Source organism: Micromonospora palomenae (assembly GCF_007829925.1).
GTDB classification, from domain to species: domain Bacteria; phylum Actinomycetota; class Actinomycetes; order Mycobacteriales; family Micromonosporaceae; genus Micromonospora; species Micromonospora purpureochromogenes.
On the sequence record NZ_VIXA01000003.1, the window covers coordinates 677,084 to 791,670 of the forward strand.

Annotated in this window: 97 protein-coding genes, 1 tRNA gene, 1 pseudogene and 1 riboswitch (2 of these 100 running past the window's edge); of the genes and pseudogenes, 46 read left to right on the forward strand and 53 right to left on the reverse strand. The window is 73.2% G+C overall.

Features of this window, described 5'->3' with window-relative positions; translation table 11 throughout:
• Both FHX75_RS24135 and FHX75_RS24140 read right to left on the reverse strand, forming a co-directional pair.
• A protein-coding gene (locus FHX75_RS24135) for a 7-cyano-7-deazaguanine synthase (RefSeq protein ID WP_154942592.1) crosses the window boundary here: on the reverse strand, positions 1–240 show its beginning. It extends 1,041 nt beyond the left edge of the window; 240 of the gene's 1,281 nt are visible here — the first part of the coding sequence; the start codon lies at positions 238–240; the stop codon falls past the left edge of the window.
• Positions 237–1,010 (reverse strand): hypothetical protein, encoded by a 774-nt coding sequence (locus FHX75_RS24140; protein WP_154942593.1) that lies wholly within the window; start codon positions 1,008–1,010, stop codon positions 237–239. The genes FHX75_RS24135 and FHX75_RS24140 overlap by 4 nt, the downstream gene beginning before the upstream one ends.
• 185 nt (positions 1,011–1,195) lie before the next feature.
• Between FHX75_RS24140 and pglW the strand changes: the two genes are divergently transcribed.
• The 6 genes from pglW to pglX (FHX75_RS24170) all read left to right on the forward strand — a co-directional run bounded on the left by pglW (position 1,196) and on the right by pglX (FHX75_RS24170) (position 16,497).
• On the forward strand, positions 1,196–5,323 hold the full coding sequence (pglW, locus tag FHX75_RS24145; protein ID WP_154942594.1) for a BREX system serine/threonine kinase PglW: 4,128 nt from the start codon (positions 1,196–1,198) through the stop codon (positions 5,321–5,323).
• A 126-nt stretch (positions 5,324–5,449) separates the two neighbouring features.
• A complete protein-coding gene (locus tag FHX75_RS24150) occupies positions 5,450–6,712 on the forward strand; it encodes a DUF3696 domain-containing protein (RefSeq protein WP_154942595.1) in 1,263 nt (420 codons plus the stop codon).
• Positions 6,702–7,553, forward strand: coding sequence for a hypothetical protein (locus FHX75_RS24155; RefSeq protein WP_154942596.1), 852 nt, complete (start codon positions 6,702–6,704; stop codon positions 7,551–7,553). The genes FHX75_RS24150 and FHX75_RS24155 overlap by 11 nt, the downstream gene beginning before the upstream one ends.
• A gap of 12 nt (positions 7,554–7,565) precedes the next feature.
• Positions 7,566–9,272 carry a DUF262 domain-containing protein gene (locus FHX75_RS24160; protein ID WP_154942597.1) on the forward strand — a complete coding sequence of 569 codons (1,707 nt, stop codon included), beginning with the start codon at positions 7,566–7,568 and terminating at the stop codon, positions 9,270–9,272.
• Between the two features lie 34 nt (positions 9,273–9,306).
• Positions 9,307–12,834, forward strand: a complete 3,528-nt coding sequence (gene pglX / locus FHX75_RS24165) for a BREX-2 system adenine-specific DNA-methyltransferase PglX (protein ID WP_154942598.1) — start codon at positions 9,307–9,309, stop codon at positions 12,832–12,834.
• Positions 12,835–12,999: 165 nt separating this feature from the next.
• Positions 13,000–16,497, forward strand: a complete 3,498-nt coding sequence (pglX, locus tag FHX75_RS24170; RefSeq protein WP_154942599.1) for a BREX-2 system adenine-specific DNA-methyltransferase PglX — start codon at positions 13,000–13,002, stop codon at positions 16,495–16,497.
• Positions 16,498–16,501: 4 nt separating this feature from the next.
• On the opposite strand, the gene FHX75_RS24175 is transcribed toward pglX (FHX75_RS24170), so the two are convergent.
• The 5 genes from FHX75_RS24175 to FHX75_RS24195 all read right to left on the reverse strand — a co-directional run bounded on the left by FHX75_RS24175 (position 16,502) and on the right by FHX75_RS24195 (position 19,838).
• Positions 16,502–16,768 carry a hypothetical protein gene (locus FHX75_RS24175; RefSeq protein ID WP_154942600.1) on the reverse strand — a complete coding sequence of 89 codons (267 nt, stop codon included), beginning with the start codon at positions 16,766–16,768 and terminating at the stop codon, positions 16,502–16,504.
• 13 nt (positions 16,769–16,781) lie between these two features.
• Entirely contained in the window at positions 16,782–17,231 is a 450-nt protein-coding gene (locus FHX75_RS24180; RefSeq protein WP_154942601.1) for a hypothetical protein, read from the reverse strand.
• Between the two features lie 81 nt (positions 17,232–17,312).
• Entirely contained in the window at positions 17,313–18,641 is a 1,329-nt protein-coding gene (locus FHX75_RS24185) for a hypothetical protein (protein WP_154942602.1), read from the reverse strand.
• Between the two features lie 137 nt (positions 18,642–18,778).
• On the reverse strand, positions 18,779–18,988 hold the full coding sequence (locus FHX75_RS24190) for a DUF397 domain-containing protein (RefSeq protein ID WP_154942603.1): 210 nt from the start codon (positions 18,986–18,988) through the stop codon (positions 18,779–18,781).
• Positions 18,989–19,001: 13 nt separating this feature from the next.
• Positions 19,002–19,838, reverse strand: a complete 837-nt coding sequence (locus FHX75_RS24195) for a helix-turn-helix domain-containing protein (RefSeq protein ID WP_154942748.1) — start codon at positions 19,836–19,838, stop codon at positions 19,002–19,004.
• 276 nt (positions 19,839–20,114) lie between these two features.
• Between FHX75_RS24195 and FHX75_RS24200 the strand changes: the two genes are divergently transcribed.
• The 6 genes from FHX75_RS24200 (at position 20,115) to FHX75_RS24225 (ending at position 30,825) form a co-directional block, all read left to right on the forward strand.
• Positions 20,115–20,426: a DivIVA domain-containing protein gene (locus tag FHX75_RS24200; RefSeq protein WP_154942604.1), complete on the forward strand. Its 312-nt coding sequence runs from the start codon at positions 20,115–20,117 to the stop codon at positions 20,424–20,426.
• Positions 20,423–20,677, forward strand: coding sequence for a hypothetical protein (locus FHX75_RS24205; RefSeq protein WP_154942605.1), 255 nt, complete (start codon positions 20,423–20,425; stop codon positions 20,675–20,677). Before FHX75_RS24200 ends, FHX75_RS24205 begins: the two co-directional genes overlap by 4 nt.
• 118 nt (positions 20,678–20,795) lie before the next feature.
• Positions 20,796–24,671 carry a BREX-2 system ATPase PglY family protein gene (locus FHX75_RS24210; RefSeq protein ID WP_154942606.1) on the forward strand — a complete coding sequence of 1,292 codons (3,876 nt, stop codon included), beginning with the start codon at positions 20,796–20,798 and terminating at the stop codon, positions 24,669–24,671.
• Positions 24,672–24,705: 34 nt separating this feature from the next.
• A complete protein-coding gene (gene pglZ / locus FHX75_RS24215; RefSeq protein WP_154942607.1) occupies positions 24,706–27,423 on the forward strand; it encodes a BREX-2 system phosphatase PglZ in 2,718 nt (905 codons plus the stop codon).
• Entirely contained in the window at positions 27,420–28,724 is a 1,305-nt protein-coding gene (brxD, locus tag FHX75_RS24220) for a BREX system ATP-binding protein BrxD (protein WP_154942608.1), read from the forward strand. The genes pglZ and brxD overlap by 4 nt, the downstream gene beginning before the upstream one ends.
• Before the next feature lies 1 nt (position 28,725).
• Positions 28,726–30,825 carry a DEAD/DEAH box helicase gene (locus FHX75_RS24225; protein WP_154942609.1) on the forward strand — a complete coding sequence of 700 codons (2,100 nt, stop codon included), beginning with the start codon at positions 28,726–28,728 and terminating at the stop codon, positions 30,823–30,825.
• 1 nt (position 30,826) lies between these two features.
• Here FHX75_RS24225 and FHX75_RS24230 read toward each other — a convergent pair whose 3' ends face one another.
• The 3 genes from FHX75_RS24230 to FHX75_RS24240 all read right to left on the reverse strand — a co-directional run bounded on the left by FHX75_RS24230 (position 30,827) and on the right by FHX75_RS24240 (position 34,402).
• Positions 30,827–31,678 (reverse strand): alpha/beta hydrolase, encoded by an 852-nt coding sequence (locus FHX75_RS24230; RefSeq protein WP_154942610.1) that lies wholly within the window; start codon positions 31,676–31,678, stop codon positions 30,827–30,829.
• Positions 31,679–31,951: 273 nt separating this feature from the next.
• Positions 31,952–32,875 carry a L,D-transpeptidase gene (locus FHX75_RS24235; protein WP_154942611.1) on the reverse strand — a complete coding sequence of 308 codons (924 nt, stop codon included), beginning with the start codon at positions 32,873–32,875 and terminating at the stop codon, positions 31,952–31,954.
• 81 nt (positions 32,876–32,956) lie between these two features.
• A complete protein-coding gene (locus tag FHX75_RS24240) occupies positions 32,957–34,402 on the reverse strand; it encodes an alpha-amylase (RefSeq protein ID WP_154942612.1) in 1,446 nt (481 codons plus the stop codon).
• Positions 34,403–34,723: 321 nt separating this feature from the next.
• On the opposite strand from FHX75_RS24240, the gene FHX75_RS24245 reads away from it, so the two are divergent.
• Genes FHX75_RS24245 through FHX75_RS24260 form a run of 4 tightly spaced genes read left to right on the forward strand, consistent with a single transcriptional unit; the run spans position 34,724 to position 39,432 of the window.
• Entirely contained in the window at positions 34,724–36,379 is a 1,656-nt protein-coding gene (locus tag FHX75_RS24245) for a hypothetical protein (protein ID WP_170285445.1), read from the forward strand.
• Entirely contained in the window at positions 36,376–37,842 is a 1,467-nt protein-coding gene (locus FHX75_RS24250; protein ID WP_154942614.1) for an NADH-quinone oxidoreductase subunit NuoF family protein, read from the forward strand. Before FHX75_RS24245 ends, FHX75_RS24250 begins: the two co-directional genes overlap by 4 nt.
• A 25-nt stretch (positions 37,843–37,867) precedes the next feature.
• Complete coding sequence (locus FHX75_RS24255) at positions 37,868–38,491, forward strand: TlpA family protein disulfide reductase (protein WP_154942615.1); 624 nt, start codon at positions 37,868–37,870, stop codon at positions 38,489–38,491.
• Positions 38,491–39,432, forward strand: coding sequence for a cytochrome c biogenesis CcdA family protein (locus FHX75_RS24260; protein ID WP_154942616.1), 942 nt, complete (start codon positions 38,491–38,493; stop codon positions 39,430–39,432). Before FHX75_RS24255 ends, FHX75_RS24260 begins: the two co-directional genes overlap by 1 nt.
• Here the strand turns inward: FHX75_RS24260 and serS are convergent.
• The 5 genes from serS to FHX75_RS24285 all read right to left on the reverse strand — a co-directional run bounded on the left by serS (position 39,416) and on the right by FHX75_RS24285 (position 44,818).
• On the reverse strand, positions 39,416–40,702 hold the full coding sequence (gene serS / locus FHX75_RS24265) for a serine--tRNA ligase (protein ID WP_154942617.1): 1,287 nt from the start codon (positions 40,700–40,702) through the stop codon (positions 39,416–39,418). The two genes, FHX75_RS24260 and serS, sit on opposite strands and share 17 nt — an antisense overlap.
• Before the next feature lie 140 nt (positions 40,703–40,842).
• Entirely contained in the window at positions 40,843–41,925 is a 1,083-nt protein-coding gene (locus FHX75_RS24270; protein WP_154942749.1) for a DNA polymerase III subunit beta family protein, read from the reverse strand.
• A gap of 69 nt (positions 41,926–41,994) precedes the next feature.
• Positions 41,995–43,176: a saccharopine dehydrogenase family protein gene (locus tag FHX75_RS24275; protein ID WP_154942618.1), complete on the reverse strand. Its 1,182-nt coding sequence runs from the start codon at positions 43,174–43,176 to the stop codon at positions 41,995–41,997.
• A 29-nt stretch (positions 43,177–43,205) separates the two neighbouring features.
• The gene (locus tag FHX75_RS24280) at positions 43,206–44,378 is read right to left on the reverse strand and encodes a zinc-dependent alcohol dehydrogenase (RefSeq protein ID WP_154942619.1); all 1,173 of its coding nucleotides are present in this window, start codon (positions 44,376–44,378) and stop codon (positions 43,206–43,208) included.
• Positions 44,375–44,818, reverse strand: coding sequence for a hypothetical protein (locus FHX75_RS24285; RefSeq protein WP_154942620.1), 444 nt, complete (start codon positions 44,816–44,818; stop codon positions 44,375–44,377). Before FHX75_RS24285 ends, FHX75_RS24280 begins: the two co-directional genes overlap by 4 nt.
• Positions 44,819–44,942: 124 nt before the next feature.
• On the opposite strand from FHX75_RS24285, the gene FHX75_RS24290 reads away from it, so the two are divergent.
• The gene (locus FHX75_RS24290; protein WP_425463527.1) at positions 44,943–47,723 is read left to right on the forward strand and encodes a winged helix-turn-helix domain-containing protein; all 2,781 of its coding nucleotides are present in this window, start codon (positions 44,943–44,945) and stop codon (positions 47,721–47,723) included.
• A 61-nt stretch (positions 47,724–47,784) separates the two neighbouring features.
• On the opposite strand, the gene FHX75_RS24295 is transcribed toward FHX75_RS24290, so the two are convergent.
• From FHX75_RS24295 to FHX75_RS24305, 3 genes are read right to left on the reverse strand one after another with little or no spacing between them, the layout of a single operon-like run.
• On the reverse strand, positions 47,785–48,333 hold the full coding sequence (locus FHX75_RS24295) for a DsbA family protein (RefSeq protein WP_154942622.1): 549 nt from the start codon (positions 48,331–48,333) through the stop codon (positions 47,785–47,787).
• The gene (locus tag FHX75_RS24300; RefSeq protein WP_154942623.1) at positions 48,330–48,827 is read right to left on the reverse strand and encodes a redoxin domain-containing protein; all 498 of its coding nucleotides are present in this window, start codon (positions 48,825–48,827) and stop codon (positions 48,330–48,332) included. Before FHX75_RS24300 ends, FHX75_RS24295 begins: the two co-directional genes overlap by 4 nt.
• Positions 48,828–48,882: 55 nt before the next feature.
• Positions 48,883–49,563, reverse strand: a complete 681-nt coding sequence (locus FHX75_RS24305) for a BON domain-containing protein (RefSeq protein ID WP_154942624.1) — start codon at positions 49,561–49,563, stop codon at positions 48,883–48,885.
• A 166-nt stretch (positions 49,564–49,729) separates the two neighbouring features.
• Between FHX75_RS24305 and FHX75_RS24310 the strand changes: the two genes are divergently transcribed.
• Both FHX75_RS24310 and FHX75_RS24315 read left to right on the forward strand, forming a co-directional pair.
• A complete protein-coding gene (locus tag FHX75_RS24310) occupies positions 49,730–51,475 on the forward strand; it encodes a hypothetical protein (protein WP_211364557.1) in 1,746 nt (581 codons plus the stop codon).
• Positions 51,476–51,637: 162 nt separating this feature from the next.
• Complete coding sequence (locus tag FHX75_RS24315) at positions 51,638–54,346, forward strand: cellulose-binding domain-containing protein (RefSeq protein WP_154942625.1); 2,709 nt, start codon at positions 51,638–51,640, stop codon at positions 54,344–54,346.
• A 103-nt stretch (positions 54,347–54,449) separates the two neighbouring features.
• On the opposite strand, the gene FHX75_RS24320 is transcribed toward FHX75_RS24315, so the two are convergent.
• Positions 54,450–54,851 carry a hypothetical protein gene (locus FHX75_RS24320; RefSeq protein WP_154942626.1) on the reverse strand — a complete coding sequence of 134 codons (402 nt, stop codon included), beginning with the start codon at positions 54,849–54,851 and terminating at the stop codon, positions 54,450–54,452.
• Positions 54,852–54,971: 120 nt separating this feature from the next.
• Positions 54,972–55,112, reverse strand: a complete 141-nt coding sequence (locus tag FHX75_RS30955; RefSeq protein WP_170285446.1) for a hypothetical protein — start codon at positions 55,110–55,112, stop codon at positions 54,972–54,974.
• A gap of 338 nt (positions 55,113–55,450) precedes the next feature.
• On the opposite strand from FHX75_RS30955, the gene FHX75_RS24325 reads away from it, so the two are divergent.
• Complete coding sequence (locus tag FHX75_RS24325; RefSeq protein WP_154942627.1) at positions 55,451–55,819, forward strand: STAS domain-containing protein; 369 nt, start codon at positions 55,451–55,453, stop codon at positions 55,817–55,819.
• A 99-nt stretch (positions 55,820–55,918) separates the two neighbouring features.
• Here the strand turns inward: FHX75_RS24325 and surE are convergent, their stop codons facing one another.
• Entirely contained in the window at positions 55,919–56,743 is an 825-nt protein-coding gene (gene surE, locus FHX75_RS24330) for a 5'/3'-nucleotidase SurE (RefSeq protein ID WP_154942628.1), read from the reverse strand.
• On the reverse strand, positions 56,740–56,877 hold the full coding sequence (locus tag FHX75_RS30960; protein ID WP_170285447.1) for a hypothetical protein: 138 nt from the start codon (positions 56,875–56,877) through the stop codon (positions 56,740–56,742). The genes surE and FHX75_RS30960 overlap by 4 nt, the downstream gene beginning before the upstream one ends.
• Before the next feature lie 57 nt (positions 56,878–56,934).
• Between FHX75_RS30960 and FHX75_RS24335 the strand changes: the two genes are divergently transcribed.
• Positions 56,935–57,414 (forward strand): SRPBCC family protein, encoded by a 480-nt coding sequence (locus FHX75_RS24335; RefSeq protein ID WP_246158516.1) that lies wholly within the window; start codon positions 56,935–56,937, stop codon positions 57,412–57,414.
• A 13-nt stretch (positions 57,415–57,427) separates the two neighbouring features.
• On the opposite strand, the gene FHX75_RS24340 is transcribed toward FHX75_RS24335, so the two are convergent.
• The 5 genes from FHX75_RS24340 to FHX75_RS24360 all read right to left on the reverse strand — a co-directional run bounded on the left by FHX75_RS24340 (position 57,428) and on the right by FHX75_RS24360 (position 63,700).
• Positions 57,428–57,931, reverse strand: coding sequence for a hypothetical protein (locus FHX75_RS24340; RefSeq protein WP_154942629.1), 504 nt, complete (start codon positions 57,929–57,931; stop codon positions 57,428–57,430).
• Between the two features lie 117 nt (positions 57,932–58,048).
• Entirely contained in the window at positions 58,049–59,104 is a 1,056-nt protein-coding gene (locus tag FHX75_RS24345) for a coiled-coil domain-containing protein (protein ID WP_154942630.1), read from the reverse strand.
• A gap of 4 nt (positions 59,105–59,108) precedes the next feature.
• Positions 59,109–59,240: riboswitch (cyclic di-AMP (ydaO/yuaA leader) on the reverse strand.
• A gap of 141 nt (positions 59,241–59,381) precedes the next feature.
• A complete protein-coding gene (locus FHX75_RS24350) occupies positions 59,382–60,296 on the reverse strand; it encodes a cation diffusion facilitator family transporter (protein WP_154942631.1) in 915 nt (304 codons plus the stop codon).
• 161 nt (positions 60,297–60,457) lie between these two features.
• The gene (locus FHX75_RS24355; protein WP_154942632.1) at positions 60,458–62,575 is read right to left on the reverse strand and encodes a HelD family protein; all 2,118 of its coding nucleotides are present in this window, start codon (positions 62,573–62,575) and stop codon (positions 60,458–60,460) included.
• A 132-nt stretch (positions 62,576–62,707) separates the two neighbouring features.
• Positions 62,708–63,700 (reverse strand): alpha/beta fold hydrolase, encoded by a 993-nt coding sequence (locus tag FHX75_RS24360; protein ID WP_154942633.1) that lies wholly within the window; start codon positions 63,698–63,700, stop codon positions 62,708–62,710.
• 147 nt (positions 63,701–63,847) lie between these two features.
• Between FHX75_RS24360 and FHX75_RS24365 the strand changes: the two genes are divergently transcribed.
• Complete coding sequence (locus FHX75_RS24365; protein ID WP_154942634.1) at positions 63,848–64,462, forward strand: carbonic anhydrase; 615 nt, start codon at positions 63,848–63,850, stop codon at positions 64,460–64,462.
• 192 nt (positions 64,463–64,654) lie between these two features.
• On the opposite strand, the gene FHX75_RS24370 is transcribed toward FHX75_RS24365, so the two are convergent.
• Positions 64,655–64,984: a hypothetical protein gene (locus FHX75_RS24370; RefSeq protein WP_088960914.1), complete on the reverse strand. Its 330-nt coding sequence runs from the start codon at positions 64,982–64,984 to the stop codon at positions 64,655–64,657.
• Between the two features lie 318 nt (positions 64,985–65,302).
• Between FHX75_RS24370 and FHX75_RS24375 the strand changes: the two genes are divergently transcribed.
• From FHX75_RS24375 to FHX75_RS24390, 4 genes are all read left to right on the forward strand, one after another.
• A complete protein-coding gene (locus FHX75_RS24375) occupies positions 65,303–65,794 on the forward strand; it encodes a DUF3145 domain-containing protein (RefSeq protein ID WP_154942635.1) in 492 nt (163 codons plus the stop codon).
• A gap of 97 nt (positions 65,795–65,891) precedes the next feature.
• Positions 65,892–67,619: a glycoside hydrolase family 3 protein gene (locus FHX75_RS24380; protein ID WP_154942636.1), complete on the forward strand. Its 1,728-nt coding sequence runs from the start codon at positions 65,892–65,894 to the stop codon at positions 67,617–67,619.
• Positions 67,620–67,710: 91 nt separating this feature from the next.
• Positions 67,711–68,769 carry a glycosyltransferase family 2 protein gene (locus FHX75_RS24385; RefSeq protein WP_281290835.1) on the forward strand — a complete coding sequence of 353 codons (1,059 nt, stop codon included), beginning with the start codon at positions 67,711–67,713 and terminating at the stop codon, positions 68,767–68,769.
• Positions 68,766–71,045, forward strand: coding sequence for a hypothetical protein (locus FHX75_RS24390; protein ID WP_154942637.1), 2,280 nt, complete (start codon positions 68,766–68,768; stop codon positions 71,043–71,045). The genes FHX75_RS24385 and FHX75_RS24390 overlap by 4 nt, the downstream gene beginning before the upstream one ends.
• 37 nt (positions 71,046–71,082) lie before the next feature.
• Here the strand turns inward: FHX75_RS24390 and FHX75_RS24395 are convergent, their stop codons facing one another.
• Together FHX75_RS24395 and FHX75_RS24400 are read right to left on the reverse strand one after the other, a co-directional pair.
• Complete coding sequence (locus FHX75_RS24395) at positions 71,083–71,715, reverse strand: lipoprotein (RefSeq protein WP_154942638.1); 633 nt, start codon at positions 71,713–71,715, stop codon at positions 71,083–71,085.
• A gap of 85 nt (positions 71,716–71,800) precedes the next feature.
• The gene (locus FHX75_RS24400) at positions 71,801–72,511 is read right to left on the reverse strand and encodes a class I SAM-dependent methyltransferase (protein WP_154942639.1); all 711 of its coding nucleotides are present in this window, start codon (positions 72,509–72,511) and stop codon (positions 71,801–71,803) included.
• Positions 72,512–72,710: 199 nt separating this feature from the next.
• On the opposite strand from FHX75_RS24400, the gene FHX75_RS24405 reads away from it, so the two are divergent.
• Entirely contained in the window at positions 72,711–72,932 is a 222-nt protein-coding gene (locus tag FHX75_RS24405; RefSeq protein ID WP_154942640.1) for a hypothetical protein, read from the forward strand.
• Between the two features lie 57 nt (positions 72,933–72,989).
• On the opposite strand, the gene FHX75_RS24410 is transcribed toward FHX75_RS24405, so the two are convergent.
• The 8 genes from FHX75_RS24410 to FHX75_RS24445 all read right to left on the reverse strand — a co-directional run bounded on the left by FHX75_RS24410 (position 72,990) and on the right by FHX75_RS24445 (position 81,329).
• Positions 72,990–74,414, reverse strand: coding sequence for an acyl-CoA carboxylase subunit beta (locus FHX75_RS24410; RefSeq protein ID WP_154942641.1), 1,425 nt, complete (start codon positions 74,412–74,414; stop codon positions 72,990–72,992).
• Between the two features lie 22 nt (positions 74,415–74,436).
• Positions 74,437–75,663, reverse strand: coding sequence for a beta-ketoacyl-ACP synthase II (gene fabF / locus FHX75_RS24415; RefSeq protein ID WP_154942642.1), 1,227 nt, complete (start codon positions 75,661–75,663; stop codon positions 74,437–74,439).
• A 1-nt stretch (position 75,664) separates the two neighbouring features.
• Positions 75,665–75,904 (reverse strand): acyl carrier protein, encoded by a 240-nt coding sequence (locus FHX75_RS24420; protein ID WP_088960922.1) that lies wholly within the window; start codon positions 75,902–75,904, stop codon positions 75,665–75,667.
• An 87-nt stretch (positions 75,905–75,991) separates the two neighbouring features.
• Entirely contained in the window at positions 75,992–76,936 is a 945-nt protein-coding gene (locus FHX75_RS24425; protein ID WP_154942643.1) for a beta-ketoacyl-ACP synthase III, read from the reverse strand.
• The gene (locus FHX75_RS24430) at positions 76,933–78,102 is read right to left on the reverse strand and encodes an acyltransferase domain-containing protein (protein WP_154942644.1); all 1,170 of its coding nucleotides are present in this window, start codon (positions 78,100–78,102) and stop codon (positions 76,933–76,935) included. Before FHX75_RS24430 ends, FHX75_RS24425 begins: the two co-directional genes overlap by 4 nt.
• Positions 78,103–78,189: 87 nt before the next feature.
• Complete coding sequence (locus FHX75_RS24435; protein ID WP_246158556.1) at positions 78,190–79,428, reverse strand: PucR family transcriptional regulator; 1,239 nt, start codon at positions 79,426–79,428, stop codon at positions 78,190–78,192.
• 63 nt (positions 79,429–79,491) lie between these two features.
• Complete coding sequence (locus tag FHX75_RS24440; protein WP_154942646.1) at positions 79,492–80,154, reverse strand: response regulator; 663 nt, start codon at positions 80,152–80,154, stop codon at positions 79,492–79,494.
• Positions 80,151–81,329 (reverse strand): sensor histidine kinase, encoded by a 1,179-nt coding sequence (locus FHX75_RS24445; RefSeq protein WP_154942647.1) that lies wholly within the window; start codon positions 81,327–81,329, stop codon positions 80,151–80,153. The genes FHX75_RS24440 and FHX75_RS24445 overlap by 4 nt, the downstream gene beginning before the upstream one ends.
• Positions 81,330–81,529: 200 nt before the next feature.
• On the opposite strand from FHX75_RS24445, the gene FHX75_RS24450 reads away from it, so the two are divergent.
• The 3 genes from FHX75_RS24450 (at position 81,530) to FHX75_RS24460 (ending at position 83,542) form a co-directional block, all read left to right on the forward strand.
• The gene (locus FHX75_RS24450) at positions 81,530–82,069 is read left to right on the forward strand and encodes a hypothetical protein (protein WP_154942648.1); all 540 of its coding nucleotides are present in this window, start codon (positions 81,530–81,532) and stop codon (positions 82,067–82,069) included.
• A 102-nt stretch (positions 82,070–82,171) separates the two neighbouring features.
• A complete protein-coding gene (locus tag FHX75_RS24455; RefSeq protein WP_154942649.1) occupies positions 82,172–82,579 on the forward strand; it encodes a hypothetical protein in 408 nt (135 codons plus the stop codon).
• Between the two features lie 36 nt (positions 82,580–82,615).
• Complete coding sequence (locus tag FHX75_RS24460) at positions 82,616–83,542, forward strand: NADP-dependent oxidoreductase (protein WP_154942650.1); 927 nt, start codon at positions 82,616–82,618, stop codon at positions 83,540–83,542.
• Positions 83,543–83,594: 52 nt separating this feature from the next.
• On the opposite strand, the gene FHX75_RS24465 is transcribed toward FHX75_RS24460, so the two are convergent.
• Positions 83,595–84,263 carry a hypothetical protein gene (locus FHX75_RS24465; protein ID WP_154942651.1) on the reverse strand — a complete coding sequence of 223 codons (669 nt, stop codon included), beginning with the start codon at positions 84,261–84,263 and terminating at the stop codon, positions 83,595–83,597.
• A 271-nt stretch (positions 84,264–84,534) separates the two neighbouring features.
• Between FHX75_RS24465 and FHX75_RS24470 the strand changes: the two genes are divergently transcribed.
• A complete protein-coding gene (locus tag FHX75_RS24470) occupies positions 84,535–85,107 on the forward strand; it encodes a copper resistance CopC family protein (protein WP_246158519.1) in 573 nt (190 codons plus the stop codon).
• A gap of 126 nt (positions 85,108–85,233) precedes the next feature.
• On the opposite strand, the gene gltX is transcribed toward FHX75_RS24470, so the two are convergent.
• From gltX to FHX75_RS24485, 3 genes are all read right to left on the reverse strand, one after another.
• The gene (gene gltX, locus FHX75_RS24475) at positions 85,234–86,643 is read right to left on the reverse strand and encodes a glutamate--tRNA ligase (protein ID WP_154942653.1); all 1,410 of its coding nucleotides are present in this window, start codon (positions 86,641–86,643) and stop codon (positions 85,234–85,236) included.
• Positions 86,644–86,798: 155 nt separating this feature from the next.
• The gene (locus FHX75_RS24480; protein WP_154942654.1) at positions 86,799–88,076 is read right to left on the reverse strand and encodes an MFS transporter; all 1,278 of its coding nucleotides are present in this window, start codon (positions 88,074–88,076) and stop codon (positions 86,799–86,801) included.
• On the reverse strand, positions 88,073–89,383 hold the full coding sequence (locus FHX75_RS24485) for a GH1 family beta-glucosidase (RefSeq protein ID WP_154942752.1): 1,311 nt from the start codon (positions 89,381–89,383) through the stop codon (positions 88,073–88,075). Before FHX75_RS24485 ends, FHX75_RS24480 begins: the two co-directional genes overlap by 4 nt.
• 201 nt (positions 89,384–89,584) lie before the next feature.
• On the opposite strand from FHX75_RS24485, the pseudogene FHX75_RS24490 reads away from it, so the two are divergent.
• A pseudogene (locus tag FHX75_RS24490) lies at positions 89,585–90,029 on the forward strand (SRPBCC family protein).
• A gap of 262 nt (positions 90,030–90,291) precedes the next feature.
• On the opposite strand, the gene aceE reads toward FHX75_RS24490, so the two are convergent.
• Positions 90,292–93,036: a pyruvate dehydrogenase (acetyl-transferring), homodimeric type gene (gene aceE / locus FHX75_RS24495; RefSeq protein ID WP_154942655.1), complete on the reverse strand. Its 2,745-nt coding sequence runs from the start codon at positions 93,034–93,036 to the stop codon at positions 90,292–90,294.
• 182 nt (positions 93,037–93,218) lie between these two features.
• Here aceE and FHX75_RS31290 point away from each other — a divergent pair, with 182 nt between their 5' ends.
• On the forward strand, positions 93,219–93,644 hold the full coding sequence (locus FHX75_RS31290; protein WP_154942656.1) for a hypothetical protein: 426 nt from the start codon (positions 93,219–93,221) through the stop codon (positions 93,642–93,644).
• A gap of 23 nt (positions 93,645–93,667) precedes the next feature.
• Positions 93,668–94,072: a YjbQ family protein gene (locus FHX75_RS24505; RefSeq protein ID WP_170285448.1), complete on the forward strand. Its 405-nt coding sequence runs from the start codon at positions 93,668–93,670 to the stop codon at positions 94,070–94,072.
• Positions 94,073–94,207: 135 nt separating this feature from the next.
• On the opposite strand, the gene FHX75_RS24510 is transcribed toward FHX75_RS24505, so the two are convergent.
• A complete protein-coding gene (locus FHX75_RS24510) occupies positions 94,208–95,875 on the reverse strand; it encodes an alkaline phosphatase D family protein (RefSeq protein ID WP_154942658.1) in 1,668 nt (555 codons plus the stop codon).
• Between the two features lie 189 nt (positions 95,876–96,064).
• Positions 96,065–96,652: an NADPH-dependent FMN reductase gene (locus FHX75_RS24515; protein WP_154942659.1), complete on the reverse strand. Its 588-nt coding sequence runs from the start codon at positions 96,650–96,652 to the stop codon at positions 96,065–96,067.
• An 81-nt stretch (positions 96,653–96,733) separates the two neighbouring features.
• Here FHX75_RS24515 and FHX75_RS24520 point away from each other — a divergent pair, with 81 nt between their 5' ends.
• The 5 genes from FHX75_RS24520 (at position 96,734) to FHX75_RS24540 (ending at position 101,134) form a co-directional block, all read left to right on the forward strand.
• Positions 96,734–97,210: a MarR family winged helix-turn-helix transcriptional regulator gene (locus tag FHX75_RS24520; RefSeq protein ID WP_154942660.1), complete on the forward strand. Its 477-nt coding sequence runs from the start codon at positions 96,734–96,736 to the stop codon at positions 97,208–97,210.
• 51 nt (positions 97,211–97,261) lie between these two features.
• Complete coding sequence (locus tag FHX75_RS24525; RefSeq protein ID WP_154942661.1) at positions 97,262–99,877, forward strand: transketolase C-terminal domain-containing protein; 2,616 nt, start codon at positions 97,262–97,264, stop codon at positions 99,875–99,877.
• Positions 99,878–99,988: 111 nt separating this feature from the next.
• Positions 99,989–100,426, forward strand: coding sequence for a DUF3052 domain-containing protein (locus tag FHX75_RS24530; RefSeq protein ID WP_154942662.1), 438 nt, complete (start codon positions 99,989–99,991; stop codon positions 100,424–100,426).
• 81 nt (positions 100,427–100,507) lie between these two features.
• On the forward strand, positions 100,508–100,975 hold the full coding sequence (locus FHX75_RS24535; RefSeq protein WP_154942663.1) for a peroxiredoxin: 468 nt from the start codon (positions 100,508–100,510) through the stop codon (positions 100,973–100,975).
• Between the two features lie 84 nt (positions 100,976–101,059).
• Positions 101,060–101,134, forward strand: a tRNA-Val gene (locus FHX75_RS24540).
• Between the two features lie 91 nt (positions 101,135–101,225).
• On the opposite strand, the gene FHX75_RS24545 is transcribed toward FHX75_RS24540, so the two are convergent.
• Positions 101,226–101,690, reverse strand: coding sequence for a DUF1707 SHOCT-like domain-containing protein (locus FHX75_RS24545; protein WP_154942664.1), 465 nt, complete (start codon positions 101,688–101,690; stop codon positions 101,226–101,228).
• A gap of 139 nt (positions 101,691–101,829) precedes the next feature.
• On the opposite strand from FHX75_RS24545, the gene FHX75_RS24550 reads away from it, so the two are divergent.
• Positions 101,830–102,627, forward strand: a complete 798-nt coding sequence (locus FHX75_RS24550) for an alpha/beta fold hydrolase (protein ID WP_154942665.1) — start codon at positions 101,830–101,832, stop codon at positions 102,625–102,627.
• 100 nt (positions 102,628–102,727) lie between these two features.
• Here FHX75_RS24550 and FHX75_RS24555 read toward each other — a convergent pair whose 3' ends face one another.
• The 4 genes from FHX75_RS24555 to FHX75_RS24570 all read right to left on the reverse strand — a co-directional run bounded on the left by FHX75_RS24555 (position 102,728) and on the right by FHX75_RS24570 (position 105,374).
• Positions 102,728–103,474, reverse strand: coding sequence for an SDR family NAD(P)-dependent oxidoreductase (locus tag FHX75_RS24555; protein WP_246158522.1), 747 nt, complete (start codon positions 103,472–103,474; stop codon positions 102,728–102,730).
• A 64-nt stretch (positions 103,475–103,538) separates the two neighbouring features.
• Positions 103,539–103,748 (reverse strand): helix-hairpin-helix domain-containing protein, encoded by a 210-nt coding sequence (locus FHX75_RS24560; protein WP_425463528.1) that lies wholly within the window; start codon positions 103,746–103,748, stop codon positions 103,539–103,541.
• Between the two features lie 79 nt (positions 103,749–103,827).
• Positions 103,828–104,763, reverse strand: a complete 936-nt coding sequence (locus tag FHX75_RS24565) for a phosphotransferase family protein (RefSeq protein WP_211364560.1) — start codon at positions 104,761–104,763, stop codon at positions 103,828–103,830.
• A 41-nt stretch (positions 104,764–104,804) separates the two neighbouring features.
• Positions 104,805–105,374: a dihydrofolate reductase family protein gene (locus FHX75_RS24570; RefSeq protein WP_154942667.1), complete on the reverse strand. Its 570-nt coding sequence runs from the start codon at positions 105,372–105,374 to the stop codon at positions 104,805–104,807.
• A gap of 76 nt (positions 105,375–105,450) precedes the next feature.
• On the opposite strand from FHX75_RS24570, the gene FHX75_RS24575 reads away from it, so the two are divergent.
• Both FHX75_RS24575 and FHX75_RS24580 read left to right on the forward strand, forming a co-directional pair.
• Positions 105,451–106,023: a TetR/AcrR family transcriptional regulator gene (locus FHX75_RS24575; RefSeq protein ID WP_154942668.1), complete on the forward strand. Its 573-nt coding sequence runs from the start codon at positions 105,451–105,453 to the stop codon at positions 106,021–106,023.
• An 87-nt stretch (positions 106,024–106,110) separates the two neighbouring features.
• The gene (locus FHX75_RS24580; protein WP_154942669.1) at positions 106,111–107,259 is read left to right on the forward strand and encodes a polysaccharide pyruvyl transferase family protein; all 1,149 of its coding nucleotides are present in this window, start codon (positions 106,111–106,113) and stop codon (positions 107,257–107,259) included.
• 27 nt (positions 107,260–107,286) lie between these two features.
• Here the strand turns inward: FHX75_RS24580 and FHX75_RS24585 are convergent, their stop codons facing one another.
• Complete coding sequence (locus FHX75_RS24585) at positions 107,287–107,484, reverse strand: hypothetical protein (protein WP_154942670.1); 198 nt, start codon at positions 107,482–107,484, stop codon at positions 107,287–107,289.
• A gap of 82 nt (positions 107,485–107,566) precedes the next feature.
• On the opposite strand from FHX75_RS24585, the gene FHX75_RS24590 reads away from it, so the two are divergent.
• Complete coding sequence (locus FHX75_RS24590; RefSeq protein ID WP_154942671.1) at positions 107,567–108,088, forward strand: DinB family protein; 522 nt, start codon at positions 107,567–107,569, stop codon at positions 108,086–108,088.
• A 1-nt stretch (position 108,089) separates the two neighbouring features.
• Here the strand turns inward: FHX75_RS24590 and FHX75_RS24595 are convergent, their stop codons facing one another.
• A complete protein-coding gene (locus FHX75_RS24595; RefSeq protein ID WP_154942672.1) occupies positions 108,090–108,965 on the reverse strand; it encodes a carbohydrate kinase family protein in 876 nt (291 codons plus the stop codon).
• Positions 108,966–109,027: 62 nt separating this feature from the next.
• Between FHX75_RS24595 and FHX75_RS24600 the strand changes: the two genes are divergently transcribed.
• Both FHX75_RS24600 and FHX75_RS24605 read left to right on the forward strand, forming a co-directional pair.
• Entirely contained in the window at positions 109,028–112,129 is a 3,102-nt protein-coding gene (locus FHX75_RS24600; protein WP_154942673.1) for a DEAD/DEAH box helicase, read from the forward strand.
• Complete coding sequence (locus FHX75_RS24605; RefSeq protein WP_154942674.1) at positions 112,126–113,118, forward strand: SWIM zinc finger family protein; 993 nt, start codon at positions 112,126–112,128, stop codon at positions 113,116–113,118. The genes FHX75_RS24600 and FHX75_RS24605 overlap by 4 nt, the downstream gene beginning before the upstream one ends.
• Positions 113,119–113,230: 112 nt before the next feature.
• On the opposite strand, the gene FHX75_RS24610 is transcribed toward FHX75_RS24605, so the two are convergent.
• Positions 113,231–113,488, reverse strand: a complete 258-nt coding sequence (locus FHX75_RS24610) for a DUF3040 domain-containing protein (RefSeq protein WP_154942675.1) — start codon at positions 113,486–113,488, stop codon at positions 113,231–113,233.
• Positions 113,489–113,942: 454 nt separating this feature from the next.
• On the opposite strand from FHX75_RS24610, the gene FHX75_RS24615 reads away from it, so the two are divergent.
• A protein-coding gene (locus FHX75_RS24615; protein ID WP_154942676.1) for a DUF1800 domain-containing protein crosses the window boundary here: on the forward strand, positions 113,943–114,587 show its beginning. 1,410 nt of this gene lie beyond the right edge of the window; 645 of the gene's 2,055 nt are visible here — the first part of the coding sequence; it begins with the start codon at positions 113,943–113,945; its stop codon lies beyond the right edge, outside the window.

Sequence of the window (114,587 nt, forward strand, 5' to 3'; positions counted from 1 at the left end):
GGTCCAGCTGTCGTCGGCGTCGAACCGAAGGGACAGTTTGTCGGCCAGGTAGATGGCTCGGGCGACCTGCAGCAGGTCCTGCGCCCAGATCGGGCGGTCCCGGTTCACCTCGGCCATCCGTTGCAGCCGCGGATCTGCCTGCGCGAGCAGGCTCCGATCGATTGGCTCCCGGCCACGCTCGACGGCAGGCACAGGCCGGCCGTTGGTCGTGTAATGGTAGGCGTAGCGGGCCGGGCTCATGCCACCAGCTCCAGACCGGTGTCCCCGAGGCCCAGCGCTTCGGTGACGGTGTCCGCCAGCAGATTCCGGGCGACCTCCGCGAGGCGTGGTCGTTCGGGCTCGCGTGCCGTGGCTTCCGCACAGGGGTCGGGTAACACTCTGACGATCTGATCGGCGACGAAGCCGGCGACCGTGTCGGTGGGGTCGAGCAGGACCAGCGCCGGCACGGCGAGCTTGATGTTCTCCGCGATCAGGATGTGCACGAATTCACCGACCAACTCCCCGAAGAACAACTGGTAGAGGGCGCAGAACAATTCGCCGGTGAGCCGTTGCGGACGGGCTGGATCGGCGAGCGGGCCGTCGGCGGCGATCAGGCGTTCGGCGCTGCGCCGCGCGGCACGCCGGGCGGCAGCGTTCACGATCAGTCGGCCGTCTCCGCCGACCTCGGTGACGAAACGGTGCACGAATTGATCGGCCGGCGTGGTTGAGGTCAGGTCCTGAAGGTGCTGGAGCATCGGCGGGTCGGGCCGACGCAGGTCGTCGAGGGCGGCGACGAGACGCCTCCCGGCGTCCTGCGCCGCGTCGCGGAGGGCGAATCGCTCCGGGTCTTCAAGGAGGTAGCCGCGCAGTGCACGCCGGAACTGCGCGGCTACCTCCTCCGCGGCACGCTGGTCGTCCTCGGTCAGCGAGTCCGGCCGGCTGTCGGCGTCTGGTGTCCACCTGGTCAACCGGCCCTTCGCGCCGGTCCATCCGCCCTTCTTGGGGCCGAGTAAACGGGTCGACGTGCCCAAGGCGACCTCCCGGAGGGGACGGGAAAGTGCGTAGATCGGAGTCTATTGATGCGGAAAGTGTTCGGACAAGTGCGGAAAGTGTTGGACGGGCGTGGTGGTCAGTGGCGTTCCGCTGATCAGGCATGCGGGCGGTAGGGTGCGAGAGCTGAGCCGGAACGGGACGGCCAGGGTGGAGGGGTCGGCGCATGCGTGAGGATTCGCCGCGCTGGGAGCAGATCAACGCCAGCTCCTACACCTGGGAACAGGACGGGCTGCGCGAGCTGGCCGGCTACCTGCCGGATACCGACCCGTACCACGTCTGGGCCAACGTCGAGTTCGTCGGGGCCGACGGCTCGATCAACGAGGTCGACGCCCTGGTGCTGACCCCCAGCGGGCTCTACGTGTTGGAGCTGAAGCACTGGCAGGGCGAGATCCGCGGCGATGGCACCCAGTGGGTGCGGCGGGCACCCAACAGCCGGCTCATCCCAGAGGACAACCCGTACATTCTGGCCAACCGGAAGGCGAAGCGGCTGGCCAGCCTGATCCGCTACTACGCCCGGCAGCATGGTCGGGAAGGCCAGTCGCCTTACGTCGGCGCGGCGGTGTTCCTGCACGCCAGGGGGATGCGGGCGAGCCTGGACGCCATCGGTGGCCAGCACATCTACGGCTTGGAGGGGCATGACTCCGGGCTGCCCGGCCTAAAGGATCTGCTGATCACACCGCCCCGTAACCCGGCACACCGGGTGGACGAGGCGCGCGGGCGGCAGATCGTCGAGCTGGTGCGCGGGGCCAAGATCCGGCCGTCGGTGGCGGACCGTAAGGTCGGTCAGCTGCTGTTGCACCCGAGGCCGTTCGCGGAGGGTCTGGGCTGGCAGGACTTCCTCGCCGGGCACGCGCTGGACACCGAGTTGGTGCGACGGGTGCGGTTCTACCTGACCAGCCGGGCGGCCGAGCACGAGGTGCCGGCGATCCGCAAGGCTGCGGAGCGGGAATTCCGCCTGTTGCAGGGCATCCACCACCCTGGGGTGGCCCGGGCGCACGACCTGGTGGAGCACGCCTGGGGGCCGGCGGTCGTCTTCGACCACCAGCCGGACTGGGTACGCCTCGACCAGTGGCTGCTGCGGCGCGGCGACGCGTTGACCCTGGCCCAGCGCCTGCAACTGGTGCAGGACCTCGCTGAGATCATCGACTACGCGCACTCCCGCCGGCTGGCTCACCGGGCGCTCTCGCCCCGAGCTATCTACGTCGGTGACCCGGACGGGTCGCGCCCGACGCTGGTGGTCACCGACTGGCAGACCGGTGGGCGGTTGGCCGGCACTACCCAGCTCACCCGGCTCGGGCCGTCGAGCGACCCGGCGAGCCTGGAGTTGTTCTTCGACGACGAGGTCCGTCGCTACCAGGCGCCGGAGGCGGAGAACGCCGCCCGGTTGCCGGGGCACCAACTTGACGTGTTCTCCCTGGGAGCGCTGGCGTACCGGATCTTCGCCGGGACGGTGCCAGCGGCCACGCCGGAGGAACTGGTCAATGCGGTGCGTGACAGCGGGCTGCACCTCGACGCCGCCGTCGACGGCATGCCGCACACGCTGGTCACCCTGGTCTACGACGCGACCCGCGGTGACCCGGCGCACCGGCTGCCCAGCGTCTCCCGCTTCCACCAGGACCTGGAGAAGGTCTGGGACGAGCTGACCGCTCCGGAGCCGGAGCCGGTGGCCGATCCGCTTTCCGCCCACCGCGGGGACCAGCTCGACGGCGGCCTGGAGGTGAAGGATCGGCTCGGCTCCGGCGCCACCGCCGTCGCCCTGCTGGTGAGGCGGACGGGGGAGTCCCGCGACCTGGTGTTGAAGGTGGCCCGCGACGAGCAGCACGAGGAGCGGCTGACCGCGGAGGCGCGTACCCTCGGGAAGCTGAAGCACCCCCAGGTCGCCGCGCTGGTCGACGGCCCGGTGCGGGTGGCTGGCCGGACCGCCCTGCTGATGGAGAGCGCGGGCTCGCGGACCCTCGCCGAGGAGCTGCGCGGCGGCCGGCTCGCGCTGGACCTGCTGGAGCGATACGGGCGTGACCTGCTCGACATCGTCAACTACCTGGACGGGCAGGGTGTCTGGCACCGCGACCTGAAGCCGGCCAACCTGGCAGCCCGGCCCCGGCCGAAGGACAAGCAGCCGCACCTCTGCGTCTTCGACTTCTCGCTCTCCTCCGCCCCCGCCGACCAGCTCGGGGCGGGTACCGTCGGCTACCTCGATCCATTCCTCGGGCCGCCTCGCCGGCTGCGCTACGACGCGGCGGCCGAGCGGTTCGCCGCGGCCGTGGTGCTCTATGAGATGGCCACGGGCACCCTGCCCCGATGGGGCGACAACGCCAACCCGGCCGCGGTCAGCGACGAGGTGACCCTGGATCCGGCGGTGTTCGACCCGGCGGTCGCGGACCGGCTGGTGGAGTTCTTCCGTCGGGCGCTGGCCCGGGACGCGGCGGCCCGGTTCGACACGGTCGACGAGATGACCGACGCCTGGCGGGCGATCTTCCAGCAGGTCCCTCAGCCGGCGGTGACGCCGGTCGGCCCGGTGCCCGCGGTAGTGGGCCTGACGCGGGAGTCGCCGCTGGAGCTCACCGAGCTGACCGCCCGGGCCCGCTCGGCGCTGCAACGGCTCGAAATGCACACCGTGGGCGATCTGTTGGACGCGGAGCCGTCGGCGTTGACCCGGGCCAAGGGAGTGCCGGACGCCACCCGCAAGGAGATTCTCGCCCAGGCGCGCGCCCTGCGCGCGGTACTGCCGGGTGGCAGCGAATCGACGCCGGAGGACCGGCCGGTGGCGCAGGGCGTGGAGGCGCTGTGCGGGACCCTGCTGCCGCCGAAGACCTCCCGGAACCGCCGCACTATCGCCGTGCTGCTCGGGCAGGAGCCCACCGACGGCGGCACGTTCCTGCGCTGGCCGGCGCAGAGCGAGGCGGCCCGGGTCACCGACCGCAGTCAGCCGCAGATCTCCAAGCTGCTCACCGCGCAGGCGCGCACCTGGCTGGCGGACCCGGCGCTGGAGGCGGTGCGCAACGAGATCGTGGCGCTGCTGGATGCCCGCGGGGCGGTGATGTCGGCCGAGGAATTGGCGCAGGCACTGATCGCCGCCCGCGGCTCCTTCACACCGGACCCGAAGCGGTTGCCCCAGGCCATCGGCCTGGTCCGGGCCGCTGTGGAAGCCGAGCTGAGCACCGGTGGGGACGCCCGAGTGGCCACCTACCGGTTCCGCACCAGCGGGATCGTCCTGGTCGGCCGGGAACCGGACGATCCGGCGTCCGACGTCACCGCCGCCGACTTCCTCGAGTACGTGGTGGAGTTGGGGGGCCGGGCGGCCGAGTTGGCCACCGCCGAACCGCTGCCGACCCGGCCGCGCGCGGTGGAGGAGCTGCGTCGGTTGCCCGTACCAGCGGGCATGCCGCCGGTGGTCGACCTGCGGCTGCTGCAGCTCGCGGCGGTAGGCAGCAACGACCGGGTCGACGTGAACGCGCAGGGCCAGCTCTACCCGGTGGGGATGTCGGCGGAGCGGGCGCTACGGCTCTCGGTGGGCAGCCTGATCGGGCAACGGCTCGGCGAACAGCCGCTTCGCGACCGGGTGCAGAGCCGGTTCCCCCGAGCTGAGCGGTTGCCGGGCCGACCGGACCTCAACGACCTGCTCGCCGCCGCCCAGGTGCCGCTGGTCTGGCACTCACGAGATCACGTCTACGGGCCGGCGACGACCCTGCCCTCGGTGACCGGTACCCGCATGGCCACCACCCACGCTCCGCTGCTCGGGCTCTCCGCCGCCGACGAGGTCAGGGACAAGCTCCAGTCGGCGATCGACCGGCGGGCGTTCCTGGCGGTGCTGGCGCCGTGGCGTCGGCTAGGTCCAGCCCGGCGGGCGTTGCTGGCCCGCCTGCCGGTGACCGAGGTGGACGTCACGGCGATCCTGCTGGAGCAGCTGCGGTCGCTCGGCTTCCCTTGGGAGGCGATCGTGGCGGCGGACAACGGCTCGCCGCTGGATGCCGACTTCCGCAGCCTGGTGGACCTGGTCCGGCATCAGGTCGTGCCGGCCGTCGGCGCGGCTATCGGCGCCGCCGAGGGGCCGGTCCTCCTCACCGAGGCGGCGCCGCTGGCCCGGTACGGGCAGCTCGGACTGCTCCAGGAGTTGGCCGACCCGACGCGACCGCGGCCGGCGGCCCGGCTGCTGCTGGTGCCGGCACGGCGCCCGGAGCCGGCGGTGCTGGACGGGATGCAGTTGCCGCTGACCTCGCCGGCGAGCCAGTCACTCTGGCTCGCGGACGACTGGATCCAGGCGACTGATGTGCTGCCCGGAAGGGCGGTGTGAGGCCCCACAGTCGATGCGAGTCATCAGCGGCAGGAGCCGATTGTCGAGCGGCGATGACGACCGGGCATCCACTGTGGCTAATCGGAGGGCACCTGCGTCGTCACGGGCTGTGGTAAGAATCTAGGAATGCCCCTGCGCAAGATCGTGTTGGAGAACTACCGCTGCTTCCGGGACCGGCAGGAGATCGAGCTGGCACCGGTCACGGTGGTGCTTGGTAAGAACAACTCCGGCAAGAGCGTGTTGACCCGCGCGCCGCTGGTCATCGCCACCGGCTTCGACACCGATTCCACCGCGCCGCTGGACCTGGACAGGCTCGATCCGCAGCCGGTGGACGGCTTCGCGGACCTGGTCTTCGAGCAGAGTCCGCACGGCAAGTTCTTCCTCGGCTTTGAGGTGGACGGGCCGGTGCCCTTCTCGATGCACGCGACCGTCCAACTGGTCGACGAGGAACGCACCGCCTTCGTATCGGACCTTCGCGTCGGTCTGGAGGATCAGGAGTTCGTACTCTCCTGGCAGCCGACGATGACCGACGGCTACGAGAGCTTCTCTTACCAGATTCAGGCGTCGGGGCGGACGGCGGTGGTCCGGACCGTACCGTTCTCCGGGCTGCGGCCGAGCCCGACGAACGGCATCCCGGAGCTACGGCCCCTGGGAGAACGGCGCAGCGGCCTGACCCTCGGGCCGATCCGTTTCCTCAGCGCGTATCGCGACCGGCCGGAGCGGCAACACCGGCTGCCGTTGGGCGTCCCGCGCGGCATCGGCGTGCACGGGCAGGGCACCCTCGCCATCCTGGCGCACGACCAGGCGCGAAACGGCGGCGGGCTGCTCGCGCGGGTCAATGAGCAGCTGGCGGCGATCGTGCCGGGCTGGCGGATCGAGGAGATCGAGGCAGGGCCACTGTGGTCGACGGTGCTGACCCGCGGCGGTAGCCGGGTGCGGGTGAACCTGGCGGACGCGGGCACGGGCCTGTCGCAGGTGCTGCCGATCCTCGTGCAGTGCGCGATGGACGAACTGCGCGGTGCCGACGCGTCGCCACCTCTGCAGATCATCGAGGAGCCGGAGATGCACCTTCATCCCGGTGCCCACGCCGCGCTTGCCGACCTCTACCTGAGCACCGCACGAGCCACGGGCACCCGATTCCTCATCGAGACGCACAGCGAGACGCTGCTGTTGCGTCTGCGACGACACATCGCGGAGGGCTGCCCACCGGAGATGGTGGCGGTGTACGTGGTCGAGCAGCATGACGGCGTCTCGGAGGTCCGGCAGGTCGGCATCGACCGACTGGGCAATCTTGACGACGAGTGGCCCGAGGGCTATTTCTCTCAGGACTACCACGAGGTGCGGGCACTCGCGGCCGCCCAGCTGAGGCAGGGTGGCTATGCGTCTTGACATCGAGCCCGAGGTGTTCACGTCCGGCGACCGGCTGTCGGTGATCCATCTGCTGGCGATGGCCGTCGAGGGGCGGCACGAGTGGCGGCCGAGCCTGCCGGTCGCACTCAGCGCCGAGCGGTTCGCCAATGAGGAAGCCCCGGTGCTGACCGAGTTCGTGCAGAAGGCACTGGTGGAGGCGGCGAACCCGGCTCCGACCGCGCCGGCGATCGCGCAGATCACCGCCGCGAAGCTCAAGGACTTCGTCGCGGACCTGCGCCGGCCGGCCACTGTGGTGGTGGAGAACCGGATCGCCGACGGCGGCTTCGTCCGCGCGGTGGCAGCTGCCCTCGGGGACCACCGAGTGGTGGAGGCGCTGACGCCGGATCGGCAGTGGTTGTGCTTCAGCCATGGCGGCGGCAGCGGTGACATCCCCGAGCTGGCAGCCGACGAACGGGCCGGCTTCTCGGTGCTGATCCGAGTGGCGGTGCTGTTCGACAGCGACCGCGAGCACGCCGACGACCCCGGGCGTAACGAGGACAAGGTCACGAAGTGCCTTGAGCACGGTGTCACCGAGGTGCATCTGCTGGCCTGGCGGATGATGGAGAACTACGCGCCGTTCCGGATCTGGGAACACCACTTCGTGTACAAGCCGGACCACATCGAGGAGTTGCGGGCCATCGAGCCGGACCGGCGGGGCTACCTGCACCTCAAGACGTGGTTCAAGCAGCGACGGTGCCACGTGCCAAAGAAGGTCTTTCCTGCTGATCTGGCGCTCAGCGAGGAGGACTTCGCCGAGCTGGGGCCGGACGTCGTGGCGGAGCTGCGGGAGTTGCTCGCCATGATCCACCGCATCCTGTAGGAGACTGGCCCCATGCACACCGATCAGGCCGAGATCCGGCCCGACCCGACCATCGCGCTCGTCGATGATCTTCTGGGCGGCATCGGCCGGGGTGAGATCCGGGTGCCGGCGTTCCAGCGGCCCTTCGTCTGGCGGCCCAACCAGATGCTGGAGCTGTTCGACAGCATCGAGCGGGGCTACCCGATCGGCAGCCTGCTGCTCTGGCAGACCGACGTGCAGGTGCCGTCGCTGGACCGGATCGGTGGCTTGGAGGTACCGCCGCCGCCGGCTGGGCGGCAGATCTCGTATCTGCTGGACGGTCACCAGCGGGTGTCGACGCTCTTCGGGGTGCTGAATCGGCCGTTGCGGGACGGCCCGGCCGAGGAGGAGCGCGACTGGATCTGGCAGATTCATCGCGACCTGCGCCCCGACCCACTCGGCTCGGACCGGTTCCGGCACCACCGATCCGGCAAGTTCGCCCCCCATCTGCTGCCGCTGGCGGCGGTGATGCGCACTCGCGATTTCCTCCGGCACTTCCACCGCGTGGAGCTGACGGTCAAGGACACCCGACAGGTGGACTCCCTGATCCGCGAGGCTGAGGCGGTCTCGCAGAGGATCAAGGGCTACAAGCTGACCCTCGTACGACTTCAGGGTGCCAGCCTCGACCAGGCCGTCAACGTCTACGCCCGGCTGAACCGCACCGGCACGCGGATGGACCCGGACCAGATGGTCTCGGCGTTGACGTACCGGAAGGAGCAGCCGTCCCTGGCGACCCGGATCGACGACATCGTCACCGCGGTCGCCGACACCGGCTTCGGCGAGCTGCCCCGGCTGGCGGTCTTCCGCGCGCTGCTGGCGATCGCCGGGGAGACCGACATCATGTCGCCGCGTTGGAGCCTGGTGGCGGACTACGTGCAGAACCGGCTGCACGACGCCCTACCGCAGACCGGGCAGGCGGTGCGGCAGGCCGCGGAGTTCCTGCGGACCGGGGTGGGCGTGCCGCAGGCGCGGTTCCTGCCGTACTCCCACCAGCTCGTGCTGCTGGCCGTGTTCTTTCACGCCTGCCGTCAGCCGAGCGGCCGGCAGTACGACCGGCTGCGCCGCTGGTTCTGGGTGACGTCCTGGTCGAGCGCGTTCGCCGGGGCCACCTCGACCACGCTGCGCCGGGCGCTGGACGAGGTGCGGTCATTCGCCGCCGGTGAGGCCGACCTGGCGCCCGATCTCGGCGACGTGCAGCCGATGCCGGAGAGCTTCAACCTGAACAGCGCGCGGACCAGAGCCTATGTGACCTGGGAGACCTTGGAGTTCCCGCAGCGGCTGGACATGCTGGGCCAACCCTTCGACGTGGTGAAAATGCTGGCGACGGCGGACACGCAGGTCTTCCGGCAGGTCGTGCCAAAGGACGCCCGACCCGCCAACCGGTTGATCTTCCCGACCACCCCGAACACGAGCGTCCTCGCGGCGCTCAAGGGGCTCACCCCGCCCAGCGGCCCGGGCCTTTTCGACGGCAGCCCGGAGCTGCGCCGGCTGGTGGGGCGGTCGATGACCGAGCAGATCCTGGACAGTCACGGCATCCCGGTCAAGGCGTGGCGGCGGCTCTGCGACGGCGGCAACGGAGGCCAGATCTTCGTCGATGACCGTACCGAGTTCCTGGAACAGCGCCTGCGGGCGTTCGCCGCTCGACTGGACGTGCCGGTCGGCGGGAGGCTCGAAGGTGACGCCAGTGACGATTCGGAGTAGTGGCGGCTGGCGGGTTAGACCATAGAATCTGCCGGTGATTGAGCTGAAGGCGCTGCAAGCGCAGGTCAAGAACCTGGTCGAGGATCTGCGCAAGCAGGTGGCAGAGGCGTCGGAGCTGCGCGCCGAGCTGCGTCAGGAACACGCCAAAGCGCAGGCCGCCGAGCGGGTCGGCGCGAGCTTCGAGACCTGGCTGGAGGACGTGCTCGACCAGGCAGCGGTGGCCTGGGTGCTCGGCTGCGTGTTCCTCCGCTTCTGCGAGGACAACGAGCTGGTCGAGAAGCTGTGGATCGGCGGCGCTGAGCCGGCCGCGCCGGCTGAGCGGGCCATGCAGCACCGGCAGGCATACCTGATCGCCAACCCCCGGCACAACGACCGGCACTGGCTGCAGGAGGCGTTCCGCTACCTGGCTGAGCTGAAGGCCACCGGCAAGATCTTTGACCAGCACAACCCGGTCTGGCGCTTCCAGATCTCAGGCCCGGCCGCCGAGGAGTTGAGCGACTTCTTCCGCCGGGGGCTGGGTCAGGAGTCGCTGCGCCGCGAGGACCTGAACACGCGCTTCCTGGGTGACCTCTATCAGGACCTGTCGGCGCACGCGAAGAAGACTTACGCGCTGTTGCAGACGCCGGAGTTCGTCGAGGAGTTCATCCTCGACCGGACCTTCGAGCCGGCGGTCAAGGAGTTCGGCCTCGCCGCCACCAGCGTCATCGACCCGACGTGCGGCTCCGGCCACTTCCTGCTCGGCGCGTTCCACCGGCTGGTGGGTAAGTGGCGGGATCGGGAGCCGGCCACCGACGTCAAGGTGCTCGCCGAGCGGGCGCTGGGTCAGGTGACCGGCGTCGACATCAACCCGTTCGCGGTGGCGATCGCCCGATTCCGGCTGCTCATCGCCGCCATGAAGGTATGCGGCCTGACGAAGCTGGAACGGACGCCGGGGTGGCCGATCCGGGTGGCGACCGGTGACTCGCTGCTGCCGTGGGGGCCATTCAGCTCGCGTGCCCAAGGCGATCTCATGAAGGTGTTGGAGGCCCAGGCAGCGGAGTCCGAGGCGAAGGACGGCAAGAAGATCTTCGCGTACGAGAGCGAGGACGCCGACCTGCTCAAGGACTACCTGGCCGAGAACCAGTACACGGTCGTGGTCGGCAATCCGCCCTACATCACCGTGGCCGACAGCGTCCGAAGCAAGCTCTACCGCAGCATCTACGACACAGTCTGTCACCGACAGTATGCGCTGACTGTGCCGTTCGCCAAGCGTTTCTTCGACTTGGCGAAGTGGTCCGACGAGCACGGCGAAGGAGCCGGTCACGTTGGGCAGATCACGGGTAACGCCTTCATGAAGCGTGAGTTCGGCAAGAAGCTGATCGAGGACTATTTTGTCCACCAAGTCGAGTTAACCGAGGTGATTGACACCTCTGGTGCGTATATTCCAGGTCATGGCACGCCGACTGTCATTCTCGTCGGGCGAGCCAATAAGCGTCGCCGTCGTGAGAAGGTCCTCGCTGTCCTTGGTGTTCGGGGAGAGCCTTCGACCCCTGATAACCCTGCAGAAGGCATGGTGTGGTCGGCGATCCAAGAACAGGTCAACAACCCCGGCTCCGCCTCACAGTGGGTTTCAAGTGGTCTGTTGGATCGTCGTCGTCTAGGTTCGCATCCATGGAGCCTGGCGGGCGGCGGCGCTTCGGAGTTGATGGCGCTGATTGCCAAACAGGACGCGAAGGTCGGCGAACGTGTGAGGGTCATCGGCAGAGTCACCCACACAGGCTCAGACGATAGTTACTTTGGGCCTACCAATGTGTGGGCTAGGTTCGGCGTGCAAAAGAGTGCCGTTGTTCCCTTGGTGGCAGGCGACGTTCTGCGCGACTGGGTCATCGACTCCGACACTGACGCCCTTTTCCCATATGATGGCACGTTGACGGCTTCGCTCCGTGATCGATCTCTGCATAAAATCCTTTGGGTGACTGCTGGTGTCCTCCGGCGGCGGCGTGAGCCCAATGGCACCCATGAGGAAATCGGACTTACCTGGTACGAGTGGAGCCGCTGGCACCCTGAGCGATTCGCCGTGCCACTTGGGATCGGCATGGCTTTTGTGGCGACGCATAACCACTTTGTGCTGGATCGGGGTGGGAAGGTCTTCAATCGTTCGGCGCCGGTGATCAAGTTGCCGGAGGGGGCGACGGAGGACGATCACCTGCGGCTGCTTGGGGCGCTGAACAGCTCGACCGCCTGTTTCTGGCTGAAGCAGGTGAGCCAAAGCAAGGCGGGTAGCGGGATCGGGCGCGGTATCCAGCCCGAGGCTTGGATGGATAGGTGGGAGTTCACCGGCACCAAGCTTGAGGAGTTTCCGCTGCCGGAGGCGTACCCGTTGGGGCGGGCGCGGGAGTTGGAGGGGCTGGCGCAGCGGCTGTCGAGCTTGACCCCGGCGGCGGTTGCCGCATCGGGAGTACCGACCCGGCAGCGACTTGCGGAGGCTGAGGCTGAGTACCACTCGGTGCGGGCGCGGATGATTGCCCTGCAGGAGGAGTTGGACTGGGAGGTCTACCGGCTCTACGGGCTGATCGATGAGGATCTGACCTGCGCGAACCCGCCGGATTTGGCGTTGGGGGAGCGGGCCTTCGAGATCGTGCTGCACAACAGCGGGGCGCAGACCGAGTGGTTCAACCGGCACGGGTCGAAGCCGATCGACCGGCCTCAGCCGCACTGGCGGGCGGAGTACCGGTCGCTGGTGGAGCGGCGGATCGCCACTATTGCTGAGAACCGGCACATTGGGCTGATTGAGCGTCCGGAGTGTAAGCGGCGCTGGTCCACCGAGGGGTGGGAGAAGATGCAGTCGGCTGCGTTGCGGGACTGGCTGCTGGATCGGTTGGAGGTGCCGGAGCTGTGGGGCGGGCAGCCGACGCCGCTGTCGGTGGCGCAGCTTGCCGACCGGGTTGGCAGCGATCAGGATTTCCGGGCGGTGCTGGATCTGTGGGTCGGGCATGACAGCTATGACCTGACTCGGACGTTGGGTCAGTTGCTCGCTGACGAGCATGTGCCGTATCTGCCGGCGCAGCGGTACAAGCCGTCCGGGTTGCGTAAGCGGGCGCAGTGGGAGCGGACGTGGGCGTTGCAGCGGCGGGAGGACGCGGGAGAGAAGGTCGAGATCGAGGTGCCGCCGAAGTACGCCTCGGCGGACTTCGCCCGGCCGTCGTACTGGAAGGCGCGCGGGAAGCTCGACGTGCCGAAGGAGCGGTTCATCTCGTACCCGCAGGCGGGGCGGGACAGCGACGGCAGCGAGCTGCTCGGCTGGGCCGGCTGGGACCACTTGGCGCAGGCGCAGGCGTTGGCCACCGTCTACCTGGACCGGAAGACGCAGGAGGCGTGGCCAGCGCACCGGCTGCTGCCGCTGTTGGCCGGGCTGGTGGAGATCGAGCCGTGGCTGCACCAGTGGCACACCGCCGACGATCCGGCTTACATGGACGGCTCGCCCGCCACGTTCTTCAGCACCTTCATCAACGCCGAGCTGTCTCAGCTCAGCTCGGACAGGTCGGCTCTGACCCTTCTGCGGGGCGTGCCCGAGTTGGGGTAGGCCAGCTCTCAGAGGGCCTGGGCCTTCGTCGGCTGTCGCACTTGGGCTGCAAGGCGGTCTCAGTTCTTCTTGCTTACACTGGTTCGGCTGGGCGGAGCCTTGGCAGGGACGCCAACGACGATTCGGAGTAGTGGTGGCCGACAGGTTAGGTCATAGAATCTGCCGGTGATTGAGCTGAAGGCGCTGCAAGCGCAGGTCAAGAACCTGGTCGAGGATCTGCGCAAGCAGGTGGCAGAGGCGTCGGAGCTGCGCGCCGAGCTGCGTCAGGAACACGCCAAAGCGCAGGCCGCCGAGCGGGTCGGCGCGAGCTTCGAGACCTGGCTGGAGGACGTGCTCGACCAGGCAGCGGTGGCCTGGGTGCTCGGCTGCGTGTTCGTCCGCTTCTGCGAGGACAACGAGCTCGTCGAGAAGCTGTGGATCGGTGGTGCCGACCCGGAAGCGCCCGCTGAGCGGGCCATCCAGCACCGGCAGGCATACCTGATCGCCAACCCCCGGCACAACGACCGACACTGGCTGCAGGAGGCGTTCCGCTACCTCGCCGAGCTGAAGGCAACCGGCAAGATCTTCGACCAGCACAACCCGGTCTGGCGCTTTGATATCTCCGGTCCAGCTGCCGAGGAGCTGAGCGACTTCTTCCGCCGGGGGGTCGGCCAGGAGTCGCTGCGCCACGAAGATCTGAACACCAGAGACCTCGGACAACTCTACGAATACCTGTCGCTTCATGCCCGGAAGACGTACGCGCTGCTGCAGACGCCGGAGTTCGTCGAGGAGTTCATCCTCGACCGCACCTTCGAGCCGGCGGTCAAGGAGTTCGGCCTCGCCGCCACCAGCGTCATCGACCCGACGTGCGGCTCCGGTCACTTCCTACTCGGCGCGTTTCGTCGGCTGGTGGGTAAGTGGCGGGACCGGGAGCCGGGGACCGACGTCAGGGTGCTCGCGGAGCGGGCGCTCGGCCAGGTGACCGGGGTGGACATCAACCCGTTCGCGGTGGCGATCGCCCGCTTCCGGCTCCTGATCGCCGCGATGAATGTCTGCGGACTGACCAAGCTGGAGCGAACCCCGGCCTTCCCGGTCCGGGTGGCGACTGGCGATTCGCTGCTGCACTGGGAGCACACTTCCGATGACCAGGGCGACATTATGGCGCTTTTGAATGACCGGCCGACGTTCGCATTTGATAGCGAGGACGCCGATCTGCTCAAGGAGTATCTGAGGCCGCAGCAGTACACAGTGGTCGTGGGCAACCCGCCCTACATCGCTGTCGCCGACCCGGTTCGGAGCCGGCGCTACCGCAAGCTTTACAGCGCATGCTCGGGAAAGTACGCACTGACGGTGCCCTTCGCGCAGCGCTTCTTTGAGCTCGGGAAGCGCGGTGACCACGATGGTGACGGGGCCGGTCACGTCGGTCAAATCACCGGCAACGCCTTCATGAAGCGTGAGTTCGGCAAGAGACTCATCAACGAATACTTCGCCGGGATGGTCGAACTGACCGAGGTGATTGATACCTCCGGGGCGTATATTCCGGGACACGGAACCCCGACGGTGATTCTGGTCGGCCGAAACCGCTTAGTCAGCACTCGCTACAGCAGGGCCATCCGCACCATTCTAGGGGTGCAGGGAGAGCCATCCACGCCGGACGATCCAGCACAGGGCAAGGTCTGGCTCGCGATCAAGGCACAAATAGATGATCCTGGCTCGGAGTCCGAGTGGGTGAGTGTGAGCGACTTCGCTCGCAGTCAACTTGCCTCGTATCCTTGGAGCTTGAGTGGGGGCGGCGCAACCCAGCTGATGGAGGCGCTTCAGTCTGGCCGCGATGGCGTCCTGTCTGGTGCTTGCGACTCGATTGGATTCAGCGTCGTAACCGGTGAGGACGCCCTATACCTACGTAGGCGAAAGCAGTCTTGGGAAGTGCGCGCGCAGCTATTCACCGTAGGTGACAATATCCGGGATTGGTTTGCTGTTCCGCAATCTTTAGTTGCCTTCCCATACGATGACCACCTCCAGCCAATCGATGTGTCGGGAGATCGAACTTTCTGGACTACTCGCACAAGTAAGCGGCAAGGTTTGATGTTTGGTAAAACTAACGAACGGCGAGGGCTGGCTTGGCCTGAATATGCAAACTTGTCGCGATCCCGGCTGTCTGCGTCGTTGCTGATTGCGTGGCCATTCCTTGCAACGCATAACCATTTCACCCTTGCCCGTAGGGGTGGGATTTTCAATCATGCGGCGCCGGTAATCAAGTTGGCGGAGGGGGCGACGGAGGACGAGCACCTGCGGCTGCTCGGGGTGCTGAACAGTTCGACCGCCTGCTTCTGGTTGAAGCAGGTGAGTCACCCTAAAGCGGGCGGCGGCGTCGGCCGGGGGATGCAGGACGAAGCATGGGAAGAACGCTACGAGTTCACCGGAACGAAGCTGCAAGAGTTCCCGCTGCCGGACGCCTACCCGTTAAGGCGTGCGCGCGAGCTGGATGGGCTAGCGCATCGGCTGTCCAGCCTTACCCCGGCGGCGGTTGCTGGCGGGGGAGTGCCGACGAGGCAGCGGCTGGCGAACGCTGAGACGGAATATCACTCGGTGCGGGCGCGGATGATCGCGCTTCAAGAGGAGTTGGACTGGGAGGTCTACTGGCTCTACGGGCTGATCGATGAGAACCTGACTTGTGATAACCCGCCGGAGCTGATGTTGGGGGAGCGAGCCTTCGAGATCGTCCTGTCCGCCAGCGACGCGCGGACAGCATGGTTCGACCGGCACGAATCAAAGCCGATTGACCGGCCGCAGCCGCATTGGCCAGCGGAGTACCGGTCTCTGGTCGAGCGCCGGATCGCCGCGATCAAGTCCAATCAGCACATCAGCATGATTGAGCGGCCGGAGTGTAAGCGGCGCTGGTCTCAAAAGCGGGACAAGGAGCGATGGGGCTGGGCTGAGCAGGAGAAGGCTGCGTTGCGGGACTGGCTGCTGGATCGGTTGGAGGTGCCGGAGCTGTGGGGCGGGCAGCCGACGCCGCTGTCGGTGGCGCAGCTTGCCGACCGGGTTGGCAGCGATCAGGATTTCCGGGCGGTGCTGGATCTGTGGGTCGGGCATGACAGCTATGACCTGACTCGGACGTTGGGTCAGTTGCTCGCTGACGAGCATGTGCCGTATCTGCCGGCGCAGCGGTACAAGCCGTCCGGGTTGCGTAAGCGGGCGCAGTGGGAGCGGACGTGGGCGTTGCAGCGGCGGGAGGACGCGGGAGAGAAGGTCGAGATCGAGGTGCCGCCGAAGTACGCCTCGGCGGACTTCGCCCGGCCGTCGTACTGGAAGGCGCGCGGGAAGCTCGACGTGCCGAAGGAGCGGTTCATCTCGTACCCGCAGGCGGGGCGGGACAGCGACGGCAGCGAGCTGCTCGGCTGGGCCGGCTGGGACCACTTGGCGCAGGCGCAGGCGTTGGCCACCGTCTACCTGGACCGGAAGACGCAGGAGGCGTGGCCAGCGCACCGGCTGCTGCCGCTGTTGGCCGGGCTGGTGGAGATCGAGCCGTGGCTGCACCAGTGGCACACCGCCGACGATCCGGCTTACATGGACGGCTCGCCCGCTGCGTTCTTCACCGCTTTCATTGATGCAGAGCTGGCGCAGCTCAGCTCGGACAGGTCGGCTCTGACCTTGCTACGGGGCGTTCCGGAACTGTCTTGAGCCGCTAGTAATCCGGCATGATCCGTCGGTCAGCCAGAAGAGCAAAGAGGTAGCTGGGCCCGCGCACGACGTTGTGCAGTGCGGCGGGCCCAGCGACCGGCCACAGGTCCAACGCTGTTTTGAGCTGACTTCGGTGAATCCAGTAGCTCGTGCGGTCCGTCAGCAGGCGGTCCCCGTCGACGATGTAGCGGAACGGCAGCCCGCTGACCGTCAAGAAGGTTTGACCGGCATGCTGGGTGATCGTGGCCCAGACCGCATCGATATCGCGCATCAACAGATCCGTTCTACCGGTCGAACGCGGACCAGTTGTCTTCCCACCGTGCGACGTTTTGCGGCTCGATCTTGGTGTGTAGGCTCTCACTGTTGCGTGGCCTGACCCCCACCCGGTCCATGAACTGCTGGTGACGCTGCCGCACGTCATGACGCAGCTCGTCGCCGGGCGCGATGTAGAACCGCGGGTGCGCCCCCGAGACGTCGACCAGCACGTACGCCGCAATGGTGCTGTCGGTGAACTTGTCGACGTCCGCGATCATCCAGGCGCCCTTCCCGGCGACCAGCACGGCGGCCCGGCTGCCGTCGACGTCGATGAAGGTTTGCGCACCGGCGAGGCTCGCCTGGTGGCCGCGGAGCAGGGCCTCGCCGACGGCCAAATGACGGCCGGCCTGGTGGGTCTGCTGATGAGTCGGTATCTTGTCCTCCCGATGGTCCTGTCGGTTGTTGCTACTGCGGCGCATCCGACCTTGGCCAGAGTGCGTGGAGGGCCTTCGCCTCGGTGACTGAGCCCTTCCAGACGTGCGGGTGGACTCGCCCTTGCCTCAGTTCAGCATCGACACCGAAAGCATGCAGCCGTCTGCTGACGTGACAACCGTCAGCGCTTCCTGAGGGCGGGTCCGCGAGCGGCCTGGCCTCAACGCATATGAGGTTCTTCCCGGTCGGCCCTCCAGGTAGAGGGCGCGGCGTTGCTCGAAGTCGCCCTGAGTGTCGCCGGCGACGGAAAGGAAATCTTCGGCTACGCCCGTCCGCACGCTTAGGTAACGACCACCGAGGTTGATCAGGGAATTCTCGCAGCGGAACGAAATGCCGTCCACATCGATGACATCAACGACATCCGACTCAACGGCATCCTGGGAGTTAGCGGCTTGACGGTCTGCTTGTAGCAGGGGCCCTGATGGTTCCGGGGCTAAGCCGGCGAACGTGAAGAGACGGGCTCGGTCAAGATCCGTAACCTCACGTACCACCTCATCGCGGTTGACGGGAGTCGCGAGAGCCTCCGCAGAGATCCAGCCCGAACCTTCGTGATCGCCGAAGCGTGGCCTCTCCCCTGCCTCCTCCATCGCGAACGCCGTCGCGATGTCGCCACGAGTCTCTTCGTCGGGCTCGCCGACTTCCAAGGCAAATCCTTTGATCCTCCGTCCAGCCACACACGCGCCGATCACGATGCGGCGCATGTTGGCACCGGTCACTGGCTTCGGTACGAGAACCTGTTGCACGCCACGGGCCAGTTGCAGGATGGTCGTCCGCCGCCCCGAGCTGTTGCCCTTGGCTTCAAGCACCACGACATCCGTCAAGTTCCCGCGGCGCATGTTGTACCAGAAGTAGTCGGGCTTGTGAGATCCCAGACCGCCAACTGCAGGACCGAGGACGGCGTCGTAACTCACTGCGTCTGCGTCAACCACTTGGGCGGGCTCGGTGAGTATCAGCTGTTCCACCAGATCCGTGGCAACGGCGATCCCAAAGTGCTCCGAGAAGAGAGAGCGCTGATGGTTCCGCACCTGATTCGTCAGTGCCGAAAGCCGAAGGTCGGGACGTGCCTCCGCGAAGGCCCACAGATAACGGATGATGGCCCAGCGGCTGGCGGTGCGGAGAGCCGTGAGCCCAGGCAGCCCAGCAGCACCAGCCTGATGGAGGCCCGGTAGGGCGCTCGTCGTCTTGCCGAGACCGAGCAGCAGATCCAAGGGCCGGACGCTGCGGATGGCGACCTGGCTCTCTAGTTCCGGCAGTGGGCGGATGTCCACCCTGCGCCCCGTCTTCTGCAGGACCGCATTGCTGACGCTGTCAGCCAGCTTCCAGGTTGACTCAACCTCGTATGTGCCGGGTGTCGACAGAGCTGGCGGCTGGCCGCCCTGAAGGGGTGAGAACGCCATCCACAGATGCTGTCACCGAGGCGAGCCGACGTATAGATCAGACGAGGCCAATGCGGAAGACGTTCGTACCGCACGAAAGGAACCCCAGCGCCAGTTCGTTCACCGCTCCGTGGAGGGGCGGTACCGACGGACGTCGATTACTGGGGGCTGACTTTTTCTTGCTTGGCGGCGTGCAGGAAGGCGGTCCAGGTCGTCGGGGTGAAGGTCAGCACCGGGCCGTTCGGGTCCTTGCTGTCGCGCAGCCCGACCATGCCCGCCAGGTTGTCGGCGACCTCTACGCAGTTGCCGGAGCCGTTGCTGCGGGTGCTCTTACGCCAGGTCACCGGGGCCTGGTTGACCTCTTCCACCCGCGCCGTCCTCTCATAGCTCGTCGATCGCCCCCTGGATCAGGTCGCGCGACTCCCGAGTGGTGGCCGCAGTGGCGACCAGGTGCTCGAAGACGCGGCTGTACTCCCTGACCTGTTGGCCTTCGAGGTAGAGGCTACCCGCGCGGGTTTCGACGTAGACGACCCCCGGATCGGCCGGCTCGGGGAAGGTCAGCACGCTGAATGCGCTGCCCATCGACCCGTACTCTCCCGCGTCGAAGGTGAGGATCTGAATGGTGCGGCCGGGTCGGTCCGCCTCCTCTGCCAGCCGCCGCAACTGTGCCTGGAACGCCTCGGCGCCGCCGACCGGACGCCGTAGGGCCGCCTCGTCCAGCACCACCCAGAGCTTCGGCGGGGTGTCGGTGTTCTGCCGGCGCATCCGCAGCTCCACCCGCCGGTTCACCTCGTCGCCAGGCGCGTCCGGGTGCTCGGCACGAATGACTGCGCGGGCGTAGTCGGCCGTTTGCAGCAGTCCGGGGATCAGTTGCGGCTCGAAGGCGCGGATCTCCGATGCCTCGGCCTCCAGTCCGACGTAGACCTCGAACCAGTCCGGCAGCACGTCGTCATACGCCTGCCACCAGCCGCGCTTGCGGGCGTCTCGGGCGACCTGGACGAGCGCGTCTACCTCTTCGCCCTCGACGCCGTACAGCTCAAGGAGGCCACGGGCGACCGGCGGCATGACGGAGACCTGAGCGTTCTCGATGCGGCTGATTGCCGACTTCGAGATGCCCACCTCCTTGGCGGCCTGGTCGGCGGTCATCCCGGTCTGCTCGCGGAGGCGACGCAGCGCGGCAGCCAGGCGTCGACGTCGGACGGTCGGACTTCCAGTCATGGTCGTCAGTCTGCCGTAACCGGACACAGGTCGCAACGGCACGGTTCCGAATCGGGAGTTGCGCAAACTGCCGCCAACGCTGCACGATGAGTGAGGCCATGAATCGTGTGAGTTACGAACGGTGCTCGCTCTACTGGCCGCTCAAGGTGCCCTGCCGTCGTACCGCTGATCGAAGGCTGCGGTGGCAGGTGCCGGGGTGGGTCCGTCGGTGCGGGGCGGGTCGGCGGGCCCACCCCATCCACAGGTCAAGCTCGACGGTGAGAGGCAGGTCCGGTCATGCATCTCTTCTTCCGGCGTACGCGGCGTCGGCGGCGGTCGGTCCACGGGCCGACCTGCTACCGCTCGGCTGCCTACCATCCGCTGCGGCCCTGGCAGGTGCGTGAGCGACGGTTCCGGTCGACGCCGCTGGGCCGGCGCGGGCTCGACCCGGGAGAGGTGCGGGAGTTCCTCGACCGGGCCGCCAGTGACCTGGCCGCCGTCTACGACGCGCTCGCGCAGAGCCGCCGGGAGACCGACCGGATCAAGGACGCGCTGCGCCGCTGGCAGTCCGAGCAGGCCCGGGCCCGCAGCGAGCGGGGGGACCGATGAGCGAGCGTTGGGTCATCCACCTGCCCGCGGCGGCCGTTGATCTGCTCTCCGCGCAGCGCCTCGCCCGGGTGGTGGCGCATTGGGCGCACGTCCTGCCGCAGCTCGACCCGGGTGGGACCACCGTCTCGGCCGAGGACGACCAGAACGTCCGCCACTGGGTCTTCTGCGACCAGAACATGCCGGGTGGCGTGCGGTGTCTGCTCTGGCCCGACCACGACGGCGAGTGTTCCCGGCGGCCGAGGCGGCGTTGAGCGGGGACGACGCACCGCGCGGCAACGGGGTGGACTAGGACCTGAACCTTACAAACCTTACGATCGGCGGGTCGCCGGTGCTGCCGGCGGTACGGGGAGTGGTGGCGCGAGGAGCGAGATGACCCTGCTGCGGGACGTGATCGAGATTCCGACCTCGGTCGGGGACGGCGACTTCGTCGTTCGCGCCGCCGAGGGTGCCGACCTACGTCGGTACGTGGTCACCGACCAGCTGCGGGAGAACTTCGCCGACGCGCTGCGGCGGATCGGGCACGCCGTCACCACCGGCCGCTCCCAGGCGGTGTTCCTGCACGGCTCGTTCGGTTCCGGTAAGTCGCACTTCATGGCGGTGCTGCGGGAGATCCTCCACCACAACCCGGCGGCCCGCGAGGTGCGCGGCCTGGCCGAGCCGGTGCTCGCCGCCGATTCCTGGCTGCGCGACCGCAAGCTGCTCACCCTCACCTTCCACATGCTCGACGCGCGCTCGGTCGAGCAGGCCGTCCTGGAGGGCTACCTCAACCAGATCACCGCGCTGCACCCGGAGGCGCCTGTCCCCGCCGTACACCGGTCGGACGCGCTGCTCGACGACGCCGCGCGGCTGCGCAAGCGGATGGGCGACGACGCCTTCTTCGCCGCGCTGCGCGACGGCGGTGGCGCCCCTGCGGCCGGTAATGGCCTCTCCCTCGCCGCGCTGCGCGCCCAGGCCGACGGCTGGACCCCGGATCGGTATGCCGCCGCCGCGGCGGCGCCCCCCGGCACCGAGCAGCGGGACCGGCTGGTCAGCGCGCTGACCAGCACCTTCTTCACCGGCGCGGTGCGCAGCGGGGAGTACCTCGACCTGGACACCGGCCTGGCGGTGATCACCCGGCACGCCAAGTCGCTCGGGTACGACGCGCTGGTGCTCTTCCTCGACGAGCTGATCCTCTGGCTCTCCACGAAGATCAGCGACCACGTCTTCGTCAACACCGAGGGCGCCAAGCTCAACAAGCTCGTCGAGTCCGCCGACGCCACCCGGCCGCTGCCGCTGATCTCCTTCGTCGCCAGGCAGCGCAACCTGGAGGACTTCCTCGGCCCGCAGGTCGGCGGCACCGAGCGAGAAGCCCTCGCGCACGTCATGCGCAGCGTCCAGGGCCGGTTCGGCGAGATCGCCCTCGCCGACACCAACCTGCCCGAGATCACCGAGAAGCGGCTGCTCAAGCCGCTCACCGACGAGGGTCGGGCGGTCATCGACAACGCCTTCGCCGCCGTCCGGGGCAATCGCGAAGTGTGGGACGCGCTGCTGCTCGGTGCCCAGTACGGCGACGCCGGCATCGGCTCCGACGCCGCCGCCTTCCGCAAGCTCTACCCGTTCTCCCCGGCGCTGGTCGCCACCCTGGTCGCCCTGTCCCAGGCGTTGCAGCGCGAGCGCACCGCGCTGAAGGTGATGACCGAGCTGCTCGTCGACCGCCGGGACACCCTGCGGGTCAACGACCTGATCGGGGTGGCCGCGCTCTTCGACCCCCTCGTCCTGCACGGCGAGCTGCCCGACCGGCCCAAGCTCAAGCAGCTCTTCCAGTCCGCCCGGAGCCTCTACACGCAGAAGCTGCGGCCGATCCTGCTCAGCCTCAACGGCATCACCGAGGAGCAGGCGGCCGGGCACCAGCAGTTCCAGCTCGACGACAAGCTGATCAAGACGGTGCTGCTTGGCGCGCTGGTGCCCGAGGTGCCGGCCCTGCACAACCTCACCGCCGCCAAGCTGCACGCGCTCAACTTCGGCTCGATCACCTCGCCGATCCCCGGCTACGAGCGGCAGATCGTGCTCAACCGGCTCAACCGGGTCGCCGACGGCGCCGGCGAGCTGCACCTGACCAAGACCCCCGACCCGGTGGTCAGCCTCAAGCTGCACACCGTCGACTACGACAAGCTGCTCGACCTGGTCCCCGAGGACGAGGCGACCACCACCGGCGTACGGCAGCAGCTCATCCGCGAACTGGTCACCGCCGAGCTGAACATCACCGGCGCCGAGGGACAGCTCGGTGAGCTGCTGCACCACCGCGACTGGCGTGGCCGGCGGCACACCGTCCAGGTCAAGTTCGGCAACGTCCGCGACCCCGACACCATGCCGGTCGCCGCGCTGCTCGCCACCGGGGAGGCGTGGCGGGTCGTCATCGACTACCCGTTCGACCCGCAGGGCTACGAGCGCAGCGCCGACCGGGCCCGGATCGAAAGCCTGGAACGCGGCTCGCGCACCGTCTTCTGGCTGCCCTTCTACCTCACCGACGAGTTGATGGGGAAGGTCGCCCAGCTCGCCAAGATCAATTACCTGCTCGGCAACGGGACCGGGGACCGGCTCAACTCGCTCGCCGCCGACTGGCCGCTCGCCGACCGGCAACAGGGCAAGGTCTACCTCCAGCAGCGCCAGACCCAGCTGCGCGGCACGCTGATCAGCGCCCTCATGCAGGCGTACGGGTCGGCCACCTCGCAGGGGTCGGACGTGCAGGACGACGCCATCGGGGTGTTCCACACCCTCGCCGAGGGCCTGCACGTCGGCGACCCTCGCGGCGGCACCCTCGCCGACGCCTTCACCAACCTCACCGGCGAACTCCTCGCCTGGTCCTACCCCGGCCGCCCGGCCATGCCCGATGACGAGAAGCCCGTCACCCGGGGCGAACTCAACAAGATTCTGGAGTACGCCAAGCAGGCCGCCGCCGAACCCACCCGCGGCGTCACCGTGCCCAACCCGGCCGACCAGCGCACCCTCCGCCGGGTCTGCAACAACCTCCGCCTTGGCGAGCTGGTCGACGGTCGGTACGTGCTCACCACCTCCACCTCCCGGTGGAGCCAGCACTTGCTCCAGGCCGCCGCCAACGAGGGCTACACGAAGCACTTCCCCGTCCACGTACTACGCAAGCTGATCGACGAGCCCGCCGCGTTCGGGTTCGACCGTGACCTGCAGAACCTGATCATCATGGTCTTCGGGCTGGACCAGCAGCTCGCCTGGTACCAGCACGGGGCCAAGGTTGAGATCAGCCAGCTCGCCGGCGTGCGGGACGAGCTGGAGCTGCGGCACCCGCCGATGCCGGACGAGCAGGCTTGGGCGGACGCGGTCGACCGGGGCGCGGCGATCTTCGGTGGGGTGCTGCCGGTCTGGCGTACGCCCGCCAACCTCGGCGAACTCGCCGGCAAGCTGCGCGAGGCGGCCCGTGACCGGAAGCAGGACGCCAACCGGCTGGTGGAAGCGCTGACCGCGCACGCCGCCGTGCTGGGCCTGGACGTCGCGGCCTCGACGGGTCGGCTCGCCACCGCCCGGCGCGCCGCCCGGTTCGTCACCGAGCTGGCCGCCGAGCGGGACGACGTGGTGCTGGTCGAGACGGTGGCCCGGGCGGACCTCGGCGAGATCGACGACCAGGGCGTCGGTGCATTGCTCAGCCAGGCCGGCCAGCTCAGCGGCGAGTTGGCCCAGGACCACCAGTGGCCGCTGCTCGAGGCCATCTCGGCACGGGCCGGTCATGACGAGCGGGCGCGGGCGATCATCGGGCAGCTTCGCGACGTGGCCCGTCGTGAACAGCACGGGCAGGAACTCGTTCCGGCCCTGCGGACGGCGGTCGCGGCGTCGGCGGCGCTGCTCGCCGCCGACCAGCCCGTTCGGCCGACCGGCGGCACGGGACACGAGGGTGGCGTCGCCACCGGGCTGGTCCCCGGCCAGCACGGACCGCAGCAGGTCGGCCCGGCCATCGAGCCGACGGATGACGGAATTGGCGCTGTCCCTGGCCGTGAAATCGGGACCGGCTCCACGAACTCCGTCGTGGATTCCGGCGCAGAAGACGGCGGCACCGGCTCGCCGCCGGCGACTGGTGGAAACGAGGCGGGTTCGATCAGGGAGGGTGGCGGCCTGGTCGTGGTCACCCAGCGACGTCGCGAGGTCTCCGACGAAGCCACCTGGGAGAAGGTCGCCGCCGAGATCGCGGCCGAGGTTGCCGCTGGCCGGCGAGTCACGGTCACCTGGGAGATCCGGTGACCGAGCGTGGCGGAACGTCCCTTCAGGTGACGTCGTGAGCGCGCCGGTCAGCGCCGCCCAGCCGGACGCGGTCCGCCGCAAGGTCGAGGCCTGGCTCGCGGAGGGTGACGCCGCCGACGCCATCGCACTGACGGCCCGCCCCGAGTGGCCGGCCGAGCCGGTGTTCACCGTCGCCGGCACCCGCGTCCGGGTGGTGGCGTGCCCCACCCCGCTCGCCGCCCGCGCCGCGCTCCACGAGCGGGCGCACGGCGAACGTCTGGTGCTGCTGACCGAGCTGACCGACGGCGAGCTGGGCGACGGACTGCTGGCTCACGTCAGCAAGCAGACCGTTCGCAAGATCGACCCCTGGGACCTGGTCCGGCAGATGTTCGGCGGTGTGCCCGCCCTCGACCCGACTCTGGTCCGGGTCGGCCGGTGGGTGGCCAACGCGCTCAGCGACTACGCGCCGCCGGAGGGCTGGCCGGCACCGCCGGGCGCCATCCTCACTCGGGATCACGCACTGCGCAGCCTCACCGCCGAGCTGCTCGACCTGTCCGCCGCCGAACTCGACGACAGCGGTCTGGTGCAATGGAGCGTCGACGCCCGCCGACAACTGCGGTTCACCACGCTGTCCGACGCTGTCGCTGAAGGCGTCACGGCATACCTGACGACCACCGCTGGCCGCGCCGCCGTCCCGATTATGGCGGCCGTGAGGGCCGGGCACGGCGTGGACGTGATCCCGCTCGGGCTGCTGGCCGGACTGCTCTGGCCCACCGGCAGCGGGGGTGCCGCCGAGGTGGAGGCAGCCGTCGGCCGCGCCCGACTGGAGCCCCGGTTCGGTGGGCTCCGGCTCACCGCCGGGCAGGCCGAGGCGCTGCACCAGGCGACTGAGGCGTGGGTCTACCGGACGGTCGAATCAGGCGACGACGGCCGGGCCGAGGCGATGCGGATGTTGCGCCGGGCCGAGGCGATCGCCGCCGAAGTTGGTATCACCGGGCTGCTCAGTGCGTCGACCGTGCTGCCCACCGGATTCGTCCAGCGGCTGCGGGCCTTCGCCGACGCCGTACGGCTCGCCGTGCCGGCCGGCGCCACGGCGCTGCAGACCGCGGTGGCTCACGCGCAGACGGCCCTCGCCAGGGTCGAGGCGCACCGGGCCGCCGAGCCGCGCCGGGTGGAGACCGCGCGGATGGCCGTACGCCTGCTGCGCTGGCTGCACACCGACGACGGACCGGCCCCGGCCACCCTGCTCGACGCGCTGCACCGGCAGGTCCGGCAGGACGGGTGGGTCGACCGGGCCCGGCTCGACGTCTTCGCCGGCGACCCAGACCCGCAGGTTGCCGAGGCGTACCGGCAGCTGCACCGCGCGGTCGACGCCCGCCGGTCCCGGCACGACCAGCAGTTCGCCAACCTGCTCGCCGCCGCGACTGCGGCGGAGGCCGCGCCCGGTGCGCTGCTGCGGGTCGAGGACATGCTCGACCGGGTGGTCCAGCCGATCCTCGACCACGGCCGCCGCGTGCTGTTGCTCGTGCTCGACGGGATGAGTGTCGCGGCGGCCACGGAGCTGGCCGAGTCGGTCACTCGCAGCGGCACCTGGGTGGAACTCACCCCCGACGGCGGACCCCGGACCGGCGTGCTCGCCGCCCTGCCCACCGTCACCGAGGTGAGTCGGTGCAGCCTGTTGAGCGGATGGATCACCACCGGGGCGCAGCAGGCCGAAGCCAAGGCGTTCCAGCAGCGGTGGCCCGGCGGGCGACTGCTGCACAAGAAGGACCTGCGCGCCGGGGCCGGCTCGGCGCTGGATGCCGAGGTGTTGGCCGCCCTCGACGACCCGTCGGCCCCGGTGGTCGCCGCCGTGGTCAATACGATCGACGACGCCCTCGACCGCAGTGACCCGGGCACCACCGTTTGGGGCGAGGACACCGTCACTGCCGTCGGCGACCTGCTGGCGTCCGCAGCCGACCGGGTGGTCGTCCTGGTCTCCGACCACGGCCACGTCGTCGACCGGGGCCCGGAGTCGCTCGTCCTGCCCAGCACCAGCAGTGAGAACCGATGGCGGCCGGGCACCGGCGCGGTGGCAGACGGCGAGATCGCCGTGACCGGCAGCCGGGTGGCCCTCAGCGGCGGTGCGGTCATCCTGCCCTGGCGGGAGGAGGTGCGGTACGGGCCGCGCAAGGCCGGCTACCACGGTGGCGCCGCACCGGCGGAGACGGTGATCCCCCTGCTCGTGCTGACCGCCGGAGACGACCAGGCGGTACCGGGATGGGCTGGTGCTCCGGTGGCCAGCCCCGACTGGTGGCGGGAGCCGTTGGCCGAGGCCGCTGCGGCACCGGCCGACCCTGTCCCGGCGGCCCGTCGTCGCCCCCGACGTCCCGCCGAGCCACAGGCCGAGGGTCTGTTCGACCTGGCACCGCCGGCGCCCGCGCCGGCTTCGGCTCCGCCGCCCGTCCCGTCCGCTCCGGCTGCCCCGGACCTGGTGACCACGCTGCTCGCCAGCGACCGGTACGCACAGCGCCGCGACCCCCGGATGCCGCTCGCTGACGACCGGGTGGCCGCGCTGCTCGACACCCTGCTCGCCGGCGGTGGTCGGGCGACCCTCGATACCCTTGCCGCCAGGGCCGGGGTGCCGGCGCACCGCATCACCGGCACGATTGCCGTCCTGCGTCGGCTGCTCCAGGTCGAGGGTTACCCCGTGATCACCCTCGACCCCGACGGTCGGACGGTCCACCTCGATCGGGCGTTGCTGATCGAGCAGTTCGAGTTGGAGCCGAGGTGACCGTCGAGATCTCCGCGCGGCGCCGACGCGACATCGTCGACGCGCTGCGCCGTGGCGTCGTTCCGAGCAACGGGCTCGACGCGCTCGCGGTCGGGTTGGACCGGTTCAGCACCGCCCTCGACGACGACCTCGACCGGGTCGCTGGTGGCGGCAGTGTCTTCAAGGCCGTCCGGGGCGAGTACGGCGCCGGCAAGACCTTCTTCACCCGTTGGCTGGCGGAGCGCGCCAAGCGCCGGGGCTTCGCCGCCGCCGAGGTGCAGATCTCCGAACTCGAAACGCCTCTGCACCGGATGGAGACCGTCTACCGGCGGCTGGTCGAACACCTGAGCACGGAGCAGTTCGCCCCGAGCGCCTTCCGGCCCGTACTCGATGGGTGGATCTTCGCGCTCGAGGAGGACGTGCTCGCCGGGGGAGCGGTTGCCGAGGACGACGCCGCCGCGCTCGACCGGGCGGTCAGCGACCTGCTGGAGCGCCGGCTGGGTGATATTTCCCGCAGCACGCCGGGCTTCGCTGCGGCACTGCGCGGTTACCGGGCCGCCAGCGCCACCGGCGACCACCCGACGGCCGACGGGCTGGCTGCCTGGCTCGGTGGCCAGCCGCACGTGGCCGCTGCGGCCCGCCGGGCTGCCGGGGTCAAGGGCGACCTCGACCACTTCGGTGCGCTGAGCTTCCTCCAAGGGCTCCTCACCGTGCTGCGCGACAGTGGGCATCGGGGGCTGCTGCTGGTGCTCGATGAGGTTGAGACGCTGCAACGGGTGCGCTCCGACGCGCGGGACAAGGCGCTCAACTCCCTCCGGCAGCTCATCGATGAGGTCTACGCTGACCGCTTCCCCGGACTCATGTTGGTGGTCACCGGAACCCCTGCGTTCTTCGACGGCCCACAGGGCGTCCAGCGCCTGGCGCCGCTCGCCCAACGGCTCGCCACCGACTTCGGCCCCGACCCGCGCTGGGACAATCCCCGCGCTGCTCAACTTCGACTGCCCGGCTTCACCGTGGACGCCCTGGTGGAACTCGGTAAGCGCGTACGAGAGATCTACGCCAGCCCCGCCGTCGACAGCCGGGTCGATGACGACTATCTCGCCACGCTGGCCCACGCCGTCACCGGTGCGCTCGGCGGCCAGGTCGGCGTGGCTCCCCGGGTGTACCTCAAGAAGCTCGTCGCGGACGTCCTCGACCGGGTGGACCAGTTCCCCGACTGGGAGCCACGGCGCCACTATGCGCTGACCCTGCGGGCGGACGAGTTGACCGAGGTGGAACGCAACGCCGCCGCCTCTGCCGACGACATCGAACTGCCGATCTGACGTGCTGCCGGACCTCGACCCGGTCGTCGTGCACCATCTGGTCAACACCCTGGGCTGGCGCGACCTGCGCCCGATGCAGCACGCGGCGATCACACCGGTGCGTGGCGGCCTGGACACCCTGCTCCTCGCGCCGACCGCCGGTGGCAAGACGGAGGCGGCGCTCTTCCCGCTGCTGAGCCGCATGAGCGAACAGCGGTGGACGGGCACCTCCGTCCTATACCTCGCACCATTGAAGGCGTTGCTCAACAATCTTCAGCCACGCGTCGAGCAGTACGCCGGCTGGCTCGGGCGCCGGGCAGCCGTCTGGCACGGCGACGTGAGCACCTCTCGCCGCCGCGCCGTGCTCTTCGAACGACCCGACATCCTGCTCACCACTCCTGAGTCATTGGAATCCATGCTGGTCAGCACGAAAGTTGACCACCGACTCTTCTTCGCGGGGCTGCATGCCGTCGTCGTGGATGAAGTGCACGCCTTCGCCGGAGACGACCGGGGCTGGCATCTACTGGCTGTGCTGGAACGGCTGACCCGGGTAGCGGGCCGTCCCCTGCAACGGATCGGGCTTTCCGCCACCGTCGGCAATCCTGGGGAGCTGCTGACCTGGCTACAGGGATCGGGAGCGGGCGGCAGGCCGGCCGAGGTGGTCGCCCCTGACGCGGTCGAGGTGGCCGATCGTCCACCGCCGGGCGACATCGAGCTGGACTACGTCGGCTCGCTGGCCAACGCCGCGACGGTGATCGCCGGGTTGCACGCGGGGGAAAAGCGCCTGGTCTTCTGTGAGTCCCGTCAGACCGTCGAGGAACTCGGTCAACTGCTGCGGGAGAAGGGGGTCACTACATTCCTCTCTCACGCGTCGCTGTCCGCGGATGAACGCCGTCGTGCCGAGCAGGCTTTCAGCGAGGCCCGGGACTGCGTGATCGTCTCGACCAGCACACTCGAACTGGGTATCGACGTCGGAGACCTGGACCGGGTGATCCAGATCGACGCGCCGGCCACGGTGGCCTCGTTCCTGCAACGGCTCGGGCGGACCGGGCGTCGGCCGGGGAGCAACCGGAACTGCCTCTTCCTGGCGCTCGACGGGGAGGCGCTGGCCGAGGCGGCAGCGCTGCTCCTGCTCTGGTCCCGGGGCTGGGTCGAGCCGGTGACCGCCCCGCCTGAGCCCCGGCACATCGTGGCCCAGCAGGTGCTCGCGCTCTGCCTTCAGGAGCACCGGATCGGTGATCAACTGTGGGCCCAGGCGTGGAACGGGCTGCATCCCTTCGAGGAGAGCGGCCGGCCGATCGTTCGCCATCTCATCGAGCACGGATATCTCGACCAGGACAGCGGGATGCTATTCATCGGACCGGCTGCCGAGGAACGCTTCGGTCGTCGTCACTTCATGGAGATGACGGCGGTGTTCACCGGCCCGCCGGAATTCACGGTGCTGCTCGGGCGCAATGAGCTGGGTCGGGTAGATCCCAGCCTGCTGACCGAGAAAGTCCGGGGTGAGCGGCGGCTCCTGTTGGGCGGCCGGAGCTGGCGGGTCACCTACATCGACTGGCGCCGTCGGCGGTGTTTCGTGGAGCCTGCCGATGGCGGCGGACGAGCGCGTTGGTCGGGCGGAGGCTGGGCGTACCTCAGCTTCGAGCTGATTCGGGCGGTCCGTGAGGTGCTGCTGGGAACAGATCCTCCGGTGAGGCTCACCCGCCGGGCCGTGGAGCGACTTGCGCGGGAGCGAGCGGAGAAGCTGCACCTCGTGCATCCGGGCGGCACACTCATCGTCCGCGAGGGGGAGGGTGACCTGCGCTGGTGGACCTGGGCGGGCTTCCGGGCCAACGCGACCCTCACCGCCACTCTCAGCGAGGTGGTTGATCCGGTCGAGCGATTCGATGACTGCAGCATCCGGCTGCGGGAGGACCTGACACCCCAAGCTTGGCGGAAGCTCACCGCCGACGCCAATGATCGCCTCTGCCTGCCCGAGATCGACGAGAAAGCTCTCGGCGGCCTCAAGTTCAGTGCCGCGCTGCCCGAGCGCCTGGCCGCCGCGACCCTCGCCGCCCGCCTCGCGAGCCTGGACCGGGCAGCGGTGGTGCTCAGCGAGCCGACCCGGTTCGTCAGCACCTGACTCACCAGCGGGGCGCCTCGCCGACGATCGCCGGCGAACGGGTGGTGGCCATCTCCACCGCCCAGTCCAGCGCGCGGTCGGCCACCTTCTCCCAGCCCGGCTCGCCCACCGTGAAGTGCGAGCGCCCGGGGAACTCCTGGTAGTCGGTGACCGCCCGGGACTTGCGGTACAGGTTGGCGTTCGACTTGACCAGGGCCGGCGGCGACACGTGGTCCGCGCCGCCGGCGATCAGCAGCAGCGGCGCCCGGTCGTCGCGCCCGTTGTCCACCGTCGCCGCCGAGCGGGCGTCGAGGTTGGCGAACGCGCCCTCGAAGAGCACGTGCCCGGCCGCCGGCACGGCGTACCGCTGCCAGGCCCGGTCGGACTCCTCCCGGGGGAGGGTGTTGCCGAAGGCGTACCGGAACTGGTCGGGCGTGATCGGCACGGCCCGGTGCCGGTTGCCGGGGCTGCGCAGCACCGGGTACGCCGACCGCAGGGTGCTCACCGGCAGCCGGACCACACCCCTGGGCGCGGCCGGGGCGATGGCCACCGTGGCCGCGCCGAGCCCCCGGTCGAGCAGCACCTGGGCGACCAGCGCGCCGAAGGAGTGCCCCATGATCAGCGGTGGGTTCGGCAGCTCGCGGACGACCGCCGCGTAATGGTCGACGATCTGCCCCAGGGTCAGCCCGGCGATCGGGGCGGGATCGTCGCGCAGCGCCTGCACCTCCGCATCCATCCCCGGCCAGGCGGGGGTGAGCACCTGGAAGCCGAAGGCTCGGTAGCGCCGCGCCCAGTGTTCCCAACTGCGTGACGTCATCCACAGACCGTGGATCAGCACGATCGTGTCGACCCGTCCGGTCGGCGCGGTGCCCATTGGCGTACCTCCCCGGTGAGCGCGGACCCGGCGGCATACCCACCGGACGGCACCGGAACCGGCGGGGGCTGACATTTGTCATGGTCGGGTCGTGACGCCGGGGCCGGGGACGCGGCCCCGGCGCGGCCCAGGATCGATGTCATGACCAGTACGCATCCGGCCGTCGAGCTGGCCGGCCTCCGCAAGAGCTTCGGACCGGTGACCGCCGTCGACTCACTCGACCTGCGCATCGCTGGCTGCTCGGTGGATGACCTGGGCCTGTTTCGGAGGGCCTCAGGCGGTGGGCGGCGGGGTGGCGAGTAGCTCGACCACCACCAGCGGTGTCCCGGGGGGCACCTCGGCGAGCAGCTGCCGCTGGGCGCTGCGGGTCACCCGGATGCAGCCGTTGGTGACGTTCTTGCCGAGCGTGTCGTCGTTGTACCAGCTGTGCAGGCCGATGTGCGCGCCCCGCAGGCCGGTCGGCACCGCCTCCGGATCGTCGGGTATCGCGCCGAGGGCGAAGATGTCGACGCCGCCGTAGACCGCCTGGGGCGGCGGGGTGCGGCCGAGGACGAAGGTCCGACCGAGCGGGGTGGACTGCCCCGGCATCCCGAGGCTGACCGGCCAGGAGCGGGTGGCCCGGCCGTCCCGGTACCAGGTCAGCCGGTGCGACCGCCGCTCCACCACGAGCTGGTCGCGCAGCGCGACGGTGCTCCAGCCGCCCGCCGGCAGCCAGGCGATCCGCCGGTTCGCCGACGGCAGCAGCACCGCCGTCCAGCCCGTACGGTGCTCCACCACCGGCATCGTCACCTCCACGCCGCTGATGGTCGGGGCGAGCAGGGCCAGCGGGCGCCCGCCCGGGGCGTCGTACGCGGCGATCCGCCGGGTCGGCGACAGCCCCTCGGTCAGCGGGGTGGTGTCCTGCGGGCGCGGGTCGGAGGGGAAGCCGGCGGGCGCCGGGTCGTAGTCGACCACCGGCAGACCGGCCGGGGCGGGCGCCGCAGCCGGCACCGACTCCTCGGGGGTCGGCTCGACCGTCGGCTCCGCGGTCGGCTCGGCGGTCGGGGCGGCCGGTGCGACCCGGGCCGGCGGCGCGGACGTCTGGTCGTGGCGCAGCGCCGAGTTGACCAGCAGCGCGAGTGCGAGCACCGCCGGTACGCCGAACGCGGCGGTCAGCCAGGCGATGCCGAAGCGGGACGTCAATCGCTCAAAGAACACAGAACTACTCTAAAGGACAGAAAAACGGCAGGGCTCCCGCCCGGCGGAACTGCGCCGGACGGGAGCCCTCGCCGGAACGGGTCAGGACAGCCTGGCGCCGACGTGGATGGCGACCGCGTCGTGGGCCGGGATGTTCGCCGCGAACCAGCCGTTGGCGTCCACCGTGATCACCGGCCCGGAGCAGGAGCCGTTGGCGTAGTCACCGTGGATCACGTCGCAGTACCGGCCGGCGGGCAGCCCGGCGTAGTAGGACCGGCCGGTGATCGCCGAGCCCTCGTCGTTGATGGTCAGGTAGCCCTTGCCGGCGCGACTGAAGGCGATGTGCTGGTAGCCGTTGTCGTACCAGTTGGCGACCGCGGCGCCCTGGGTGGCGTTGTGGAAGCCGACCATGTTGGCGACGACCCGCCAGCGGTGCTCGCACTGCCAGCCGGAGTAGCAGGTGGTGTTCAAGGTCTTGTTGTTGGCGTCCGAGGGCGGTCCCTGGTCGCGGGAGCTGAAGGTGTAGCTGGACATCACGGTCGGTGCCCCGTACGGCCAGGCCAGCATGAACGCGTTGGCCAGGGCGTAGGCGGCGCCGTCGCGGTAGGTCAGCACGTTGCCGTCGCGCTGGGTGTCGTGGTTGTCGACGAACACCTCGGCCGAGCCGCTGGGCAGGTAGCCCCACGCCTCGCCGAAGTTGCGCAGGTACGCCAGCCGCTCGTTGTTGAACATCCGGGCCAGGTCCTTGCCGTACCGGAACTCGTGCACGTCGCCGTTGCCGGTGTACTCACCCGGGCCGATCGGCTCGCCGGCGCCGTAGATGACCTCCTGCACGAGGTACGCCGAGCGGGACAGCTTGCCCTTGATGGCGGCGATGTCGGCGGCCGGCATGTGCTTGCTGGCGTCCAGCCGGAAGCCGTCCACCCCGAGGGCGAGCAGGTCGTTCAGGTACGCCGCGATCTTCGACCGGACGTAGTCGGACTCGGTCTTCAGGTCGGAGAGGTTGACCAGCTCGCAGTTCTGCACCTCGTACCGGTCGTTGTAGTTGGCGATGTCGTCGCCGCCGTTGCGGCCGCAGTGGTGGAAGTCCTGCGTCTGGTAGATGCCCGGGTAGTCGTAGTGGCTGTAGGACGAGCCGGCCCAGCCGGTGCCGGGGGTGTCCTGGCCGGACATGTGGTTGATCACCGCGTCGACGATGACCTTCACGCCCGCGGCGTGGCAGGTGTTCACCATCGACTGGAACTGCGCCCGGGTGCCCTTGCGCGACTCGATCCGGTAGCTGACCGGCTGGTACGCCAGCCACCACTGGTTGCCGCGGACGTGTTCCTGGGGCGGTGAGACCTGGACGTAGCCGTAGCCCTTGGGGCCCAGCACGTTGGTGCACTCGCTGGCCACCGACGGCCAGTTCCACTCGAAGAGCTGGACGATGACGTTCCTGGCGCCGGAGGGCGCCGCGGCGGCCGGGGGAGCCGCCACGGTGGTGGGGACGAGCAGGCTGGCGAGCACGCCGAGGGCGAGGATCGCCGAGCGGCATCGACGTCGATGCATCGGAACTCCCTGGGGGTCGGGGGTGGTGGCGACGCGGGGGAGGGGGTTCGCCTGACGGCTTCTTGCAGTCAGGCTGAAAATTTTCGGAAAGGTTACAAGCGTGTTGCAACAACTGTCAATGGATGGACATGCGTCGTTGCGCTGGGCGCTACACGCGCCCCGGGCCGGGACGGTTCGACGGATCGCCCGAGAAATTCGCCACCCGCACTGATCCGTACGGGCCGGACGTCCGTACTGGATGACGGAGCAGGTCGGCCGGTGGTGGTGCCGCCGTGAGTCGCGATCGAGGAGCAGATGGGCCGGGCAAAGCAGAACCAGAAGGTGACGACCGTCCGGACCACCACCAGCAGCCGTGGTGTCCGGACCACGTCGAAACCCGCGATGGCACTGCTGATCGGATCCGCGCTCGCCCTGATGTGGGCCGGTGTGGAGCTCAGCGGCGCCGGCGGGTCGATGTACTCGTACGGCTTCTTCTTCACCGAGTTCTTCGCCGGGGTGGTCGCCCTGGTCGCGCTGAGCCTCACCGTGATGATGGGGCTGCTCGCCACGGACCGGCTGGTGCTGAAGATCCCGCACCGGGTGCTGCTGCAGTCCGCGCACCGGGCCACCGGCGTGCTCGGCGTGGCCGGGCTGGTCTTCCACGTCATCACCAAGGTCGCCATCGGCCGGGCCGGGCCGACCGACGCCGTGGTGCCGTTCGTGGGCGGGCGGGGCCTCTACGTCGGGCTCGGCACGGTCGCCGCGTTCCTGATGGTGAGCGTGCTCTGGACCGGCATCATCCGGGTCCGCTTCGCCGGCGTCGGTCCGAAGTGGTTCTGGCGCGCGCTGCACTCCATGGCGTACGTCGCCTGGCCGTTCGCGCTGCTGCACGGCCTCAACGCCGGCCGCGCGGCGGCGTCCTGGGTGACGCTGAGCTACCTCGCCTGCGTGCTGCTGGTGGTGGCGGCGCTGATGGTGCGGCTCTCCGTCCACCTCGGCAAGCGCAGCCGGGAGCAGCACCAGGCCGCCGCGATCAACAAGGCGATGGCCGGCAGGGCGACCGACGAGGGCAAGGGCCGGACGCTGCTCGCCGGGCTCGGCCGCCGCAAGGCCGAGGCCGAGGAGAAGGACGTCCGGGGCGGCTGGGCCGAGACCACCGTCGCCGCCTCGTGGACCGCGCCCACCGGCACCGCCCGGCGCCGCGACCCCGAGCGGTTCACCGTGCCGGTGGTGCCCGAGCCCGGCACGCTGCGCGAGCCCGTCCGGGGCGGCCGGTCCCGCCGCGACGTCGAGGACGTGCCGACCCCGCGCCGGGAGCGTGACCTGGAGCCGGCCGCCCGCCGCCGGGACGCCGAGCCCGTCGAGCGCCGCCGGGACGCCGACCGCCCGCGCCGCCGCGACGAGGACGTGGCCCCGGTCTCCGGGGGCCGCCGTGCCCGGTACGACGAGGAGACCGCCCCGGTCTCGGGCGGTCGCCGCGCCCGCTACGACGAGGACGTCGCGCCGGTCTCCGGCGGCCGGCGGGCCCGGCGGGACGAGGACGTCGCCCCGGTCTCCACCGGGCGGCGGGCCCGGCTCGACACCGAGGACGTCGCGCCGGTCTCCACCGGCCGGCGGGCCCGCCGCGACGACGAGGACCTGGCCGCGAGCTACTCCGCTCCGCCCCGGCGCCGCGAGGAGCCCGAGGAGCCGTGGGACAGCCCGCGCCGCTGGGAGAACTCGCTGCCGGTGTCGGCCGAGCCCATCTCCGCCATGCCGCGCAGCGGCGCCGGCCGGCACAGCGTGGACGACGAGGTGCCGGAGGAGCCGGACTACTGGCGGCCGCCGGCCCGGTACGTCGCGGACGAGGTGCCCGTCGACGACACCCCCACCCTGGTCGACCTGGCCTCCCGGCGCGCCCTGAAGGCCACCGGCGAGAGCCGCCGGCGCCGCCGGCGGGCCGACGCGGACGCGGTGGACGGGGCGTACTGGGCCGGGCTGCGGGGTGAGGCGAAGTGATGCGGACCAAGGTGCCGCCGGTGGCGTGCGTCGGCGAGCCCCGGCTCACCGCCGGGTTCGCCGAGTTCGGCCGGCTCGACCTGGTCGCCCACGAGGAGGTGCACGGCCCGATCGGCCCGATGGAGCCGGCGAACCTGCTCCGGCTGGCCGAGAGCATGCAGCTCAAGGGCAAGGGCGGCGCGGGCTTCCCGTTCGCCCGCAAGCTCACGGCGGTGCTGGAGTCCTGCGAGCGGCAGGACCTGCCCGCCGTGGTGGTGGTCAACGCCAGCGAGGGTGAGCCGGCGAGCTGGAAGGACAAGGTCCTGCTCACCCGGGCGCCGCACCTGATCCTCGACGGGGCCGCGCTGGCCGCGTACGCGCTGGACGCCGAGGAGATCGTGATCGGGGTGGCCGATGACGGGGTGGGTCGGGACTCGATCACCCAGGCCCTCCAGGAGCGCCGGATGCCGGTGCCGACCAGCATCGTCACCGTGCCGCACCGATTCATCTCCGGCGAGGGCGGCGCGCTGGTCAACGGGATCAACGGGCTGCCGCACATCCCGCCCGGCACCAAGAAGCGCTCCAGCGACTCCGGGGTGAACAACCTGCCCACCCTGCTCTCCAACGCCGAGACGTATGCGCAGCTCGCGGTCGCCGCCCGGCTCGGCCCGTACGAGTACGCGGCGCTCGGCACCGACGACGAGCCGGGCACGGTGCTGCTCACCGTGACCGGCGCGGCGAAGCGCCCGGCCGTGGTGGAGTGCGCCGCCGGCACCCCGCTGCGGGAGATCCTCGACCTGTGCGAGGTGCCGGACTCGCAGGGCATCCTGATGGGCGGCTTCCACGGCAAGTGGATCACCCAGGAGGCCGCGGACCGGGCGGAGGTGTCCCGCAAGGGGCTCACCAAGGTCGGCGGCGCCCTCGGCGCCGGCATCATCCTGCCGCTGGGCACCGACACCTGCCCGCTCGGCGAGGCCGCGCAGGTGGTCCGCTACCTCGCCGGCGAGTCCGCCGGCCAGTGCGGACCGTGCAAGATGGGGCTGCCCGACCTGGCCCGCGCCGTCGACCTGGCGGTCTCCGGCAGCGCGCCGGTGGAGGTCGTCCGGGCCGCCGCCGGCGACGTCAAGGGCCGCGGCGCGTGCAGCCACCCCGACGGTACGGCCCGGTTCGCGCTCTCGGCGATGGAGGTCTTCGCCGAGGATCTGCGCCTGCACACCACCGGGGACGGCTGCGGCCGGCGGGTCAAGGGCGTGATGGGGCTGCCCGGCGCGCCCGACGCCAACCCGCAGAAGCTCACCCTCGACTGGTCCCGCTGCGACGGGCACGGGCTCTGCGCGCACGTCGTGCCCGACTTCATCCGGCTCGACGCCAACGGATATCCCGCCTTCCCGTCCACCCCCGTGCCGACCTGGCTCCGGGAGGGTGCGCTGAAGGCGGTCAAGGTCTGCCCCGAGCTCGCGCTGCGCCTCGCCAAGGCCGAATAGCAGCACCACCGAGAGGAGACGCGCCATGCGGTCGTACCCCAGGAGCGGGCCGGGTGGACGACCGCCCGCCGCGGGCCGGCGCGCCGCCGTCGGCGTCGTGCTGGTCGGCGCGGTGCTCGCCGTCGGCGGCTGCGCGGTCGGCCCGGACCCGGCCGGGCCGCCCGCCGAGGTCGCGGTGCCGGCGGCCACCGCGTCGCCGCTGCCCGCCGGCTCCGGCGCGGCGAGCCCGTCGGCCCCGGCCCGGGTGCCGGACACGCTGCGCTTCACCGCGAAGACTCTCGACGGTACGGCGTTCTCGGCGGCCGAGCTGGCTGGCCGGCCGGTGGTGCTCTGGTTCTGGGCGCCGTGGTGCGCCACCTGTGCCAGCCAGGCGTGGACGGTGGCCGAGATCGCCCCGAAGTACCGGGACACCGTGCCGATCGTCGGGGTGGCCGGCCTGGGCGAGCAGCGGGCCATGAAGGACTTCGTCAGCGAGTTCGACCTGGCCGGCACGCCGCAGCTCGACGACCGGGCCGGGGCGCTGTGGCGCCGCTTCGAGGTGGTCGAGCAGAGCACCTTCCTGGTGATCGACCGGGACGGGAAGGTCGTGCACCAGGGCTTCCTGGACGGTGAGGACCTGACCCGCCGGGTCGCCGCGCTGGCCGGCTGATGGAGACCCCGCTGCTGCTCGCACTGACCGCCGGCATGCTCGGGGCGGTCAACCCGTGCGGCTTCGCGATGCTGCCGGCGTACCTGTCGCTGCTGGTCGCCGGCGCGGGCGACGGGCGCGGCCCGGTCCGCCGCGCGCTCACCGCCGCCACCGGCCTGACCTGCGGGTACGTCGTGGTGTTCGGCGCCTTCGGGCTGGCCGTGGCGCCGCTGGCCGGCTGGCTGCGCCCCCGGCTGCCCTGGCTCACGGTGACCCTCGGGCTGGGGCTGCTGGTCCTCGGCTGCTGGCTGCTCGCCGGCCGCCGGCTGCCCGCCCCGGGCGCGGGCGTCGGCCGGGCGCCCCGACTCACCCGCTCCTGGGCGTCCATGGCGCTGTTCGGGATGGCGTACGCGTTGGCCTCGCTGACCTGCACCATCGCCCCGTTCCTGGCGATCGTGGTGACCAGCCTCCAGGCCGGCTCCACGCTGCACGGGCTGGCGCTCTTCGTCGCGTACGCGGTCGGGATGGGGCTGGTGGCCACGGTGGCCGCGCTCGGCGTGGCGCTGCTGCGCGGCGCGGTGGTGGCCCGGCTGCGCGCCGCCGGCGCCTGGGTGCCCCGGCTCAGCGGGCTGGTGCTGCTCCTCGCCGGGAGCTACGTCGCCTGGTACGGCTGGTACGAGGTCCGGCTGGCGCAGGGCCGGCGCGACGCGTTCGGCGACCCGGTGGTGGTGGGCGCGGCGCGGGTGCAGCGGGCGCTGGTCACCGCGCTGGACGCGGTCGGCCCGGCGATGCTCGCGGCGCTGCTGGTGGGCCTGCTGGCGGCGGCGGTGCTGTCCCGCCGCCGCGCCCGCCCGGAGGTGGCGTCGGCGGTGCCGGCCGCCGCGCCGGTCGCGGAAGACGGACGGCGGGGACCGGGATACCCGATCCCCGCCGACGCTCAGGCGGTCAGCGGCCCGGCGTGAGCCGGTCGGTGCCGAGCCGGTCGCGGAGCACCTCGGGCAGCAGCACCGAGCCGTCGGGCTGCTGGAACTGCTCCAGGATGGCCGGGAAGAGCCGGCTGGTGGCCAGCGCCGACCCGTTGAGGGTGTGCACGAAGCGGGTCTGCTTGCCGCCCGGCTCGCGGTAGCGGATGGCCGCCCGGCGGGCCTGGTAGTCGCCGGCCCAGGAGACCGACGACACCTCCTTGTACTTGCCGGTGCTCGGCATCCAGACCTCGATGTCGAGGGTCTTCTTCATCGCCGCGCTGGCGTCGCCGGCCGAGAGCAGGCTGCGCTGGTAGTGCAGGCCCAGCTTCTCGACCAGGCTCTCGGCGTGGGTGAGCATCTCCTCCAGCGCCGTGTCGGCCTGCTCCGGCAGGCAGAACTGGAAGATCTCCACCTTGTTGAACTGGTGGCCCCGCACGGTGCCGCGCTCGTCGGAGTGCGAGCCGGCGGCCTCGCGCCGGTAGCACGGGGTGTAGGCGAACGCCTTCAACGGCAGCTTCCCGGTGTCCAGGATCTCGTCCTGGTACGCCCCGAGGATCGCCGTCTCCGAGGTGGGCAGCAGGAACTGCCCGCGCGGGGCCGACTCCCGGTCCAGGTGGTAGACGTCGTCGTAGAACTTGGGGAACTGGCCGGCGGCGAAGCCGGCGGTGTCCAGCAGCAGGTGCGGCGGGAGCAGGAACTCGTAGCCGGCCTTGACGTGCTCGTCGATGAACCAGCTGATCAGCGCCCACTCCAGCCGGGCGCCGATGCCGGTGTACATCCAGAAGCCGGAACCGCCGAGCTTGACCCCGCGCTCGTGGTCGACCAGGCCCAGCATCCGGCTCAGCTCGATGTGGTCGCGGACCTTCTCGATGGCCGGCGGCACGCCGAAGGTCTTCACCACCCGGTTGGCTTCCTTGCCGCCGGGCAGCACGTCGTCGGCGGGCAGGTTGGGCAGCTCGCTCATCGTGCCGCGCAGCCGGGCCTGCACCTCGTCCAGCTCGGACTCCAGCTCCGCGAGCTGCTTGCGCCCGGACTCCGGCGCGGAGACCTCCGGCTCGGCGCCGGCACGCTTCGCCGCCGCGTACGCCCGCGCGTCCGCCTTGCGGCGCTGCCGCTCGGCGTCGATCTCGCTGATCAGGGCGCGGCGTTCCTGGTCGAGCCGCTGGATCTCGTCCAGGACCCGGTTGACCTCGGCGGGATCCAGTCGCTTCGCCAGCGCGGTCGCCACCGCCTCGCGATCCTTCCGGATCAACTCCATGTCGAGCATGCTGCTCCGTACGCCTCCGTCCGGGATGTCAGGTGAGACCCCCAGATGCTACCGTCGCGCCTTCCCGCCCCCGGTGCCGCCCGACGAGCCGCCGCCCCGACGGGTGGTGCGGCCGGAGTTCGGTCAGAGTCGGATCGGCATCAGAGTCGGATCGGCATCAGGATCGAGAAGGCGTCCTCGTCGTCGAGTCGGCGGATGGCCAGCGGGGCGATCGGGCCGTCCAGTTCCAGCACGAGCTGCGGGCCGCCCGCGGCGTCCAGCGCGTCGAGCAGGTAGTCGCCGTTCACGCCGACCCGCAGCTCCCCGGGGTCCGTGGTGAGGTCGTCCGGGCCGAGCAGGCGCAGCCCGTCGGACTCGTCGAGGCCGAGCACGGTCACCGCCAGCGGCACGCCGTCGTGGTCGCGGGTGACGGTGGGCGCGCCGCCCTCGCGCAGCGCCGCGCGCAGGGCGGGCACGTCCACCGGGATCCGCCGGGCGGGCGCGTCGCCGGCTGCCCGGTGCAGCAGCCGGCGGTAGTCGGGGAAGTCGTACGGCAGGGCGGTCGCGGTGACCGAGCGGCCCGCCACGGAGACCGTCACGTCGGAGCCGGCCAGGGTCAGGTGCGCCTCGGGGGTCACCCCGGCGCCGGTGTCCAGCAGGGCGCGGACCTCGTCCACCGCGTCGACCGGGAGCAGGGCGCGCACCGCGGGGCCGTCCACCCGTCCCGGGGTACGCGCCAGCGCCAGGCGGTGCCGGTCGGTGGCGACCAGCCGTACGCCGTCGGGCTCCACGTCGAGCAGCACGCCGGAGAGCACCGGCAGCTCCGGGTCGGCGCCGACGGCGAAGCGGACGGCGTCGACGGCGGCGGCCAGGTCGACGCGGGACAGCGCGATACGGGTGGTCATCGGGGTCTCCTCGGGATCGAGCAGGACGCGGATCCGGGAGAGTTCCCTGCGGGCGTCGGCGAGGCCGTCCTCCAGCCGGCGCAGGTGCGCGTCGAGCAGCCGCCCGACCACCGCCGGCTCGGCCCGGTGACGCAGCGCCTCGGCGATGCCCGCCACCGGCATGCCGACCCGGCGCAGGCCGGCGACCAGCCGGGCCGGGGCCACCTGCTCGTCGGTGTACCACCGGTAGCCGGTCACCGGGTCCACCCGCGCCGGGGCCAGCACCCCGCAGCGGTCGTAGAACCGCAGGGCGCTGACCGTCAGGCCGCTGGCCCGGGCCAACTCGCCGATGCTGCGCAGCTCGCTCTCCACGACGGTGATCCTGTCGCCTCAACCAGGTCGAGGGTCAAGCGGCGGAGTGGCCGGCGCTCACCGCGGCGCGTCCAGCACCCGGAACGTGATGCCGGCCTTGACCAGCCGGTCCAGCAGCGCGTCGCCCATCGCGGTCACCGGGGTGACCTGACCGGCGGTGGCCGGCAGGTCGTCGCAGGCCAGGCAGAGCGCCGACTCGGCGAGCATCTTCGCCGTCTCGTCGTACCCGGGGTCGCCGCCGGAGACCTCGGTCAGCACCCGCCGGCCCCCGCCGGAGCCGAGGAAGCGCACCCGGAACCAGGACTTCGCCCGCTGCTCGGCGGTCGGCCCCTGCCCGGAGGCGAGCCGGCCGAGCAGCCAACGCCGGGTCGGCGGCAGCTTCACCAGGCCGATCAGGCCGGCGAACCCGACCCCACTGACCAGCACCGTGGGCAGTCGCTTCACCGCGGCGAAGTGCCGGTAGCGGAAGTCCGGGCCGTACTCCGGGCGGGCCGCCGCGGACCGGCGGACCACCTGCGGGTCGATGGTGGGCAGCGGCACCGCCCACATGCCGATCTCCTTCGACCGGCCCACCCGGCCCGGCACCGCGCGGACCCGCCGACCCTCGGGCCGGGGCTCGACGGCCTTGCGCTCCTTCGCCGCCCGGCTCGTCTCGCCGGTGCGGGAGAACGCGGTCAGCGCCGAGTGGTAGGTGCCGGCGGAGAACCGCGCGCCCGCCCGGACGAAGCCGTCCACCGTGATCGGCGCGTCCGACGGGAGCTGCTTCACGGTGTACCAGGCGCCCAGGTCGTGCGGGATCGAGTCGAAGCCGCAGGCGTGCACCAGCCGCGCCCCGGTGCGCACCGCCTCGGCGTGGTGTCGCACGTACATCCGGTCGACGAACTCCGGCTCGCCGGTGATGTCCAGGTAGTCGGTGCCGGCGGCGGCGCAGGCGGCCACCAGCGGCTCCCCGTGGTGGATGAACGGGCCGACGGTGCTGGCCACCACCCGGGCGCTCTCGGCGACCGTCCGCAGCGAGGCGGCGTCGGTGACGTCGGCGGTGAGCAGCGGCAGCTCCGCCAGCGCCGCGTCGATGTCGGCCAGCCGGTCGCGGACCGCCGCCAGCTTGGCCGGGTTGCGGCCGGCGAGGGCCCAGCGCAGCCCGGCGGGGGCGTGCCGGGCCAGGTACTCGGCGGTCAGGCCACCGGTGAAGCCGGTCGCACCGAACAGGACGAGGTCGTACGGGCGGTCGTCACGCATCCGCCGAGTCTGCCATCCGTCAGGGCTTTTCACCCCTCCGGCGTGAAGACGGTTCGGACGCAGCCGTCGGCCCGGTCCCGGAACAGCGCGTACCCGGCCGGGCCCTGCTCCAGCGGAAACCGGTGGGTGGCCAGGTGTTCCGTGCGCAACTCGTCGCGGGCCATCCGGTCCAGCAACATGGGAATCCACCGCTGCCCGTGCTGGCGGGCGCTGCGCAGGGTGAGCCCCTTGTTCATCACCGCACCGAGCGGGAAGGTGTGGACGAAGCCGGTGAAGGTGCCGGAGACGAAGACGGTGCCGCCCTTGCGGCAGGCGTGCACCGCCTCCCGCACCGCGAGCGGGTCCTCGCCGTCGCCCCGGTGGCCGGTGAGCCGGCCGGCCAGCGACGCGGGCGCCCCACCGCCGTCGGCGGTGCCGACCGCCTCCACGCAGACGTCCGGGCCGCGCCCGCCGCTGCGTTCGCGCAGCTCCGCGGGGACGTCGGTCAGTTCGTAGTTGAGCGTCTCCGCTCCGGTGTGCCGCTCGGTCATCTCCAGCCGCTCCGGATGCCGGTCGATCACGATCACCCGGTCCGCGCCGAGCAGGGTCGCCGCCTGCGCGGTCAACTGGCCCACCGCGCCCGCGCCCCACACCGCGACGACGTCGCCGGGGCCCACCTCGCCCAGCTCCGCGCCCATCCAGCCGGCCGGGGCGGCGTCCGAGGCGAAGACGGCCCGGTCGTCGCTGACCGGATCGGGCACGGTGAACGCGCCGACGTCGGCGTACGGCACCCGGACGTACTCGGCGTGGCTGCCGGCGAAGCCGCCCAGCGCCCCGGGCTGGCCGTAGCAGCCGGCGGTGGGCTGACCCCACGCCGACTCGGTGACGGCCGGGGCGGTGCCGGAGTTGTCGCAGCAGGAGTGCAGCCCCTGCCGGCAGTACCAGCAGCTGCCGCAGGCCACCGCCGCGCTGACCACCACCCGGTCGCCGACCCGGTGCCGGCGCACCTCCGGGCCGACCTCGGCCACCTCGCCGACGAACTCGTGCCCCAGCACGTCCCCGGCGGCGACGAAGGGCAGCCGGCCGCCGAGCAGCGGCAGGTCCGCCCCGCAGGTGGCGCTGCGCCGGACCCGGACGATCATGTCGTGCGCGTTGCGCAGCTCCGGGTCGGGCACCTGGCGTACCGCCAGCGAGTCGACGCCCTCCCAGCAGAGCGCCCTCACCCCGGCACCGCCGGCCGGTCCACCGCCGAGCGGTCCGCGCGCAGCACCTCGCCGGTCTCGGTGAGCTGCTTGACCCGGCGCAGCACGTCCCGCAGGAACAGGCCCGGGTCGTCACCGACCAGGTGCGCCGCCATCCCGGGCAGGGTCGCCACCCCGCCGAGCGGCCGGGCGGCCAGCTCGCTGCCGCGCCCGCCGGGGGCCGGGCGCAGGCGCAGCTCCACCGCGCCGTCCAGCGGGCGCAGCGGCTCCGGCCACCGTCCGCCGGGCAGCACCGCCGCGGGTGGGCGGTCCACCGTCACCACCTGCCACCGGCCGGGTCGCGGGTCGGCCCCGGCCGCGCGGGGCCAGCCTCCCCGCCGGGGTACGACCAGCGCGCGCAGCGCCACCGCTCCGCCGGCGACCGCCGCGAGGGTGAGCCCGCCGAGGACCGCCCGTCCCATCCGTACCACCTGTCCCTCCGGTCTCCGGGCCGGTTGCGACACGGGCGACCGGTCACGCGCGGCCGGTCGCCCGCGTACGCCGATGGTCGGCCCGGCCCGGGTGAGCTGTGCTCCCCCCGAAGGGGTGAACCCGTCCCGGCCGGGTAAGCGCCGCCGACCGGGGGAGGAACGCGTCGACGGGGGTGGGTGCATGCCGAAGCCGCAGGTCAGCAGCAACGAGATCGCCGAGGCGTCCGCCGGCCCGCCGCCGCTGCTCGCCTCCCGGCTGACCCCGCCCGCGCTGCCCGAGCCGCTGCTGCTGCGGCCCCGGCTGACCGCACGGCTGGACGCCGGGACCGCCGGACCGGTCACCCTGGTCCGTGCCCCGGCCGGCTGGGGCAAGACCACCCTGCTCGCCACCTGGGCGCGTGGCGTGCCCGAGCCCGGGCCGGCGTGGGTCCAGGTGGAGGAGGGGGACACCGGGGAGCGGCTCTGGGCGTACCTGGCGGCGGCGCTGCGCGGGGTGGCGGAGGCGGAGGCGGAGGAGGAAGGCCCGGCCGTACCGGTGGCCCCGCCCCGCCCCGACCAGTTGGAGCTGCTCGCCGCCGCCCTGGCCGCCCGGGACCGGCCGGTGCTGCTGGTCCTGGACGACCTGCACCGGGTCACCGACCCGGCCGCGCTGACCGGGTTGGAGTTCCTGCTGCGGCACACCGACGGGCGGCTGCGCCTGGTCGCCGGGGCCCGCACCGAGCTGCCGCTGGCCCTGCACCGGCTGCGGCTGGCCGGCGAGCTGACCGAGCTCGGCCCCGAGGAACTCGCCTTCACCGACGACGAGGTCGCCGACCTGCTGGTCGCGCACGGCGCGCCGCTGCCCGCGACGGCGGTCGCCCGGCTCCGGGAGCGGACCGGCGGCTGGCCGGCCGGGCTGCGGTTCGCCGCGCTGGCGGCCCGGGACCGTCCCGACCCGCAACGGTGGGCCGAGCGGTTCGGCGGCGACCAGCCGGACGTCGCCGCGTACCTGCGGGCGGAGGTGCTGTCCGGGCTGACGCCGGCGGCGCGGGACCTGCTGCTGCGGGCGGCGGTCGCGCCGGCGGTCCGCGCCGACCTCGCCGACGCGCTGACCGGCCGGGGCGACGGTGGGCAGGTGCTGGCCGGGCTGGCCCGGGACGGCGGCTTCCTGCACCGCGACGACAGCGACCCGCCCTGGTACCGGGCCCACCCGCTGCTGGCCGACCTGCTCCGCGAGGAACTCGACGGGCTGGGCGACGACGAGCGCCGCGACCTGCACCTGCGGGCGGCGGGCTGGTACGCCGGCCACGACCGGCCCGCCGAGGCGCTGCGGCACGCGCTGGCCGCGGGGGAGTGGGAGCGGGCCAGCGAGCTGCTGCTCAGCGGCTGGCCGGAGCTGGTCCCGTACGACCGGGAGGCCGCCGCCGGCCCGCCGCCACCGGCGCCGCCCGCCGAGGCGGTGCGCCGGGACCCGGAGCTGGCCCTGGCCGGCGCGGCCGAACGGGCGTACGCGGGGGACAGCGCGACCGCCGCCGCCCGGCTGCGCGAGGCCGTGGCGGCGGCCCGGTCACTGCCCGCGCCGCGCCGGGACCGGTTCCGCCGGCTGGCCACCGCGCTGGAACTCACCCTGGCCCGGCTCGCCGGCGACCACCGGGAGGTACGCGACGCCGCCGCCCGGCTGTTCGCCACCCGCGACCCGGCGCAGGTGGAGAGCCCGGACACCGACGACCCGCGGACCGGCGAGGACGCCGACGTGCGGGCGGTGGCCGGCACCGCGCTCGGCCTGGTCGACCTCGCCGAGGGTGACCTGCGGGCGGCCTCGGCGACCTTCGGCGCGGCGCTCGACGCCGCCCGGCGGGCCGGCCGGCCGCGCACCGAGCTGGTCTGCGCGACGCGCTGCGCGCTGCTGCACGCGCTGGCCGGGGAGCTGCGGGCGGCGGAGCGGACCGCCCGGGCGGCGCTGGAGATGCCGTCCTGCCAGGGGTGGTCGAGCCGGACCGAGTGCGCCCACGCCCACCTGGCGCTGGCCCTGGTGGCGCTGCACCGCGACCAGCCCGAGGAGGCCACCGCGCACCTGGCGCTCACCGGCGCGGCCGGCGGGGACGCGACGGTCGCCGCCGCGGCGGCGCTGTGCCGGGGCGCGCTGCTGCGGGACGCGGCGGAGCCGGCGGCGGCGACCCAGCTGGTCGCCCGGGCCCGGGAGGAACTGGCGTCCCGGTCCGCCGCCGGGGATCTCGCCGACCGGCTGCTCGCCGAGGAGGCGGACCTGCGCAGCGAGCAGGGCGACGTGGACACCGCGCGCGGGCTGCTCGCCGACCGGGCGCGGGCGCCCGAACCGGTGCCGGTGCTGGCCCTGGCCCTGGCCCGGGTGGAGCTGCGCGCCGGTGACGTGCGGGCGGCCGGTTACGCCCTGCCGGACTGGGACGCCCCGGTCGCCGGGGACTGGCCGCTGCCGGTACGCCTCGCCTCGGGCGTGCTGGAGGCGGTGCTCGCCCGCCGGGGCGGCGACGACCGGCGCGCCGGACGGCTGCTGGAACGGGTGCTCGACCTGGCCGGCCCGGAGGGACACCGGCGGGTGTTCACCCGCGCGGAGCCGGCGGTACGCGACCTGCTCGCCGCCCACCTTGACTCCGGCACCGCGCACTGGCCGACGGTGAGCGACCTGGTCCGGGGCGCCGACGAGCCCGCCGACCGGGGACCCGCCGGCGCGGAGCGGGCGCTGGACGAGCCGCTGACCGAGCGGGAGCTGACCATCCTCCGCTACCTGCAGAGCATCCTGTCCAACGTGGAGATCGCCAGCGAGCTGTCGGTGTCGGTCAACACCGTCAAGACGCACGTGCGCAACATCTACCGCAAGCTCGACGCGACCCGCCGGCGCGAGGCCGTGCGGCGGGCCCGCGAGCTGCGGCTGATCTGATCACCCGCAGGCCGACCGCCGCCGGGCGGTGCGATCCCCGGCGGTGGTCGGCGCGGCGCGGTCAGGCGCCGGCCGCCGCGTCCACGGCGGCGAGCAGCTCCGGCAGGTCGTGCCCGCCCTCGTGCCGGACCTCGTTGATGAACAGGGTGGGGGTGCCGTTGACCCCGCTGCGGATCCCGCCGACGAAGTCCCGCCGTACCCGGTCTGAATACGCCTGCCGCTCGACCTCGGCGCCCACCTCCTCGGGTGGCAGGCCGAGCTGTTCGATGCCGAGGGACAGGTGCACCGGGTCCAACTGGTCCTGGTGCTCGTAGAGCCAGTCGTGCATATCCCAGAACTTGCCGCGCCGGGCGGCCGCCTCGGCGACCTCGGCCGCGCTCTCCGCGTACGGGTGGACGTTGGCGATCGGGAAGTGCCGGTAGACCAACCGGACGGTGGCGGTGCGCTGGCGCAGCACCTCGGCCAGGTTCGGGTACGCCGCGCCGCAGAAGCGGCACTGGAAGTCCCCGTACTCGACGATGGTGACCGGCGCGTCCACCGGACCCCGGACGTGGTCGGTCCCGTCCACCGGCGTGCGCAGCCGGGCGGTGACCTGGAGCGGCGTCGTCATCGGGTCACCACCCGCCGATCGGAGACGAGTTGCTCCAGCGCGTCGAGGATGCCGTCGGCGCCCGGATTCACGTCCGGCGGCGACAGGTGGCTCCAGGCCACCGTCTGATCCGGGTCGAGCACCACCAGCGCCCGCGCCGACTCCCCCTGCGGGGTGTACGCGCCGTACCGGCGGGACACCTCGCCCTTGGGCTCGAAGTCGGCCAGCAGCGGGAACGTGATCCCCCTGGCCTCGGCGAAGGCCTGGTGCGACCAGATGCTGTCGACGGAGAGGCCGAGCAGCACCGCGTCGTACCGCTCGAATTCCGGCATCGCGGCCTGGTACAGCGCCATCTGGTCACCGCAGACCGGGGTCCAGTCGGCGGGGTAGAAGGCGAGCACCACCGGCCGGCCGCGGAACTGCCCGGGGCCCGTACGTCGGCCGTCCGGGGTGGCCGGCAGGGTGAAGTCGGGCGCCGGGCTCCCGGGTGTGATCAGCCCGTCGGAATCAGTCATGACTCCCACGTTGCCCGCCAACCGGGTGAGGTCGGTTCACCCGGCCCGGGTGGTCTCAGCCGCCCACCGTGACGTGGTTGTGGACCTCCCGGATGCCGGGGGCGGACCAGACGATCCGCTCCACCTCGTCGCGCTCGGGCACGGAGTGCACCAGGCCGTCGATGACCACCGTGTCGCCGTACACCCGGACGCTGATCCGGTCCGGCTCGGTGGCGCCGCTGCGGGCGAGCGCGTCGACGATCCGGTCGGGCAGCTCGTCGCCGGTCGGCGGGGTGGACGGCCGGACGGTGATGCCGTTGCTGACCCCGCGTACGCCGGTGAGCCGGCCGACCACCCGCTCGGCGGCCCGGCGCTGGTACTCCCACTCCACCCGGCCGCGCAGCGTCACCCACGCGCCGGCGACGGTCACCTCCAGGTCCTCCACCGGCACGAAGGCGTCCCACTCCAGGGCCCGCTCGGCCGCCCCGGCGATCTCCGTGTCGGTGCGCTCGGCCGACGGGGTGATCCGCACGGCCAGGTCGTTGGCGACGGCCCGGACCCGGGCCACCCGGTGCGCGGCCCGCTCGGCGGCCCACTTCGCGGCGTAGCTGTCCACCCGTCCGGTCAGCGTCACCACCCCCTCGGCGACGGTGACCCCCACCTCGGCCGGACTCACCCGGGGCTCCCAGGTCAGCTCGTCGAGCACGTCGGTCTGGATGTCCTGGTCGGTACGCGTGACGATGGTCGCGCCGGCCATGCGCTCACTCCTCCCGGGATCGGGACACGGGGCGGGCGTACAGCCCGCCGAACCGCGATCCTGCCGGCACACCGGATGAGTCCCCCTCACCCGCACCGGGTGACCGGCTGCCCGCCCGGGCATCGACAACCCGGGGTGGCCTCGGGCACGATCTGGCGGTCGGCGAATGGCGGGGGCGATGGACGGGGTGCGCCGGGCGGGGCGGGCGCTGTGGCGGGTGGCCCGGCACGAGTGGACCCTCGTGGTGCTCGCGTCACTGCCGCTGGCCGCCGCGCTGACCTGGCCGACGCTGCGCGACCCGGCCGGCACCCTCCCGCAGGACACCGGCGACCCGACCCTGCAGGCGTGGCAGGTCGCCTGGGGCGGGCACGCGCTGCGCACCGACCCGGCCCGCCTCTGGCACTCGAACACGTTCTTCCCCGAGCCGTACACCTACGCCTATTCCGACACCCTGCTGGGCTTCGCCCCGTTCGCTCTGGTCGGCGAGGGGCCGGTGGCCGCCGTCGTCCGCTACAACCTGCTCTACGTGCTGGTGCACGCGCTCGCCTTCGTCGGGGCGTACGCGCTGTCGCGCCAGTTGGGGGCCGGGTGGGCGGGGGCGGCGGTGGCCGGGGCGTCGTTCGCGTACGCGCCCTGGAAGCTGGCCCAGGCCGGGCACCTGCACGTGCTCAGCATCGGCGGGGTGGCCCTCGCACTGGCCATGCTGGCCCGCGGTCACGGCTGGTCGCTGCGCCACGGGTACCGGCCCGACCGGGTCCGTCCGGGCTGGGCGGGAGCCGGCTGGGCGGTCGCCGCCTGGCAGGTCACCCTCGGCTTCGGCATCGGCCTGCCGTTCGCGTACGTGCTGGGTCTGCTCGGCCTCGCCGTCGCCGTGGCGTACGGCGTCACCTGGTGGCGGCGCCGGTCCCGGCCGGCGGTTCCGCGCGGCCTGTTCCTGGCCGACCTGGCCGGGGTCACCGGGTTCGCCGGGGTGAGCCTGCTGATGGCGGCGCCGTATCTGGAGGTGGTGGCCCGCCACCCGGCCGGCCGGCGGACGGCCGCGCAGGTGGCGATGTTCTCCCCGCCGGCCCGGGGTTTCCTGACGGCGCCGCCGGAGTCGTGGCTGTGGGGCGAGCGGCACGGTGCGGCGCGGGCGGCGCTCGGCTTCCCGGGGGAGATGACCCTGCTGCCCGGCGTGGTGCTGATCGGGTTGGCGGTGGCCGGGCTGGTCTTCTCGGCCTGGCGGGTGTGGCAGCGGGTCGCGCTGGCCGCCGGGGTGCTGGTCAGCCTCGCCCTCGCGGCGGGGACCAGCTTCGGCGGCGACGGCGACCCGGGCTACCTGACCCTGATGCGGCACCTGCCGGGCTGGGACGCCCTGCGTACCCCGGGCCGGCTGGTGCTCTGGACGACGCTGCTGCTGGGCGTGCTGGCCGCCGGGGCGTTGACGGTCCGGGAGTCGCCGCCGGCCGGGGCCGGTCGCGGGGACTGGCGTCGGTGGGCGCGGGTGGCGCTGGCGCTCCCGGCGCTGCTGGTGCTGGCCGAGGGGGTGAACCGGACGCCGCACGTGCCGGTGCCGGCGCAGCCGGTGGCGTTGCGCGGCGTCGCGGGCCCGGTGCTGGTGCTGCCGCTGGGCGGCATCCGCGACTACCACGTGATGCTCTGGTCGACCGACGGCTTCCCGGCCACGGTCAACGGGCTGGCCTCGTTCACTCCGGACAGTCAGCAGCGGATCCGGGCGGCCGGCGAGGGTTTCCCGGACGCCGGGTCGGTGGCGTACCTGCGGGCGGCCGGGGTGCGCACGGTGGTGCTGCTGCCCCGGTACGCGACCGGCACGCCGTGGCAGGGCGCGGCGGCCCGGCCGGTCGGAGGGCTGGGGATCCACCGCGAGCGGGTCGGCGACGCGGTGGTCTACCACCTCGACCGGGCGAGCTGATTGGGAGCGCTTCCACAGAGGCCGCCGCAGCGGTTAGGGTGAATGTCTTCCTCGGCAGCGGGAGCCAGCGTGCCGGCGGGGAGCCAGGGCAGCTCTCCGCACCCGACGACGTCCCCGGACGTCGCGTCCCCACCACCTGGCAATCCCCGAGAGGAACCGCAGATGCGGAGAGGTCTCGCCGGCGCGGTCACGTCCGTGCTCGCCGCCGCCACGGCCGTCGTGGCCGTGCAGTTCACCGTCGCACCGTCCACCCCGGCCGCCGCGGCCGCCGCCGAGCCGTACAGCTGGCGCAACGTCCGGGTCGACGGCGGCGGCTTCGTCCCCGGCATCGTCTTCAACCAGACCGAGAAGAACCTGATCTACGCCCGCACCGACATCGGCGGCGCGTACCGCTGGGAGCAGGCCAGCCAGTCGTGGACGCCGCTGCTGGACTGGGTGGGCCCGGACCGGTGGGGCTACAACGGGGTCGTCAGCCTGGCCACCGACCCGGTGCAGACCAACCGGGTGTACGCGGCGGTCGGCATGTACACCAACGACTGGGACCCGAACAACGGCGCGATCCTGCGCTCCTCGGACAAGGGCGCCACCTGGCAGGTCACCGAGCTGCCGTTCAAGAACGGCGGCAACATGCCCGGCCGGGGCATGGGGGAGCGGCTGGCCGTCGACCCCAACCGCAACAGCGTCCTGTACTACGGCGCCGAGGGCGGCAACGGCCTGTGGCGCAGCACCGACCACGGGGCGACCTGGGCGAAGGTGGCGAACTTCCCCAACGTCGGCAACTACCGGGCCGACCCCAGCGACCCGGCCGGCTACAACGGCCAGAACCAGGGCCTGACCTGGGTGAGCTTCGACAAGAGCACCGGCACCGCCGGCACCGCCACGAAGACCATCTACGTCGGCGTGGCCGACAAGGAGAACCCGGTCTACCGCAGCACCGACGCGGGCGCCACCTGGGAGCGGATCGCCGGCCAGCCCACCGGCTACCTGGCCCACAAGGGCGTGGTCGACCCGGTCGGCGGCTTCCTCTACATCGCCACCAGCGACACCGGCGGCCCGTACGACGGCGGCAAGGGCGACGTGTGGAAGTTCAACCGGGCGACCGGCGCCTGGACCCGGATCAGCCCGATTCCGTCCACCAGCGCCGACGACTACTTCGGCTACTCCGGCCTGACCATCGACCGGCAGCGGCCGAACACCCTGATGGTCGCCACCCAGGTCTCCTGGTGGCCGGACGCGATCTTCTTCCGGAGCACCGACGGCGGCGCCACCTGGACCCGGATCTGGGAGTTCGGCAGCTACCCGAACCGGACCAGGCGCTACACCATGGATGTCAGCTCGGTGCCGTGGCTGACCTTCGGCCTCAACCCGTCCCCGCCGGAGGAGACCCCGAAGCTGGGCTGGATGAACGAGTCGGTGGAGATCGACCCGTTCGACTCGAACCGCTTCCTGTACGGCACCGGCGCGACCATCTACGGCAGCACCGACCTCACCAGGTGGGACACCGGCGGCCAGTTCACCATCAGGCCGATGGTCAAGGGGTTGGAGGAGACCGCGGTCCTCGACCTGATCAGCCCGCCCGCCGGCGCGCCGCTGGTCAGCGCGCTCGGCGACATCGGTGGCTTCCGCCACACCGACCTCGCCGCGGTCCCGTCGATGATGTTCACCCAGCCGGGCTTCACCAGCACCACCAGCCTGGACTACGCCGAGACCAAGCCGGCGGTCATGGTGCGGGCCGGCAACTTCACCGACGCGGACCGGCCGGGCGACAGCCACGTCGCCTTCTCCACCGACGGCGGGGCGAACTGGTTCCAGGGCGGCGAACCGTCCGGGGTCAACAGCGGCGGCACGGTCGCCGCGTCGGCCGACGGCAGCCAGTTCGTCTGGGCACCGGGCGATCCCGGCCAGCCGGTCGTCCGGTCGGTCGGCTTCGGCACCTCGTGGACCGCCGCCACCGGCATCCCGGCCAACGCGGTGATCGAGTCCGACCGGGTCAACCCGAACCGGTTCTACGGCTTCAGCGGCGGCAGGTTCTACGTCAGCACCAACGGCGGGGCCGGCTTCACCGCGTCGGCCGCCACCGGGCTGCCGAGCGCCGGCAGCGTCAAGTTCAAGGCGCTGCCCGGCCGGGAGGGCGACATCTGGCTGGCCGGCGAGGGCGGACTGTGGCGCTCCACCGACGCCGGGGCCAGCTTCACCAGGCTGGGCACCGTCAGCTCGTCGGTCAACGTCGGCTTCGGCCGGGCGGCGCCCGGGCAGACGTACCCGGCGGTGTTCCTGGTCGGCACGGTGGACGGCAGGGCCGGCGTGTACCGCTCGGACAACGCCGGCGCCAGCTGGGTGCGGATCAACGACGACCAGCACCAGTACGGCAACGCGGGGGAGGCGCTGACCGGCGACCCCCGGGTCCACGGCCGGGTGTACCTGGGCACCAACGGGCGCGGCATCCTCGTCGCCGACCGGCTCGGCGGCACCCCGAGCCCCACCCCGACCAGCCCGACGCCGACTCCCACCTCGCCGAGCCCCACCCCGGCGCCGACGTCGCCGAGCCCGTCACCGACCACCCCGTCGAGCGGCTGCGCGGCCACCTACCGGGTGACCGGGTCGTGGCAGGGCGGCTTCCAGGGCGAGGTGGTGGTGCGCAACGCCGGCACCGCGCCGATCGCCGGCTGGACGCTGGGCTGGACCTTCGCCGACGGGCAGAAAATCACGCAGCTCTGGGGCGGCTCGTACACCCAGACCGGCGCCGCCGTGTCGGTGCGGGACGCCGGCTGGAACGGCGCGCTCGGCGCCGGCGCCACCACCAGCGTCGGCTTCCTCGGCAGCTCCAGCGGCAGCAACGGCGTACCCGCGGTCACCTGCACCAGCCGCTGACCCGGCCGGCGCAAGCAACCGTGCAATGCGACGTGGCGGTGTCCGGAGTTCCGGACACCGCCACGTCGTTCTGATCCACCCGGGGTCCCCGGCGTGCCGTCGGTCAGCCGTCGAGGCCGACCGGTGAGTTCGGCCGGTCCACGTCGACGAACTCGATGTCGTCGACGGCCCGGACGTCCCGGCTGCCGGCGGCCCGCGCGGCGGTCCCGGCGGCCCAACCGATCGCGGCCCCGACCAGCGCCGCGCTGATCAGCAGCGTCCACGGCAGGGCCGGACGGCGCCCGGCGAGCGCGTCGAAGGCGAGCGTGGCCCGACGCCGGGCCTCGTCCGCCGCCGAGCCCACCAGGTCACCGGCGTCGGAAAGGTGAGTGCCGCCGCGGACCGACCGCGCCGTGTCCCGCACGCTGTCACCGGCGGAACCGACCGCCGAGACCAGCTGCTGCCAGGCCTGGTCGGCGATCCGCTCCGGCTTGCTGCGGCGCTCCAGCAGGTTGCTGCCGAACATGGGTACCTCCTCGGGGTGCCGAAGTCTGCGGCCACTTCGGACGTCGACGTCTGCGGCGCGTCACGGTCGCCTGTCCCGCCAGTGCCCATCCGGGACGCGCCGCAAACCCGGGTCGGACCCTCAGCGGACCACGACCACCGCGACGCCGCGGGCGAAATCGTCGTCGTCGTCATCGTCGTCGTCCCCGCCGCCGAAGCCGCAGGCCAGTACGAGAGCGAGCAGTGCGCCGACACCGGCCAGGCCGAGCAGTTTCCTGAGCATCGATCGTTCCTTCCGTCGTGGTGGAACCCTCGCCCGCCGACCCTAGGCGGGTGGGGCAACACCGGGGGATCGGCGCGCGGCACCGGGGCTCGCCGGGCGGGCCGGGTTCGGAAACGACTGGACCGGGGTCGCTACCCTGGATCGGTTGGAGCGGCCGAACCCGGTCGCTCGTTGGAATGAACGGGACCAGGAACAACTCGGGGAAGAACGGTCCGGTCCGTCCGGATCCGCGAATTGCTCATCCCGGGGGGTGGCGACCGAGGCCGTCGGAGGAATACTCTCGGTCGCGGCCCGCGTACTGATGAGGCGCCCGTGGACGGGCGAGTGGAGGTGCTCGCGTGAGCCTGTCGATCGTGAAGTCGGTTCTGCCGGGTGGTGTCATGGAGATCGCTCCGCGAGGGGAGATCGACGTCGACACCGCGTACGAGGTGCGTGAGGCGATCGCCGAGGTGCTCGCGAAGGGCCGTCCGTCCCGGATCGAGCTGAACATGCGACTCGTCACCTTCATCGACTCCGTCGGCATCAGCGCGATGGTCGCCGGGTTCCAGACGGCCGAGGTCAGCGGCGTCAAGCTGGTGGTCACCGAGCCCAGCCGGTTCGTTCACCGGCAGCTCTGGGTCACCGGCCTGCTCGGCCTCTTCGGCGCGCCGGAGCCCTACTTCGCCGGCGCCGCGGCCCCGACCCCCGAGGTCCTCCCCGGCGCCTGACGTCGGCCGCTGGTGATCCACTCCAGGTCGCCGATGTGGCGGTGACCCGCGCCCGCGGACCCCGCCACGTCGCCGGAACGGAGTGGATCAAACCGGCGGTCAGTCGCCGCCCAGGCCGGAGAGGTCCACGTCGGCGACCTCGGTGACCGCCCGGACGGCGGTGACGGAGGCGTACCCGGCGGCCAGCAGGGCCAGGTCGGTGCCGGGCTGCACGGCCTGCCCCGGCTCCTCCAGCGAGGTCCGCACGAAGCCGTGCCCGGACTCGGCCACCGTCATCTGCACCTGGCCGAAGCTGGCCAGGGTGGCCCGGCGCACGCCGCGCAGCCGCCCGTGCGGCAGGTCCGGGGCGTTGACGTTCAGCACGCTCTCCACCGGCCCGGCGGTCAACCGGGGCAGCAGGTCCAGCGCCACCCGGGCGGCGGTGTCCCAGTGCCGCTCCGCGTCGCGTACCCGGGCGGCGGCGGAGACCGCGGCGCCGCCGCTGACGGCGGTGGCCTCGCCGACGGAGAGCACGTCCAGCGAGACGGCCATGGCGCGGCAGCCGTTGGCGGCGGCGGTGAAGGCCGCGCCCACCGTGCCGGAGTGCAGCACCGCCCGGCCGGCGTTGGCGCCCCGGTTGATCCCGGAGAGCACCACCGTCGGCGGTGGCCCGAAGGCCCCGTGCACGGCGATCAGCGCGATGAAGCCGGGCGAGCCGCCGACCCCGTACGCGGGCACCCCGGGCAGCTCCGGCAGCGGATGGTCGCGGACCACCACGTGCCCCTCGCGCTCCACCGCTGTCATCGAGGCGCTCGTGCCGCTCGCCTCCTCCAGCGGGGCGGCCACCACCACGTCCAGGCCGCGGTCGGCCGCCGCTCGGGCCAGCGCCAGGATGCCCGGCGCGGCGATCCCGTCGTCGTTGGTGACCAGCACCCGCAGCGTCACCGGTCCACCGCCCGGTCGGCCAGCTCGTCCGGGGTGGTCCGCTCCTGCGGCCGACTGACCACCACCGTCGTACCCGTCCATGCCCCGCCTCCCGTGGCCGTCGCCGGCCGGATTCCCCGCCGGGGCACCGTCATGCCGCCTGCGATTGCCAGCCCGGCCGTCGTACGGGACGATCGGGCGACCGACGAGGGGTGGAGGGTGGAGTGGTCCGGCGGGAGTCGTTCAGCTACACGGTGCAGGCGCGCTGCTCACGGGCGGACGCGGTGGCGCTGTTGAGCGATCCGGCCCGGCAGGGGGAGCTGCATCCGCTGATCGTCCGGGTGCGCCGGCTGCCCACCCGTCCGGGCGCGCGGGCCAGCTACGCCATCACCGACCGGCTGGAGCTGGGGCCGCTGCGGTTCCCGGTCACCTACCAGGCCGACGTCCTGGTGGTCACCGACGACGAGATCGTCACGGTGGCCCGGCAGCAGCCCGGCACGACGGTGCGCAACCACACCCGGCTCCAGGAGGAGGGCGACGTGCTGCGGATCGACGTGGAGATCACCCTCTCCGCGCCGGCACCGCTGTTCGGGTACGCGTTCCGCCAGGCCCGCGCCGCGCACCTGGGCCTGGCCAGCCGACTCGGCGCGGTGCTGGACCGGAAGGCCGGCGGCGGCCCGGTCCCGAACTGACGCCCGGGTCCACTCAGCGGCGGCCGGCGGGCGCCGCCGCCCGGCGGGGCGGGGGGACGGTCCGGCGGTTGCGGCCCCACGGCTTCCAGGTGGAGATCACGGTCATGGTGACCAGCAGGCCGGTGGAGACCGCCGGGGCGACCACCACGTCGAGGCGCTGGTGTGCGGTGGCGTCCGGCCCGGCGGCGGCGCGCAGGTTCGGCGTCAGCGCGAACAGCACCAGGCCGATCATCACCGTGGTGAGCACCAGCTTGACCACCACCCAGCGCCAGCGCAGCAGCCCCCAGGGGGTCAGCAGTGCGCTGGTCACGCCGATCACCCAGACCAGCACGCTCAGCGGCGCGAAGAGCCAGGTCGCCACCAGCGCCGCCGCCGGGTAGACCACCCCCGGGTCGGCGCCGCGCAGCCCGGCGATGCCGAGGGTGAGCAGCACGAGGTCCGCGCCGAGCCAGCCCAGCGCGGTCACCAGGTGCAGGGTGAGCAGGGTCTTGCGGCCGTCGGGGGAGAGTCGGGTCATGCCTCGATGCTCGCCCGGCCGTCGGGCTGCGTCGTGGGCCGGTCGACGACATCCCGGGTACGTCGGCGCGCGTACGACGGGGCCCGTCCGCCTCGGACGGGCCCCGCCGCGGGTCGGTCAGTAGACCGACAGGTGCACGTGGTTGGTGTGGTCGCTGGACGGGTCCCCGCCGGCCCCGCTGTACGACTTCCACCCGCTGCTGGGCAGCCAGATCTGCCGGTACCAGATCACGTACAGCACCCCGAGCCGGTCGGCGTTGCGGACGTGGTACGCGGCCAGGTTGTTGCCGTACGTCCGGTCGCCGCCGGTCGCGTCCCCGCCGAAGCCGCTCTTCTGCGCGGCGAAGTCGCAGGCCCGGCCCTTGGGGTGCTCGCCCGACCCGCTGGGGCGGTAGCAGGAGACGTACCGGGTGAAGCCGGCCGCCTGGCTCTGCTTGAGCGCGTTGAGCATGCGCGGGGTGATGCAGCCGTTGGCCGGGGTCGGGTCGTTGACGCTGCACGACTCCGAGGGCCAGGACCCGTCGGGGTTGCGCGGCGCCGGCCGGGCGTTGGCGGTGGAGGTGCCGGCGTTGGAGCCGCCCCCGGTGCTGACGGCGGGCTTGTCGGCGGCGGCCACCGCCAGGGCCCGTTCGGCCTGCTCCTTGCGCTTGGCCATCACCGCGACCTGCTTGCGCTCCTCGACGATCTCCTTGTCGAGCGCGGCCCGGGTGCGGGTGGCGTCGTCGCGGGTCTGGATCAGGCTGCGCAGCTCCCGGTCCTCGTTGGAGGCGACCGTCTCCAGCGCCGCCGCCCGGTCCAGGAAGCCTTCAGGGCTGGAGCTGTTCAGCAGCGCCGACACCGGCCCGAGCCGCCCGGTCCGGTACGCCACGCCGGCGATCTCGCCGACCTTGCCCTGCCGGACGGTCAGCTCCGACTCGATGGTCTTGAGCTGGTTGCCGAGCTCCTGCTGCCGCTTGGTGGAGCGTTCCAGCGCGGCCTTGGCGTCGATCCAGCCCTTGCTGGCCGCGTCGAGCTGGGCGCGCAGCGCGGGGGTGCCGCCCTCGGGGTCGCCGGGGGCGGCGAGCCGGGTGGCGGGGGGAGCGGCGGTCGCCGGGACCGGCGCGGACGACACCCCGAGGGCGAGCGTCGCGACGACCGCGGCCGCCAGCCGTGCGGTGGTACGTCGTACGTGCATGCACATGTCCTTCCGTCAGCCGCCGACCGGGTTAGCTGACGGGTTCGGGACGGAAGATCCCTACCGCTGACGCGGATGCACCCCACGAACATGGTTCCCCGGCTCGCCCTGGCAGGCGATTAGGCGGCGGCCACCGCCGGCACCGGAGGGTGCCGCCTGGCGGAGGCCGGGACCGAGCCTACCGGTACGGGTGTGACACCCGCCCGTTTCGTGACTGAGGGTACTGGAGTGAATCCTGGTGTAGGTGACACAACGGGACAATAGGTGTCCGATTTCGTCACCACTCGACCTGCCCGCAGGCGCCGGGTGCGGCCCCCGGCTCGATCTGGAGGGTGGCGTGCTCGATGTGGAAGTCCTCGTGCAGGGCGGTGCGGGCGGCGGCCAGCACCGTGCCGACCTCGGCGCCGGGGACCATGGTGAGGTGGGCGGAGGCGACCTCCATGCCGGAGGTGAGCGTCCAGACGTGCAGGTCGTGCACCTCGGCGACGCCGGGGACGGCGGTCAGCCGGTCGTGCACGGCGGTCACCTGCAGATGCTCCGGGGCGGCCTGGACCAGGATGCGCACCGCCGCCCGGCCGAGTCGCCAGGTGCGGGGGAGGATGAACAGGCCGATCGCGACCGCCACCGCCGGGTCGGCCCACCACCAGCCGGTGCCGGCGATGAGCAGCGCGGCCCCGATCACGCCCAGCGAGCCGAGCAGGTCGCCGAGCACCTCCAGGTACGCCCCGCGCAGATTGATGCTCTCCTGCGCCCCCTCGCGCAGCAGCGCGAACGCGACGAGGTTGGCCAGCAGGCCGAGCACCGCCACCGCCAGCATCGGCCCGGTCCGCACCTCCGGCGGGTCGCCGAACCGGCGGACCGCCTCGATCAGCACGTAGATCGCCACCCCGCTGAGCAGGACGGCGTTGGCGAGCGCGGCCAGCACCTCCAGCCGGTAGAGCCCGAAGGTGCGCTGCGGGTCCCGGTCGCCGTGCCGGGTGGCGGTGATGGCGGCCAGCGCCATGCCGATGCCGAGCACGTCGGTGAACATGTGCCCGGCGTCGGAGAGCAGGGCCAGCGAGCCGGTGCCGAACGCGGCGACGGCCTCGACCACCATCAGCGCGGCGAGCAGCGCGAAGGCCGCCCAGAGCCGCCCGCGGTGGCGGTGCGCCGCGTTCGCGACCGACCCGTGGTGGTCATGACCTGCGCCCACGCCCACACCCTCCGTCGCCCCGGCGGCCCGAACCCAATCTATGCTCACATCGCTATGTATGCAACTGACCCCGCACGCATCCCCCACCTTCAGAGAACGAGCGGCCTCCGCGCCCGGAACAGCCACTCCTTCTCCGGAAGTGCCCGACCCCGGGGCGGGGGTCAGGGGGTGGGGTCGATGGTGGTGAGGCGCTGGGTGGCGCGGGAGAGGGCGACGTAGAGGGTGCGCACGCCCGAGCCGGGGTCGGCCCGGATCTCGCTCGGGGCGATGAGCACGACGCCGTCGTACTCCATGCCCTTGGCCTGGAGGCTGGTCACCACCTGGAGCCGGGAGCCGCCGCGGCCGCCCAGCCAGCCGGCCACCTCGTCGCGGCGCGGCACCGGCGTGATCACGCCGACCGTGCCCTCCACCTCGGTGAGCAGCGCGTCCACGGCCTGCACGGTCGCCGCCGGCAGCCGGTCGGCGGCGACGGTCAGCGCGATCGGCTCCACGCCGGTGGAGCGGACCGCCGTCGGTAGCTCCAGGTCCGGGTAGAGCCGGCGGATCTCCGCCGCCGCCACCGCGAAGATCTCCGCCGAGTTGCGGTAGTTCGTGGTCAGCGCGAAGCGGTGCCGCCGGCGCCGGCCCAGCGCCTGGTCCCGGGCCCGGTCCAGCTCCTGCGGGTCACCGGTCCAGGCGGTCTGCGCCGGGTCGCCCACCACCGTCCAGGAGGCGAGCCGGCCGCGCCGGCCGATCATCCGCCACTGCATCGGCGAGACGTCCTGCGATTCGTCCACCACCACGTGCGCGTAGTCGCGGTAGTCCTCCGGACGTTCCCGCGCCGCCGCCCGGGCGGCCCGCTGCCGGTCGGCGAACGTGCTCAGCTCGCGCACGCCGCCGGCCAGCTGGTACGGGTCGCGCTTGGCCCGGGCCGGCCGCACCGGCTTGCCCAGCAGTGCGTCCAGCTCGTCGAGCAGGGCGATGTCGGCCACCGTCAGCCCCTGCGCGTCCAGCGCCCGGTACGCCTCGACCAGCAGCGCGGTCTCCGCCCGGGACAGGATGCCGCCGGCGTACCGGCGCAGCCGCTCCGGCCGGGCCAGCCAGCCCAGCACGTGCCGCGGGTGCAGCCGGGGCCACCACGCCTTGAGGAACTCGCGGAACTCCGGCCGGTCGATGATCTCGTCCTCGAAGGCGCGCTGCTCCGGCAGCCGGGTGACGGCCAGCCGGCGGGCCTGGGCGTACAGCGCCGCGAGCACCGCGTCGAAGGCGACCCGCCGTACCTCGTTGCGCCGGGCGCCCCGGGACAGCGCCCGGTCCCGGACGCCGTCCAGCTCGCGGCGCTCCAGCCGGAGCAGCTCGCCCCGGTAGAGCAGGCGCAGCTCGTCCGGCCCGCCCGGCACCGCGTCGCGCACCGCGCGCTCCAGCACCTTGCGCATCCGCAGCGAGCCCTTCACCGCCGCCACCTCCGGCGGGTCGGTCCGGGTCGCCGACATGCCCGGGAAGAGCGAGCCCAGCGAGTGCAGCGTGGCGGTCTCCTCGCCGAGCGAGGGCAGCACCGAGGCGATGTACTCCACGAAGACCGAGGACGGGCCGACCACCAGGATGCCGCCGCCGGCGTACCGGCTGCGGTCGGAATAGAGCAGGTACGCGGCCCGGTGCAGCGCGACCGCCGTCTTGCCGGTGCCCGGGCCGCCGGAGACGATGGTGACCCCGGAGCCCGGGGAGCGGATCGCCTCGTCCTGCTCCCGCTGGATGGTGGCCACGATGTCGCGCATCCCCCGGCCGGTCGCCCGGGACAGGGTCGCCAGCAGGGCCCCGTCACCGACCACCGTCATCTCGGCCGGCGCCGACTCCGGGTCGAGCAGGTCGTCCTCGATCCGGGTGACCTTCTCGGCCGACGACTGGATGGTGCGCCGCCGCACCACGCCCAGCGGCTCGGCCGGGGTCGCCTGGTAGAACGCGGCGGCGGCCGGGGCGCGCCAGTCCACGACCAGCGTCTCGGCGTTCTCGCCCCGTACGCCGAGCCGGCCCACGTGCAGCACCTGGCCGGTCCGCAGGTCGAGCCGGCCGAAGACCAGCCCCTCGTGCTCGGCGTCCAGCACGTACCGCCGCTGGGCGGCGTGGAACACCATCGCGTCCCGCTCGACCAGCGCGCCGAAGTTGCCCACCCGGGCCAGCCGGTAGCCCTCCTTCTCGGCCTGCGCCGCGGAGCGGCGCAGTTCGGCCAGGCGGGCGTACACCCGGTCGAGATGCCGCTGCTCGGCGGCGATCTCCTGCTCCAGGGTGGTCTGGTCGGTCAACGTGACGGCTCCTGTGCGACGGCGGCGGCCGGGCGCGGGCGCACGCCAGGCGGAATGAGGGTACGGGCAGCCTGCCACCCCCCTTCGCGGCCATGCCGCGTCCCGCGACCTCCGCCACCCTCCACGGGCCGCTCAGCCGGCCGGAATCGGCTCCGTCGCGCCCGTCGTCGTCGGCCCGGTCGGGCGGATCTCCGTGGCGCCGGTCTCGGTCGCGCCGATCTCCGGCGCGCCGGCCAGCACCCGGTCCAGCACCCCGGCCAGCGCGGCGTTCACCTCGTCCGGCCGCTCCATCATCAGCATGTGTCCGGCGCCGGGGCAGACGGTCAGCTCGGTCACCGGCAGCGCGGCGGCGATCGACTCCGCGCAGGGCGGCGGGGTGAGCCGGTCCCGGTCGCCGACCAGCGCCGCCGCCGGCAGATGGGCCAGCTCGGTCAGCGTCTCCAGCCGGTGCTGGGCGCCGATCGAGGCGCGGAACCCGCCGATCGAGCGCAGCGAGGCGCGGGCCACCGCCGAGGTGACCAGGCGGATGTCGGACGGGTCGCAGCGGTCGCCGAAGAGCATCCAGCGGATGCTCGGCCGCAGCGCGCGCAGCAGCGCCCGCGGCGGGCGCCAGGAGCCGCAGCGGGCCAGCACCCCGGCGCCGGTGGTCTCGGCGATCCGGATCAGCCGGGCGATGCGCGGCGACAGCCCGTACACCGTGTGCGTGTGCCCCTCGGCGGTGGTCGAGACGAAGACCAGCCCGGCGGTCCGGGCGGCGAAGTGCACGGGGTGGCGGTGGGCGTACTCCATCACGGTCATCCCGCCCATCGAGTGGCCGACCAGCACGACCCTGCCGGTCGGGGCCACGGCGTCGAGCACCGCGGCGAGGTCGTCGCCGAGCTGGGCCAGGGTCGCCGTGCGCAGGGCCATGCAGCTGGACCGGCCGTGCCCGCGGGCGTCGTAGGTCACCACCCGGACCCGCCGGCCGAAACGGGCCATCAGGTCGGCGAGCTGCCGGTGCCAGGCCCGCCCGTCCAGCGTCCAGCCGTGCAGCATGATCACGGTGACCTCGGCGTCCGCCGACCCGGTCACCTCCACGTGCAGGCGCACGCCGTCGGGAAGCCGTACCTGCTGCTGCTCCGACATCGTGACCTCCCCGGGCCGTCCGGTCCCCCTCGTACCGGGGTGACCCGGCGGTAACACCGGCTACCCGTCATGACACCACGCCAACCGTGGTGGTGAGAAGATTCGCATCCCGCCCCGCCAGGCCGGATCCGTGACCAGGCTGGGGACATGACCGGGTCGAACGCGGGGGCGGCGCGGACGCCCCGGGCCGCGCTGGCCGAGCTGCTGACCGGCAACCGCCGCTTCGTCAGCGGGCAGCCGGTGCACGGCCACGACGTCACCGCCGCCGCGGCCGTCGCCTCCGGCGACCAGCAGCCGTACGCGGTGCTGCTCGGCTGCATCGACTCGCGGGTGCCGCTGGAGGCGATCTTCGACCAGACCTTCGGGTCGATCTGCGTGATCCGCACCGGCGCGCACGTGCTGGACCGGGCGGTCTGCGGCTCCATCGAGTACGTGGTGGGCCAGCTCGGGGTGCCGCTGGTGATGGTGCTCGGCCACGAGCGGTGCGGGGCGGTCGCCTCGGCGGTGGACACCCTGCGCACCGGGGAGCGGCCGGGCGGCTCGCTGGCGTACCTGGTGGACCAGATCGCCCCGGCGGTGACCGAGGTGGGGGCGGACGACGCGCGGGTGCACCCGATGGCGGTACGCCGGCACGTGCTGCGCACGGTGGCCACGCTGCGCGCCGACGCCCTGCTCACCGGGCCGGTCGCCGAGGGTCGGGTGGACGTCGTCGGCGCGGTCTACGACCTGGCCACCGGCGAGGTCACCCTCCTCGACCGCTGACCCGGCCCGCCGGTCCCGGCCCTTCACGATCCACGCGAGATGCGGCGGGTCGGGGTGTCCCGGCGGCGGGACACCCCGACCCGCCGCAAACCGGGGCGAGGGCGGCGGGGATGCCGCCGGACCCGGGAAAAGACGGAACCGCCCGCCGGGGTGACCCGACGGGCGGTTCCAGGTGGCGCTTGGGGGGAGGGCTCAGCCCTCGAAGACGCCGGCCTCGACGAGGCGCTTCTCGGTCTTGTCCCAGCCGTCGCCCGGGTGGGTGGCGGCGAGGTTGTTGATCTCGGCGCGGATCTTGGCGGCGTGGCCGGCGGCGGCCAGCACCCGGATCTCCTCGACGAAGGCGTCCGAGTCGGTGCGCAGGTGCGCGGTCTTGCCGTTGGTCAGGTTCCGCACGTAGGCGTGCTTGCCGCCGTTGAGCGGGATGAGGTACTTGAACTCGCCCAGCACGCTGAGGGCGCCACCCTGGCCAGCCTGGCCGGCCCGGACTGACGCGCGCGCGGTCTTAGAGGTGTTGCTCGCCACGGAGGTACTCCTTGCAAGACGTACGGGAGGACGGAAAACGTCCGGGGGCTGAATGCGGGAGACGCCCGGATGAGCCTCGGCCCGCGAAGATGTACGACGGCGCAGAACCGCCCAGAGAACTGTACACGAACACGATGCCTGGTCGGCCACCGTGCCTGTCCGGAGAGCACAACCGGGTCACCGGTCCGGGTATTTCCCCCCGGCGAATTTTCCGATTCGCTGGCGCACCATCCGTCACACAGTCATCATGTGTTGCAGGAACCACTCGGGTGGTCGAGGTCGTAGGGGAAGACGCACCTCGGTCTCCGGGAGGTCACCGTGCCAACGCGTGGCGTCGTATACGTCCACTCGACCCCGCTCGCCGTGTGCTCGCACGTCGAGTGGGCGATCGCGCGCGTCCTCGCCGCGCCGGTCAACCTGCAGTGGACGGGCCAGCCCGTCGATCCCGGCGCCCGCCGGGCCGAATGCGGGTGGACCGGTAGCCCGGGGACGGGCGCCGAACTGGCTGCTGCCCTCCGGCAGTGGCCCATGATCCGTTTCGAGGTCACCGAGGAGCCCAGTCCGGGCGCCGACGGTGAGCGCTTCATGTACGTCCCCGGCCGTGGCCTGTTCCGCGCCACCGTCGGCGCGGCCGGCGACATCCAGCTCGGCGAGGACCGCCTGCGCAGCATCATGGCGACCGCCCGCGCCCCGGAGGCGCTGGCGCACGCCCTGGACAAGGCGCTCGGCACCGCCTGGGACGCCGAGCTGGAGCCCTACCGGTACGCCGGGGACGGCGCCCCGGTGACGCTGCTCACCCGGGTCGGCTGAGCCCGGGCGGCGCACCCGGACACCCGGTGGGGGACCGGCACACCCCACCGGCCGGCCGCCCGGCTCCGGTTGCCGCCACGAGTCGGCACCGGGTTTGATGGGCCGCGTGCCGACCTCTCCGCGACGTGCCGGCGTCGCCCTCGCCGCCCTGACCGCGCTGCTCGTCTCCGGGTGCTCGGCGGAGCCGGAACGACCGCGCCCGGCGCCCAGCCCGTCGGCCTCCGCCACGCCCGGCCCGGCCGGCACCCCGGCGGCCGACCCGGCCGCCCGGGCCGCCGCGCTGGTCGGCACGCTCGCCGACGAGGACCTGGTCGGCCAGGTGCTGATGCCCTACGCGTACGGCAGCTCCGCCACCGAGGTCACCGCCGCCTCGGCCGCCGGCAACAGGACCCTCGCCGGGGTCGACACCCCCGCGGAGATGGTCGCGAAGTACCGCCTCGGCGGGGTGATCCTGGTCGGCTTCAGCGCCGACGACCCGACCTCCGGCAACCAGGCCACCACCAACGTCGACAACCCGGCCCAGGTGCGCGACCTCACCACCGGGCTGCGCGGCGCCGCGGCGAAGCTCCCCGCCGGGGCGGCGCCCTTCCTGATCGGCACCGACCAGGAGTACGGCGTGGTGACCCGGATCACCGACGGGGTTACCACCCTGCCCAGCGCGCTGGCCGCCGGGGCGGCCGACGACCCGGCGCTGACCGAGGCCGCCTGGCGGGCCGCCGGTGCCGAGCTGGCCGCGATGGGGATCAACCTGGATTTCGCCCCGGTCGCCGACGTGCTGGCCACCCGCAGCACGGTGATCGGCTCCCGCTCCTTCGGCGCCGACCCGAAGCGGGCGTCCGCCCAGGTCGCCGGCGCGGTGAAGGGCCTGCAGAGCGCCGGCGTCGCGGCCAGCGTCAAGCACTTCCCGGGCCACGGGCTCAGCGCCGCCGACTCGCACAAGGACCTGCCGGTGATCGGCCAGCCGCGCAAGGAACTCGACGCCACCGCATTCCCGCCGTTCACCGCCGGCATCGACGCCGGGGCGATGGCGGTGATGTCGGCCCACCTCGACGTCAAGGCGGTCGACCCGGGCACCCCGGCCACCTTCTCCCGCAAGCTCCTCACCGACGTGCTGCGCGGGCAGCTCGGCTTCCGGGGCGTGGTGATCACCGACGGGATGAACATGGCGCCGGCCAAGCGCTGGGCGCCGGGTGAGGCCGCGGTCCGGGCGCTGCTGGCCGGCAACGACCTGATCCTGATGACCCCGCACGTCGGCCAGGCGTACGACGGGCTGCTGGCCGCGCTGCGCGACGGGTCGCTGCCCCGGCCCCGGCTGGTCGAGGCGGCCACCCGGGTGCTGACCATGAAGTTCCAGCTCGCCGACCGGCCCGCCCCGGCGATGTCCACGCTGAACAGCGCCGAGCACCGCAAGGCGGCCAAGGACCTCGCGGCGGCGGCGGTGACCGTGCTGCGCGGCTCCTGCGGCGCCCCGGTCCGGGGCCCGGTGACCGTCACCTCCTCCGCCGGCCGGGACCACACCCGGGCCGCGCTGACCGAGGCGCTCACCGCGGCCGGGGTGCCGGTGGCGCCGAGCGGCGGCACCAAGGTGCACCTGGTCGGCTACGGCGACGGCGCGGACGACCTGAGCGCCGACGCGGCGGTGACGGTGGCCATGGACACCCCGTACGTGCTGGAGAAGGCGAAGTCGCCGACCCTGCTGGCCACCTACTCCTCCAGCCGTACCTCGATGACCGCCCTCGCCGACGTGCTCGCCGGCCGGCAGCGGCCGGGCGGCCGGTCGCCGGTGCGGGTGCCGGGGCTGCCGGCCACCACCTGCGCGGCCTGAGGTCCCCCGCGACCGGCCCGGACGGTCCCCGTCCGGCTGATAGCGTGCGGTGGTCCACCAGGGGAAAGACGCGCGGGAGGGGGTGAGCGCCGTGACGCGACCGGAGCCGGCCCTCTCGGTGGTGGTGCCGATGTTCGACGAGGAGAGCGTCCTGCCGCTGTTCGCCCGGCGGCTGCGCGCGGTCCTCGACGGCCTCGGCGAGGCGTACGAGGTGGTGGCCGTCGACGACGGCAGCACCGACGGCACCGGGGCCGGGCTGGCCGCGCTGCGCGCCGGCTGGCCCCAGCTGCGGGTGCTGCGGCTGCGCCGCAACAGCGGCCACCAGGCGGCCCTGGTCGCCGGGGTGCTCCGGGCCCGTGGCCGGTACGTGGTCAGCATCGACGCCGACCTCCAGGACCCGCCGGAGACGATCGTCGAGATGCTCCGCCTCGCCCGCGCCGACGACCTCGACATCGTCTACGGCGTCCGGGCCGACCGCCGCACCGACAGCGCGTTCAAGCGGTGGACCGCGGCCGGCTACTACCGGCTGATGCGCCGCCTGGTCGGCAAGCAGGTGCCCGCCCAGGCCGGCGACTTCCGGCTGCTCAGCCGCGCCGCCGTCGAGGCGCTGCGGGAGCTGCCCGAGCGCAGCCCGGTGCTGCGGCTGGTGGTGCCCTGGCTCGGCTTCCCCAGCGGCGAGGTCAGCTACCAGCGCGACGAGCGGGCCGCCGGGCGGACGAAGTACCCGCTGTCCCGGATGGCCGGGCTGGCCGCCGAGAGCGTCACCAGCTTCTCCGCCGCGCCGCTGCGCTTCGCCACCTGGCTCGGGCTGGCCGGGGTGGCGGTCTGCGGGGTGCTGGTGGTGGTGGCCGTCCTTGCCTGGCTGGCCGGGTCCACCGTCTCCGGCTGGCCCTCGCTCTACGTGGCGGTGCTCTTCCTCGGCGCGGTGCAACTGCTCTGCCTCGGCCTGCTCGGCGAGTACGTGGCCCGGATCTACACCGCCGTGCAGGGCCGGCCGGCGTACTTCGTCGCCGCCGACAGCGCCGACAGCCCCGACAGCCCCGACAGCGCCGACAGCGCCGACAGCGCCGACGGCCCCGACGGCCCGGCGGCCGGAGTGGACGCCGCGGGTCCGGCGGGCGCGGGCGAGCTGGCCGACAGCCTGCGGTGACCGCCCTCGCCACCGGCGACGCCGCCCGCGCCGCCGCCGCGCCGCGCCGCCGGCCGGCCCCGGCCCGCTTCGCGCCGGCCCTGTCCGGGTACGCCTTCGTCGCGGTCACCCTGCTCGCCGCCGGCACCCCCGCGCCGGATCTGCTCCGCTACACCCTCTACGCCGCGCTCGCCGTGGCGCTGCCCGGCACGCTGCTCTGGCGCACGCTGCGCCGCCGGCCGCACACCCTGGTCGAGGACGTGGCGATGGGCAGCGCCCTCGGGCTGGTGCTGGAGCTGGTCGCCTGGGCCGCCTGCACCGCCGCCGGCCTGCCGGGCTGGCTGCGGCTCTGGCCGGTGGCGGTGCTGCTGCCGTACGCCGCCGTGCCCCGGCTGCGCCGGCACTGGCGGGCCGGCGGGACGACCCCGGTGCCGACCGGCTGGGCCTGGTCCCTCGCCGGGGTGGTCGCCGGGTTCACCCTCTACCTCAGCGAGTCGTTCCTGCGGGTCAACCCGGTGCTGCCCACCGACGAGGGACAGGCCCAGTACATCGACCTGGCGTTCCAGCTCTCGCTGGCCGGCGCGGCCACCCACCAGGTGCCCCCGGAGATCCCCCAGGTGGCCGGCGAGCCGCTGCACTACCACTGGTTCGGCTTCGCCCACCTCGCGGCGGCCAGCCTGGTCAGCGGCGTCGACCTGCCCACCGTCTTCTTCCGGCTCGCCGTGCCGGCGCTCTGCGCGCTCGCCGCCGTGCTGGTCGCGGTGGTCGGCTGGCGGGTCACCGGCCGGCCGTACGCCGGCGTGGTCGCCGCCGGACTGATGTTCACCGTCGGGGAGTTCGGCTTCGAGAACGGGCTGCGGCAGCTCTTCGGTAGCCAGGTCACCTTCATCGTCTGGGGCAGCCCGTCGATGACGTACAGCTGGGTGCTGCTGCTGCCGCTGATCGCCGTGCTGGCCGAGATCGTCGGCCGGGCCCGGGACAGCACGGTCCCGCCGGTGGGTCGGGGCGCCTGGGTGCTGGCGGTCCTGCTGCTCGCCGCCTCCACCGGGGCCAAGGCCAGCTCGGTGCCGGTGGTGCTGGCCGCGCTGGCGTTCACCGTCGCGGTGCTGCTGGTGACCCGGCGGCGACCGCCCCGGGCGGTGCTCGTCGCGGCGGGGCTGGCCCTGGCGGCGCAGGTGTTCGCCACCGCCGTCCTCTTCGCCTTCGAGAGCCACGGCGTGACCGTGGAGCCCTTCTCCGGGCTGCGCCCGTACGTCGGCGAGGGGCACTCCGGCCCGGTGACCGCGCTGCTCTGGGCCGGGGTCCTGGTCGCCTTCCTGCTCAACCTCCAGCTCCGTCTCGCCGGCGTGCTGGCGCTGCTGAGGCTGCGCCGGTGGCGACTGGAGCCGGCGCAGGTCTTCCTGCTCGGCGGGGCGCTGGCCGGCCCCGCGGTCTACCTGCTTGTCGCCCACCCGGGCAGCAGCAACCAGTACTTCACCCGGACCGGCTTCGCCTTCGGGGTGCTGCTGTCCGCCTGGGGCTTCGTCGAGCTGCTGGACCGGGCCGCGCTCACCACCCGCGGACGGGTGCTGCTCGGCGTCGGCGCGGCGAGCCTCGCGCTGGCGCTGACCGCGTACCAGTTGCGCTTCCCGGCGATCGTGCCGCCCGAGCGGCCGTACGCCGCGGTGCTGCCGCTGCTCTGCTGGGCGGCGGCCCTGCTGGTGCCGGTCGTCCTGGTGGCCCTGCTCTGGCCGGGGCTGGTCGACCGCTGGCCCGGCCTGGCCGGCCGGGGCCCGGTGGTGCTGCTCACCGCCGTGCTGGTGGCCGGCGCGCCGGGCCTGGTGCTCGACGCGGCCGCGGCCCGGTACTTCACCAACGGCGGGGCGTACGCGGTGGAGCGGATGCCGGCGTCCCGGGTGCAGGCGGCCCGCTGGGTGCGCGCGCACAGCGCGCCGGAGGACGTGCTGGCGACCAACGTGCACTGCCGGGTGGTGGTGAGCGGCTGGTGCGACGCCCGCTCGTTCTGGCTCAGCGGCTACGCCGAGCGGCCGGTGCTGGTGGAGGGCTGGGCGTTCGCGCCCCGGATGGTGGGCCGGCCCGAAGGCCCGTACGCCCCGTTCTGGGACGCCGAGCGGCTGCGCGCCAACGACGCCGCGTTCACCGCGCCCACCGCCGCCGGCCTGGCCGAGCTGCGCGACCGGTACGGCGTGCGCTGGCTGGTGGTCGACCGCACGGTCGACCCGGAGTCCCCGGACCTGGCCGAGCTGGCCGACCTGCGCCACGAGAACGCGCGGATGGCCGTCTACCGCCTGCGTTGACGCCCGGCCCGCCGGTGGCGGGCCGGGCGCCCGGCGGTCACTTCGGCAGGTTGGTGCTCGACTTGGCCAGCTGGTACGCCGGGAGCATCGCGGTGAACTCCTCGTCGTCCGCCCCGCCGAGGGTGACCAGGATCTTGCCGTAGAGGCTGGACACCAGGATCGCCCGCTTCCGTCCGTCGTCACCGGTCCAGGTCGCCTCGAACGAGTCCAGCGGGCCGGCCTTGGTGCGCCGGTACTGCCGCTCCGTGGCCGAGCCGTAGTCGTCGATGAACTTGTCCAGGGTGATCTGCGGCGTCCGGGGCGTCGCCCCCTCGACCCGCCAGACCCGCAGGAAGCCGATGTGCCCGGCCGGCTTCGCGTCGATCTCGCAGAGCGGCACCGCCGGTCCGATCTGGAAGTCCTTGCCGGAGGTGACCGCCTTGACCTTCCACTCCGCCGGCACCGAGAAGGTGATCGGCAGCGGGCAGGTGCTGCCCTCCGGGCCGACCGTGGTGCCGGCGGCGGCCGGGGCGACCTCGTCGTACCAGGGTGCACCGGCCGCGATCGGCGAGGCGGTCGGGCTGGCCGACGGCGACGGCGACGGCGCCACGGCGGGTTCCGTCGCGTCCTCGGCGCAGCCGGTCGCCACGGTCAGGGTGAGCGCGGCCAGTACGGCCACCCGTCGGATCATCTGTCAGGTCCCCCGTCGGATCTCGTGCCGTCGATGCGACGGCCGGCCGATGCTAGCGGACGGGACCCCTTGCGGGGTGGACGGTTCAGGTCGGGCGGTGGGCGCGCAGCATCAGCGAGACCCCGGGCAGCGACCGCACCGGCAGGTACCGCTCGGCGGTGACGACCGTGCGCAGCCCCAGGTTGACCAGCGGGTGCAGGTCGCCCAGGTCGCTGCCGGTGGAGGTGCGGCGCCGCCAGGCGGCGACCGGGCGGAGCAGCACGTTCCAGCTCCACAGCTCGTCGACCACCAGGCCGGCCTTCTCCACCACCGCCCGCAGCGACTCCCGGTCGTAGCGGCGGACGTGCCCGACCGCCACGTCGTGCGCCGACCAGAGCGCCATGTCGCAGGGCACCGCGATCAGGGCCGTCCCGCCGGGGCGCAGCGTACGGCGGATCTCGGCGGCGGCCAGGTGGTCCTCGTCGAAGTGTTCGAGGATGTCGAAGGCGACCACCAGGCCGAGGCTCGCCGATCCGACGGGCAGGTGCCGGGCGTCGGCCCGGATCACGTCGAGCCCGCGTTCCCGGGCCACCCCGGCGCCGTCGGCGCTGTACTCCAGGGCCAGCGGGCGCCACCCGTGCGCCCGCAGCACCCGGGTGTTGCCGCCGCCGGCCGCGCCGACGTCCAGCGCCCGGCCGGGACGTGCCCCGGCGGCGGCCAGCCGGCGCAGCGACCGGGCCAGCAGGGCACGCCGCTCGCGGTACCACCAGTGGGTGTCCTCGAGCGCGGCGAGCTTGCGGATCTCCGTCGCTTCCACGGCGTGCTCCTTGCGGGTTCGGCGGTCCTCACCCTAGCCGCCCGGTCCGGGACCGCATCCGGGAGTTGCCCGAGGCGGCCGGGGGAGAGTCGGCGCCTGGTGACCGGCGGGTCTGCCCGCTCCCGCCGTCCCGCCGGGTCCGCCGGTCGGCCGGGAAATCGGGTGCGTGGCCGGCCCGGCCCTGGCAGCCTGCCCGGTGATGGGACAGCCGGCGCGGGGATTCGACTACGTTCAGCGGGCGGACGGATCGGTGGTGCTCAGTCACCACGGCCGGCCGGTCGGCACGCTGCGCGGCGATCGGGCCGCGCGGTTCCTCGCCGAGGTGCGCGAGGATCCGCAGCTGGTGATGGCCCGGTGGACCGGCAACTACCGCCGGGGCAACGAGCGGACCGCCCGGCAGCACCCGCGCAACCGGGGCTGAGACGCGGTCAGGGCCCGCACCCGGGTAAGGCGCGGACCCTGACTGGTACGACCGGTGCTACAGCGGGATGTTGCCGTGCGCGCCCCGCGCGGCGGGCGCCCCGGCGAGCGCCTCGGCGATCCGGCGCCGGGTCTCCTCCGGCTTGATGACGTCGTCCACCACGCCGATCTCCAGCGCCCGGTTCACCCCGCCGGCGACCCGGGTCTGCTCCTCGATCAGCTGCGCGCGCAGCGTCTCGCGCTCCTCCGCCGGGGCGGCGGCGAGCTTCTTGCGGTGCAGGATGTTGACCGCCGCGCTGGCGCCCATCACCGCGACCTCCGCGTTCGGCCAGGCGAAGACCGCGGTCGCGCCGAGCGAGCGGGAGTTCATCGCGATGTACGCCCCGCCGTACGCCTTGCGGGTCACCAGCGTCACCCGCGGCACCACCGCCTCGGCGAAGGCGTGCAGCAGCTTCGCCCCGCGCCGGACCACGCCGTCCCACTCCTGGCCCAGGCCGGGCAGGTAACCGGGCACGTCGACCAGCACGATCAGCGGCACCCCGAGCGAGTCGCACATCCGCACGAAGCGGGCCGCCTTCTCGGCGCTGGACGCGTCGAGGCAACCACCCAGCCGCAGCGGGTTGTTGGCGATCACGCCGACCGTCCGGCCGGCGAACCGGCCGAGCGTGGTGACCACGTTCGGCGCCCACTTGGCGTGCAGCTCCACGCCCGGGGCGTCCAGCAGCGCCTTGACCACCGGCTTGACGTCGTACGCCCGGTTGGTCTCGGCCGGCATCTTCGCCATCAGGTCGTGCCCGTCCTCGACGCCGGTCGCCACGTCGTCGGGGGAAAGCCGGCCCTGGCGGCCGAGCAGCGCGGCGAGCTTGCGCGACTCGACCATCGCCGCCTCGTCGTCGGCGCAGGTCACGTGCACCACGCCGGAGCGCCGGCCGTGCGGCTCGGGGCCGCCGAGCCGCTCCATGTCGACCTGCTCGCCGGTGACGCTGCGGACCACCTCGGGACCGGTGACGAAGATCCGCCCGGCGCCGCTCATCACCACGATGTCGGTCAGCGCCGGCCCGTACGCCGCGCCACCGGCCGCCGGACCGAGCACCACCGAGATCTGCGGCACCCGGCCGGAGGCGCGCACCATGGCGGCGAAGACCTGCCCGACGGCGTCGAGCGCGACCACGCCCTCGGCCAGCCGGGCGCCGCCGGAGTGCCAGAGGCCGAGCACCGGCACCCGCTCTCGGACGGCGGTGTCGATCGCGTCGACGATGTGCCGGCACCCCTCGGTGCCCATCGCGCCGCCCATCTTCGTGGCGTCCGTGGCGTACGCGATCGCCGGCGTGCCGTCGATCTCACCCCGCGCCCAGAGGACGCCGGAGGTGTCCCGGGGTGCCAGCAGGCGCAGCGAACCGGCGTCGAACAGGGCCCGGAGGCGCAGCTCCGGATCCCGGTAGTCCACGGTGGATGTGTCCGCACCAACGGCGGTGGTGGTCACGTGAGCCTCCAAGGCTGTGGTCTCAGGCCCGCGTGAAGACGAGAGCCACGTTGTGTCCGCCGAAGCCGAACGAGTTGTTCAGCGCGGCGGGGATGTCCATGTGGCGCGCCTTGTTGGCGGCCACCTCCAGAGTGAGGCCGTCGTCCGGGTCATCGAGGTTGATCGTCGGGGGTACGACACCGTCGCGGATCGCCAGGATCGTGGCGATCGACTCCAGCGCGCCCGCCGCGCCCAGCAGGTGACCGGACATGGACTTGGTGGCGGTCAGCACCGGGTGGTCGCCGAGCGCCTCGTGCAGCGCCTTGATCTCGGCGATGTCCCCGACCGGGGTCGAGGTGGCGTGCGCGTTGACGTGCACGATGTCGGACTTCGCCACGTCCGCGTCGGCGATCGCCTTGGCGATGGCCCGGATCGCGCCGGCACCGTCCGGGTGCGGCTGGACGATGTCGTAGCCGTCGGAGGTGATGCCCGAACCGGCCAGCCGCGCGTACACCCGGGCGCCCCGGGCGGCCGCGTGCTCGGCCCGCTCCAGCACCAGGATGCCGGCGCCCTCGCCGAGCACGAACCCGTCGCGGCCCTTGTCCCAGGGGCGGGAGGCCCGCTCCGGCTCGTCGTTGCGGGTCGACATGGCCCGCATCGAGCTGAACCCGGCGATCGGCAGCTGGTGGATGACCGCCTCGGTGCCGCCGGCCACCACCACGTCGGCCCGGCCGGCACGGATCATGTCCATGCCGAGCGCGATGGCCTCCGCGCCGGTCGCGCAGGCGCTGGCCACCGAGTGGACGCCCGCCCGGGCGCCCAGCTCCAGCCCCACCCAGGCGGCGGGGCCGTTGGGCATCAGCATCGGGATGGTGTGCGGGGAGACCCGGCGCGGGCCGGACGCCTCCAGGATGTCGTCCTGGGCGAGCAGGGTCAGCGCGCCGCCGATGCCGGAGCCGACGCTGACGCCCAGCCGGTCCGGGTCGGGCCCGGAGTCGGCCAGGCCGGCGTCCGCCCAGGCCTGCTGCGCCGCGATGATCGCGATCGCCTCGGAACGGTCGAGCCGGCGGAGCTTGACCCGGTCCAGCAGGCCGGCCGGGTCGACCGCCAGCTGGGCCGCGATGCGGACCGGCAGCTGCCCGGCCCACTCCTGGGTGAGCGCACTCACCCCGGAGCGGCCGGCGAGCATGGCGTCCCAGGTCGACGCGACGTCCCCGCCCAGCGGGGTGGTCGCGCCGAGCCCGGTGACGACGACGTCGATGCGACTCATATCAGGACTGCGCCTCGATGTAGGTGACGGCGTCGCCGACGGTCTTGAGGTTCTGCACCTCGTTGTCCGGGATCTTGACGCCGAACTTCTCCTCGGCCGCCACCACGACCTCCACCATGGAGAGCGAGTCGACGTCGAGGTCGTCGGTGAAGGACTTCCCCTCGGCCACGTCGTCCGGGTTCACCCCGGCAACCTCTTCGAGGATCTCGGCGAGGCCGGTGGTGATCTCGTCACGGGTCATTTCGGTTGGTTCCTCTCATCGGGGGTAACTCGGCGGCCGGCGACGTGCCGGCCGCCACTCCTCGGCGCTGGCGCGCCGGAGGGGGTCTCAGGGGCAGCGGACGACCTGACCGGCGTAGGTCAGGCCGCCGCCGAAGCCGAACAGCAGCACCGGGGCGCCCGAGGGCACCTCCCGCCGCTCGATCAGCTTGGACAGGGCCAGCGGCACGCTCGCCGCCGAGGTGTTGCCGGACTCGACGATGTCCTTGGCGATGATCGCCTGCGGGATGTTCAGCCGCTTCGCGATGCCGTCGATGATCCGGGCGTTGGCCTGGTGCGGCACGAACGCGGCCAGCTCCGACGGGTCGACCCCGGCCCGCTCGCAGGCCTGCAGGGCGAGCGGCGCCAGCGCGGTGGTGGCCCAGCGGAAGACCGCCTGACCCTCCTGCGCGATGTACGGGCGCCAGCCCTCGATGCGTACCGCGTCGCTCTTCTCCGGCACCGAGCCCCAGACCACCGGGCCGACCCCGGCGGGCTCGCCCTCGGCGGCGGCGGTGACCACCGCGGCCCCGGCGCCGTCGCCGAAGATGATGCAGGTGGAGCGGTCGGTCCAGTCGGTGAAGTCGGAGAGCTTCTCCGCGCCGACGACGATCGCGTTGCGCGCCGCCCCAGCCCGGATCGCGTGGTCCACGGTGCCGAGGGCGTACGCGAAGCCGGAGCAGGCGGTGTTGATGTCGTACGCGCCCGGGGCGGCGATGCCCAGCTTGGCGGCGACCCGGCAGGCCACGTTCGGGCTGCGGTCGACCGACGTGCAGGTGGCCACGACGACCAGGTCGATGTCGGCGGCGGTGAGGCCGGAGTTGGCCAGCGCCTTGCCGGCGGCGGCGGTCGCCATGTCGGCCACCGTCTCCCCGTCGGCGATCCGCCGGGTGACGATGCCGACCCGGTCCCGGATCCACTCGTCGTTGGTGTCGACCAGCTGGGCGATGTCGTCGTTGGTGACGATGCGGGAGGGCTGGTAGTGGCCCATCGCGAGGATCCGACTGCCGGTCATACGTGGCCTCCGATGCGGGCGAGGGGTTGGCCCGGCGCGACCGGGTCGTCGTGGTGGGCGAGCCACTCGGTGAGCAGGCCGCTGTCGTGCGCGGTCACCTCGACCGGCCCCTGCCGGGTCGCGATGTGGCCGATCACCTGGCCGGTGCGCAGGTCGGCGCCCTCGGCGAGGTCGGCGGTCGGTTCGAAGGTCCCGGCGGCGGGGGAGACCACCACCCGGAACTGGACCACCGGCTCGTGGCCGCGCAGCCCGCTGTGCCGGGCGATCAGGTCGCGCGCGGCCGGCAGGTCGTCGGGGGTGTTGAGGGTGACGATCTCGGGCCCGCCGGTGGCCTTCAGCTCCCGCTTGATCAGCCCGGCCAGGGTGCCGGCCGGGGGCAGCTCGACCACGCCGGTGACGCCGAGGTCGGCCAGCGTGCGCATGCACAGGTCCCAGCGGACCGGCGCGGTGACCTGGCGGACCAGCCGCTGCACCATCTCCCGGCCGTGGTTGACCGCCGAACCGTCGAGGTTGGACAGCAGGATCCGGGCCGGCTCGGCCGGGGTGATCCCGGCGGCCACGCCGGCCAGCGCGGCCTCGGCCGGGGCCATGTACGGGGTGTGGAACGCGCCGGCGACCTTGAGGCGGGTGATCCGGGCCTTCGCGGGCGGCTCGGCGGCGAGCTTGTCCAGCGCGTCGAGCGCCCCGGCGGCGACGATCTGGCCGGCACCGTTGCGGTTGGCCGGGTGCAGCCCGTGCGCCGTGATCGCGGCGAGCACCTCGTCCGGGTCGCCGCCGAGCACGGCGGCCATCCCGGTGGGCTCCAGGGCGCAGGCGGCGGCCATCTCCCGGCCGCGTACCCCGGCGAGGGTGATCGCCGCCTCGGCCGGGAGCACCCCGGCGAGGGCGGCGGCGCCGAGTTCGCCGACACTGTGGCCGGCGGTGACCGCGACGTCGTACATCGGCAGGTGCTCGGCGGCGAGCAGGGCCGCCGCGACCAGCAGCGGCTGCGTCCGGGCGGTGTCCTTGATCTCGTCGGCGTCGGCCTCGGTGCCGAGGTGCACCAGGTCGACCCCGGCGAGCGCGGACCACCACCGCAGGCGGGCCTCGGTGCCGGGCAGGTCGAGCCAGGGAGTCAGGAAGCCGGGTTTCTGGGAACCCTGGCCGGGAGAGAGTACGGCGAGCACGTCTATGACTCTCCCGGATACCTCTGGGTAGCGCTGTGCCGGCACCGACCAAACCGCACTAGAACCTTTGGAGGGATCCTACAAAAATCAACGGCGGTCATCACCCGTCTGTGATGTTTTCCTGACGCCTGGGGTCATTGTCTGGGTCGGGACGGCAGTGACCGCCGGGACGACCGGGTCGAGCCGGCCGACGGTCAGCGCCACCTGGAGGGCGAACGCGTCCCGGGGCGACAGCGGCGAGAAGCCGGTCACCTCGGCGATCCGGCGCAGCCGGTAGCGGACCGTGTTCGGGTGCACGAACAGCGACCGGGCCGCGCTCTCCAGCGTCCCGCCCGCGGTGAAGAAGGCGTCCAGGGTCTCCAGCAGCTCGCCGCCGGCGCGCACCAGCGCCGCGTACACGTCGTGTCGCAGCCGCCGGCGGGCCTCGGCGTCGCCGGCGAGGGCCCGCTCGGGCAGCAGCTCCGCCGCCGACACCGGGCGCGGCGCGGTCGGCCAGGCCGGCGCGGCGCGGAATCCGGCGAGCGCCGCCCGTGCCGACTCCGTCGCCTCGTCCAGGCTGGGTACGGCCGGCCCCACCACCACCGGCCCCTCGCCGAACGCGGGCAGCAGCTTCTCGGTGGCGGCCACCGGGTCCGCCGCCCCGCCGAGCACGATGACCAGCCGGTCGCCGTGCACGCCGCCGATCACCTCCACGCCGATGCGGCGGGCCTGCCGGTAGACGGTGTGCAGCACGGCGGCCACCTCCCCGCCGGGGGAGCGACCCACCGCCACCGCCACCGGCGGCGCGTCCGACCAGCCCAGCGCCGCCGCCCGGCTGGCCAGCACGTCGGGGGAGTCGCCGCGCAGCAGCGCGTCGACCAGCAGGGCCTGGAGCCGGGCGTCCCACGACCCGCGGGACTCGGCGGCCCGGGCGTACACCCGGGCGGCGGCGAAGGCGATCTCCCGGGAGAACCGCAGCACCGCCTCGCGGAGCTGCTGCTCCTCGCCCGGGGCGGCCAGGTGCGACACCTGCTCCTCGACCACGTCGATGGTCACCTTGATCAGCGCCACCGTCTGCTGGAGGCTGATCGAGCGCGCGAGGGCCTCCGGCGCGGTGGCGAAGACCTCGTCGGAGACCTCCTGGGTGCTGTCCGCGCTGCCGCCGCCCGAGCGCAGCCACTGCACCAGGGACCGGGCCCCGGCCTGGGCCACCAGCATGACCCAGGAGCGCTGGTCGGCCGGGAGCTCGCGGAACCAGGGCAGGCTCTCGTCCATCCGGGCCACGCTGGCGGTGGCCAACGCCCCCGCCGCCCGTTCGATCCGGCGGAGCGTGGCCGACAGCTCCATCCCGCCCGGCTCGCTCACCGGTCCAGCCTGACACGTGCTGACCTGGCCATCCACGCCGGGCGGTCACTGTGGCGCGGTCAGCCCCAGCTCCTGGGCCAGGATGGCCGCCTGCACCCGGCTGCGCAGCTCCAGTTTCGCCAGGATCCGGCTCACGTGGGTCTTGGTGGTGCTTTCCGCCATCGCCAGCCGCTGTGCGATCTGCTGGTTGGACAGCCCGGCACCGAGGCAGGCGAGCACGTCCCGCTCCCGCGGGGTCAGGGCCGCCACCGCCGACCGGGCGGCCGCCGGCGCGGCCGGAGCGGTCCGGGCGAACGCCGTGATCAGCCGCCGGGTCACCGCCGGGGCGATGATCCCCTCGCCCCGCGCGACGGTCCGCACCGCCGCCACCAGCCCCGCCGCGTCGGTGTCCTTGAGCAGGAAGCCCGCCGCGCCGGCCCGCAGCGCGGCGAAGACGTACTCGTCGAGGTCGAAGGTGGTGAGCACCAGCACGTCGGCCAGCCCGTCGGCGACGATCTCCCGGGTGGCGGAGATCCCGTCCAGCCGGGGCATCCGGACGTCCAGCACGGCCACGTCCGGGCGCAGGTCGCGGCAGAGCCGTACCGCCTCCTCGCCGTCCCCCGCCTCGCCGACCACCTCGATCTCCGGGGCGCTCGCCAGGATCAGCGTCAGCCCGGCCCGCACCGCCGCCTGGTCGTCGGCGAGCACTACCCGCACCCCGGCGGTCACCCGGACGCCCCGGTGGGCAGGGCGGCCACCACCCGCCACCGCCCGTCCCGCGGCCCGGCGGAGAACCGCCCGTCCAGCAGCGCCGCCCGTTCCCGCATGCCGATCAGTCCGGCGCCCGCGCCCTCCAGCCGCCCGTTCCCGCCGCCGCCGATCGGGTTCTCCACCGTCACCACCACCTCCGCCGGCTCGTACGCCACGCTGAGCTCCGCCGCGCCCGCGCCGTGCCGCAGCGCGTTGGTCAACGACTCCTGCACGATCCGGTACGCCGCCAGGTCGACCCCGACCGGCAGCGGCCGGGGCGTCCCGGTGACGGTGGCGCGCACCGCCAGCCCGGCCGCCGCCACCCGCTCGATGAGCCGGTCCAGCTCGTCGAGGCGTACCCGGGTCGGGCCCTCGGTCGGGTCCTCGCCGGCCGGGCCCCGGAGCAGGCCGATCAGCTGGCGCATCTCGGCCATGCCCTGCACGCTGCTCTCCCGGATCACCCGCAGCGCCGCGTCCACCCGGTCCCGGTCCAGCCCGGGCGCGGAGAGCACCGCGGTGGCGTGCAGGGCCACCGCGCTGAGGTGGTTGGCCACCACGTCGTGCAGCTCCCGGGCCATCCGCGCCCGCTCGGCGAGCACCGCCTGCCGGCGGTCCAGCTCGGCCAGCCGGGCGGTCTGCTCGGCCCGGGCCCGCTCGGCCGCCGCCTGGTCGCGGTACTGGCGCACGCTGACCCCGGTGAGCACGGGCAGCACGCCGGCCAGCACGAACGGCACCCCGGCGGCGACGCCGCGCCAACCCCACAGCAGCGCGCCGACCGCCGCGCCGGCCACGCTCAGCCCGACCGCGGCCCCCAGCAGCCACCGCCACAGCCGGGGCGGGCCGTACACGCAGGCGTCGTAGAGCACCTGGGTGTAGATCAGGGCGGTGCCCAGCGACACCCCGAGCGCCGTGTCGGCCAGCACCGCGCCGGTGCCGAGGGCCAGGCTGGTCCGGGGAGCCGCCCGGCGCAGCCCGACCGCCACGCAGATCACCGCCAGCGGCGCCAGGAACAGCGCCTCCGGCACCGGCGGCCGCCAGGGGAACTGGGGCTGGAACCCGACGCCGTAGAGGACCAGGCCACCGGCGAGCGAGGCCCCGGCCAGCGCCAGGTCGCGCCCGGGCGTGCCGGAGCCGATCCAGGCCGGCGTCCGCATGACCCGATCCCACCACACCCCGCGCCGCCCGCCCTCCGCCCGCGGGAGGAGCCCGCCCGCCGACGCCTCCGCCGAAGGAGGTACCCGGCCGGCGCCGTCCCGCCAGGTCCGTCGAAGGATGGACCCGCATCTCGTTCCCGCCGTCGAGGCGGCGCCGTCCCGCCCCCGGGACGCTGGACACCGACGACGGGGAGGTACGGATGCTGCTGGCGGTGATCGCCGCGTGCGAGATCGGGTTCTGGGTGGTGCTCGGCGCCGGACTGGTCGCCCGCTACCTGCTGCGCCGGCCACGGCTGGGCGCGGCGCTGCTGGTCTGCGTGCCCCTGGTCGACCTGGTGCTGCTGGTGGCGACGGTGCTGGACCTGCGCCGGGGCGCCACCGCGAACGTGACCCACGGGCTGGCGGCGGCGTACCTCGGCTTCTCGGTGGCGTTCGGTCACTCGATGGTCCGCTGGGCCGACCAGCGCTTCGCCCACCGCTTCGCCGGCGGGCCGCCGCCGGTCCGGCCGCCCCGGCACGGCTGGGCCCGCACCCGCCACGAGTGGCGGGAGTGGGGCAAGGCGCTGCTCGGCTGGGCGATCGCCTGCGCCCTGCTCGGCGCGGCGATCATCTACGTCGACGACGCCGAGCGCACCCGCGAGCTGGTGAACTGGATTCGCAGCCTCACGGTGGTCATCGTGATCTGGCTGGTCGCCGTCCCGGTCTGGGAGACGATCTTCCCGCGCCGCCCGAAGCGCTGACACCCGGGTACGCGCTGCACACGGCGTCGGTGCCGGCCAGTACGGTGACGTGGGCGCCGGGGCGGACCTCCCGGCGCGCGACGCGAGCGTGAGGAGACCGGGATGGCGCACGGGGAGGCCGAACACGGCTGCGCCCAGGGCGAGCCCTGCCGGCTCGGCCACCACGAGCAGCAGGGGCCGCTGCGGCCCCACCGCCGGCTCGCGGCGGTGCCCTGCCCGACCGAGCAGGCCGGCCGGGCGCCCGAGCGGGCCGACGACGAGGTGACGGTGCCCCGGCAGCGGCCCGCCGAGCCGGCGACGCCGGAGGCGGTGCCGTCCCGGCCGCGCGGCGTCGAGTCGGGCCCGCGCCCGCCGGCCGGCGAGCCGGCCGCGTCGGGCGAGCCCGACCCGACCACCCCCCGGGCCTGCCGCAGCGACCTGGCCGGCTGGGCCGGCGCGCACCGGCACGGCCCGGTGCGCCCCAGCCGCCGCCCCGACCGCCGGGAGCGGCCCCCGCACCGCTGGTGCTGACCACCCGACGGCCGTCCGGTCGCTAGCGTGGGCAGGGTGAAGGCGATCGCGATCGACGCGTACGGCCCGGCCGACCAGCTCGCCCTACGGGACCTGCCGGACCCGCCGGTGGGCCCCGACACCGTCCTGGTGCGGGTGCGCGGGGCGGGCGTGAACCCGGTCGACTGGAAGGTCCGCGAGGGCCACCTGGCCGCCGCGATCCCCGGTCACTTCCCGCTGGTGCCCGGCTGGGACGCCGCCGGCGAGGTGGTCGCAGTGGGGCCGGCGGTGGCCGGGTTCGCGGTCGGCGACGAGGTGATCGGGTACGTCCGCCGCGACGACCTCCAGTACGGCACGTACGCCGAACTCGTCCCGGCCCCCGAGCGCTGCCTGGCCGACAAGCCGGCGCAGGCGTCCTGGGCGGAGGCCGCCGGCCTGCCGCTGGCCGGACTCACCGCGTACCAGGCGTTGCAGGCGGCGCGCACCGGCGCGGGGGACACCGTGCTGGTGCACGGGGCCTCGGGCGGGGTCGGTCACCTGGCGGTGCAGGTGGCCCGGGCGCTCGGCGCCGACCGGGTGATCGGCACGGCGAGCGAGGCCAACCACGACTTCGTCCGCGCGCTCGGCGCCGAGCCGGTCAGCTACGGCGACGGCCTGGCCGACCGGCTCTGCGCGGTCGCGCCCGACGGCATCGACGTGGCGCTGGACCTGTTCGGCGGGGAGGCGCTGGACGTCTCCGCCGAGTTGCTCACCCGCCCGGCCCGGCTGATCTCCACCGCCGACCCCGAGCACGTGACCCGGCTCGGCGGCAGCTACGTCTTCGTCAAACCGTCCACCCAGGACCTCACCGTGCTGGCCGGGCTGGTCGACGCCGGCCGGCTGACCGTGCACGTCGAACGGACGTTCCCCCTGGCGCAGGCCGCGGACGCGCAGCGCCTGGTGGCGGCGGGGCACGTCCGCGGCAAGGTGGTGCTGGAGGTCTGAGCCTGCTGGAGGGTTGAGCCTGCCGGAGGTCGGCGCCGCCCGGGTGGGCGGCTCAGCGGGTACGGCGGCGGACCAGCAGCGCGATCCCGGCCAGCCCGGAGGTGATCACCAGCATCACGCCGGCGTTGAGCAGCAGCAGGCGCTGCAACTCGCTGATCGCGGCGTCGATGTCCCGGCCCGGGTCGAGGGCGTCCTCCGGGATGACCCGCTCGCCGCCGCCGACACCGCCGCTGACCGTGTCGAACTGCCGCTCCAGCGGCACCCCGGCGGTACGCAGCGTCTCCGACATGTTGAGCCGGCCGAGGAACCAGCCGGCGCTGGTCTTGCGGGAGTCCGGCTGCTTGGCCGGCCGGTAGGCCCGGGGCCCGCCCTTGGCCAGCGGGTAGAGGTCGAAGGTCTGCTTCGGCACGTCCCCGGCGAGCACCACGATCGTGTACTTCGGACCGAGGTCGGCGCGCTTGGGACCGGCGGCGGCGCCGCTGCGGCCGAACCAGTTGACCTGGTCGATCACCGCGAGCACGTGGGCGGGCTGGCTGTCGGCGCGCAGCCGCAGCGGCTCGGTCAGCCGGTCGCCGGTGATGTCCACCCCGGCCGGGGGCGGCTTCGGGGCGGCCCGTTGCGGGCCGGTGGCCTGCGCGGGCGCGGCCATCCCGGCGCTGAGCACCACGGCTGCCGCCATCGCGGCCACCACGCCGAGCAGCCGCCTCACCCTTCCGACCATCGCCGCCTCCTCGCCCCGTTCGATGGATGGCTGTGCTGCAGGGTCACGCGTTGGTCGTCGATGGCGGTGACCGTGCCCGCAGGCCGGGGATCCCCCATCTCAAAGACTCCGCAGAACGGCGCTAGGTTGCAGCTGCTGGACCATTATCTGGAACTATCTGCGATCCGGGCCCGACTAATGGTCAGCCGTTGATCAGCGGGCGGATCGTACCTTTGCGGAGGGGTTCATGGGGGGCAGGGTCGCACGTACGGCGCGTACCTCGCTAGCGGTTATGGGCGTGGCGCTCGGTGTGTCGTTGCTGCTGCCGGCGACGCCGGCGGCCGCGCACAACTCACTGACCGGCAGCGACCCGGCCGACGGCGCGCGGGTCGCCGCGGCGCCCGCCCGGATCGAGCTGCGTTTCCTGTCCAGGGTCGACCCGGCTACGACGAAGATCACAGTGGTCGGGCCGGACAACGTGCCGGCCGCCGGCGCCGCGCCGCGCTTCGCCGGCAGCCGGGTCGCCGTGCCGTTCAAGCCCGGGAAGGCCGGCCTCTACATCGTCGGCTACCAGCTCTCCTCCAGCGACGGCCATCCGGTGAAGGGGGAGGTGCGCTTCACCCTCACCACCGGCACGCCGGCCGATCCGACCTCGCCGTCGCCGTCGCCGTCCCCGGCGGCCCCGTCGCCGTCTGTCGGGACGGCGTTGCCGCCGACGGGCGCCGCGACGACGGCCGGGCCGGCCGTCCCCGCTGCCCGCTCCGATGACGACGGCACGCCGGTCTGGCCCTGGCTGGTCGTCGCCGGGCTGGTGGTGGCCGGGCTCGGCGCCGTCCTGCTGCGCCGCCGCGCCACCCGCTCCTGACCGGTGCCGCCCGGTCCCCGGCCGGGGTTCGAGGCCGTACCGGCGTGACCGGGGTCGGTCACCGGGTCCGACGCAGTTACGACGAAGGGCCCGCCGGGGAACCGGCGGGCCCTTCTCGGGTACGTCTCAGACCAGGCGGACCCGGGCGGCGCGCAGCCGGGCCAGGGTGCGCTCCCGGCCGAGCACCTCCAGCGACTCGAACAGCGGCAGCCCGACGGTGCGGCCGGTGACCGCGACCCGGACCGGCGCCTGCGCCTTGCCCAGCTTCAGGCCGCGCTCGGCGCCCACCGCCTCCAGGGTCGCCTTCAGCGACTCGGCGTCCCACGACTCCAACGCCTGGTACGCGGCGATCGCCGCGTCCAGCAGCTCGGCCGCGCCCTCCTTCATCGCCTTGGCCCAGGCGGCCTCGTCGATCAGCGGGTCGGCCAGGAAGAGGAAGTCGACGTTCGGCACGATCTCGCTGAGCACCGCGATCCGGGTCTGGGCCAGCGGCGCCACCGCCGCGAAGGCCTCGGCGTCGAACTCGGCCGGCTGCCACGGCGGCGGGGCGATCGTCTCGGTGCCGGTCAGCCAGGGCTGGCAGGCGGCCACGAACTCGTCGACCGGCAGGGCGCGGATGTACTCGCCGTTGAACGCGCGCAGCTTCTTCTCGTCGAAGAAGGCGGGGGAGGGGTTGACCTCCTCCAGCCGGAACTCCTCCTCGATGACCGACCAGGGCACGATCTCCCGGTCGCCCGACGGCGCCCAACCGAGCAGCATCAGGTAGTTGCGCATGGCGTCGGCGAGGTAGCCCTCGTCCCGGTACGCCTCCAGGGCGACCTTGTCGCGGCGCTTGGAGAGCTTCTGCCGCTTCTCGTTGACCACCACGGGGACGTGGGCCCAGATCGGCGGCTTCACCCCGAGGGCGTCCCAGAGCAGCTGCTGCTTGGGAGTGTTGGGCAGGTGCTCCTCGGCCCGGACCACGTGGGTGATCCCCATGGTCATGTCGTCGACCACGTTGGCCAGCAGGAAGACCGCGGAGCCGTCGCCGCGGGCGATGACGAAGTCCTCGATCAGCTTGTTCTCGAAGGTCGGCTCGCCGCGGATCAGGTCGACCACCACGGTCTCGCCCTCGTCCGGGGTGCGGAAGCGCAGCGCGCGCCCCGGGCCGGGCTCCAGGCCCCGGTCCCGACAGAAGCCGTCGTAGCCCTGGTACTGCGAGCCGGTGCGGGCCTGCACGTCCTCGCGGGTGCAGTCGCAGTAGTACGCCCGGCCGGCCTCGTGGAGCCGCTGGGCGGCGGCGCGGTGCTCGGCGGCGTACTGCGACTGGAAGTACGGGCCCTCGTAGCTGCCCCGGGCGATGCCGATCCACTCCAGCGCGGAGAGGATGCCCTCGGTCCACTCGGGCTTGTTGCGCGCCGCGTCGGTGTCCTCGATGCGCAGCACGAAGACCCCGCCCTGCTGCTTGGCGTAGATCCAGTTCTGCAGCGCCGAGCGGGCGCCGCCGACGTGGAACATACCGGTCGGGGAGGGGGCGAAGCGCACACGTACCGTCACGTCCTCCAGCCTACGGCCGCCCGCACCCCCATTCCCCCAGGGGTCCCACGCCCCCCTCAAGATCCACGCACTTTCCCGGAAAGCGTGGCCATTCGGCGCCGAATGAGCACTCTTTCCCCGAAAGTGCGGGCGGTGGGGGTGGGGTGGGGTGGGGGTCAGCGGACGGCGCGGATCTTGAGGACCAGGGCGCTGCCGAGGAGGGTGACGGCGGCGGTGGCGGCGTAGAGGGTGGGGTAGCCGCCGAGGTGGACCACGATCGGGGCGGAGATCGCCGGGCCGAGCACCTGTGGGGCGGAGTTGGCGATGTTGATCACCCCGAGGTCCTTGGCCCGGTCGGTGGCGCGGGGCAGCACCTCGGTGATCAGCGCGGCGTCGACCGACAGGTAGACGCCGTAGCCGGCGCCGAGCAGCAGCGCCGCGGCCACCGCCATCGACCAGACCGGCGCGACGGCGAGCAGCAGCGCCGCCACCGCCATGATCACCCCGGAGGTGATCACGAAGACCTTGCGCCGGCCGGAGCGGTCGGAGAGCCGCCCGGCGACCACGGCGGTCAGCATCATCCCGGCGGTGTAGAGCAGGATCAGCACCAGCAGCGCGCCCTCGGGGTCGGGGTGGCGCACCCCGTCGGTGAGGAAGTACAGCAGGTAGAGGGTGCCGAGCGCGTTGCCGATCTGGACCAGGAACCGGGTGATCCAGGCCCAGGCGAAGTCCGGGTGCCGGCGCGGGCTGATCCACATCGAGGCGGCCAGCGCCCGCCAGCGCAGCGCCGGGCGGTGCGCCCGGGGCAGCGGGTCGTCGGCGGTGAGCAGCGCGAACGGCAGCGAGAGCAGCAGCACGGCCAGCGCGATGGCCGCGTACCCGGCGGTGGTGCCACTGACCACGGCGGTGACCAGCACCGCGCCGACCACCAGGCCGAGGGCCTGCGGGATGCCCACCCAGCCGGAGACGCCGCCGCGCTGGGCGACCGGCACCCGGTCGGGGATGGCCGCGGTCAGGCTGGCCAGCATCGCGTTGAAGCACACCTGCGCGGCCACCCAGCCCACCGTCACCCCGGCGATGGTGTCCTGCCGGGCCAGCAGCACCAGGGCGAGCGCGCCGAGCACCGCGCCGCCCGCCGTCCAGACGTGCCGGCGGCCGAACTCCCGCCCGCCGATCCGCAGGCAGGTACGGTCCGACAGCGCCCCGGCGAGCGGGTTGGCGAGCACCGCCGCGAGCGCGCCGATCCCGGTGACGACGGCCAGCATGGCCTCCTTGTCGAGCGGGGCGATCCGCTCGACCTGCTGGGGCAGCAGCACCTGGATCGGGGTGAAGAAGGCCATCCAGACGCCGAGGTTGGCCGCGAAGATCAGCGCGATCCAGCTCCGCCGCACCGGCACCGCCGGCTCGGCGAGCGCCGCCGGCAGCGAGGTCGGCGTCGGGTCGATCGTGGTCATCGCCGGACGACCTGGTCCCGGTACCAGGCGTACGAGGACTTGGGCGTGCGGACCTGGGTGTCGAAGTCGACGTGCACCAGGCCGAAGCGCTTGGTGAAGCCCTCCGCCCACTCCCAGTTGTCCAGCAGCGACCAGACGAAGTACCCGGTCACGTCGACGCCGTCGTCGATCGCCGCCCGGACCGCCCGCAGGTGCCCGTCGAGGTACGCGATCCGCTCCGGGTCGTGCACCCGGCCGTCGGCGTCGGGTACGTCGTCGTAGGCGCAGCCGCTCTCGGTGATCTGGATCGGCGGCAGCGCCTCGCCGTAGGTGTCGTGCAGCCAGGTGAGCAGGTCGCGCAGCCCTCCCGGGACCACCGGCCAGTCGAAGCCGGTCCTCGGGTAGCCCTCCAGCGGCACCATCTCGAACGGCAGCGGCGCGTCCTCCTCCGGCGCGCGGATTCCGGTCGGGTTGTAGTAGTTCACCCCGAGCACGTCGATCGGCGCGGCGATGATGTCCAGGTCCCCGTCGCGCACCGGGGCGGCCTCGAAGCCGGGCGGATAGCCCCGGCCGAGCAGCGGATCGGTGAAGAGCCGGTTGTGCAGCGCGTCGTACGCCGCCCCGGCGGCCCGGTCGGCGTCGGTGCCGCCGAGCAGCCGCACCGGCGAGTAGTTGTTGGCGATGGCGACCGGACTGCTGCCGCGGGCGCGCAGCGCGGCGACCGCGAGGCCGTGCCCGAGCAGCTGGTGGTGGGCGACCGGCAGGGCGTCGAAGAGCAGGAACCGACCCGGCGCGTGCACCCCCGTGCCGTGGCCGAGGCTCATGTGGATGAACGGCTCGTTCAGGGTGATCCAGAGCTTCACCCGGTCGCCGAGGCGGGCGGCGACCAGGTCGGCGTACTCGGCGAAGCGGTGTGCGGTGTCCCGGTTCAGCCAGCCGCCGGCGTCCTCCAGCGGTTGCGGCAGGTCCCAGTGGAAGAGGGTGGCCACCGGGTCGATGCCGGCGGCGAGCAGGTCGTCGACGAGCCGGTCGTAGAAGTCGAGGCCGGCCGGGTTGGCCGCCCCGGTCCCGCCGGGCTGCACCCGGGGCCAGGCGATCGAGAACCGGTACGCCGAGACGCCCAGCCCGGCCATCAGCGCGACGTCCTCGCCGTGCCGGTGGTAGTGGTCGCAGGCCACGTCGCCGGTGCTGCCGTCGACGATCCGCCCGGGGGTGTGCGCGAAGGTGTCCCAGATGGACGGCCCGCGTCCGTCGGCGTCGGCGCCACCCTCGATCTGGTACGCGGAGGTGGATACCCCCCAGCGGAAGCCGGCGGGGAACGCGGGCATCGGCGCGGTCGTCACAGTCGCCCTCCCAGAAACGTGAGACGTGTTCGGGACTCTAGGACGCGGACCCGCGAAGCGCCATAGGCCCGCAGCGGTGCGGGCGCAAGGGTTTTCGGCGTGTCTTTTCCGAACCCGTCCTAGTACGTCCGAATTTGCGCATACAGTGCGGAATATCGCGGATGTCCTCAGTGGGGGAAGACAGAAATGATCCTCGTGGAACGCAGTGCGCACGTGATGGCGCCGATGGAAGCGGTCTGGGACGTCGTGCAGCGGGCCGAGCAGTTGCCGGCCTGGCTGGCGGGCGTCCGCGCGGCCGAGGTCCTCTCGGGGGAGGGCTTCGGCAGGCGACAGCTGGTCCAGGCCGGGCGCGGCGCGGCGCACGAGGCAGAGGTGATCGCCTACCAGGAGCCGACCCTGATCGGGTGGCGGGAGCGGGCCAGGGGCGCCGGTGCCCGGGCCGAGGCGCACCGAGATCTACGTCCAGCTCACTCCCGACGAGGAGCAGGACGGGACGATCGTGCGGCTCATCGTCGTACGGTGGCCGGCCGGTCCGGTCAAGGCGGCCCTGCTCCGGCTCGGGCTGCGTCGGGTCGGCGCCGACCTGGAGGACTCGCTGGCCCGCCTCACCGACCTGGCCGCCGTCGGCTGAGCAGGGCGCGTCCTACGGCGTCACCCGCGACGGCGGTGGCCCGGCGTCCCCGCCAGGGGCTCCGGACCACCGCCGCTTCCGTAACCGGCCCCGCTCCTGCGCCGCCCGGCGGCGGAGATCGACTCCAGGTCGGCGAGGTGGCGGCATCGTCGGCACCGGGACACCGCCACGTCGCCGACGTGGAGTCGATCAGGAGGCGGCGACCGGAAACGACAGCGGGCCCGGCGCGCGATGCGCCGGGCCCGTCCGTCGTACGCGGGGACTAGCTGTCGCCGCCGGTCTCGCCGACCGGGGCCGCGGTGACGTCCTCGAGGGCGTACTTCTTGGCCGCCTCGGCCGGCACGTTCGCCGGCACCGTGCCGCGCAGCGCGAGCTGCCGCAGCGTCGCGACCGTCACCGACTCGGCGTCGACGTGGAAGTGCCGGCGCAGCGCGTGCCGGGTGTCCGACATGCCGAAGCCGTCGGTGCCGAGCGAGGTGTAGTCGCCGGGCACCCAGCGCGAGATCAGGTCCGGCACTGCGCGCATCCAGTCGCTGACCGCGACCTTCGGCCCGTCGGCGTCGGCCAGCTTCTGCTGGATGTACGGCACCCGCGGCTCACTACCCGGGTTGAGCAGGTTGTGCTCCTCGCACTCGACCGCGTCCCGGCGCAGCTCGGTCCAGGAGGTCACCGACCAGACGTCGGCGGCCACCCCCCAGTCCTGGGCGAGCAACTGCTGCGCCCGCAGCGCCCACTGCATGCCGGTGCCGGAGGCCAGGATGTTGGCCTTCGGCGCGTCCCCGCCCACCTGCGGCGCCGGGGAGTAGCGGTAGATGCCCTTGAGCAGGCCCTCGACGTCCACGCCCTCGGGCTCGGCCGGCTGGAGGATCGGCTCGTTGTAGACCGTCAGGTAGTAGAAGACGTTCTCCTGAGCGTCCCCGTACATCCGGTGCAGGCCGCTCTCCATGATGTGCGCGATCTCGAACGAGAACGCCGGGTCGTACGCGACCACCGCCGGGTTGGTGGCGGCGAGCAGCAGCGAGTGCCCGTCCTCGTGCTGCAGACCCTCGCCGTTGAGCGTGGTCCGGCCGGCGGTCGCGCCGAGCAGGAAGCCCCGCGCCATCTGGTCGGCGGCCGCCCAGAGCCCGTCGGCGGTGCGCTGGAACCCGAACATCGAGTAGAAGATGTACATCGGGATCATCGGCTCGTCGTGGGTGGCGTACGACGTGCCGGCCGCGGTGAACGAGGCGACCGAGCCGGCCTCGTTGATCCCCTCGTGCAGGATCTGCCCGGTGGTCGACTCCTTGTACGACAGGAACAGCTCCCGGTCGACCGAGGTGTACCGCTGGCCGTGCGGCGAGTAGATCTTCGCGGTCGGGAAGATCGAGTCCAGGCCGAAGGTGCGGGCCTCGTCCGGGATGATCGGCACCCAGCGCTTGCCGAACTCCTTGTCCTTCATCACGTCCTTGAGCAGGCGGACGAAGGCCATCGTGGTGGCCACCTTCTGCTTGCCGGAGCCGCGCTTGACGTCGGCGAACCGCTCCGGGCCCGGGATGGTCAGCCGCTTGCTGCTGGTCCGCCGGGACGGCAGGTAGCCGCCGAGCTGCTGGCGCCGCTCCTTGAGGTACGCGATCTCGTCGGACTTCTCACCCGGGGTGTAGTACGGCGGCAGGTAGGGGTTGTCCTCCAGCGCCTTGTCCGGGATGTCCAGGTAGAGGCGGTCGCGGAAGGTCTTCAGATCCTCCAGCGTCAGCTTCTTCATCTGGTGGGTGGCGTTGCGGGCCTCGAAGTGCGAGCCGAGCGTCCAGCCCTTGATCGTCTTGGCCAGGATGACCGTCGGCTGGCCGGTGTGCTCGGTCGCCGCCTTGTACGCCGCGTAGAGCTTGCGGTAGTCGTGGCCGCCCCGCTTGAGGTTCCAGATCTCGTCGTCGGAGAGGTGCTCGACCATCTTGCGGGTCCGCGGGTCGCGGCCGAAGAAGTGCTCCCGGACGTACGCCCCGGACTCCGCCTTGTAGGTCTGGTAGTCGCCGTCGGCCGTGGTGTTCATCAGGTTCACCAGCGCGCCGTCGGTGTCCGCGGCGAGCAGCGGGTCCCACTCCCGGCCCCAGACCACCTTGATCACGTTCCAGCCGGCGCCCCGGAAGAAGGCCTCCAGCTCCTGCATGACCTTGCCGTTGCCCCGGACCGGGCCGTCCAGCCGCTGCAGGTTGCAGTTGATCACGAAGGTGAGGTTGTCCAGCTCCTCGCGGGCGGCCACGCCGATCGCGCCGAGGGTCTCCGGCTCGTCCATCTCGCCGTCGCCGAGGAACGCCCAGACGTGCTGCTGGGAGGTGTCCTTGATGCCCCGGTGGTGCAGGTACCGGTTGAACCGGGCCTGGTAGATGGCGTTCAGGCCGCCGAGCCCCATCGAGACGGTGGGGAACTCCCAGAAGTCCGGCATCAGCCGCGGGTGCGGGTACGACGGCAGGCCGCCGCCCGGGTGGGACAGCTCCTGACGGAACCCGTCGAGCTGGTCCTCGCTCAGCCGCCCCTCCAGGTACGCCCGCGCGTACATGCCGGGGGAGGCGTGACCCTGGTAGTAGATGTGGTCGCCGCCGCCGGGGTGGTTCTTGCCCCGGAAGAAGTGGTTGAAGCCCACCTCGTAGAGCGAGGCCGAGCTGGCGAAGGTGGAGATGTGCCCGCCGACGCCGATCTCGGGGCGCTGCGCCCGGTGCACCAGCATCGCCGCGTTCCACCGGACGTACGCCCGGATCCGCCGCTCGACGTGCTCGTCACCGGGGAACCACGGCTCCCGCTCCGGCGCGATGGTGTTGATGTAGTCGGTGGTGGTCAGCGACGGCACCCCGACCTGGCGCTCACGGGCCCGCTCCAGTAGGCGCAGCATGACGTAGCGGGCGCGCTTCGTCCCGCGCTCGTCGATGACACCGTCGAGCGACTCGACCCATTCGCCGGTCTCTTCAGGGTCGATGTCCGGAAGCTGGCTCGGCAGACCAGCGGTGATCACCGGGCGCTTGCGTTCCGTAGCCACAGGCGTTCCCTCGGTTGTGTGTGGGATAGGTCTCTAGCGCCATCCTGCCCCCTGGTGGCACCCGTCGTCACGTCTAGCTCCCCCAGACGCGACGCTCAACACAGGTACCCGTCAGTAACTTTGCGCAACCGGCCGATGCGCTAGCCGACCGGGCGCTTGTCCGCCGTCCCTACCCTTCGGGCATGCGATCGCGACTGCTGCTCCTGGGGCTCGTGACGGCCGTCGCCGGCGTGGCCGGCATCGGCGTGGGGTTGGCCGGCCTGGTGGCGGGGAGGCCGGAGATGGTGGGGTTCGTGGCGCTGGGCGCGCTCGCGCTGCTGCTCGTCGTCGGGCTGGCCCGCGACGCCCGCCGTCCCCGCCGCCGGTCCCGCGCCGACGACGCGGCGGCCGGCTGGTACGCGGCGGGGCCGTACGGGGACGTCGGCGCGGATCCGGGCTGCGGCGGCCGCGACGGTGGAGCGGACTCCGGCCGGGGCGGCGGCTCCGACGGGGGCGGCTTCTGGGGCGGGGGCTTCTGGGGCGACGGCGGCTCGGGTTCGCTCAGCGGCTCGGACGGCGGCGGATCGAGCTGGGGCGGTTCGGACGGCGGAGGCGGCGGCAGCTACTGAGCCGGTGCGGCAGAATGCGCCGTATGCGCAGTGAGGTGATCACCGTCCGAACCGGGTCCCGGCCGACCGTCCAGGACATCACCGCCGAGGCCGAGCGGTTCGTCGCCGGCCAGGGCGACGGGCTGCTGCACGTCTTCGTGCCGCACGCCACCGCCGGCCTGGCGATCATCGAGACCGGCTCCGGCTCCGACGACGACCTGCTGCGGGCGTTGGACGACCTGCTCCCCACCGACGACCGCTGGCGGCACCGGCACGGCTCGCCGGGGCACGGACGCGACCACGTGCTGCCGGCGTTCGTGCCCCCGTACGCGACCCTGCCGGTGCTCGACGGCCGCCTCGCGCTGGGCACCTGGCAGTCCCTCACCCTGGTCGACACCAACGGCGACAACCCCACCCGCCAGGTCCGCTTCTCCTTCCTGGCCGGCTGACCGGTCCCGCCCCGCCCGCACCGGACGGCCGTGCCGTCGCGTCCCGTCGGTCCCGCGAGTCGGTCCCGCGCCCTGCGGGCAGTGGCCGCCCAGGGACGGACGACCACTCCCCACGGGTGCGCGGGCGCGGCGGGATCAGGGACGCGAGGTCTCCGTCTCGACCGTGTACCGGTCCTGGTCGATGCCGGGGGCCAGGCGTGCGGTGGGCGCGGGAGGCCGGTCGTACGTCTGGTGCAGCCCGGGCACCCGGTCCTCGATCACGAACGAGGCGCGGGTGTACGCGGGCGCGTCCGGCCGGCTCACGTACGGCAGCACCGCGAAGTCGGCCGTCAGCCGGCCGGGGGTGATCGTGGTGCGGACGAAGCCGCGCAGGTTGTTCTGGAAGCGCAGGTGCGGATTGGTCTTCAGCCACGGGTGCGAGCCGCTGGCGGAGTCGAAGCCGTCTCCGCCCGAGGTCACCGAGGAGCAGACCAGTTCGCTGCCGACCGTCCGCGAGGTCGGGTCGGCGTAGTCCAGCTTCAGGTCGCTGGCCCAGTGCGCGTGCACGTCCCCGGTGAGCACCACCGGGTTGCGCACCCCGGCGGCGACCCAGCCGCGGGTGATCCGGTCCCGGGAGGCGACGTATCCGTCCCAGGCGTCCATGCTGGTGACGGTGACCGGCCCGGCGTCCCGATCACGCTGGGCGAAGAAGACCTGCTGGCCGAGGAGGTCCCAGCGGGCCTCGGAACGGCGGAACCCGTCCAGCAGCCAGGCCTCCTGCTCGGCGCCGGTGATCGACCGGGCCGGGTCGGCCGCCGCCGCGCAGTCGCGGTACCCGTCGCCGCAGGCCTGGTCGTCGCGGTACTGCCGGGTGTCGAGCAGGTGGAAGGTGGCCAGCCGGCCCCACCGCACCCGCCGGTAGAGCTGCATGTCGATGCCGCGCGGCACCGAACTGCGGCGCAATGGCATGTTCTCGTAGTACGCCTGGAAGGCCGCCGCCCGCCGGGCCGGGAAGTCCGGGTCCGGCGTCTCGGGCACCTCGTCGGCCCAGTTGTTCTCCACCTCGTGGTCGTCGAAGACCACCACCCAGGGAGCGACCGCGTGCGCGGCCTGCAGGTCCGCGTCGCTCTTGTACTGGGCGTGCCGCTGCCGGTAGTTGGCCAGCGTGCGGGTCTCCGGGCCCTCATGGCCGCGCGGCCGGTTCGGCCCGAACTCCCGCGCGTACTCGTACTGGTAGTCGCCCAGGTGCAGGATGAGTTCCGGTTCCGTCTCGGCCAGCCGCCGGTACGCCGTGAACCAGCCCTGCTCGTAGTGCGAGCAGGAGGCGAAGCCCATGGCCAGCGCGGCGGGCAGGGTCCACGGTGCCGGGGCGGTCCGGGTCCGGCCGACCGGTGAGCTGTGCCCCTCGGCGTGGAAGCGGTAGAAGTACTCCCGGCCGGGCAGGAGACCGGCCAGCTCGACGTGCACGCTGTGCGCCGATTCGGGGCGGGCGGTCGCCGTGCCCCGCCGGACCACCTGCCGGAAGCGTTCGTCCGCGGCGACCTCCCAGCGCACCTCCACGGGCCGGCGGGGCATCCCGCCGAGGCCGTCCTCGGCGAGCGGCTGCGGCGCCAGCCGGGTCCACAGGACGAAGCCCTCGTGGTCGGGGTCGCCGGAGGCCACGCCGAGGGTGAACGGCCAGGCCAGCCGGCGGAACGTGGCCCCGCCGACCGGGCCCGTCGATTGGTCCGCGCCGGCGGCGGTCCCGGCGGGCAGGCCGGTTGTCGCGCCGACCGCGCCGAGCGCCGCGCCGGTGATCAGAACAGCACGTCGAGACAGTGCCATGTTTCCTCCCCAGGGTCCGGTTCGGTACCGACCCGGGAAGCGTCGCGAGCGTGCGTGACCGCCAGGTGACGCCCAGCGCCACACCCCGCCGACTCCTGAGGAACAGCAGGGCGTCCACCCCGGTGATCACGACGTTGGCGGCCTGCCGATCCTGGCGTCGCCAACCTCGTGATCGACCGGGCCGGCGGGTCAGGCGGTGGCGGCGGCGAGCTGGGTGACGCGGATCTTGGTGACCAGGGCGTCGAGGAGGGCGCGTAGCAGCGTGTCGGTCGTCTCGTCCTTGACCGCGCCGTCCTCGGTGAGCTTCTCGTGGGCGTTGGTGACGATGATCTCGGGCTTGGTGACCACCGCGGAGTCGGTCCAGAGGAAGAGCTGGCGCAGCTGGAGCTGGGCGCGGACCGTGCCCATCCCGGTCGGCGCGGCGCCGACGATGGCGATCGGCTTGTGCGCCAGCGGGGACACCCACGAGGTGATCGGGAAGCTGGGGCGCGACGCCCAGTCGAGGGCGTTCTTCAGCACGCCCGGTACGCCGTAGTTGTACTCAGGGGTGGCGATGAGCAGGCCGTCCGCCGCCGCGATCCGCTCCCGCAGGTCCACCACGGCCGCCGACGGCTCGGGCTCGACGTCCTGGTTGAACGGTGGGATCGCGCCGAGGCCGGTGTACTGCTCGATGGTCAGGCCGGCCGGGGCGAGCCGCTGCGCGGCCCGGATCAGCGCCGTGTTGAACGACGCCTCGCGAAGGCTGCCGGAGATGGCGAGGACGGTGAGGTCGGACATGTGGATCCTCTCGATCGCAGATGCGTGAGCTTGCCAATAGTAGAGCTGCTCAACTATTTGCCCGCAAGTAGGATGTGAGACATGACGCAGAGCACCGCCATCGGATCCGACCTGGGCGACCGCTCCGGGCTGGCCGGGGACGCGGTGCGCCGGATCATGCACATCGCCTCCGCCATCCGGCACTACCAGGACGTCGAGGTCGGCGAGCTGGGGCTGACCCCGGCGGCGGCCCGCGCGCTGCACGAGCTGGACCCCGACCGGCCGCTGCCCGCGCGCGACCTCGCCGAGCAGCTGCGCTGCGACCGGTCCAACGTCACCGCGCTGGTCGACAAGCTGGAGCAGGCCGGGCTGGTCGAGCGCCGGGTCGACCCGGCCGACCGGCGGCAGAAGACGCTGGTCGTGACGGACGCCGGCCGCCGGATGCGCGAGCGGGTGCACCGGGTGATGAGCGACTCACGGCTGCTCGCCGGCCTGAGCACCGACGAGCTGGCCACCCTGCGCGAGCTGGTGTGGAAGGTCTCCGACGGCGGCTGCCCGGAGGAGTGCGGCCCGGAGTGAGCCCGGCCGGGCGGATCGTGTCCGAGTGGGCGACCCTGGCCTCCGTCGGTAATGCTGATCGACGTGACCACCCCGCAGCACCTCGACGACCGGTTCCGGGAGAGCCTGGGCGCGCTGCCCGAGCCCGAGCGGCGACGTGACCCGGCGCAGCCGGTCCGCGACGGCGCCGCGCTGACCGGGCACCAGCTGCTCGCCCTCTTCGACGCCCAGGTCACCAGCCGCCAGCTCGACCTGGCCGGCCGCTGGCTGCGCAGCTTCGGGGAGGGCTTCTACACCATCGGCTCGGCCGGACATGAGGCCAACGCCGTCGTCGCCGCCGCGCTGCGCCCCACCGATCCGGCCCTGCTGCATTACCGCTCCGGCGCCTTCTACTGCGCCCGCGCCGCCCGGGCCGCCGGCGAGTTCCCGGCCGCCGGCGGCGACGAGCCCACGCCCACCTCCGGCGCCCCCGAGCCCGCCGGCGCCCCCGATGACGCCACGTCGCCGGTGGCGGGTGACGAGCCGTCCGACGAGCGGGCGACCCGCCCGGACCCGTTCCCGGTCGGCGGCGCACCCACGGGCGCGGCCGCCTACCAGGTCGGCGCGGACGGCACCGCCGAGGCGGTCCCCGCGCCCGCCGACCCGGTCGCGGACCCCACCGACGTCGCGGCCGACCCGGCTGCCGATGGCGGCGCGGCCTCGGGCGACCCGGCGTTCGGCGCGGTCCGGCCGGACGCGTACGCCGCCGCCGCGCGGGACGTGCTGCGCGGCATGGTCGCCTCGGCGCGGGAGCCGCTCGCCGGGGGCCGGCACAAGGTCTTCGGCCGGGCCGACCTCGCGGTGGTGCCCACCACCTCCACCATCGCCTCGCACCTGCCCCGGGCGGTCGGCCTGGGCCTGGCCCTGGAGCGGCTGCGCCGGGTGGAGACCGCCGGCCGCCGGGACGGCGCCGACGCCCCGCCGCGCTCGCCCTGGCCGCGCGACGCGATCGTGGTCTGCTCCTTCGGCGACGCCTCGGTCAACCACGCCAGCGCCACCGCCGCGCTGAACACCGCCGGCTGGTACGACCACACCGGGCTGCGCATCCCGGTCCTCTTCGTCTGCGAGGACAACGGGCTGGGCATCAGCGTCCGCTCCCCGCAGGGCTGGGTCGAGCGGACCCTGCTGGCCCGGCCCGGGCTGCGCTGGTTCGCCGCCGACGGCGCGGACCCGGTCGAGACGTACCGGGTGGCCGCCGAGGCGGCGGCCTGGGTACGCCGGCACCGGCGCCCGGCGGTGCTGCACCTGCGCACCGTACGGCTGCTGGGGCACGCCGGCGCGGACGCGGAGAGCGCCTACCGCAGCGCCGCCGAGATCGCCGCGGACGAGGCACGTGACCCGGTGCTCGCCACCGCCCGGCTGCTGGTCGACGCGGGGCTGGCCACCGGCGGGGAACTGCTGGCCCGGTACGACGAGCGCGGCTGGCAGATCCGCCGGATCGCCGAGGAGGTGCTCGACGAGCCCAAGCTCGCCACGGCGGCCGAGGTGGTGGCCCCGCTCGCGCCCCGCCGGCCGGCCCGGGTCGCCGCGGCGGTGGCGGAGGCGGCGGCGCGCGCCGGCGGGTCGGCGGCCGGCGCCCGCGTCGAGGCGTTCGGCGGGAAGCCGCCGGAACTGGCCGGCCCGCTCACCCTCGCGCAGAGCATCAACGCCGCCCTGGCCGACGGGCTGCTCGCCCATCCGCACATGGCGGTCTTCGGCGAGGACGTCGCCGCCAAGGGCGGGGTGTACGGGGTGACCAAGGGGCTGCGCGAGAAGTTCGGCCCGGCGCGGGTCTTCGACACGCTGCTCGACGAGACCTCCGTGCTGGGGCTGGGCCTGGGGGCCGGGTTGGCCGGGCTGCTGCCGGTGCCGGAGATCCAGTACCTGGCGTACCTGCACAACGCCGAGGACCAGCTGCGCGGCGAGGCGGCCACCATGCAGTTCTTCTCGCAGGGGGCGTTCCGCAACCCGATGGTGGTGCGGGTGCCGGGGCTGGCGTACCAGGAGGGGTTCGGCGGGCACTTCCACAACGACAACTCGGTGGCCGTACTCCGGGATGTGCCCGGCCTGGTGATCGCGGTGCCGGCGCGGCCGGACGACGCCGCGCCGCTGCTGCGCACCTGCCTGGCCGCCGCGGCGGTGGACGGCAGTGTCTGCGTCTTCCTGGAGCCCATCGCGCTCTACCACACCCGCGACCTGTACGAACCCGGCGACGGCGAGTGGCTGGGGCAGTACGCCGAGCCCGGCGGGTGGGCGGCCGGGCACGCGCCGATCGGCCGCGCCCGGGTCTACGGCGTCGGCTCGGCCCAGGATGTCACCATCCTCACCTTCGGTAACGGGGTGCGGATGTCGCTGCGGGCCGCCGCCGTCCTGGCCGACGAGGGGATCGGCACCCGGGTGGTGGACCTGCGATGGCTGGCCCCGCTGCCGGTGGCGGACATCATCCGCGAGGCGTCGGCGACCGGCCGGGTGCTGGTGGTGGACGAGACCCGCCGGTCCGGCGGCGTCGGTGAGGGGATCATCGCGGCGCTGGTCGACGCCGGATATGTGGGTGCCGCGCGGCGAGTGGCCGGAGTCGACTCGTTTGTACCATTAGGTCCGGCCGCCCGTCAGGTTCTGGTCTCCGAGGAAGCCATTACCCAGGGTGCCCGTACGCTGCTGGCACGGTAAATTCCGTTCCACCCGGTGCGCCACTTGCGCGTGGGCCCGCAACTGTGTGGACTTTGCCTGACGGCGTCGCACGACGCCGCGAGCAGGGATGAGATGAGGAGGCACGCGACAGTGAGCGCGACCGCAGGTCAGGCCGCCGACGGGGTACGCAGCCTGGCGGACCGGTTCGGGATCGAGCCGGGGATGGTCGTCATGGAGATGGGGTACGACGATGACGTCGACCAGGATCTCCGCGACGCCCTGACCGACCGCTGTGGAGATCTGGTCGACGAGGACACCGACGAGGTGGTCGACGCGGTGCTGGTCTGGTACCGCGACGGCGACGGTGACCTCTTCGAACTCCTCGTCGACGCCCTCGGCCCGCTGGCCGACGCCGGAGTCGTGTGGCTGCTGACCCCGAAGGCCGGCCGGGACGGGCACGTCGAGCCGAGCGAGGTCGCCGAGTCGGCGCAGACCGCCGGGCTCCAGCAGACCTCGACGATCAACGCCGGCCGGGACTGGAGTGGCGCCCGCCTGGTGCTGCGGCGGGGGTCCAAGGGCAAGAAGTAGGCGGCCGCCCGTGACCCGGCGGCGGTCGCCGCCGGGTGTGGCAGGCTGTTGCCACCTCCAGACTCAACCCAAGGAGCTCGCATGCCCATCGAGGTTGGCGCCGAGGCGCCGGACTTCGTGCTCAAGGACCAGAACAACCAGGAGGTCCGGCTCTCGGACTTCCGGGGCAGGCGCACCGTGCTGCTGGTCTTCTACCCGCTCGCCTTCACCGGCATCTGCCAGGGCGAGCTGTGCGAGGTGCGGGACAACCTCAACGAGTACGTCAACGACGACGTCCAGGTGCTCACCGTCAGCGTCGACTCGGTCTACAGCCACAAGATCTGGGCCGAGCGGGAGGGCTACCAGTTCCCGCTGCTGGCCGACTTCTGGCCGCACGGGGCGGTCGCCCAGGCGTACGGCGTCTTCAACGACGTCGCCGGCATCGCCAACCGGGGCACCTTCGTCATCGACAAGGCCGGCGTCGTCCGCTTCGCCGAGATGAACATGCCGGGTGAGGCGCGCGACCAGCAGGGCTGGCGCAAGGCCCTCGCGGAGGCCGTCGCCGCCTGACGCCCGAACCGGGCACACCGTTCGACCGGGCCGGAGGCCGGCAGGTAAGCTTGCCACCCTCCGGCCCGCCGTACGGGGCGTTCCGGGCGCGTAGCTCAGTGGGAGAGCACCCGCCTTACAAGCGGGGGGTCGCAGGTTCGAAACCTGCCGCGCCCACCATCAGCACCGACCCGACCAGCAGGGAGCGACGGTGTGCCGCGCGTCGGGCAGCCGGCCCGCGCCCGGGTGCGCAGGACGTGGTGGGGTGCCGTCAGCCGGGCGGCTGCGGGTCGCTGCGCGCGGCCGGGTCGCCCGGTGGCCTGCGCAGGTGTTCGATGTAGGCCATCGCCACGGTGACCGCCACCGGCACCGCGAGCGCCCACCAGGTGCCATAGGCCCAGCCGAGCACGACGGCCACCGGCAGGCCCAGCACCAACGCCAGGCAGCCCGCCACCGCGACGGGTGGCACGTCCTCGTCCGACTCGGTCGGGGTGACCGTGAGAGACGGCAGTTCCGGATGCGGCGCGGGAAGGTCGGCGAATATCCGCAGCAGCGCCGCCCGGTTGCTAGCCTGCTCGCACGCCGCTATCCGTCGCTCGAACTCGGCGGAGTCCAGTCGCTTGTCGCTCAGGTGCACCTCGAGTGCGTGTTCGGCCGCCCGACGTTCCGGTGTGCCGATGCGCACCTCGGGCGACGGTTCGCCGAACTCCGACCCGTGGTCCCCACCGCTGTGCACGGCGAGAGCCTAGCGGTCATGATCGGGCCAGCACAGGGGCCGTCACCCGGCCGTCGGGTGCCGCCGACGACGAGCAGCGGGATGCCGGCCGGACTCGCTCCCGCCCGGCACCAGGCGACCCGAACGGGAGGCACCGCCGGTGAGCTACGCGGACGTCAACGGTCTGCACCTCTGGTACGAGACGCACGGCAGCGGCCGGCCGCTGGTGCTGCTGCACGGCGGGTACGGCGCGGCGGAGATGTTCGCCCCGGTCCTGCCCGCCCTCGCGCAGCGGCGGCAGGTGATCGCCGTCGACCTCCAGGGGCACGGGCGCACCGCCGACGTCGACCGTCCACTGCGGTACGAGACGATGGCCGAGGACGTCGCGGCGCTGCTACGGCACCTCGACCTGTCCGATGTCGACGTGCTCGGCTACTCCCTCGGCGGCGGGGTGGCGCTGCGTACCGCGATCCAGCATCCCGGGCTGGTCCGGCGGCTGGTGCTGGTCTCCACCCCGTGCCGGCGGCAGGGCTGGTATCCCGAGGTGCTCGCCGCGATGGCCGGCCAGGACGAGCGGGTCGGTGAGCGGATGCGGGGCACGCCCCCGCACGAGCTGTACGCGCGGATCGCGCCCCGACCCGAGGACTGGCCGCGGCTCTGGGCCAAGGGTGGCGACCTGCTGCGCCGCGAGTACGACTGGTCGGCCGAGGTCGCCGCCCTCACCGTGCCCACCATGCTGGTCTACGCCGACGCCGACTCGATCCCGGTCACCCACATGGCGGAGTTCTTCGGGCTGCTCGGCGGCGGCCGGCGGGACGCCGGCTGGGACGGCACCGACCGGCCGGCGTCCCGGCTGGCCGTCCTGCCCGGCCTCACCCACTACGACATCATCGCCGCACCGGCCCTGCCCGCCGCCGTCCTGCCGTTCCTCACCCACGAGGTCCGCGCACCGCAGTGAGCGCCCCGGCGACGCGGGTGCCGACGGTGGCGCTCCTGATGACAGCCCCCGGCAGTGCCGGCGGGTGCGGCGGTCTGCCCGCCGCACCCGCCGGTCGGATTCAGCTGGTGAAGCCGCCGTCCACGGCGAGCACCGCACCGGTGACGTAGCCGGCGTCGTCGCCGGCCAGGTGGGCGACCGTTGCCGCGATCTCGGCGGGGGAGGCGTACCGGCCCAGGGCGGTGAACCCCCGGATGGCGTCGGCGTTCGGACCGTCGGCGGGGTTGGCGTCGGTGTCGGTCGGCCCGGGGACGACCAGGTTCACCGTGATGCCCCGTGGCCCCAACTCGCGGGCGAGGCCCCGGGTCAGCCCGGTGAGCGCGGTCTTGCTCATCGCGTACGCGGCCAGGCCGGGGAAGACCGCCCGCTCGCCGACGTTGCTGCCGATCGAGATGATCCGGCCCCCGGCGGTCATGTGCCGCACGGCCGCCTGGGCGGCGACGAACGGCGCCCGGACGTTGACCGCGATGGTGCGCTCCAGGTCGTCGGCGGTGAACTCGTCGATCGGGCCGACCAGGAAGGCCCCGGCGTTGTTCACCAGGATGTCCAGCCGGCCCAGCTCGTCCGCCGTCCGGTCCACCGCCTCCCGCAGCGCCGCCGGGTCGGCGCTGTCCGCCCGCACGGCGATCGCCCGCCGGCCGAGCGCCTCGATCTGCTTCACCACCGTCGCGGCCCGGTCGGCGTCGCGCTGCCAGGTCACCGCCACGTCGGCGCCGTCGGCGGCGAGGCGCAGTGCCGTCGCCGCCCCGATGCCCCGCCCGCCGCCGGTCACCAGGGCCACCTTGCCGTCCAGAAGTGTCGTCGTCATGCCTCTCAGCATCGGCGCGGACGGGCCGGAGGTCTGGCGGCGATCGGACGCCTCGTTCGGCTGGTCAGGTGTCGGCCTGCTCCCCGGCGAGGCTCAGGCCGCGCTCCCGCAGCGCCACCCGCAGTACGCCGATCGCCTTCGGTCCCACGCCGTGCAGGGCCCGCAGGTCCCGCTCGGTGACGGTGGTCAGCTGGTCCAGCCGGGTCCAGCCCGCGCCGGCCAACGCCCGCCGGGCGGGCGCGCCCACCGCCGGCGGGATGTCCATGTCGCTCACCTGACGGCTCCTCCCGGCTCGATCCGAGGTCATGGTGTCACGGCCCGGACCGGTGTCGTGCCGGTCGGCGGCCTGCTGATCAGCCCAGTCGCCGGCGTACCCAGGGCAGCAGGGCGTCCGCCTGGGCCTGCTGGAACGCCCGGACGGTGGGGATGCCCGGCGGGGGCGGCTGCCGGGCGCCGTCGGTGAAGAAGCCGGCCAGGCCGGCGTAGACGCCGGTCAGCGCGTCCGGGTCGACAACGGCGGTCAGCGGGAGCCGGCGCAGCAGCGCTTCGGTGTCATGCCCGCCGTGCAGCTCGACGTTGACCAGCAGCAACGCGGTGTCCAACCAGGCCGGACCCCGACAGGCATGCGGCCAGTCGACCACGGTCACGCCGCCGGCCGGGTCGACGAGCAGGTTGTCGGCCCGGAGGTCGATGTGGCAGAGCGTGTCACCGTCGAGGGCGGCCAGGCCCCGCACGGCCGAGGCGCGCAGGTCGTCCAGGTGCGCGCGGGCCCACGGGTCGAGGTCGGCGGGCGGGTCGGCGGCGATCCGGTCCCAGCCGCCGAAGTCGTACGCCAGGCGGGCGGCGGCGGTCGGCGCGTGCCGGACCGGGTCGGGGGTGAGCGCCGCCGCCATCGCCGCCAGCGTGTCGAGCACGGCGGTCAGCTCGTCGGTACGCCAGGGGGTGGCCGGGTGCCGGCCTTCGACGTCCGCGAAGACCAGCGCCACCCACTCGCCGTCGTCGTGGCGCCCGAGCAGCCGGGGCGCCGGGGCGGACGGCGGCAGCGCGGCGGCGACGGCCCCCTCGGCCCGGTGCAGCGCGACGCTGTGGGCGTTGCGCGCCCGGCTGACCGCCTTGACGAAGGCGCGCCGCCCGTCGGCGGTGCGGACCCGGTCGGCGGTGCCGGGGGAGAAGCCGCCCGGCTGGGACACCGCCTCGACCACCCGGTCGCCGAGGAGGTCCTGCACCGCCGACCGGACGTGGCCGGGCAGGTCGGCCCAGCCGATCCGGGTCCTGACCAGCTCACCCATCCGTCCAGACTGGTGCAGGGCCGGGCCGGCGGGCAACCGCGTTACCCGGCGAGGTAGCGCAGCACAACGACGCCGCTGTCGAAGGGCCGGGTCTCCACCAGCCGGAACCGGCGTGGGTCGAACTCCCGGTCGACGATCGGCACGCCCCGGCCGACCAGGACCGGGTTGAGCTTGACCACCAGTTCGTCCACCTCGGGCAGCAACTGGCCGGCGAGCTGGCCGCCGCCGGCGAGCCAGATGTCGCCGCCGTCGCGCCGCTTCAGCTCGCGGACGAACTCGACCGGGTCGGCGTCGACGAGCTGCACGTCGGGGTAGTCCGCCGGGGGCAGCGACCGGGAGAAGACGTACTGGGTCAGGTGGGCGTAGGGGCTGGTGACGCCGATGGCCAGCCCCGGGTCGTAGGTGGCGCGGCCCATCACCACCGCGTCGAAGCGGCCCTGCGGCCGGTCGATGCCGAACCGTTCGTGGGTGAAGGTGGGGAACGTCTGGGGCCAGGTCGCCACCAGGTGCCCCTGCACGTCGGGTTCGAGCGGGAGAAAGTCATACGACCCGTCGGGAGCGGCGATGAAGCCGTCGAGCGTGCTGGCGACGTAGTACACGAGCTTGCGCAACCGAACTCCTCAATCACTACTGCTGTCGTGGTCGAGAAACTACAACACCTGTCGTGGTTTGCGCTAGGGTGATTTCGTGGCGAGAAACGTGGAGCGGCGGGCGGCGCTGGCGGATGCCGGGTTGCGGGTGTTGGCGGCGACCGGGGCCCGGGGCCTGACCCACCGCGCCGTGGACGCCGAGGCCGGCGTTCCGCTCGGTACGGCCTCCAACTACTTCCGCTCCCGCGACGCCCTGCTCGGCGCGCTCGGCGAGCGGATCATGGAGCGGTTCGCCCCGGACGAGGGCACCCTCGCCGAGCTGGGCGCCCGGGAACCGTCACTGGACCTGTTCACCGACTACGTCCGCTACATCGTCGAGCGCACCACCGCCCAGCCGGAGCTGACCCGGGCGCTGATCGAGCTGCGGCTGGAGGCGGTGCGCCGGCCGGAGCTGGCCCGGATCCTCGGCGACACGCTGCGCCGCGGCTACCGCGACGACGTCGCGTTCCACGTCGCCGCCGGGCTGCCCGGCGGGGCGTTCGAGGTGGCCCTGCTGCACTACGCGCTGGACGGGCTCCTGCTCGATCTCCTCACCACCTCGATCGACGCCGGTTTCGACCCGGACGAGGTGGTCTCCGCCCTGGTGTCCCGGCTGGTCGCCCGCGCCTGAGCACACCCCCGCCGCCCCGTACGGCCCGAGGTATGCCACCCGCCGCAACGGGAAACCGCCTGCGACGTACCCCGGGAGGAGTGACGGATGAGAGACGGCGCCGGCCTGACCATCGGTGTGCTCGGCTCGTACGGCGGACGCAACCTGGGCGACGAGGCGATCCTGACCGGTCTCCTGGCCGACCTGCGCGAACAGGAACCCAACGCCCGGATCATCGTCTTCTCCCGCAACCCGTCGCACACCGCGCTCGCCCACCCAGACGTGGAGGCGGTGCCCTGGGAGGGGGTCAGCCGGGTCGACTCCGCGGAGGTGCTCGCCCAGCTCGACCTGCTGATCCTCGGCGGCGGCGGCATCCTGTACGACCGGGAGGCCCGCCGCTACCTGCGCGTCGTCCGGGTCGCCCAGGAGCGGGGCCTGCCGCTGCTGACGTACGCGGTGGGGGTGGGACCGCTCAGCGACGGGGTCGACACCGGCATGGTCCGGGAGACCCTGGCCGACGCCATCGAGGTGACCGTGCGGGACCAGGAGTCCCGGATGGTGCTGGAGGAGGCGGGGCTGCTCAATCCGATCACCGTCACCGCCGACCCGGCGTTCCTGCTGGAACCTGAGGACTTCCCCGCCCGGCTGCTGCGCGAGGAGGGCGTGCCCGCCGGCAAGCGCCTGGTCGGGCTGAGCGTCCGCGAGCCCGGCCGGGCCGCCGAGCGGCTCGACGTCGACGGGTACCACCGGCTGATCGCCCAGATCGGCGACTTCCTGGTGCAGCGGATCGACGCCTACGTCCTCTTCGTCCCGATGGAGCGGGACGACATCCGGCACTCGCACGGCGTGATGTCCCACATGATCGCCGCCGACCGGGGCCGGGTGCTGCACGGCGACTACTCGCCCCGACAGGTGCTCGGCCTGATGAAGCACTTCGACCTGGCGGTCGGCATGCGGCTGCACTTCCTGATCTTCGCCGCGATGGTGGGCACGCCGTTCCTTCCCCTGCCGTACGCGGGAAAGGTCTTCGACCTGGCCCAGCGGCTCGGGGTGCCGGCGCTGCGGGGCGTGGAGCGGGAGGTGGAGGGCCCGCTGCTCGCCGAGGTCGACCGGCTCTGGGACGAACGCGAGTCCCGGGCGGACGCCACCGCCCGCCTGGTCGCCGAGGTCTGTGACCAGGCACGGGGCACCTCGCAGGTCACCCGGGCGGTGCTGGAGAGCCTGCGGTCCCGGGCGCTGGCCCGGATGGAAGCCTGACCGCCGGCCGGTGGCGACCCGGACCGCTCAGACCGCCGGGCCGCGCCAGCGGTAGCAGTACTCGTCCCCGACGGACTCCAGCTCGTAGATCTGCGCGTCGGCCAGTCCCTCGGGGCCGAGGTGGTGATGGGTCAGCGGCGGACGGTTGTTGCTGTCCAGCTCGACGTTGACCGACTCGCCGTCCGCCGGGCCGTCCGCCAGCGGGATCCGCACCGTTGATGCCATGGGCCCATCCTGCCCCGACGATCGCCGCACCGCAGGATTTGCCGGCAGCGGCCCGGACGGGCCGGGGGTCTACGGTTCAGGAATGGCGGACATCGAGATCGACCCCACGCTAGCGCCGGTCCTGGCCCGCACCGGCGACGAACGGGCCGTGCTGACGGCGTTCCTCGACTTCCACCGGGGCATCGTGCTGCGCAAGGTGCGCGGCCTGGCCGACGTTGACGCCCGCCGCCGGCTGGTGCCGTCCGCGACCACCCTGGCCGGCCTGCTCAAGCACCTGACCCAGATCGAGCGGAACTGGTTTCCGATCCTGCTCGAACCCGCCCCGGGGGAGGTCTTCCCGACCGCCGAGGAGGACGCGGCCGCCAGCTTCGCCGTGGACGAGGGGGAGACCCTAGACGCGCTCGTTGACGCGTACGAGCGGGCCTGCGCGCGGTCCCGGGAGGTGGCGGCCCGGTTCCCGCTGGAACACGTCGTGCCGCACCCCCAGCTCGGCGAGGTGTCGCTGCGCTGGATCCTGGTGCACATGATCGAGGAGACGGCCCGGCACGCCGGCCACGCCGACATCCTCCGCGAGCTGACCGACGGCGAGACCGGCGTGCTCTGAGTCAGCCGCGCGGCAGCAGCCCCGGCGGGTACTCCATCCCGTCGTGGGTGCAGGCCGCGGCGGCCACCGCCGCCGCGTAGGCCGCCGCGTCGGGCAGCGCCGCACCGCGCAGCCGGCCGGCGACCAGCCCGGCGGCGAAGGCGTCCCCGGCCCCGTTGGTGTCCACCACCGGCGCGGCCGGCACGGTGGCCGGCACCCGCACCGGGGCGCCGCCACCCGGGTGCAGGTCGGCGCCGTCCGCCCCCCGGGTCACCACCACCGTGCGCGGCGCCAGCCCGGCGGCCACCGCCGGAGCCCGGTCGCCCAGTTGTACGCCGCTAACCAGGACCAGGTCGGCGGCCTCGGCGAACGGACGGTGGTAGGGGTTCTGCCCGTCCCAGTCGTGCAGGTCGGTGGAGAGTGGCACCCCGTCGGGCAGCGCGGCGCGCAGCACCGGCAGCCGGTCCCGGGCCCAGTCCATGATCGAGACGTGCACGTGGGCGGCGTCGCGCACCAGCTTCGCCAGCTCGTCGTCGGCGAACGGCGCCGCCGCGCCGGTCCACGGCGACGGGTCGTACAGCGACATCCGCCGCCCGGCCGGGTCGACCAGGTTCACCGACTGCCGGGTGCCGCCCGGGTTGTCGACCAGCACCGTGTGCACCGAGGTGCGGGCCAGCGCCGCGCGTACCACCTGGCCGGCGGGATCGGTGCCGAGCACGTCCACCAGGGCGACCCGCAGCCCGAGCGCGTGCGCGGCCAGGGCCACCCCGGCGCCGGTGTTGCCGATCCGGGCCTCGATCGGCGGGACGATGAGCGAGTCGGCGGCGGGGGGCGGGATCGCGGGCACGCGTACCCGCAGATCCACCCCCAGGCCGCCGATCACGAGCAGGTCGAACATGGCGCCGACGCTAGCCGGTGGCCGCCGCCTATCCTTGGGCCGGGCGTCGACGAGGGGGAGCTGTGCTGGTCATCCACGGGTTGTGGCTGGTCGGCGTCGGTCTCGCCGTCTGGGCGGAGGACAGCGCCGCGCCGGCGCGGGCGCCGCGCCGGCCCGGCCGCGCCCCGCGCGAGCGCGCCCACCCGTTCGCCGCCGACCACGCCACGCTCACCGTCGCGCTGGGCGACGTCCCGGCCGAGGCCGGCTCGCTGCCGCTCACCCTGCCCACCCGGGCCGGATCCCCGATGGACTCGCCCGAGCTGGTGCGGACCGCCGTCGCCGAACCGGTCCGCGGCCCGGTCACCCTGGCCGGGTGGCGGGTGCCCGTCCTGACGTACGCCCCGGACGAGGCGCTGACCCTGCTGCGCGCGCTCGACGGGGCCGCCGCCGTGCCGGGCGCCACCGTGCGCCACCTCGCCGAACTGGCCGAGTTCGCGGTCGACCTGGTGTCCCGGGGGCGGCTGCTGCCCGGGCTGGCCGCGGCCGCCCCGGACGAGGGCGGGGCGGTGGCGGTGGCCCGGGCGCGCTGGCGGCCACTGCTCACCGGCACCGACGCCGGCTGGGCCCGCTCGCTCGCGCTGGCCCTGCCCCCGGCCGCCCGGTCCGCCGCGTCGGGCGGGGCCGGGCCGGCCGATCCGGGGCCGGGCGCGCTGGTCGCCGACGCGCTGGACGCGCTGACCGACGCCGCCGCCCGGGTCGCGCTGGCCGAGACCGACCTGGCCCGGGGCGGGCGCCGCGACGGGGTGGTCGCCGGCTGGCTGACCGCGCTGTCCGGGCCGGACCGGGAGTTCACCGCCGACCCCGCCCCGCTGGCCACCCTCCGCGCCGAGCTGGACGACTGGCAGCGCGACGCCGCCGGCGGGGCGGTACGGGCCAGCTTCCGGCTGGTCGAGCCGCCGGCCGAGGAGATCGTCGAACCGCTGGTGGTGGTGCCGGCCGACCCGGCCACGGTGGTCCGGCCCGCCGGCCGCTGGCGGGTCGAGTTCGGCCTCCAGGCCGCCGACGAGCCGAGCCTGCACGTCGACGCCGCCCAGGTCTGGCGCGCGCCGGAGACCGTACCCGCGCTCGCCGGCCGGCGGGACGACCCGCAGGAGACCCTCCTGGCCGAGCTGGGCCGGGCCGGCCGGCTCTGGCCCGCGCTGGACGCCGCGCTGCGCACCCCGGCCCCGGAGGAGCTGGAGCTGGACGCCGAGGGCGCGCACCGGTTCCTGCGCGACGGCGCACCGGTGCTGCACGCCGCCGGCTTCGGGGTGCTGCTGCCCGGCTGGTGGCAGCGGCCGTCGACGCGACTCGGCGCCCGGTTGCAGGCCCGGGGGCGTACCGCCCCGGGCACCGTCGCCGGCGCCGCCGGCGGGCTCGGGCTGGACGCCCTGGTCGACTACCGGTGGGAGGTGGCGCTCGGCGACGAGGCGCTGGACGCCGACGAGCTGGCCGCGCTGGCCGCGCTGAAGACCCCGCTGGTGCGGCTGCGCGGCCGGTGGGTGGAGCTGGACCCGAAGCGGCTCGCCGCCGGGCTGCGGCTGCTGCGGTCCTCCGGCGAGCTGACCGTCGCCGACCTGCTCCGGCTCGGCCTGTCCGGCGCCGACCGGCCCGAGGCGCTGCCGGTGCTGGAGGTGACCGCCGACGGTCCGCTGGGCGACCTGCTCGCCGGGGAGGCCGAACGGCGGCTCACCCCGCTCGACCCGCCGCCGGGCTTCAAGGGCACCCTGCGTCCGTATCAGCGGCGCGGGCTGGCCTGGCTGGCCTTCCTCCAGTCGCTCGGGCTCGGCGGGGTGCTCGCCGACGACATGGGGCTGGGCAAGACGGTGCAGCTGCTGGCCCTGCTCGCCGGGGACCCGCCGGCGGCCGGGCCGACCCTGCTGGTCTGCCCGATGTCGCTGGTCGGCAACTGGCAGCGGGAGGCGGCGAAGTTCACCCCTGGGCTGCGCGTGCACGTGCACCACGGCGCGGACCGGGCGCGCGGCGCCGAGTTCACCGAGGCGGTGCACGCCGCCGACCTGGTGGTGACCACCTACTCGGTGGCGGCCCGGGACGCCGTCGCGCTCGCCTCGATCGGCTGGCACCGGGTGGTGGTGGACGAGGCGCAGGCGATCAAGAACGCCTCGACCCGGCAGGCCGAGGCGGTCCGGTCGCTGCCCGCGCGGCACCGGGTCGCGGTCACCGGTACGCCGGTGGAGAACCGGCTGGCCGACCTCTGGTCGATCATGCAGTTCGCCAACCCCGGACTGCTCGGACCGGCCGCCAGCTTCAGGAAGGCGTACGCGGTGCCGATCGAGCGGCACGGCGACGCCGAGGTCGCCGCCCGGCTGCGCCGGATGACCGGCCCGTTCATGCTGCGCCGGCTGAAGACCGACTCCTCGATCATCTCCGATCTGCCGGAGAAGCTGGAGATGGAGGTGCTCTGCAACCTCACCGCGGAGCAGGCGTCGCTCTACCGGGCCATCGTGGACGACATGCTGGCGAAGATCGAGTCCAGCGACGGGATGGAGCGGCGCGGCCTGGTGCTGGCCACCATGACCCGGCTCAAGCAGGTCTGCAACCATCCGGCGCAGCTGCTGCGGGACGGCTCGGCGCTGCCCGGGCGCTCCGGCAAGCTGGAACGGCTGGAGGAGATCCTCGACGAGGTGCTCGCGGCGGGGGAGAAGGCCCTGCTCTTCACCCAGTACGCCGAGTTCGGCGGGATGCTGCGCGGGCACCTGTCGGCCCGGTTCGGCCGCGAGGTGCTCTTCCTGCACGGCGGGGTCGGCAAGGCGGACCGGGACACGATGGTGACCCGGTTCCAGTCGCCGGACGGCCCGGCGATCTTCGTGCTGTCCCTCAAGGCCGGCGGCACCGGGCTGACGCTGACCGCCGCCAACCACGTCGTCCACGTCGACCGGTGGTGGAATCCGGCGGTGGAGGACCAGGCCACCGACCGGGCGTTCCGGATCGGCCAGCGTCGCCGGGTCCAGGTACGCAAGTTCGTCTGCGCCGGCACGGTGGAGGAGAAGGTGGCCGCGATGATCGCCGACAAGCGCAGCCTGGCCGCCTCGGTGGTGGGCAGCGGCGAGCAGTGGGTCACCGAGCTGTCCACCGCCCAGTTGCGCGAGCTGTTCGCGTTGGAGGCCGGGGCGGTGGTCGAGTGACCGGCCCCGACCGCACGCCACCGCCCGGCGACCCGGCGCGCGACGGCGACGCGGGCGCGGCCGGCCGGTTCGCCGACTTCGGCCCGCCCCGGCGGGTCGACGGCGGGCTGAAGGCGCGCAGCACCCGGGGCGCGATCGGCGTCTCCTGGTGGTCGCGGCGCTTCCTGGAGGTGCTGGAGTCGTTCGCCCTCGGCACCCGGCTGACCCGCGGCCGGTCGTACGCCCGCAAGGGCCAGGTGCTGCGGCTCGACGTGACGCCCGGCCGGGTCGAGGCCACCGTGCAGGGCTCCCGGGCCGAGCCGTACCGGGTCGGCATCGAGCTGCCGGTGTTCCCGGCGGCGCTCTGGGAGCGGGTCGAGCGGGACCTCGCCGCGCAGGCGTTCTTCAGCGCCCGGCTGCTCGCCGGTGACCTCCCGGCGGAGCTGGAGGAGGTGTTCGCCGACGCTGGCGCCCCGCTCTTCCCGAGCGGGGTGGCGGAGCTGACCCAGCGGTGCAGCTGCCCCGACTTCGCGGTGCCCTGCAAGCACCTGGCGGCGACCTTCTACCTGCTCGCCGAGGCGTTCGACGCGGACCCGTTCCAGCTGCTGCACTGGCGCGGCCGTGGCCGGGCCGAGCTGCTGGACCGGCTGCGCGCCCTGCGCGCCGGCGCGACCGACCCCGCCGGCGCGACCGACCCCGCCGGTACGCCGGAACCGTCCGGTCCGGACACCGGCGCGCCGGACGCGGCCTTCGCCGGCCCGACACCCGACGTGGAACCGGTCCCGGCCGCCGGGGCGGCGCGGGTGCTCGCCGGACTGCCCGCGATCCCGCTGGACGAGGCGGTGGACCGGTTCTGGCTGCCACCGGTGCCGCTGCCGGACCGGCCGCCCACCCTGGCGACCGGCCCCGAGCTGCTGCTGCGGCAGCTCGGCGCGCCCGCGCCCGCCATCGGCGGCCCGGGTCTGCTGGAGCGGCTGCGCCGGGCGTACCGGAGCTTCGGCCGGTCCTGACCCCGCCGCCCGCGGCGGATCGTGGACAGTCGCCGTCCGCCGTGGACGCCGACCGTCCACGATCTCAATCCGGGCGACATGGCGCCGGTGCCGGGCCGTGGTGGCCGGCGGGTCATAGCCAGCGGCGGCGGAAGCGCCACATCAGGGCGGCGTTGGCCGCCAGTACGACGGCGCAGATCGCCCCGGCCATGCGTCCGGCCAGCACGGTCATCGCCGGCAGCGACGCCCAGAGCACGATCGTCAGGATCATCAGCCAGCGCCCGCGTCGGGCTCGCACCCGATGGTCGAGTCTCGCGAAGAACTTCGGGTCGCTCTCCCGGAGCTGCCGGGTGATCTGTTCGAATCTGCGCTGATCCTCTTTGCTGAGCATGGCGATGCCTTCCCCTCACGGCTTCAGCGGTTCGGCGGCTTACCCGCTGTGGCGGCGGCTCACGCCCTCCCGCTGCTGCCACTTTGCGCCGCCGGCGAGGTGGCCGGGACGCGGGTCAGGAACGGCTCAGTGGAGGCTTATCCCTTCCTTAAGTTTCGCTGTGCCCGTGAACGCGGCTAAAAGCGCCGCGTGGGCCGGAAACGTTACGTCCCGGCCCTGGGGGACCGAGTCGCCCCTGCTCCGGACGTCGATGCCCGGCAGGGGGGAAATCGGGCCGCCGGAGGGCCCGCTGAGCGGTGTCTTAAGTGCCGTCCGGAGCCGCTGGTGAGCGCCTTGTAGGCCCCCCACCCCTTGGTTACCTTCCCGTAGCAACCCCCTCAGACAACAGTCGCCGCACCCTCCGCCCCGCTCCGGTCGCAGCGTGTCGGCGCCTTGAAGAAATCGGGATTGGTGCATGGCCGACCAGAATGTGCCACCGCGCGGACCGTGGGAAGACCGCGGCTGGACCCCTGGACAACACCCCACCCCGGACGAGTACCGCGACGTCCACCGCTCCACGCCGTACGTGCAGTACCAGGGCCAGGTCGACCCCGGCCAGCCGCACGCCGGGTACGCCACCCAGCCGGCCCCCCGCGGCCCGCAGTGGGTCGGCCCGGAGGGCCTGGGCCGGCAGTCGTTCCACCAACCGGCCGGCACCGGACTGCCGCAACTGGACGACGGCGACGAGCCCGGCGGCCGGGTCGGCCGGCGGCGCGCCCTGGCCGCGATCGGCGGCACCGCCGCCGTGGTCGCCGGCGGCGCCGCCCTCGCGATGAACTCGTCGGTGCGCGGCTTCTTCGGCGGCGACGACGCGGTGGCGGGCGACGCCACCGGCACCACCGTCACCGACGGCACCGCCGCCCGTCCCAGCGGGCAGCAGGCGAGCACGGTGCGTACCTACACCGAGCAGAACGAGAGCTACATGGGCTCCCGGGCCGGGGCCGCGCTGAAGAAGAACGCCCCCACCGGCGGGCGGACCTTCTCCGGCCCGGCCGCCGCCGCGGCCGAGACCCCGGTCACGGTGAAGACGGTGCTGGCCAAGGACCCGGTACGGCACCTC

What these genes read in the sequence shown, in the direction of transcription:
- FHX75_RS24315 (WP_154942625.1), top strand. Translation starts at nt 51,638, where the DNA reads ATGCGGAGAGGTCTCGCCGGCGCGGTCACGTCCGTGCTCGCCGCCGCC.
- FHX75_RS24520 (WP_154942660.1), top strand. Translation starts at nt 96,734, where the DNA reads ATGACGCAGAGCACCGCCATCGGATCCGACCTGGGCGACCGCTCCGGG.
- serS (WP_154942617.1), bottom strand. Translation starts at nt 40,702, where the DNA reads ATGCTCGACATGGAGTTGATCCGGAAGGATCGCGAGGCGGTGGCGACC.
- FHX75_RS24320 (WP_154942626.1), bottom strand. Translation starts at nt 54,851, where the DNA reads ATGTTCGGCAGCAACCTGCTGGAGCGCCGCAGCAAGCCGGAGCGGATC.
- FHX75_RS24295 (WP_154942622.1), bottom strand. Translation starts at nt 48,333, where the DNA reads ATGACGACGCCGCTCCAGGTCACCGCCCGGCTGCGCACGCCGGTGGAC.
- FHX75_RS24435 (WP_246158556.1), bottom strand. Translation starts at nt 79,428, where the DNA reads ATGGAGCTGTCGGCCACGCTCCGCCGGATCGAACGGGCGGCGGGGGCG.
- FHX75_RS24585 (WP_154942670.1), bottom strand. Translation starts at nt 107,484, where the DNA reads ATGGCATCAACGGTGCGGATCCCGCTGGCGGACGGCCCGGCGGACGGC.
- FHX75_RS24610 (WP_154942675.1), bottom strand. Translation starts at nt 113,488, where the DNA reads ATGCTCAGCAAAGAGGATCAGCGCAGATTCGAACAGATCACCCGGCAG.
- FHX75_RS24255 (WP_154942615.1), top strand. Translation starts at nt 37,868, where the DNA reads ATGCGGTCGTACCCCAGGAGCGGGCCGGGTGGACGACCGCCCGCCGCG.
- FHX75_RS24580 (WP_154942669.1), top strand. Translation starts at nt 106,111, where the DNA reads ATGAGAGACGGCGCCGGCCTGACCATCGGTGTGCTCGGCTCGTACGGC.
- FHX75_RS24240 (WP_154942612.1), bottom strand. Translation starts at nt 34,402, where the DNA reads ATGCATCGACGTCGATGCCGCTCGGCGATCCTCGCCCTCGGCGTGCTC.
- FHX75_RS24360 (WP_154942633.1), bottom strand. Translation starts at nt 63,700, where the DNA reads ATGTCGGAGCAGCAGCAGGTACGGCTTCCCGACGGCGTGCGCCTGCAC.
- FHX75_RS24510 (WP_154942658.1), bottom strand. Translation starts at nt 95,875, where the DNA reads ATGGCACTGTCTCGACGTGCTGTTCTGATCACCGGCGCGGCGCTCGGC.
- FHX75_RS24300 (WP_154942623.1), bottom strand. Translation starts at nt 48,827, where the DNA reads ATGACTGATTCCGACGGGCTGATCACACCCGGGAGCCCGGCGCCCGAC.
- FHX75_RS24405 (WP_154942640.1), top strand. Translation starts at nt 72,711, where the DNA reads ATGGGACAGCCGGCGCGGGGATTCGACTACGTTCAGCGGGCGGACGGA.
- pglW (WP_154942594.1), top strand. Translation starts at nt 1,196, where the DNA reads ATGCGTGAGGATTCGCCGCGCTGGGAGCAGATCAACGCCAGCTCCTAC.
- FHX75_RS24365 (WP_154942634.1), top strand. Translation starts at nt 63,848, where the DNA reads ATGACCGGGTCGAACGCGGGGGCGGCGCGGACGCCCCGGGCCGCGCTG.
- FHX75_RS24210 (WP_154942606.1), top strand. Translation starts at nt 20,796, where the DNA reads ATGACCCTGCTGCGGGACGTGATCGAGATTCCGACCTCGGTCGGGGAC.
- fabF (WP_154942642.1), bottom strand. Translation starts at nt 75,663, where the DNA reads ATGAGTCGCATCGACGTCGTCGTCACCGGGCTCGGCGCGACCACCCCG.
- FHX75_RS24555 (WP_246158522.1), bottom strand. Translation starts at nt 103,474, where the DNA reads ATGACGACGACACTTCTGGACGGCAAGGTGGCCCTGGTGACCGGCGGC.
- FHX75_RS24515 (WP_154942659.1), bottom strand. Translation starts at nt 96,652, where the DNA reads ATGTCCGACCTCACCGTCCTCGCCATCTCCGGCAGCCTTCGCGAGGCG.
- FHX75_RS24275 (WP_154942618.1), bottom strand. Translation starts at nt 43,176, where the DNA reads ATGCGTGACGACCGCCCGTACGACCTCGTCCTGTTCGGTGCGACCGGC.
- FHX75_RS24590 (WP_154942671.1), top strand. Translation starts at nt 107,567, where the DNA reads ATGGCGGACATCGAGATCGACCCCACGCTAGCGCCGGTCCTGGCCCGC.
- FHX75_RS24260 (WP_154942616.1), top strand. Translation starts at nt 38,491, where the DNA reads ATGGAGACCCCGCTGCTGCTCGCACTGACCGCCGGCATGCTCGGGGCG.
- FHX75_RS24505 (WP_170285448.1), top strand. Translation starts at nt 93,668, where the DNA reads ATGCGCAGTGAGGTGATCACCGTCCGAACCGGGTCCCGGCCGACCGTC.
- FHX75_RS24535 (WP_154942663.1), top strand. Translation starts at nt 100,508, where the DNA reads ATGCCCATCGAGGTTGGCGCCGAGGCGCCGGACTTCGTGCTCAAGGAC.
- FHX75_RS24485 (WP_154942752.1), bottom strand. Translation starts at nt 89,383, where the DNA reads ATGCCCGCGTTCCCCGCCGGCTTCCGCTGGGGGGTATCCACCTCCGCG.
- FHX75_RS24450 (WP_154942648.1), top strand. Translation starts at nt 81,530, where the DNA reads ATGCTGCTGGCGGTGATCGCCGCGTGCGAGATCGGGTTCTGGGTGGTG.
- FHX75_RS24285 (WP_154942620.1), bottom strand. Translation starts at nt 44,818, where the DNA reads ATGGGACGGGCGGTCCTCGGCGGGCTCACCCTCGCGGCGGTCGCCGGC.
- FHX75_RS24395 (WP_154942638.1), bottom strand. Translation starts at nt 71,715, where the DNA reads ATGATCCGACGGGTGGCCGTACTGGCCGCGCTCACCCTGACCGTGGCG.
- FHX75_RS24525 (WP_154942661.1), top strand. Translation starts at nt 97,262, where the DNA reads ATGCTGATCGACGTGACCACCCCGCAGCACCTCGACGACCGGTTCCGG.
- FHX75_RS24380 (WP_154942636.1), top strand. Translation starts at nt 65,892, where the DNA reads ATGGGCCGCGTGCCGACCTCTCCGCGACGTGCCGGCGTCGCCCTCGCC.
- FHX75_RS24595 (WP_154942672.1), bottom strand. Translation starts at nt 108,965, where the DNA reads ATGTTCGACCTGCTCGTGATCGGCGGCCTGGGGGTGGATCTGCGGGTA.
- FHX75_RS31290 (WP_154942656.1), top strand. Translation starts at nt 93,219, where the DNA reads ATGCGATCGCGACTGCTGCTCCTGGGGCTCGTGACGGCCGTCGCCGGC.
- FHX75_RS24345 (WP_154942630.1), bottom strand. Translation starts at nt 59,104, where the DNA reads ATGCACGTACGACGTACCACCGCACGGCTGGCGGCCGCGGTCGTCGCG.
- FHX75_RS24185 (WP_154942602.1), bottom strand. Translation starts at nt 18,641, where the DNA reads ATGGCGTTCTCACCCCTTCAGGGCGGCCAGCCGCCAGCTCTGTCGACA.
- FHX75_RS24305 (WP_154942624.1), bottom strand. Translation starts at nt 49,563, where the DNA reads ATGGCCGGCGCGACCATCGTCACGCGTACCGACCAGGACATCCAGACC.
- FHX75_RS24420 (WP_088960922.1), bottom strand. Translation starts at nt 75,904, where the DNA reads ATGACCCGTGACGAGATCACCACCGGCCTCGCCGAGATCCTCGAAGAG.
- FHX75_RS30960 (WP_170285447.1), bottom strand. Translation starts at nt 56,877, where the DNA reads ATGACGGTGCCCCGGCGGGGAATCCGGCCGGCGACGGCCACGGGAGGC.
- FHX75_RS24230 (WP_154942610.1), bottom strand. Translation starts at nt 31,678, where the DNA reads ATGGGCACCGCGCCGACCGGACGGGTCGACACGATCGTGCTGATCCAC.
- FHX75_RS24195 (WP_154942748.1), bottom strand. Translation starts at nt 19,838, where the DNA reads ATGACTGGAAGTCCGACCGTCCGACGTCGACGCCTGGCTGCCGCGCTG.
- FHX75_RS24465 (WP_154942651.1), bottom strand. Translation starts at nt 84,263, where the DNA reads ATGGTCGGAAGGGTGAGGCGGCTGCTCGGCGTGGTGGCCGCGATGGCG.
- FHX75_RS24205 (WP_154942605.1), top strand. Translation starts at nt 20,423, where the DNA reads ATGAGCGAGCGTTGGGTCATCCACCTGCCCGCGGCGGCCGTTGATCTG.
- FHX75_RS24200 (WP_154942604.1), top strand. Translation starts at nt 20,115, where the DNA reads ATGCATCTCTTCTTCCGGCGTACGCGGCGTCGGCGGCGGTCGGTCCAC.
- FHX75_RS30955 (WP_170285446.1), bottom strand. Translation starts at nt 55,112, where the DNA reads ATGCTCAGGAAACTGCTCGGCCTGGCCGGTGTCGGCGCACTGCTCGCT.
- FHX75_RS24480 (WP_154942654.1), bottom strand. Translation starts at nt 88,076, where the DNA reads ATGACCACGATCGACCCGACGCCGACCTCGCTGCCGGCGGCGCTCGCC.
- FHX75_RS24180 (WP_154942601.1), bottom strand. Translation starts at nt 17,231, where the DNA reads ATGCGCCGCAGTAGCAACAACCGACAGGACCATCGGGAGGACAAGATA.
- FHX75_RS24455 (WP_154942649.1), top strand. Translation starts at nt 82,172, where the DNA reads ATGGCGCACGGGGAGGCCGAACACGGCTGCGCCCAGGGCGAGCCCTGC.
- FHX75_RS24445 (WP_154942647.1), bottom strand. Translation starts at nt 81,329, where the DNA reads ATGCGGACGCCGGCCTGGATCGGCTCCGGCACGCCCGGGCGCGACCTG.
- FHX75_RS24150 (WP_154942595.1), top strand. Translation starts at nt 5,450, where the DNA reads ATGCCCCTGCGCAAGATCGTGTTGGAGAACTACCGCTGCTTCCGGGAC.
- FHX75_RS24310 (WP_211364557.1), top strand. Translation starts at nt 49,730, where the DNA reads ATGGCGGGGGCGATGGACGGGGTGCGCCGGGCGGGGCGGGCGCTGTGG.
- FHX75_RS24340 (WP_154942629.1), bottom strand. Translation starts at nt 57,931, where the DNA reads ATGACCCGACTCTCCCCCGACGGCCGCAAGACCCTGCTCACCCTGCAC.
- FHX75_RS24565 (WP_211364560.1), bottom strand. Translation starts at nt 104,763, where the DNA reads ATGGGTGAGCTGGTCAGGACCCGGATCGGCTGGGCCGACCTGCCCGGC.
- FHX75_RS24425 (WP_154942643.1), bottom strand. Translation starts at nt 76,936, where the DNA reads ATGACCGGCAGTCGGATCCTCGCGATGGGCCACTACCAGCCCTCCCGC.
- FHX75_RS24160 (WP_154942597.1), top strand. Translation starts at nt 7,566, where the DNA reads ATGCACACCGATCAGGCCGAGATCCGGCCCGACCCGACCATCGCGCTC.
- FHX75_RS24175 (WP_154942600.1), bottom strand. Translation starts at nt 16,768, where the DNA reads ATGCGCGATATCGATGCGGTCTGGGCCACGATCACCCAGCATGCCGGT.
- FHX75_RS24470 (WP_246158519.1), top strand. Translation starts at nt 84,535, where the DNA reads ATGGGCGTGGCGCTCGGTGTGTCGTTGCTGCTGCCGGCGACGCCGGCG.
- FHX75_RS24155 (WP_154942596.1), top strand. Translation starts at nt 6,702, where the DNA reads ATGCGTCTTGACATCGAGCCCGAGGTGTTCACGTCCGGCGACCGGCTG.